Origin of the sequence: Pseudomonas sp. P7779 (assembly GCF_013386315.1) — a bacterium.
Taxonomy (GTDB): domain Bacteria; phylum Pseudomonadota; class Gammaproteobacteria; order Pseudomonadales; family Pseudomonadaceae; genus Aquipseudomonas.
Window position 1 is genome coordinate 1 of the sequence record NZ_JACARZ010000029.1, and the last position, 104,116, is coordinate 104,116.

Consider the following 104,116-nt stretch of genomic DNA (forward strand, 5'->3'; position numbering starts at 1 on the left):
ATGATACAGTGACTGATTCACCGCATTCGCGAGCAAGCCCGCTCCCACATTGGATTTCTGTTAATACTGGGATTAAGTACTACAGCCCGCCCGTCGCATTGAACCCAACCCCCAGCACCGTCAGCACCGACAGCGGCAACAGCAGCGTGTCGAGCAAGGCACTGGCCGGCAGGTCGACATGGGGATAGCTCGGCGCCTCGGCCCCAAAACGGTCCATCGCGCAGCACCCGCCCTGAATCGCATACATGTCCAGCCGCGTGCCGGCATACACCACCGGCGCGCCGGGCTGGGCTGCGTCCAGGGTTCGCGCAGTCGCACACCCGGTCAGTTGCAGCGCCAGCAGCACCATCAATAGTTTATTCATCACTGCTCAAATGGTGCTCGCCCCAGCGCGGCAGCATGTCCTGGGGAATGTTCAGCAGGTTGAGAATCCGCGCCACCACAAAGTCCACCAGGTCATCGATGGTCTGCGGCTGGTGATAGAAGCCCGGCGACGCCGGCAAGATAGTCACGCCCATGTTCGACAGCTTGAGCATGTGCTCCAGATGGATGCTCGAATACGGCGCTTCGCGCGGCACCAGAATCAACTGGCGACGCTCCTTCAAGGTCACGTCCGCCGCACGCTCGATCAGGTTGTTGCAGGCGCCCGTGGCAATCGCCGACAGGGTCCCGGTGGAACACGGCACCACCACCATCGCGGCCGGTGCACCGGAGCCCGACGCCACCGGTGACATCCAGTCTTCCTTGCCATAGACCTTGATCTGCCCCGCCGCCGCACCGGTGTACTCGGTGAGGAAGGCCTGCATCATCTGCACTTTGGGCGGCAACGCCACATCGGTCTCGGTGGCCAGCACCAGTTGCGCGGCCTTGGAGATCAGGAAGTGCACCTCGCGGTCTTCGCGCACCAGGCAGTCCAGCAGGCGCAAGCCATAGGGCGCGCCGGACGCGCCGGTCATCGCCAGGGTGACGCGTTCCGGGCCGCTCACTTCAGGGCCTCGGCGAGTTTGCCATGCAGGCCGCCAAAGCCGCCGTTGCTCATGATCACCACGTGAGTGCCGGGCCTGGCCTGGTGTTTCACGTGCTCGATGATGCCTTCCAGTGAGTCGCGGCAAATCGACGGCACCGTGCACAACGCGGCGATGGCAGGCAGGTCCCAACCGAGGTTGGCCGGCGCGTACCACACAACCTGGTCGGCATCGTTGACGCTTTCCGGCAAACCATCACGGTGGGCGCCCAGCTTCATGGAGTTGGAGCGCGGCTCGATAATCGCGATCACCTGGGCATCACCCACACGCTTGCGCAAGCCATCCAGGGTAGTGGCGATGGCCGTCGGGTGGTGGGCAAAGTCGTCATAGATGGTAATCCCATTCACTTCGGCGACCTTTTCCATCCGGCGCTTGACGCTTTTGAACGCGCTCAAGGCCGCAATGCCCATGGACGGCACCACGCCGACATGCCGCGCAGCCGCCAGGGTGACCAAGGCATTGGCGACGTTGTGCTGGCCGGTCATGTCCCAATCGACGATGCCTTGGGCGACGCCTTCGAACAGCACTTCAAATTTGGAGCCATCTTCGCTCAGCAGTTTGACCTGCCATTGGCCGCCAGCACCGGTGGTTTGTACCGGGGTCCAGCAGCCCATCTCGATAACTCGCTGCAGGGCAGGTTCGGTGGTGGGGTGAATCACCAGGCCTTCGCTGGGAATGGTGCGCACCAAGTGGTGGAACTGCCGCTCGATGGCCGCCAGATCAGGGAAGATGTCCGCGTGATCGAACTCCAGGTTGTTCAGGATCGCCGTACGCGGGCGGTAGTGAACGAACTTGGAGCGTTTGTCGAAGAACGCGCTGTCGTACTCATCGGCTTCGATGACAAAAAACGGGGTGTCGCCGAGGCGCGCCGACACCGAGAAATTCTGCGGCACGCCACCAATCAGGAAGCCCGGGCTCATGCCCGCATGCTCCAGCACCCAGGCCAGCATGCTGCTGGTGGTGGTCTTGCCATGGGTACCGGCAACGGCGAGTACCCAACGGCCTTGCAACACATGGTCGGCCAGCCATTGCGGGCCAGACACGTACGGCAAACCTTTATTCAGTACATATTCGACTGCCGGGTTACCGCGCACCATGGCATTGCCGATCACGACAAGGTCCGGGACCGGGTCGAATTGCGCCGGGTCATAACCTTGGGTCAGCTCAATGCCCTGGGCCTGCAGTTGCGTGCTCATGGGTGGGTAAACGTTGGCATCGGAGCCAGTAACATGATGGCCCAGTTCTTTGGCGAGCACCGCCATGGAGCCCATGAACGTGCCGCAAATACCGAGAATATGAATGTGCATAGTCGACCTCGTAAAACATCGAGGCAGGTTAGCGCAGGGAAGGGAAAATCGCACTCTTTAGCTGTAGCACGCAGGCCTTGGGGGGTAGCCGCCATTGTTTGTCAGAGCGTAGGGGAATATTCGATAAGTCCGGTGCCACAGGATGCATGCATGGCATCGGACCCATCGCCAGTTTGACTGAGCATCATCCATGACTCGAAAGTTTACGCGGGGTTATGTCACACGACTTTTGTTTCGGCAGACTCCGCCGGTAATTCCAGCGTTTTCATGTGCAACAACTTCCCTATGAACTTGTTTAATGCGTCGAATTTTTTATCAATAACATCCAGACGGCCTTTGTCATCGGTGCCGTCTGCGGGAGTGGCAATGTAAGGCCGGAATACCATGTCGCTTTCGTCCGCCAGTTTTTTAAGCTGTTCCTCCGCAGTTTTATACAAGGCCTCAAGCGTTTCCAGGCGCTCGCTTGGCGTACGCGACGACGAGGAGTCGCTCATTTTAAGTGCCGGAGCATTCGTTCCTTGACGCATTGCCATAATATTGTTGGCAATGACTTCCATGCGCAACTCGGCCAGGCCCAAGCGCGCGGTCGTGGCACCCGTGTCGGTGTCCTGCGTGGCGACGACCGATGTTGTCCCGTCGGTTTTCGCGGCAGGCACCTGCGTGCTTGGAGCCGGCTGGTGAGCCGGAGGGAGCAGTGGCGTATTGTTTGTAAACTGCGCCTTGATTGTCTCGCCAGACCAAACCGAGCCTGCGTAGGTACCAATACTCAGGGGAGCACTGACCAATCCGCTTACACCCGAACTGACAAAGGCGTCGCGGGCTACCGTCGCCGCCTGGGGCGAGGTGTCGAACACCTTAGCCTTGACCAGGCGATCAGCAACCATCAGGTTTTGAGTCACCTGTGCCATATCTTTAGGATCTGCGCTGGCCTGAGGCTTGAACGGCCGGTTGGCAGGCCCTTGGTTCATCAATTTTTGTTGTGTCAGCGTTTGAAAATTATTGGGTTTCTCGGGCTTGGGTAGCGTTGTGGAGGTGTCTGTGGCCGGATTTTTCCCTAACCGGGGTTTAGGTTGGGGAGCTATTGGAGGGGAGCTGCCCTGGCCACCGGGACGTACTATCGGAGGCGTTACACCGCCATTGCGCGGGGCCGGTGGTGTATTCACTGGAGGTAGATTGACCGTGTTGGGCCGAATTCTAATACTATTCATGATTATTATCTCACTTGTTGTTACTATTTACGCATAAGCGCTATTAGCGAGTTATCGAGACAATCGACAACCGCCAACTTAGTAACTAAACAGATAATGAACGTTCCAGAAGACAGTCACCCACACACGAAAATACATGACAAAACATTAATACGGTGCGACGCCAATTATTTAACGCACAGTCGCCCACAACACAGATTGATCACTCACAGCCAGAACAGGTAACGTCATCATTAAACCTGACGCGCTATACCATACTTACGTAACTTTCTATAAAGCGTATTTCTACTGACTCCAAGCACGGTCGCCACGTGCGTCATATGCCAGCGTTGCTGCACCAATGTTGCCAGCAATGCCTGGCGCTCGGCAGCATCCAGCAATGAGTTTGCCGGTTCACTCATCGCCACCGGCAGGGTTTGCACGGCACGAATCTGTGCAGGCAGGTCATCAAGCCTCACCCGCCCGTCCTCACACAGTGCGGCAAGGGTGCGCAACACCGTGCGCAACTGCCGCACGTTGCCCGGCCACGCGAACGCCAACAGGGCCTGGCGGGCCTCGCCGTCAAGCTGCACCGCCTGATCTCCCGCTTCTTCGGCCAACAGGAAGTCCAGCAGTTGCAACTTGTCACTGCGCTCGCGCAACGGCGGCAAGGCCACTTCCAGGCCATTGAGCCGGTAATACAGGTCTTCACGAAAACTACCGTCCTGCACCCGATCAAGCAGATTACGGTGGGTAGCGCTGATAATTCTGACGTCCACCGCTTGCGGTTCACCGCCGATGGGCACTACCAAGCGGTCTTCAAGCACCCTTAATAGCCGGGTTTGCAAAGCCAGCGGCATATCGCCGATTTCATCCAGAAACAACGTGCCACCATCTGCCTGCTGCAGCTTGCCGCGCATGCCTTCCTTGCGGGCGCCGGTAAAACTGCCGCCGCGATAACCGAACAGCTCGCTTTCGATGAGGCTTTCCGGGATGGCTGCGCAGTTGAGGGCCACAAAGGCTTTATCTGCGCGCAGGCTTGCATGGTGCACGGCCTTGGCAAACGCCTCTTTGCCAGACCCGGTTTCCCCCTGGATCAGCAAAGGCACATTACGCTCGAACACCCGCAAGGCTCTGCGGAAATCGTTTTGCAGCGCCGCGTCTCCAAGGCAAATGCCCGGCAATCGCGGCCGCTCCGGCAAGGCGTGGGCCACCGGCACCGGTACGCTGCGTGGCTGGCCGCGCAACACCGCGAACAAGCCACGGCCATCGCGGGTACGCAGGGGCCAACTGGCGCTGGCGTTCGCGCTGGCACGCCCGAGCAACTCATCGAGCGAACAATCGAAAAACGCCTCGACCGGCTGCCCCAACAACCCGCCACGGATTTGCCCGAGCAGGTTCAACGCACTCTGGTTAACCGCACAAATGCGCCCTTCACCATCGAACGCCAGCAGCCCTTCGCTGAACAGGCCCACAGACTCGGCCTGCAAATGAAAGCGCAGCAACCAGTGGTGCTCAAAATGGCGCAGGAAGTAACAGCTCTCGATCATCTTCGCCGAAAGATTGACCAGCGCCATGGTGTGGAACTGGCTCTGGCGCGACACCGCCTCCCGGGCCGAGGACACATCCAGCACCGCCAGCAGTTCGCCATGAGGGTCGAACACCGGGCTGGCCGAGCAGGTCAGGCCGGTATGTCGGCCACGAAAATGTTCATCGCGATGAATCGTCAGGGACTGGCGCTCCACCAGGCAGGTGCCGATGCCGTTGGTGCCTTCGCAGGCCTCGCTCCAATCGGCACCCAGCCACAGCCCGGCACCCTCGAAGATCTTGCGCTCGCTGGGGGCGGTGACGCAGTTGAGGATCACCCCGCGGGCGTCGGTCAGCAGCACCGCATGGCCGGCGCCGGAGAGCTGTTGATGCAGGCTGTTCATTTCATTGCCGGCGATGCTCAGCACTTGTTGCAGGCGTTCGCGGCTTTCCAGCAGGCGGCCATGTTCGAGCACCGTGGGCGCGATGGTCAATGCGGGGTCGAGGTGATAGTCCTCAAGACAACGCAGCCAGGAGCGGGCGATGGACGGATCGCTGCCGGGGCCATGCAGCGGGTCCTGCCCACGGGTGACCGTCAGGACTTGTTGGGCATGGCGACTGAAATGATCGTTTTGCATGTTCTTATTATTCTCCCTGCGTGAAGTACACCGCGCGCGAGTGCCCAGCATCCTCCAGCCTCCCGACCAATGCAATCCCGGGCAGACCCACCGGTCACAGGCTGTACCGCTTATGGCACAAACTGTCACCCAGGCTGTACCAAGCTTGCCACAGCAACGGTTTGCAACAACCTCTAAACCCTTGATTTACAGGCTCTACGAGGCACTGGCCCGACCTTTGCTCTACGCTTTAACAAGCACAACCGTGCGTCCTCCAATAAACACAAAAAGCCAGGAGATACCCACCATGCGTTACGCACACCCCGGTACTGAAGGCGCGATCGTTTCGTTCAAGGCCAAGTACGGCAACTACATCGGCGGTGAGTTTGTCGCGCCGGTCGATGGCAACTATTTCACCAACACCTCGCCGGTCAACGGCAAGCCCATCGCCGAATTCCCGCGCTCCACTGCCAAGGATATCGACAAGGCCCTGGACGCCGCCCACGCCGCCGCTGACGCCTGGGGCAAGACCTCGGCCCAGGACCGCTCGCTGGTACTGCTGAAAATCGCCGACCGCATCGAACAGAACCTCGAACTGCTGGCCATCACCGAAACCTGGGACAACGGCAAGGCCGTGCGCGAAACCCTGAACGCCGACATCCCGCTGGCCGCGGATCACTTCCGCTACTTCGCCGGCTGCATCCGCGCCCAGGAAGGCAGCAGCGCCGAGATCAACGAACACACCGCCGCTTACCACTTCCACGAACCGCTGGGCGTGGTCGGCCAGATCATCCCGTGGAACTTCCCGCTGCTGATGGCCGCCTGGAAACTCGCGCCAGCCCTGGCCGCCGGTAACTGCGTGGTGCTCAAGCCTGCCGAGCAAACCCCGCTGGGCATCAACGTGCTGATGGAACTGATCGGCGACCTGCTGCCGCCGGGCGTGCTGAACGTGGTGCACGGCTACGGCAAAGAAGCCGGCGAAGCCCTGGCCACCAGCAAGCGCATCGCCAAGATCGCCTTCACCGGCTCCACGCCAGTGGGCTCGCACATCATGCACGCGGCCGCCGAGAACATCATTCCGTCCACCGTTGAGCTGGGCGGCAAGTCGCCGAACATCTTCTTCGCCGACATCATGAAAGCCGAACCGCAATTCATCGAGAAGGCCGCCGAAGGTTTGGTGCTGGCGTTCTTCAACCAGGGCGAAGTGTGCACCTGCCCTTCCCGCGCGCTGGTGGAAGAGTCGATCTACGACGACTTCATGAAAGTGGTGATGAAAAAGGTCGAGTCGATCAAACGTGGCGACCCGCTGGACACCGACACCATGGTCGGCGCCCAGGCGTCCGAGCAGCAGTTCGACAAGATTTTGTCCTACCTCGAAATCGCCAAGGGCGAAGGCGCCGAGCTGCTGACTGGTGGCAAGGTCGAGAAGCTGACCGGCGATCTGGCCACCGGCTATTACATCCAACCAACCCTGCTCAAGGGCACCAACAAGATGCGGGTGTTCCAGGAAGAAATCTTTGGCCCTGTGGTGAGCATCACCACGTTCAAGGATGAAGCCGAAGCCCTGGCGATTGCCAACGACACCGAGTTCGGCCTGGGTGCCGGCCTGTGGACCCGCGACATCAACCGCGCGTACCGCATGGGCCGGGCGATCAAGGCCGGGCGTGTATGGACCAACTGCTATCACCTGTACCCGGCGCATGCTGCGTTCGGTGGTTACAAGAAGTCCGGTGTGGGCCGTGAGACTCACAAGATGATGCTTGATCACTATCAGCAGACCAAAAACCTGCTGGTGAGCTACGACATCAACCCGCTGGGCTTCTTCTAACTGACAACCCGCTCCCACACTTGATCTTCACAAGACCTTGCTACTCATTCGGCTTACTTAAGTAAGCCGGGATAAAACAATAAGAAAGGGATTCCATCATGCCCAGCGAACCGAATGGCGCTCCGGCGTCCGGGTCTTCCGTCGACTTTGAAAAGGTCGGCACCGAATACTTCCAACAACGGGAACTGAAAAAAGGCGCTGCCGGCTGGGTACTATTAGTCGGTCTCGGGGTTGCCTACGTCATCTCCGGCGACTACGCCGGCTGGAACTTCGGCCTCGCCCAGGGTGGCTGGGGCGGCATGTTCCTCGCCACACTGCTGATGGCCACCATGTACCTGTGCATGTGTTTCTCCCTGGCCGAACTGTCCTCCATGATTCCTACCGCTGGCGGCGGCTACGGCTTTGCCCGCAGCGCATTCGGCCCCTGGGGCGGGTTCCTCACCGGCACCGCGATCCTTATCGAATACGCCATCGCCCCCGCCGCCATCGCGGTGTTTATCGGCGCCTATTGCGAGTCGCTGTTCGGCATTGGCGGCTGGATGATCTACCTGGCGTTCTACATCATCTTTATCGGCATCCACATCTTCGGCGTGGGTGAAGCGCTGAAGCTGATGTTTGTGATTACCGCCGTCGCCGCGATTGCCCTGGGTGTGTTCCTGGTGTCGATGGTGCCGCACTTCAGTGTCGCCAACCTGCTGGACATCCCGGTGACCGAGGCCAAGGGCGCCAGCACTTTCCTGCCCTTCGGTTATGTCGGCGTGTGGGCGGCGATTCCCTATGCGATCTGGTTCTTCTTGGCCGTCGAAGGTGTGCCACTGGCCGCTGAAGAAACCAAGAACCCCAAACGCGACCTGCCCCGCGGCCTGATCGGCGCCATTGTGGTGCTGACCAGCTTCGCCCTGCTGATTTTGGTGATCGCCCCCGGCGGTGCTGGCGCCTACGCGTTGATGGCATCGGGCAATCCGCTGGTGGAAGCCTTGTCCAAAGCCTACGGCGGCTCCACGTGGATGGGCCACTTCGTCAATCTGGTGGGCCTGGCCGGGCTGATCGCGAGCTTCTTCTCGATCATCTACGCCTACTCCCGGCAGATCTTCGCCCTGTCCCGCGCCGGTTACCTGCCGCGCAAGCTGTCGCAGACTAACAAAAGCAAGGCACCGGTACTGGCCCTGGTGATCCCCGGCATCATCGGGTTCGGCCTGTCGCTGACCGGCCAAGGCGATTTGCTGATTCTGGTCGCCGTATTCGGCGCGACCATTTCCTACGTGCTGATGATGGCCGCGCACATCACCTTGCGCATCCGCCGCCCCAAAATGGACCGCCCTTACCGTACTCCGGGCGGCATCTTCACCTCGGGCGTCGCCCTGGTACTGGCCTGCATCGCTGTTGTGGCGGGCTTTCTGGTGGATCCGCGCGTGGTGATTGGCGCGGCGATCATCTATGGAGTATTAATTGCTTACTTTGCTTTCTACAGTCGGCATCACTTGGTAGCAGGCACGCCGGAAGAGGAATTTGCGGCGATCCAGGCCGCAGAGGCCGCCTTGCACTAAACGCCGTAAACCTCGACGCGGGCGCTTTACTCACATTCAGCCCGCGTCGACAAGGAGACTCTGTATGGCAAGCTTTTCCCACGCGGTCGGTGTATTGACCTACCGCTTCGACAGCCTCAAGGACGTGATGGCCAAGGCCAGCCCGGCCCGCTCCGGGGATTTTTTGGCGGGTGTTGCCGCCCAGAACGATGGCGAGCGGGTCGCGGCGCAAATGGCCTTGGCCAACATTCCGTTGAAGCACTTTCTCGAAGAAGTGTTGATCCCGTACGAAAGCGACGAAGTCACCCGGCTGATTATCGATACCCACGATAAACAGGCGTTTTCCGTGGTCAGCCACCTGACCGTCGGGGGTTTGCGGGATTGGCTGCTCAGCGACGCGGCCGACGAACAGAGCCTGCGCGCCCTGGCGCCCGGGCTGACACCGGAAATGGCCGCCGCCGTGTCGAAGATCATGCGCGTGCAGGACCTGGTACTGGTGGCGCAGAAAATCCGCGTCGTCACACAGTTCCGCGGCACGATGGGCCTGCGCGGGCGCCTGTCCACCCGCCTGCAGCCCAACCATCCCACCGATGAGCCGGCCGGTATCGCCGCGAGCATTCTTGACGGCCTGCTCTACGGCAACGGCGACGCCATGATCGGCATCAACCCGGCTACCGACAGCATCGCCTCGATCTGCGCGATGCTGGAAATGCTCGACGCGATCATCCAGCGTTATGAAATCCCGACCCAGGCCTGCGTGCTGACCCACGTCACCACCTCCATCGAAGCCATCAACCGTGGCGTGCCGCTGGACCTGGTGTTCCAGTCGATCGCCGGCACCGAGGCGGCCAATGCCAGCTTCGGCATCAGCCTGAGCGTGCTGCAGGAAGGCTACGACGCGGGCCTGAGCCTTAATCGCGGCACCCTCGGGCAAAACCTGATGTATTTCGAAACCGGCCAGGGCAGCGCCTTGTCGGCCAACGCACACTTTGGCGTCGACCAGCAAACCTGCGAAACCCGCGCCTATGCCGTTGCCCGGCATTTCAAGCCGTTTTTGGTGAACACGGTCGTAGGATTTATCGGCCCCGAGTACCTGTACAACGGCAAGCAGATCATCCGCGCCGGCCTCGAAGACCACTTCTGCGGCAAGCTGCTGGGCGTGCCCATGGGGTGCGACATCTGCTACACCAACCATGCCGAAGCCGACCAGGACGACATGGACACCCTGCTCACCCTGCTGGGCGTGGCCGGGATCAACTTCATCATGGGCATCCCGGGCTCCGACGACATCATGCTCAACTACCAGACCACTTCATTTCACGACGCGCTGTACGCCCGCCAAACATTGGGTTTAAAGCCGGCACCGGAGTTTGAACAGTGGCTGGCGAAAATGGGCATCTTCACGCAAGCCGACGGCAAGGTGCACTTCGGCAACAGCCTGCCACCGGCATTCCGCCACGCCTTGGCGCAACTGGGATGAAGAAGGAACCGCCCGTGCACATCGACACCCCGGAAAACAACGTGGACAACCCGTGGCTTGAGCTGCGGCGCCTGACCCCGGCGCGGATTGCCCTAGGCCGCACCGGCACCAGCATGCCTACCGGCGCTCAGCTGGATTTCCAGTTCGCCCATGCCCAGGCCCGCGACGCGGTACACCTGCCGTTTGATCATGCAGGGCTCAGCAGCCAATTGGCGGAGCGTGGCCGCGACAGCCTGCTGCTGCACAGCGCCGCCGTCGACCGTCACAGCTACCTGCAACGCCCGGACCTTGGGCGCCGCCTCAGTGATGAATCCGCCCAGGCCCTGCGGGACTATGCCGAAGCCAACCCCGGCGGCGTGGACCTGGCGGTGGTGGTGGCCGATGGCTTGTCGGCCCTGGCGGTGCATAAACATACGTTGCCGTTTCTTACACGCATGGAGGAACAAACCCACGCTGAAGGCTGGTCGCTGTCACCGGTGATTCTGGTGGAGCAGGGCCGTGTCGCCGTCGCGGATGAAGTCGGCCAGTTGCTCGGGGCAAAAATGGTGGTGATCCTGATCGGCGAGCGGCCGGGGCTCAGCTCGCCGGACAGCCTGGGGCTGTATTTCACCTACAACCCCAAGGTCGGCCTCACTGACGCCTACCGCAACTGCATCTCCAATGTGCGCCTGGAAGGCTTGAGCTACGGCATGGCCGCTCACCGCCTGCTTTACTTGATGCGGGAGGCCTGTCGCCGGCAGTTGTCGGGGGTCAACCTCAAGGATGAAGCGCAGGTACAAACCCTCGAGTCGGATGATCCCGACCTGATGAAAGGAAACTTCCTGCTCAGCCCACCGAAGGACTGATCCCTGCACGATTGCGCTTTTTCTCTGCTTTAGGCAGCATCGAGACACGGCCGCTTGTGTGGTCATACCCCATTTGGAAGTTGAGGCCTGGCATGCGGATTACTCAAGCGACCCTTGAACACCTGGACCTGTTGACCCCGCTTTTCGTCAAATACCGCGAATTTTACGGCGCGCTGCCGTTTCCTGATTCGAGCCGCGCCTTCCTGGAAAAACGCCTGCGCCGCAAGGAGTCCGTGATCTACCTGGCGCTGGCCGACGATGACGACAAGAAACTGCTTGGCTTTTGCCAGCTGTATCCAAGCTTTTCATCGTTGTCCCTCAAGCGGGTGTGGATCCTCAACGACATCTACGTCGCCGAAGACGCACGCCGGCAGTTGGTGGCCGACAACCTGATGCGTACCGCGAAGAAGATGGCCAAGGAAACTCAAGCCGTGCGCCTGCGTGTGTCCACCAGCAGCGACAACCAGGTGGCGCAGAAAACCTATGAGTCCATCGGTTTTCGGGAAGACACCGAGTTCAAGAACTACGTGCTTGCGATCAGCGATGACTGACAACTATTAACCAAACCTCATACATCTGTTGTGGGAGCCCCCTCCCACACTGACGCTGTGTCTACAATCAGATCGCTTTCGCGACATTCCCCGCTACAAAACCAGCACGCTTTTCACAACTCTATCCGTATAATGCGGACCTTTCAGGGTCGTAAGAAATACGCCACTACCTTGTAGCCCTTATTACCCGAAGCCTCCGCACAGGCCCGCTGAGCCAGGCCATTCACACAGGTGCCCTCCATGGATTTCAACCCGCTCGACCTTATCCTGCATCTCGACGTGTACCTCGACATGCTGGTGAGAAACTACGGAGTGTGGATCTACGCCATTCTGTTCCTGGTTATCTTTTGCGAAACCGGCCTGGTGGTCATGCCGTTTCTGCCGGGTGATTCCTTACTGTTCATCGCCGGCGCTGTTGCAGCGGGCGGCGGCATGGACCCGATATTGCTGGGCGGCCTGCTTATGCTCGCGGCCATCCTGGGTGACAGTACCAACTACGTGATCGGACGAACGGCCGGGGAACGCTTGTTCAGCAACCCCAACTCGAAGATCTTCCGCCGCGACTACCTGCAAAAAACCCACGACTTCTACGACAAGCACGGCGGCAAAACCGTGACCCTGGCGCGCTTCCTGCCGATCCTGCGCACGTTTGCGCCGTTCGTCGCCGGTATCGCGAAAATGCCTTACCCGCGCTTCTTCGGTTTCAGCGTGTTCGGCACCGTCCTCTGGGTCGGCGGCCTGGTAACCCTGGGCTACTTCTTCGGCAACGTGCCGTTCATCAAGAAAAACCTGTCGCTGCTGGTGGTGTTCATCATCCTGCTGTCGCTGGTACCGATGATCATCGGTGTGTTCCGCAGCCGCTTTGGCCGCAATTCCACCGAAGCCAAGCCGCAGTAACCTGCGATGTGGTCCCTCAGCGCCTGGCGTCGCCGGCGCCTGCTGGCCAAGCACCCGATTGCCGATGAAACGTGGCAGCGGGTGCGCCATCACCTGACGTTCCTCGACGGCATCACTGCCGAGCAAGACCAGTGGCTGCGGGAAGCCTGCGTGGTGTTCCTCGCCGAAAAACACCTCACCGCCCTGCCCGGCGTCGAACTGCACCAGGAACAGCGCCTGCTGCTCGCCGCCCAGGCACAGCTGCCGCTGATGAACCTTGGCGACCTCGACTGGTACCAGGGCTTCCACGAGATCGTGCTGTACCCCGACGACTTCCTCAGCCCGCAGCGCCATCGCGACGCCAGCGGCGTGGAGCACGAGTGGGACGGCGAGCACAGCGGCGAAGCCTGGCAACAGGGCCCGGTGATCCTTGCGTGGCCCGGCGTACTGGCCAGCGGCAACTGGGAAGGCTACAACCTGGTCATTCACGAACTGGCCCACAAGCTGGACATGCTCAACGGCGACGCCAACGGCCTGCCACCCCTGCACCACGACATGCGCGTGCAGGAATGGGCCAGCGTCATGCAAAGCGCCTTCGACGACCTCAACCGCCAGCTCGACCGCAACCCTGACGCCGAAACGGCCATCGACCCCTACGCCGCGGAAAACCCGGCCGAGTTCTTTGCCGTCACCAGCGAATATTTCTTCAGTGCCCCGGATTTACTGGTCAGCAGTTATCCACAGGTGTACGAGCAACTGAGCCACTTCTACCGTCAGGATCCCCTGGCGCGCCTGCACCAACTGCAGGCCGGCGACGTGCGGTATCAGACGGAACGCCAAGCGCCCTACGACGTCTGACGCATGGCATCGGCGTCAGAATATGCCTATAATCGCCGCCACTTTTAGGCCAATCCGGCCATGTTCCATGGCCAACTACGGGGGCAACGCCCAATGAGCTACAGCAAGATTCCGGCTGGCAAAGACCTGCCGAACGACATCTACGTCGCCATCGAGATTCCGGCCAACCACGCGCCGATCAAATACGAAATCGACAAAGACAGCGACTGCCTGTTCGTTGACCGTTTCATGGCCACCCCGATGTTCTACCCGGCCAACTACGGTTTCATCCCCAACACCCTGGCAGACGACGGTGACCCCCTCGACGTGCTGGTCGTGACCCCTTACCCGGTTACCCCAGGCTCGGTTATCCGCGCCCGCCCGGTCGGCATCCTGAACATGACTGACGACGGCGGCGGCGATGCCAAAGTTATCGCAGTACCACACGACAAGCTGTCCCAGCTGTATGTCGACGTGAAGGAATACACCGATCTGCCGCCACTGCTGCTGGAACAGATCAAACACTTCTTCGAGAACTACAAAGACCTCGAAAAAGGCAAATGGGTGAAGATCGACGGTTGGGGCAACGCAGACGCCGCCCGCGCCGAGATCATGAAGTCGGTCGCTGCCTACAAAGGCTGATACCGCTATTCGCTCTGAAAAAGCCCCGATTAAACGGGGCTTTTTTTGTGGGAAAAATATAAACATCCGCCTACTTTAATAAACATATTTACAGCAATTGTTTAACTAGCTTAATCAACTAGCAGAATAGTCCTGCGATAAGGAAACACCTACATACAGCAACTCAACGCATGGTTTATTTGATCTGATTTTACGGCCAGTAAACTCTGCGTTTATGAATACATCAGGTGATCGCTTAAGAGCGCTATTACGGGAAGTTCATCTTTCCGCTTCCGACTTCGCCAAGAACCGCGATGTTACGCCTCAACACGTAAACAACTGGTTCAAACGCGGCGTCCCCATGGGCCGGCTCAACGAGTTCGCAGAATTGTTGTGCGTCACCAGCCGTTGGCTGCGCACAGGCGAAGGCCCCAAACATCCACCCGCCAACTACCTGCTGGAAGGATCCGATGCAGACACCTCCCACCGTATCGCCCGCGAGACCAGCGGCAACTACATCACCCACCCGGTCTCGGGCCCGGTAAAAATCGACGTGGAGATCCCCCTCCACCCCACCTTCACCTCGACCGAAAGCATCCGCCTCTCCCTGCACACCCTTGAAGCCATCGGTGTAAGCCCGGAGCGGGCACTCGGGGCCTACATGGTCGGCAACAGCATGATCGACATCATCCAGGACGGAAGTACCCTTGCCATCGACTGTGGTCGCAAACAGATCATCGATGGCGAAATCTACGCGGTAGAGCACGACGGAATGCTGCGGATCAAATACCTCTACAACCGTCCAGGAGGTGGCCTGCGGATGCGCAGCCACAACAGCGCCGAGCATCCGGACGAGTTTTTGACCTATGAGCAGCGGCATGAGCAGAACTTTGAGATTCTGGGTTGGGTGTTCTGGTGGGCGACACTGAATAACCGCCGCCCGCCGGTGCCGCTGGATGCGCATTTATTGGGCTACGAAGGCTCTAAATCGGATCCGGAGCTGGGAAATTGAGGCGAATATGGGTATTATCCGCCGCACATTTGGCAGGGGGTTGGCGTGAAGCCGGTCCGCCCTGCCTGGCGATGCGGAGGAGTTCCCGCTGATGCCCCTTATCACCTGGGTGTGAGCCTGGGTGAACGATTTGAAGGCTGGTGAGGTTTACCAAAAATAAGCTGAACCAGTCCCCGAGAAGCCGGCCACAAGCCGGCTTTTTAATGCCTGGAAGAAATGCGCTACACCTGCCAGGCATCGAGCTATTTGAGAACGCGCCAACCGCTCCAAGGCACGCAAGCCGTCTTTTCCATCCTCAGGACATTCGCCTGATACGTCGCTAAAAGCCCGTTCCAAGAACACGTTTCGCATACCTGTCGTTACCAACGACATGACATCAAGACGTGTCGCAAAAATCAAAATATAGCGACACGTAGTGCACGCATGTTTACACTGACGCCACGAAAGGGCGCCCTGATGAGCCCCTCTTACCTTTAGACGGATAAGTCAAAGACCGAGCCCCATCCATGACCGCATCCCACCTTCCCTGGCAGGCTGACAAGCCCTACAACCAGCTTCCCACTTTGCCACCGGCAACTGTTCTGGAAACCCATGCAGTGCTCAAACGCTGCATTGAGGCCCGCACAGCCCTGGCCGAATTGAAGCAAGCGGCTGAGCTGATCCCTAACCAGACAATGCTGATCAACACCATTCCATTGCTGGAGGCCAAGGACAGCTCAGAGATCGAAAGTATCGTCACCACCACGGATTTGCTCTTTCAGCATGCTCAGGATGGGGATAGCCACGCAGACCCAGCGACCAAGGAAGCACTGCGCTACCGCAAAGCCCTGCAGAAAGGTTATCAATCGTTGGCCGACCGCCCACTCTCCACCGGTACTGCAGTCGAAATCTGCCGCACGCTTAAAGGCGTGAACATGGATATACGCCGGGTGCCAGGAGTCCAGCTAGCCAACGACCGAACCGGCGAGATCATCTATACCCCACCGGAAGGCGAAGATCGCTTACGTGACATGCTCGCCAACTGGGAGCGCTTCCTGCACAACGAGACCGACCTGGATCCATTAGTACGTATGGCGGTTAGTCACTATCAATTCGAAGCCATTCACCCATTCACCGACGGCAATGGCCGTACCGGGCGAGTGCTCAACACCCTGTACCTGATCCAGGAAGGCCTGCTGAATCTACCGATTCTCTACCTTAGCCGTTACATCATTGCCCATAGAGCCGATTACTACCGCCTGTTGCTTGATGTCACTCGCAAACAAGCCTGGGAGCCTTGGCTGCTGTACATGCTCAGCGCTGTGGAAGAAACAGCACGCTGGACTTGTGCAAAAATTGCCGCTATTCGCAGCCTGTCCGAGCACACCACCCAGTTTGTTCGTGAGCAGTTGCCGAAAACCTATTCCCGCGAGCTGGTAGACGTCATTTTCGAACAGCCCTACTGCCGCATCAGCAACGTCGTCGACAAACAGATTGCCCAGCGTCAAGCAGCCTCCCGTTACCTCAAAGAACTAGTCGCCATCGGCGTTCTGCAAGAGGTTCAGGTTGGCAAGGAAAAGCTCTTCATCCATCCCAAGCTGATGCAGTTACTCACTCGCGACAACAACGACTTCAAGCCGTACGCCTGAGGGGAGAGCTTTACTCGATGACAATCGTCTGCCGGGATCTGCGCCCCTGAGCCGTGATGATTAGCATTTGGTCAGTAGGTTGCTGACCAAATGCATCGTTACCTCAGTGTCGGCTTAGGATCCTCACCTCGGCTGCAAACAGTCCAGCGCTCGATCCACCACTACTTTCGACATTTCAACCAAATGCATCACCGCCCGCTGCGCGCCGTTCAGCGGCTCGGTCGACGCCTGGGCGGTCGCCACGGCGCAATGCAATAACTCGGCAGCATGGGCCAGGGCATCTTCGAAACTCAGTTCGTCATCAACGGTAAACGGGTTGGGTGAAGGCTGCGCGTCCGGCGCTTTGAGGTAGTGATCGATAGCGCGCCGAGTGGCGTCATTGTCGCTCAGTAAGGCTTTACGGAAAGTGGGTGGATCGGGGGTAACTTTGACCATGGTAAATCTCCAATCAAACATTTGGAGCCACCACGCTTCGCGACTAAACGAAGGTGGCAGCTGTACGCAGGTTAGTCGACCGGTCGATTGGAAACCCGGCGCGCCCGAGGGCGCCCTGCGCACAGCCACCATAAAAGTGCAGGCGAAAAACGGCCTGACTCATGAACTGATCGTGCGCCAATCGAATCCGGGCGACTAAACCCGATCACTGAATATGCAGTGACGGAACGCAGACTAGTCGCGGGATTTTGCTGGCGCAAGCGCCTGGAATTCTCTAGGAAACGTCCTGCAAATGAAAGGGATCAGTCTTCCTGGCCATTCCCAATCACCGCCTCTTCTTGACTCTCCCCCTAAGGTCACACCTCACCCTGAAACCCCAGTTTTCAGGACCGCACCACCATGAGCCAACGCATCCTGGTCATCCTCGGCCACCCTTCCAGCACCAGCTTCTGCTCGGCCCTCACCGACACCTACATCACCAGCGCCAAAAACGCCGGCCACGAAGTACGCATCCTGCGTCTGGGTGAACTGGCTTTCGACCCTATCCTCCACAACGGCTACAACCAGGCCCAGCCTCTGGAACCCGACCTGCTCAACGCTCAATCCGACATCCTGTGGGCCAATCACCTGACGTTTGTTTTCCCCGTCTGGTGGGGTGGCATCCCTGCGTTGATGAAAGGTTTTATCGACCGAATTTTCCTATCCGGTTTCGCCTTCAAATACCGCAAGGGAAAGGCCTTCCCCGACAAACTCCTGAAGGGCAGAACCGCGCACTTGCTGGTGACCCTGGACACGCCGCCGTGGTATTACAGGTGGTTCTACCGCATGCCCGCACTGCACCAGATACGCAAGACGACGCTGGAGTTTTGTGGCATCCAGCCGATCAAGACGTTGCAGTTCGGGCCGGTGCTTGGCTCTACGCCAGCACAGCGGGAACAGTGGCTGAAACAGGCCGGCGCACTCTTTGGGAAAAGGATTTTTCATGTACATCGGCAAAGCCGCGCAACTGTCGGGCACAACCATCAAGGCGATTCGTCACTATGAGGCCATCGGCCTGTTGCCGCCGCCGCAGCGGGAAGGTCGTTATCGGATTTACTCCACGCAAAGTGTCGAACTGCTGACGTTCATCAAGTGCGCCCAGCAGTTGGGTTTCAAGCTCAAGGAGTTGCAGGCGATTCTGGGTGGGCATCCTGGTGATGGGTTGCCCTGGGAGCTGGCGGACAAGGCAATCACCAACAAAAAGCAGGAACTGGTGAGGCAAATCGAAGCGCTGCAGAAGATGCACGGGGGATTGGTCGAATTTGAGGCCAGTCTCAAGGATGCTCAGGGCCAATGCACCGCACCACTGAAAACGCCACTGCCGTCAATGAGCTGAATCGCTGTTTTACGTAGTACCGGGCAGCGGCTCGGAACAGAAAAAGCTTCGCAAGTAATGGAGTGGTTTCCGGCCGCACTGGGAAAGGTCCACTTCGAGCGCGATTGGCAATGGCGTGCTGGCGGGAAGTTGGACGGCGATTACCGGCGTGTGGGACGCCATCAAGCAAGCGCAGGAGATCTTCAAGGACGCCGGCAAGCTGTTTGAAAGCCTGGGGGCGACAGCCAGCGAATCGATGGAGCTGGCGAGTACTGCGCCAAAGGTTATGGAACAGGCGATCCTGCTGGCCAGTGATGAGGCGGCGCTGTACCTGATGTGCGCATCTGACTGGACAGTGAGCCGAATAGCTCACACAATCGGCTCACCAAATGAGCCGAATAAGCCTCCTATTCGGCTCACGCACAGAGCATGCCTCCATGGATCAACCGAACTGGATCTGGCAACAACCCGACTGGCCGCACTTTCACTGGCAACCAGAGCGCCTTGCAGCGTTGTTGCGAGAGTGCACGCACGCGCAAGGAAAGTTGCTGGGCATGCTCGGTTCGGTCAGCCAGGCCCAGAGCTCAGAGAATGAACTGGATGCGTTGCTGCAAAACATTCTGACCTCCTCGGCAATCGAGGGTGAGCAACTGAATGTGGGTTCCGTACGTTCCTCTTTGGCCCGACGCCTGGGCCTGGAGCAATTGCAAGACGGCTCAGTGAGCAGACGCAGCGAGGGTCTGGCTGACTTGATGCTGGACGCCACGCAACAGTTTGCTCAACCGTTTACCCTCACCCGTCTATTTAACTGGCATCGGTGGTTGTTTCCCGCCGAGGAGGCCCGCTTTTCCACCCACGGCTTGAACGTAGGCGCGCTAAGGGGGGATGAGCCCATGCAGGTTGTGTCGGGACGACTGGACCGACCCACTGTGCATTTCGAGGCCCCACCCCGCCAAGGGCTAGAGCAGTCGCTGGACGATTTCATCGAATGGTTTGAAGCCAGTCGCCATCATGCGGCCCTTGACCCATTGCTGCGCGCAGGCCTGGCGCATTTCTGGTTCGTCACCCTGCATCCCTTCGATGATGGTAATGGTCGTCTGACGCGGGCGATTACCGACCTCGCGCTTGCCCAGGCAGAGCATCAAGCGATCCGCTTCTACGCGATGTCGGCGAGCATCCTTGAAGACCGGGCGGGCTATTACCGTGCACTGGAAACCAGTCAAAAGGCCACGCTGGATATCACCGATTGGCTTGAGTGGTTCCTGCAAACGCTGCTTCGTAGCTTGCAGCAGGCCATGGTGCGGATTGACCGGGTGCTGGGCAAAACCCGCTTCTGGCAGCAGCATCGGGACCACGCACTCAGCGCCGAACAGACCAAAGTCTTGAATCGCCTGCTCGACGGTGGCGAAAAGGGCTTTGAGCACGGGATCAGCGCCGCCCAGTATCAGGCAGAGGCCAAAGTGTCCAAGGCCACGGCGACCCGACATCTGGCCGATCTTCTGGAAAAAAACTGCCTGGTTCGGCTACCCGGCGGCGGCCGCAGCACCCGCTATCAAATCAACACCCAAGGCGATTGATTTACAAGGCAAATCCCCCCACTCATTTGCCCCAATCCCCCATGTCTGCTAGTGTCGCGCCGGTTTACCGTCTACCGGAATAGCCGCCATGGCCCGCAAAAAAGTTGCACTCGATTTCGAACAATCCCTCGCCGACCTGCAAACCCTGGTCGAGCGTATGGAGAACGGCGAGTTGTCGCTGGAAGACTCGTTGACCGCATTCGAGCAAGGCATCGGCCTGACCCGCGACTGCCAGAGCGCCCTGGCGCAGGCGGAGCAGAAGGTCCAGGTGTTGCTGGAACGCGATGGGGAGTTGGCCGAAGAACCTTTCGATGCGGAACAGCCTGAATGATCGACGCTTATCAGGCCGGCAGCCAGGCCCGGGTCAATGCTGCGCTGGAACCGCTGTTTGTCGCGCCCAGCCCTGAGCTGAACCGCCTGTATGAGGCCATGCGCTACAGCGTGATGAACGGTGGCAAGCGCGTTCGCCCGTTGCTCGCCTATGCGGCCTGTGAAGCCCTCGGCGCCCAGGCGGAGGAAGCCAACGGCGCCGCCTGTGCGGTGGAGTTGATCCACGCTTACTCCCTGGTACACGACGATTTGCCGGCAATGGACGACGACGATCTGCGTCGCGGCCAACCCACTACCCATAAAGCCTTTGATGAAGCCTGCGCGATTCTCGCCGGTGACGGCCTGCAAAGCCTGGCGTTCAGCGCCCTGCTGGACCCGCGCCTGAGCAGCGTCAACGCCGAGATCCGTCTGCGCATGGTTACCGCGCTGGCGCTGGCCGCAGGGCCTGCCGGCATGGTCGGCGGCCAGGCGATTGACCTGGGCTCGGTCGGTTTGAAGCTCGATCAACAAGCCCTGGAATACATGCACCGCCACAAGACCGGCGCGCTGATCGAGGCCGCCGTGCACCTCGGCGCCCTGGCCAGTGGCCGTGCCGAAGCTGCGCAACTGGCGGCGCTGCAAACCTACGCGCGGGCCATCGGCCTGGCGTTCCAGGTGCAGGACGATATTCTCGACGTTGAAAGCGATACCGCGACCCTCGGCAAGCGCCAGGGTGCTGATATCGCACGGGACAAGCCGACTTATCCTTCGCTTCTCGGGCTGGAAGCCGCCAAGGCGTACGCCCTGGAGCTGCGGGACCAGGCCCTGGATGCCCTGCGACCTTTCGACGCGGCTGCCGAGCCACTGCGTGACCTGGCGCGGTATATCGTCGAACGTCGCCACTGACAACAGCGGCCTTTTCCACCGCATATCAGCCAAGTTCGGCGCTCTGCGTGGGCAGTTTGCGATGCTTGAGGTAAACTGCCGCCTCTTCTATACCTATAACGATTCGCCTGATGCCCACGACGTTTCAAGAGATTCCCCGCAAGCGCCCGGCCACGCCCCTGCTGGACCGTGCCAACACGCCAGCCGGCCTGCGCCGCCTGGGTGAAGCCGAGCTGGAAACCCTGGCCGATGAGTTGCGCCTGGAATTGCTCTACACGGTCGGCCAGACCGGTGGGCATTTCGGTGCCGGCCTGGGCGTCATCGAGCTGACCATTGCGCTGCATTACGTATTCGACACTCCGGACGACCGGCTGGTGTGGGACGTGGGTCATCAGGCCTATCCGCACAAGATTCTCACCGGACGCCGCGAGCGCATGGCCACACTGCGCCAGAAGGATGGCATCGCCGCCTTCCCGCGCCGCTCCGAGAGCGAGTACGACACCTTTGGCGTCGGCCACTCCAGCACCTCTATCAGTGCAGCGTTGGGCATGGCGATTGCCGCCCGCCTGCAAAACAGCGATCGCAAGGCGATTGCTGTGATCGGTGATGGCGCGTTGACCGCCGGCATGGCCTTCGAGGCGCTGAACCACGCGCCGGAAGTGGACGCCAACATGCTGGTGATCCTCAACGACAACGACATGTCGATCTCGCGCAATGTCGGTGGCCTGTCGAATTACCTGGCAAAAATCCTCTCTAGCCGCACCTACGCAAGCATGCGTGAAGGCAGCAAGAAGGTGCTCTCGCGTCTACCCGGCGCGTGGGAAATTGCCCGTCGTACCGAAGAATATGCCAAGGGCATGCTGGTTCCCGGCACCCTGTTCGAAGAGTTGGGCTGGAACTACATCGGCCCGATCGACGGCCATGACCTGCCAACCCTGATCGCCACCCTGCGCAACATGCGTGACCTTAAAGGCCCGCAGTTCCTGCATATCGTGACCAAGAAAGGCAAAGGCTTCGCCCCGGCGGAAGTCGACCCGATTGGTTACCACGCGATCACCAAGCTGGAACCGCTGAACGCCCCGGCCGCCGCGCCGAAGAAGCCCAGCGGGCCAAAGTATTCCGGTGTGTTCGGCGAATGGCTGTGTGACATGGCCGCCGCCGACCCGCGCCTGGTGGGCATCACCCCGGCGATGAAGGAAGGTTCCGACCTGGTGGCGTTCAGCGAGCGTTTCCCGCTGCGCTATTTCGACGTGGCCATCGCCGAGCAACACGCGGTGACCTTCGCCGCGGGCATGGCCTGTGAAGGCGCCAAGCCGGTAGTCGCGATCTACTCTACGTTCCTGCAACGCGGTTATGACCAGTTGATTCATGACGTCGCGGTGCAGAACCTCGACGTGCTGTTCGCCATCGACCGTGCGGGCCTGGTGGGCGAAGACGGCCCGACCCATGCCGGCAGCTTCGACCTCTCGTACCTGCGCTGCATCCCCGGCATGCTGGTGATGACCCCGAGCGACGAGAACGAACTGCGCAAGATGCTCAGCACCGGCCACCTGTACAACGGCCCGGCGGCTGTGCGCTATCCGCGGGGGAATGGTCCGAATGCAGTGATCGAAAAGGACCTTGAGCCTATCGAAATCGGCAAGGGTATCGTCCGCCGCCAGGGCAGCGGCGTTGCCTTGCTGGTGTTCGGCGTGCAATTGGCTGAAGCCTTGAAAGTGGCCGAGAAGATCGACGCCACGGTGGTAGACATGCGTTTCGTCAAGCCACTGGACGAGGCCTTGGTGCGCGAGATCGCCGGCAGCCATGAGCTGCTGGTGACCCTCGAAGAAAACGCCATCATGGGCGGCGCCGGTGCGGCAGTCAGTGAGTTCCTGGCACGGGAGAATATCCTCAAGTCCGTGCTGCACCTGGGCCTGCCGGATGTGTATGTCGAGCATGCCAAGCCGGCGCAGATGCTGGCCGAGTGCGGGCTGGATGAATCCGGGATTGAAGCTTCGGTTCGTCAGCGCATGGCCCTGCTGGGCCTGTAGAAACGCGATTAAAAATGTGGGAGCGGGCTTGCTCGCGAAAGCGCTGGGTCAGTCGACAGATGCATTGACTGACACTGCGCCTTCGCGAGCAAGCCCGCTCCCACATTTGTTTTATGCCAACTTCAAATGCTACGGACAGCCCATGAACCGCCTTCGCCTTGCCCTGCCCCTTCTGTTACTGCCCGCCACCGACCTGCTCGCCGACAGTTTCGAACGCGACCAAGCCCTCAAGCTGCCCGACGTGGTGATCAGCGCCAACCGCCAGGTCCAGGCGCGCAACGACAGCAGCGCCGCCAACACCGTCTTCACCCGCGACGACATCGACCGCCTGCAACCCACCAGCGTGACCGACTTGCTCAGCCGCGTGCCCGGCGTGCAGGTTTCACAGGCCGGTGGCCGTGGCAGTCTGGCAAGCGTCTACATTCGTGGCACCAAGTCGGCCCAGAGCCTGGTGTTGGTCGACGGACAGCGCATCGGCAACTCGACTTCCGGCGACAGCAACCTGCAGCACCTGAACATCCAGCAGATCGAACGCGTGGAAGTCCTGCGTGGTTCGCGCTCGGTGATCTACGGCAGCGATGCGATTGGCGGGGTGATCCAGATTTTCACCCGGCGTGGTAACGAGTCCGGCCTGCAACCCCGCCTGCATGTGGGATTTGGTAGCAACCAGACGTGGGAACGCAGCCTGGGCTTGTCCGGCGGCGATGCGCAAACTCGCTTCAACCTCGGCGCCAGCCTGGATGACACGGCCGGAATCAATCGCACGTACGACTCCTATCCCAGCGACCGCGACCATGACGCCTATCGCAACCAGGCCATCAGTTTCAGCCTGAGCCATGCCTTCAACGATGACCTCGAAGCGGGTGTGAACGTGCTGGATAACCGCGGCAAAAGCGAATTCGACAACCCGTTCGGTCGCTTCGATTCGACCACCTTCCAAAGCTTCCAGCAAAAGCCCTACACCCACTTCACCGTGAGCAGTGTCAGCACCTATGTTGACGCGCGTATCAATGACACGTGGAAGTCCCGGCTGGAAGCGGGCCACAGCGAAAACCGCGAAGAAACCCGGGACAAGCTCAGCACCGAACGCAGCGTGTTCAACACTTACCGCAACTCACTGAATTGGCAGAACGACCTGACCCTCAATGAGCAGAACAGCCTGATACTGGGCGGCGACTGGTACGAGGACCAGGTCAACAGCAGCACAGCGTTCGCCGAAGACAGTCGCTGGAATCGAGCGGCGTTTATCCAGCACCGTTTTCAAGCCCAGTCCTTTTCCACCGAACTGGGCCTGCGTCGCGACGATAACCAACAGTTCGGCGGCCACAACAGTTGGAGCGGCACCTTCACCCTGCCGCTGAACCCGGACAATGATCTGTTGCTGAGCTACAGCGAAGGCTTCCGCGCGCCTACGTTCAACGACCTCTACTACCCGGACGAATTCGGCTTCAAAAACAGTAACCCGAACCTCAAGCCCGAGACATCGAAAAGCTACGAAGTGCAATGGCGCAGCCAGCTCAGCGACAGCAGCCGACTGGAAGCCTCGCTGTACCGCACCGATATTCAGGATGCGATCGTGTTTGCCAGCAACGGCCCGCAAAACGTCAGCGCCGCACGCATCAACGGCTTCGAGGCGGCGCTCAAGCAAGAACTGTTCGGCTGGCAAAGCAGCCTCGCCGTTGCATTGATCGACCCACGCGACCGCGACACCGGGCGCACACTGGCGCGTCGAGCCCGGCGCACCCTGAGCCTGGACCTGGATCGCCAATTCGATCAATTCGGCGTCGGCGCCAGCTGGCAAGCGGTGAGCAGCAGCTACGATGATGCGGCGAACCAGCAACGCCTGGGCGGGTATGGCTTGCTGGGGCTACGGGGCAGTTGGGCGGTGAACCATGAAGTCACGCTGGAAATGAAGCTCGATAACCTGCTGAACAAGGACTACAGCCGGGCGCTGTATCAGTATCAAGGCCAGCAATATGGCTATCGGGAAGAAGGCCGGGCACTGATGTTCGGGGTGACCTGGACGCCGGAACTCTAAGTCGCCTGCACCGGCCTCATCGCGGGCAAGCCCGGCTCCCACAGGGGACCGTGCTTATCCAGACGACTCGGTCAAATGTGGGAGCTGGCTTGCCTGCGATAGCGGTCTCACAGCCCCGGAGCAAGAACCTGACACAACCGCGCCACCGCTTCCAGCATCTGCCCGCTGGGCCGTTCCAGGCCCTTGTCGGGCACCAGCAGCAAATGCCCGTTCGCTACCGCCGCCACCTGGGGCCAGGCCTTCCACGCATCCAACTGCGCTTGATCGCCCGCCAGAATCACCTCGGGATTACGCTGCAACACCGACTCAATGCTGACCTGCGGTGCCGGTAATTTCAGGTCATCGAACACATTGCGCGCGCCGCACACACTCAGCGCATCGCTGATGATCTGCCCGCCACCCACGGTGTACAGCGGCTGGTTCCACACCTGATAAAACACCCGCAACGGCTCGGCCCGGTGATAGCGCGAGCGCAATTCGGCCAAGCGCTGACGCAACTGCGCGGCCAATTGCCGGCCGGCGTCATCCCGCCCGAGTTGCCGGGCAATGGTTTCGACCTGTGAGGTGAGTTGTTCGAGGCTGTGGGGTTCGGCGACAAATACCGGGATGTTCAGGCGTTGCAGCTGTTCACGCTGGCCCGGGCCGACGCTGCCGGGCCAAAGCAGGATCAGGTCGGGCTTGAGGCTGAGCAGCCGCTCCATGTCCAACTGCCCGTAGTTGCCCACAGACGGCACGTTCGCCAACGCCTGTGGCCGCTCGCCGCCATCCAGCACGCCCACCAGCAAATCGGCGGCGCCCAGTTCAACGACGATTTCAGACAACGAAGGCGCAAGGCTGACCACCCGCTCGACCGCCGCAGCCTGGGCCGCGACAACCAGCAGCCACACCGCCAGCCAGACGCGCATCAACCCAACTGGCGCGGGATGCGGTAGAGGTAGAACAGCACCAGGGTCGACAGTGCCAACAGAAACAGCGGCACCGCTTCCAGGCCGACAAACACCGCCAGCGCGCCGACCCAGGCCGGCAGTGCAGCCACCAGCAACGCCACACGACGGCGGGCCGCGAGGGTGATCCAGGCAGCCGGTTCTTCAGGGGTATCGAGGGCTTTGCCGGTGGCGATCAGCGCGTGTTTATAGCCGTGGAAGTAACGCAGGCTGACAAACATCGAGGCTACGCCGGCGATAAAAAACGGCATCGCCAGTACCGGCAGCAAGGGCTCGGCCTTGCCAAACACGAGGTTGATCACAAACAACGGCGCCAGCGCCAACGCCAGGTATTGCCACCAGTTAAACGACAGTCGCCGCTTGACCTGGCCGCGCGTCACGCCCGGTCGGCCTCGCCCTGGTGCTCGTTGCCCATCATGTGGTCGAGCTTGCTGGCCTTGGTGGCCAGGTAGAGCTTGTTGTGCGGGTTGTGGCCGGTGTGCAGCGGCACGCGCTCGGCGACGGTGATGCCCATGTCGGTCAAGGCTTTGACCTTGCGCGGGTTGTTGGTCATCAGGCGCAGGGATTTGACGCCCAGGTGCTGGAGCATCGGCAGGCAGATCCCATAGTCGCGCTGGTCAGCGGCAAAACCGAGGCGCTCGTTGGCTTCCACAGTGTCGGCGCCGCCATCTTGCAGCTCATAGGCGCGGATCTTGTTCAGCAGGCCAATGCCACGGCCTTCCTGACGCAGGTACAGCAACACGCCACGGCCTTCGCGGGCGATGGCCTGCAGGGCGGCTTCCAGTTGCGAGCCGCAGTCACAGCGCTGGCTGAACAGCGCATCGCCGGTCAGGCACTCGGAGTGCACGCGACCGAGGACCGGGGCACCGTCCGCCACGTCACCGAGGCTGAGAACAACGTGTTCGCGCCCGGTGGCTTCTTCAAGAAAGCCATTCATGGTGAACGTGGCAAAAGGGGTTGGCAGCTTGGAAGCGGCGACGAAAACGACGGGCACCTTGTGCTCCTGATTTCAGATTTCACAGGGGAGGGATTGTAACAGTAGGTTCCTACAGACGCTTAAGCTGAATTATCGCTGATAAAGATCAATAGGTTCGATTGGCCTTCAGCTTGGTTCTATGCCTTTCAGAAATGTTGATAGCCACGAATGGCCGGCGTGACGTCCTGGCCAGACGCATCCAGCAGGGTAACGCCCTGCCCCGCCTCGACCCGGCCGATTACATGGACCGGTACACCGGCGGCCAACAGCGGCGCCAGTTCGGCGGGCGGCAAGGTGAACGCCAGTACGTAGTCGTCCCCCCCGCTCAACGCGGCCACCCGGGCATCCGCCTCACCGACGAACGCCAGCAAGGCGGCGGACAACGGCAGTTTTTGCTGCTCGATCAACAAGCTGACAGCCGACGCCTTGGCGATATGCCCGCAATCAGCTAAAAGGCCGTCGGAAATATCCATGGCAGACGTGGCCTTGCCCCGCAACGCCAAGCCCAGCGCCAACTGCGGTTGCGGCGACCAGTAATGGGCCAGCAGCGGCTCGGCGATAGCCGCCTCCGCCGTGCGCTGCCCCAGCACCAGCGGCAAGGCGCCCGCTGCGTTACCCAGCTCACCGCCCACACACAGCAAGTCGCCGGGCCGCGCGCCGCTGCGGGTCAAGGCCTGGCCCGCCGGCACCCGGCCAAACACGGTCATGGTCAGGCTCAGCGGCCCACGGGTGGTGTCGCCACCTACCAGAACCACGCCACAACCCTGCGCCATGGCGTTCAAGCCCTGGGCATAGCGTTGCAGCCAATCGGCATCAACCGTCGGGGTGGTGAGGGCAAGGGTAAACGCGAGGGGATTGGCGCCCATGGCTGCCAGGTCGCTGACTGCCACGGCCAGCGAGCGCTGGCCGAGCAGAAACGGATCGCAGGGGTCGGCAAAATGCACGCCGGCCACCAGGGTATCGGTAGAAATCGCCAGCTGTTCCCCGGGAGGAACAGCCAGCAAGGCGCAGTCGTCGCCAATCCCCAGTGCAATTCCTTCGCCGCCCTGCGCACAGGGCGCGGCGGCGAAGTAGTTGCGGATCAGCTCAAACTCGCCCATTGCGTCAGCAAGCGCCAGTTAGCGCTTGTACGCCTTCACTTCGGCTTCACGCAGGCGCGGGGCCAGCTTGTCGAGCACGCCGTTGACGAACTTGTGACCGTCGGTGGAACCGTAGACTTTCGCCAGTTCGATCCCTTCGTTGATCACAACGCGGTAAGGCACGTCGACGCGCTTGAGCAGTTCCCAGGTGGACAGGCGCAGTACGGCCAGTTCAACCGGGTCCAGCTCTTCGATCGCCAGGTCCAGGCACGGCGTCAGTGCAGCGTCGATCTCCGCCAGGTTGGCCGGAACACCGTGCAGGATGTCGTGGAAGTAGCTGGCATCGGCCGCGCTGAAATCGTTGTCGACGCGAAACTGCGCCTCGATTTCGTTCAGCGAGGTTTTCGCCATGTGGCGCTGGTACAAAGCCTGGGTCGCGAGCTGGCGGGCCGAACGACGCTTTTCGCTTTTCGATGGCTTGCCGGCGTCTGCCGGGCGCGGGTCCTGGGGGTTGAACTGATCGCTGTCGTCGCTAATCACTTGGCCTCCAACTGCGCCAGCAGGCTGACCATTTCCAGGGCGGACAGGGCAGCTTCAGCACCTTTGTTGCCGGCCTTGGTGCCGGAACGCTCGATGGCTTGTTCGATGGAATCAACGGTCAGCACGCCAAAGGCGACCGGCACGCCGAACTCCATGGACACCTGGGCCAGGCCCTTGGTGCATTCGCCAGCCACGTATTCGAAGTGCGGAGTGCCGCCACGAATGACCGCGCCCAGGGCGATGATCGCCGCGTATTCACCCTGCTGTGCAACTTTCTGCGCAACCAGTGGAATTTCGAAGGCGCCAGGAGCGCGGATGATAGTGATGTCGCTTTCGCTCACACCGTGGCGAACCAGGGCATCCACGGCACCGCTTACCAAGCTTTCAACCACGAAGCTGTTGAAGCGGCCAACCACCAGGGCATAGCGGCCTTTGGGGGCGATGAAGGTACCTTCGATGGTCTTCAGGGTCATTCGACAAATCTCTTAAAGAGCCGGGACGCGCTTAGTGCGCGCCCCTCAGTGATATTTGAACCGCGAACAAGGGGCAAACAACGCCGGCCTTTATTCGGAGGGCACGTATTCTACTACTTCCAGGTCGAAACCGGATATGGCATTAAATTTCATTGGCGCACTCATCAGGCGCATTTTGCGCACGCCCAGGTCCCGCAGGATCTGCGAACCGGCCCCGACGATGCTGTAGGTGGTCGGTTTTTTCACCGGCGCGTGGTCGGCGGTTTCGCGGATATGCGCCAGCAGCACGTCGCCATCCAGCGGATGGCCCAGCAGCAATACAACACCGCTGCCGGCCTCGGACACCGCGGACATCGCGGCCCGCAGGCTCCAGCGCCCCGGCTGCTTGACCATCAGCAGGTCCCGCAGCGGGTCCATGTTGTGCACCCGCACCAGGGTCGGCTCTTCAGCGCAGATGGTGCCCAGGGTCAGGGCCATGTGCACGTCGCCTTCCACGGAATCGCGATAGGTCACCAGGTTGAACTGGCCCAGTTCGCTGTCCAGCGGCTGCTCGGCAATCCGCTGAACGGTACGTTCGTGGATCATCCGGTAGTGGATCAGGTCGGCAATGGTGCCGATCTTGATGTTGTGCAGCGCGGCAAATTCTTCCAGCTCGGCGCGACGGGACATGGTGCCGTCGTCGTTCATCACTTCGCAGATCACACCGCTCGGCTCGAAACCGGCCATGCGCGCCAGGTCGCAGGCCGCTTCGGTGTGGCCGGCGCGAGCCAGGGTGCCACCCGGCTGGGCCATCAGCGGGAAGATGTGGCCCGGGCTGACGATGTCTTCGGCCTTGGCGTCTTTCGCGGCAGCGGCTTGTACGGTGCGGGCGCGGTCAGCAGCGGAGATACCGGTGGTGACACCGGTAGTGGCTTCGATGGACACGGTGAACTTGGTGCCAAACCCGGAACCATTGCGCGGCGCCATCAACGGCAGCTTCAGCAGCTCGCAGCGCTCGCGGCTCATCGGCATGCAGATCAGGCCACGGGCGTGCTTGGCCATGAAGTTGATGTGTTCCGGCTGGCAGCACTCGGCGGCCATGATCAGGTCGCCTTCGTTCTCGCGGTCTTCGTCATCCATGAGGATGACCATCTTGCCTTGGCGGATGTTTTCAACCAGTTCTTCGATGCTGTTGAGCGCCACGCGGCACCCCCTTGGGTCAGGATTTAAGGTAGCCGTTAGCGGCTAAAAAACTTTCAGTGATGTTCCCGGCGGGCCCTTGAAGAGAGTCAGACTCTGCGGCCTTATCGCCCAACAACAGGCGCTCCAGGTAACGGGCAAGCAAGTCGACTTCCAGGTTCACCCGGCGACCCGGCTGGTACGACGCCATGATGGTTTCGCTCAGGGTGTGGGGAATGATGGTCAGTTCAAATTCGGCGCCATTCACGGCGTTCACGGTCAGGCTGGTGCCGTCGACGGTGATCGAGCCTTTGTGGGCGATGTACTTGGCCAGCTCTTTCGGTGCGCGAATGCGAAATTCCACGGCACGCGCGTTTTCGCTGCGGGCAACCACTTCGCCGACCCCGTCGACGTGGCCGCTGACCAGGTGCCCACCGAGGCGGGTGGTCGGGGTCAGGGCTTTTTCCAGGTTCACCGGGCTGCCGCTCTTGAGGTCGTTCATCGCGGTGCAGTCCAGGGTTTCCCGGCTGACATCGGCGGCAAAGCCGTTGCCAGGCAACTCGATGACGGTCAGGCACACACCGCTGACGGCGATGCTGTCGCCCAGTTTGACGTCGCTCAGGTCGAGCTTGCCGGTTTCAACCAGCAGGCGTACATCGCCGCCTTTTGGGGTCATTGCACGGATGCTGCCGATGGATTCGATAATGCCGGTGAACATGCCGTTCTCCTGAAGACGTGGCGCAGGCCGGGAATTATACGCTCGCTGATGGCAGAGGGATGGCAGTGACTCTCCAGTCATCGCCAACAGCGCGCATTTCAGTGATCTTGAGTTGGGGGGCGTCGGCCAGTTTCTCAAGCGGCCAGTCCAGCAAAGGCCGGGCGGCAGAGCCAAGAAACTTGCCGGCGACGAATATCACGTACTCGTCCACCAGCCCTTGCTGGGCGAAGGCACCCGCCAGGCTTGGGCCGGCTTCCACCAACACTTCGTTGACACCACGGGCCGCCAGGGCCACCAGCGCGGAACGCAGGTCGACCTGGCCGTCGACACCCGGCACCACCAGGCACTCGGGGCCTGTGGGGTACTGGTTGTCCGGCGTCACGCAGGTGATGACCAGCGCGGGGCCAGCCTTGAAGAACGGCGCATTCAGCGGCACCCGCAGGCGGCCGTCGATCAGCACACGCAGCGGCGGACGGGACATCGCCAGGGCGGTAGTTTCTTCATCCAGACCCAGTTCGGCGGCGCGCACGGTCAGGCGAGCACCATCGGCCAGCACCGTGTCGGCGCCGGTCAGCACCACACTGGCCTGGGCCCGCAGGCGCTGTACATCGGCACGGGCGGCCGGGCCGGTGATCCATTGGCTTTCGCCGTTGGCCATCGCGGTGCGACCGTCCAGGCTCATGGCCAACTTGACCCGCACAAACGGCAGGCCATGCTCCATGCGCTTGAGAAAGCCCGGGTTAAGCGCCCGCGCTTCGTTTTCCAGCAAGCCGCTGTGGGTCTCGATCCCGGCCTGGGCCAGGCGGCGCATGCCACGCCCGGCGACTTCCGGGTTCGGGTCCTGCATCGCTGCCACCACACGGGCCAGGCCGGCATTCACCAAGGCATCGGCGCAGGGCGGTGTGTGCCCGTGGTGGCTGCACGGTTCAAGGGTCACGTAGGCCGTGGCGCCCCGGGCTTTGTCGCCCGCTGCCCGCAGGGCATGGACTTCCGCATGGGGTTCGCCGGTGCGCACGTGCCAGCCTTCGCCGACAACCTGCCCGTCACGCACGATCACGCAGCCAACCCGCGGGTTGGGGTGGGTGGTGTACAGGCCCTTGCGCGCCAGTTCCAGGGCACGGGCCATGTAATGGGCGTCGAGTACCGCTTGTTCTGCCGAAGGTGGGTTCATTCTTTTACCGGCTCACGGGCCAGGCGGTCGATCTCTTCGCGGAACTCGTTGAGGTCCTGGAAGCGTCGATACACCGAGGCGAAACGGATATAGGCGACTTCGTCGAGCTTTTGCAGCTCGCCCATCACCAGTTCTCCAACCACCAGGGATTTGACTTCGCGCTCGCCGGTGGCGCGCAGCTTGTGCTTGATGTGCACCAGCGCCGCTTCCAGCCGCTCGACACTCACCGGGCGTTTTTCCAGGGCGCGCTGCATTCCGGCGCGCAGTTTTTCTTCGTCGAAGGGCTGGCGACTGCCGTCGGTCTTGATCAGACGTGGCAATACCAGTTCGGCGGTTTCGAAGGTGGTGAAACGTTCACCGCAGCCAGAGGCCAGGCATTCACGCCGGCGACGCACCTGTTCGCCCTCGGCGACCAGACGCGAGTCAATGACCTTGGTGTCGTTGGCACCGCAGAAGGGACAGTGCATGGTGGCAGGCAACAAAAAATGGGAGGGCCATGGTAGCGCATCCCTGTGGCAAGACAAGCCATAGCCTTTACGGTATATAGGCTGACTATTATGTTTCATATTTTTTAAGCCACGGATTTTGTCCTTTCTGGAGCCGTACATGCAGTTACGACCACTTGTTTTGCTCACGTTGCTCGGTTTTCTGGTCGCCTGCAGCAGCCATGCCCCAAAACCTGCGGCGCCGGCTCCGGCACCGCAACAAGAGAAAAAACTGCCGGGTGTGGAAGAAGATCTCGGCCCGTTGCCCGCCTACCAGCGTGAAGTCAGCGGCCAATTGAACGGTATACCGGCGGGTGCGGAAGTCGAACTGGCGCTGCTGGTGATCGACGACCGTTCGCGCCCGCAACAACTGCTGGCCAGCAGCGTGCTGATCGGCAACAACAAGCCCCTGGCCTTCCGCCTGCGCTTCAACCCGCAAGCGTTCCCGGCGGGCGGGCGCGTTGAATTGCGTGGTCGCGCCAGCCAGTCCGGCCAGTTGATCCTGCACCTGCCGCCGGTGCGCATCACCCAGGCGATCACCCAGACCACCGGGCCGCTGCAACTCGTTCCCGCACCATGACGCCACCGCTGGGCCTGCAACGCGCACTGAGCGAACTGATCGGCGACGCCCAACTGGTGCCCTGCCCGCTGCCGGGCACCGAGTTGTCGCTGTGGTTACTGGACGCCGACAACATGGACCGCGCCTTCAGCCCCGAAGAAACCCGGCGCATCCTGCATGAGCCGCCGTACTGGAGCTTTTGCTGGGCCAGTGGCCTGGCGCTGGCGCGATACCTGGCGGCCAACCCCGAGTGGGTCGCGGGTAAGCGGGTGCTGGATTTCGGCGCAGGTTCGGGTGTTGCCGGGATTGCCGCGGTAAAGGCCGGAGCGCTGGAAGTGGTGGCGTGCGACCTGGATCCGCTGGCCCTGGCTGCCTGCCGGGCGAATGCGGAACTCAACGGCGTAACACTGGGCTATTCAGAAGACTTCTTCACCGAAGCCGATCGGTTTGACCTGATCCTGGTCGCCGATGTGCTGTACGACCGGGCGAACCTGCCGCTGCTGGATCAATTCCTGACACGCGGCCGCGAAGCGCTGGTCGCCGATTCCCGTGTGCGGGACTTCCAGCACCCGGAGTATCAGCGCCTGGGTATCCTCGACGCCCTGACACTGCCCGACCTGGCCGAGCCGTGGGAGTTTCGCAAGGTGAGCCTGTACCATTCGCAGCGATAGTCGCGCCTATCAAACCCGCAAATCTCCAGTAACAGATGGGCTAAGACAGTCTTCAGCGTAGCGTGGAAAATGGCCGCCTCTCGCACGCTACCTGGACGACCAAACGGTATGCCAAACCCCCGATTTGCATCCGTCGCCTCTTGCTCAAAAAGCTTGCAAACGTTACCGCTACTGCCTAATCTTTGCCGCAATACACCCGCCATGCCTCTGGTCGCGCAAGTGACTAAGCACAAATTGTGCGGGTTTTTTATGCCTGGCGTTTTTTGGGCATGAGAACGTTCGACAAACCTGCCATTGATGTTCCCTCACAGATAGAACTGCTCAAACAACGTGGCTTGCTCATTCAAGATGAAGCCCGTGCGCAGTGTTTCTTGCAGTCCGTCAGTTTTTTCCGATTGAGCCCCTACATGCGCCCTTTTCAGCAATCGGGAGATGTCGATCATCGATTTCGCGATGGCACAGGTTTTCGTCAGCTAACTCGACTCTACGACTTTGACCGCAGGCTTCGATTGTTGAGCATGGATGCCATTGAACGCGTGGAAATAGCGACCCGCTCGATGATCAGTAACCATATGGGGCCCAACTATGGCAGCCATTGGTATACCGATATCCGAATGTTTCAACAAGCATTTGACCACCAACGCCTACTTGCAACATTGCAGTCCAAGCAATGTGCCGCTATCCGAGACTATGAGCGCGAATGCCTGCGAATAGATCGACTGCAAGCCGATAGCGGTCGCAAAGCGCATCTCAAACGCCAGAGAGCAAAAGAGAGTTACGCCCGACACTACCCCACCACCTACGACCAACCACCACTCATGCCCGGCTGGGCAATGCTGGAAGAACTCACACTCGGCGACCTGTCCCATCTCTACAAAGGCTTGGCCAGGGATTCAGACAAGAAGGCTATCGCCAGACGCCTGGAACTCCCCGCCCCTTTGATGCAGTCCTGGCTGCACACCCTGACCACTATTCGTAACATCTGCGCACACCATGCGCGAATGTGGAATCGAGAATTGGGCATTCGCCCAGAACTGCCCAAAAAAGCCAACTTCCCATGGCCCAGGCACCTTGTTCATCCGGGCACTCATGCCCGTATGTTCGCAGCACTCTGCATCCTTAATCACCTAATGCATAAAGTGTGTCCACACGCTCACTGGGACCGGCGCCTGCATCAACTGACTGAAGACTTTCCCGATGTCAGCCTCAAAGCGATGGGTTTTCCTCAAGACTGGTACCAGGACCCTTTCTGGCATCCTGTACGCGCTTAATCGCGGCATAGCTTCCGGTCGCCTCCTCCAGTCTTTATAGTTGCCCCATTCCTGCTTTCTTCGAGATTCCCCATGAGTGAGCCCACGCCGTACATCTTCGATGCCACCACCGCCACCTTCGATCAGGCGGTGATCCAGAACTCCTTCGAAAAACCCGTGCTGGTGGATTTCTGGGCCGAGTGGTGCGCGCCGTGCAAGGCGTTGATGCCGATGCTCGCGCAGATTGCCGAGAGTTATCAGGGTGAGTTGCTGCTGGCCAAGGTCGATTGCGATGCCGAGCCGGACGTGGTCTCGCGCTTTGGCATTCGCAGCCTGCCGACCGTGGTGCTGTTCAAGGATGGCCAGCCAGTGGATGGGTTTGCCGGTGCGCAGCCTGAATCCGCCGTGCGCGCGATGCTGGAGCCCCATGTGCAGATGCCACCACCGGCGGCTGCCGATCCACTGGAGCAGGCCCAGGCGTTGTTTGCCGAAGGCCGTATCACCGACGCCGAGGCCGTGCTGGTCACCCTGCTTGGCGAAGACAACACCAACGCCGCCGCGCTGATCCTGTACGCACGCTGCCTGGCCGAGCGCGGTGAACTGGGCGAAGCGCAAACCGTGCTCGACGCCGTCAAGAGCGATGATCACAAGGCCGCACTGGCCGGCGCCAAGGCGCAGATCACTTTCCTGCGCCAGGCCGCCGACCTGCCGGACGCCGCAGACCTGAAAGCCCGCCTGGCGCAAAACCCGCAGGATGACGAGGCGGTGTACCAACTGGCCGTGCAACAACTGGCGCGCCAGCAATACGACGCCGCGCTGGATGGCTTGCTCAAGCTGTTCATCCGCAACCGCAGCTACAGCGAAGGCCTGCCCCACAAGACGCTGTTGCAGGTGTTCGAACTGCTCGGCAACGATCATCCGCTGGTCACCGTGTACCGCCGCAAGCTGTTCGCCGCGCTGTATTAAGCCTTACTCGATCCAACTGTACAGCGGCGTATCCCCGCCGCTGGCTACCTTGACCTTGGCGCTATGGCGCAGGCGCACCAGCAGGCGCTTGCCCGCCGAGGCGCTGCCGGCCAGGCCTTCCAGCTGATCAAGCAATTCCAGGCCGTTGAGTTGCCCGGCCTTGCGCAGCAAATCCTGGGCGGCCTGCCACAGGCTCTCGTCCAGGTTACCCGCCGCCGGCGTCACTACCGGTTCCGCACTCGGGGTTTTGCTGGCCTGCAACTGCGCGCCCAGCCGGGCCCAGTCGCCGTCATCCAGCTCCAGGGTCAAGTCCACCGGCAGGTCACCGACGGTTCCACGAATTCTCAACATCGCACTTACTCCCGCACTTTTCTGACGAGCATGCTCCCACGCGTCTTGCGCTACGCCAAGCAGGCGGTCAAACTCCTCGCAAAATTGTTATAAGATCACATAACAAAACTTTCATCTTTGTCCGGGAGCTCCACCATGCGCCGTTTGCTGCTCGCTTTGCCGTTTGCCCTGTTGCCACTGGCCATCGCCCAGGCTGCCGACGAGCACGACCATGATCACGAGCACGGCAGCCTCGGTGCCCACGAACACGGCGTGGGTCGCCTCAATGCGGTGCTCGACGGCCAGGCCCTGGAGCTGGAACTGGACAGCCCGGCGATGAACCTGGTGGGTTTTGAACACCTCGCCACCACCCCTGCCGACAAAGCCAAGGTCGCCGCCGCCCGCAAGCAACTGGAGCAACCTTTGGTGCTGTTCAGCCTGCCCAAGGCCGCCGGTTGCGTGATCAGCACCCAGGAACTGAACAGCCCGCTGTTCGGCGACAAGCCTGAAGCCGACCACGATGAAGACGATGACGACCACGCCACCGATGGCAAAGGCGCCGCCGCCCACGAACATCACCACGACCACAGCGAAATCCACGCTCACTACCAGTTCACTTGCGCCACGCCGACCGCCCTGAGCAACCTCGACCTGACCCAGGTGTTCAAGACCTTCCCCGCCACCCAGAAAATTCAGGTACAACTCATTGGCCCGAGCGGCCAGCAGGGTGTGGAAGCGACGGCCACAGCAGCCACCCTGAAACTCTGATGTAAACACCACACTGTAGGAGCTGGCTTGCCTGCGATGCAGACGCCGCGGTGCTCCAGAAACACCGCGGTGATGCCATCGCAGGCAAGCCAGCTCCTACAGTTGATCGGTGTCATCATCCAAATCGAGCCAGACCACTGACCTCCCTATGACCCAAGCACTTATCGAACTGTCTGACCTGGGCTTCAATTGGCCCGGTCACCCACAGTTGCTGGACATCCCCACGTTCCGCCTGGAGCCGGGGGAAACCCTGTTCCTCAAGGGCCCCAGCGGCAGTGGCAAGACCACCCTGCTGGGCCTGTTGGGCGGTGTGCAAAAGCCCAGCCGCGGCAGCATTCGCCTGCTGGGCCAGGAGCTAACCGAACTCTCGGCCGGCGCCCGCGACCGTTTCCGGGTCGACCACACCGGCTACATCTTCCAGCAGTTCAACCTGTTGCCGTTTCTCTCGGTGCGCGAGAACGTCGAATTGCCCTGCCACTTTTCAACGTTACGGGCGCAGCGGGCAATCCAGCGTCACGGCAGCGTCGACCAGGCTGCCGCGACCTTGCTCGCCCACCTGGGCCTGAAGGACAAGAGCCTGCTGGAGCGCCGCGCCGACTCCCTGTCCATCGGCCAACAACAACGGGTGGCCGCTGCCCGTGCGCTGATCGGCCAGCCGGAGCTGGTGATCGCCGACGAGCCGACCTCGGCCCTGGACTACGACGCCCGGGAGGCCTTCATTCAGTTGCTGTTCGCCGAATGCCGCGAAGCAGGCGCCAGCCTGTTGTTCGTCAGCCATGACCAGAGCCTGGCGCCGCTGTTCGACCGCAACCTGTCGCTGGCCGAACTCAATCGCGCCGCCACGCCCGCAGAGGTTTGAGATGTATTTGTTTCGACTAGCCATGGCCAGCCTGGCTAACCGCCGCTTTACCGCGATCCTCACCGCCTTCGCCATCGCCCTGTCGGTGTGCCTGTTGCTGGCGGTGGAACGGGTACGCACCGAAGCCCGCGCCAGCTTCGCCAGCACCATCAGCGGCACCGACCTGATCGTCGGCGCGCGCTCCGGCTCGGTGAATTTGCTGCTGTATTCGGTGTTCCGCATCGGCAACGCCACCAACAACATTCGCTGGGACAGCTACGAGCACTTCGCGGCCAACCCGCAGGTGAAATGGGCGATCCCGATTTCCCTCGGCGACTCCCACCGTGGCTACCGCGTGATGGGCACCAACGAATCCTATTTCGAACACTACCAATACGGCCGCCGGCAGAACCTGGAACTGGCCAGCGGCCGCGCCTTCGCCACCGATCCATTCGAAGTGGTGCTCGGCGCCGAAGTGGCCGACGCGCTGCATTACAAGCTCGGCGACAAGCTGGTGCTGGCCCACGGCGTGGCGGTGGTCAGCCTGGTCAAGCACGATGACAAGCCCTTCACCGTGGTCGGCATTCTCAAGCGCACCGGCACTCCGGTGGACCGCACACTGCATATCAGCCTCGGCGGCATGGAAGCGATTCACATCGACTGGCACAACGGCGTACCGGCCCAGGGCAAAGGCCGGATCAGCGCTGATCAGGCCCGCAACATGGACCTGACGCCACAAGCCATCACCGCGTTCATGCTCGGTTTGAACAACAAGATTTCCACCTTCGCCCTGCAACGGGAGATCAACGAGTTCCGTGGCGAGCCGATGCTGGCGATCCTGCCGGGCGTGGCGCTGCAAGAGCTGTGGAGCATGATGGGCACGGCTGAAAAAGCGCTGTTCGTGATCTCGCTGTTCGTGGTGCTGACCGGCTTGATCGGCATGCTCACCGCGATCCTCACCAGCCTCAACGAGCGCCGCCGGGAAATGGCAATCCTGCGTTCAGTGGGCGCGCGGCCCTGGCATATTGCGACCTTGCTGATCTTCGAAGCCTTCGCCCTGGCATTGTCGGGCGTGATCGCCGGCGTCGGGCTGCTGTATGTGTGCATCGCCGCGTCGCGCGGGTATTTGCAGGCCAACTACGGCCTGGACCTGCCGCTGTCGTTGCCGAGCGAATATGAATGGACCCTGCTCGGCGGTATTCTCGTCGCAGCCCTGCTGATGGGCAGCGTGCCGGCCTGGCGCGCCTACCGGCAATCGTTGGCCGACGGCCTGTCGATACGTTTATGAGGAAGCTGTTGATGCGTCGCGTCGTGCTCGCACTGTTACTGCTGGCGGCCCTGCCCGTGTGGGCTGAAGACCAGCCCAAGGACCTGTCGTGGCAGGAGATGATCCCGCCGGACGCGCCGCCGGAAATCCCCAACATGAAACCGCTGCACGACTTGTCGGGCATGGCCGATGCGTTGTCGGTGGAGTCAGCGCCGGCCGCCAAGCAGGACCTGCCCAACGCGCCAGTCGTACAGAGCCTGGACGGTAAGCACATCCGCCTGCCGGGTTATATCGTGCCGCTGGAAGTAAGCGAGGAAGGCCGCACCACGGAGTTCCTGCTGGTGCCGTATTTCGGCGCCTGCATTCACGTGCCGCCACCGCCGTCGAACCAGATCGTGCATGTCAAAAGCGAAGTCGGCGTGAAGCTCGACGAGTTGTATCAGCCGTACTGGATCGAAGGCCAGATGCAGGTCAAACCGTCCAGCAGTGAACTGGCCGATGCCGGCTACCAGATGGATGCCGACAAGATCTATGTGTACGAGTTGCAGGAATAACCCGTGATTGCGCTTTCATTGAGCTGAGTCAAAAGCTCGAACGTTACGATCTTTACCATTGGACACAAGCAATTAATAACGTCCTTTGGAGCTCCCATGAACAAGTCCCTGCTCGGCGCGTCGCTTGTCGCGCTCGCCCTCGTCGCCCCTGTTGCCCACGCTCACGAAGCGGGTGACATCCTGATTCGCGCCGGTGCCATCACCGTCAACCCGAAAGCGGACAGCAGCAGTGTCAAGGTTGACCAGGGCCCGCTGGCCGGGACCAACCTGGGCGGCAAGGCGACCATGAGCAGCGACACTCAACTGGGTTTGAACTTCGCCTACATGTTCACCAGCCACTGGGGTATCGAACTGCTGGCGGCCACGCCGTTCGAACATGATGTGAAGATTAAGAACACCGCCCTGGGCGCTGCCAACGGCAAGCTCGGCTCGCTGAAACACCTGCCGCCGACCCTCAGCGTCGTGTACTACCCGCTGGACAGCAAGTCGGTATTCCAGCCGTACATCGGCGCCGGTATCAACTACACCTGGATCTACGACGAGCACGTTGGCGGTCGCGCCCAGGAGGCCGGCTTCAGCAACTTCAAGGCGGAAAACTCCTGGGGCTGGGCGGCGCAGATCGGTGCGGACTACATGATCAACGACAAGTGGATGATCAACGCCCAGGCGCGCTACATCGACATCAGCACCAAGGCCACCGTGGACAACAACGCCCTGGGCCAGGGCACTCGGGCCAAGGTGAATGTGGATGTTGACCCGATGGTGTACATGGTCGGTATTGGCTACAAGTTCTAGGCTCTACCCAAGGCCCTGTTGTACAGGGCCTTTTTTGTGAGGCTTCCCATGGAGGCAAGCGCCAATCAGAAGCCACGCACACGCCCGTGTGCTGCGAATCAGGCTTCAGCCAGGAGCTGGCGAACTTCAGCGATGACCAAGTCAATGTTGAACGGCTTTTTCAACACTGCATTGAACAAGTCCGACCGCTCCATACCAATATGAGCCTGGGCTCCGCTGATCAGGATGATGGGCAAGTGATTGACTGCCGGCAGGGCGCGAACCGCTTCGGCAAACTCCAGGCCGTCCATGACCGGCATCATGAAATCGGTGATGATCAACGCTGGCCGCTCGCGCTCCAGTACCTCGAGTCCTTTCTGGCCATTGCTCGCTTTTACGACCATGTACCCCTCATCCTCCAGCGCATAGCCGAGAATGTCAGCGATCAAATACTCGTCGTCGACGACCAGGATGGTGGTCATGTCAATTCAACCCGAATCAGAGACTTTGGACGTTGAGCCCGGCCGCCAGGAATCATCAGCGACAGCCAATGCATTTCTTGATGCCTTCTTCAAGTCAACGCCGTGTTCATGGATTACCACTTCAAGAAGCGAAGGATCGTAGAAGCTGTCTCGTACCTTAAGAATCGAAAGCATTCTTCTTAGTTCAGATTGAATCTCGAAGAAACGCATCAGCAGCAGGTTATCGACAATACTGGACAGGTCCGGGGTCGGAGAGCTGACCTCCGAACCAAAAACGTCACGCATCTCCCATGAGGCAAACACCGTTACGCCACGGGCACGAAGCTCGCTCATCAGGGCGCTGTAGAAATCAGTGATACGTGCCGGGTTCGTCGACACTCGGGTCATGCCGCTCAAGCTGTCGATGAACAGGCGCTTGATGCCCTTTTCCTCAACCATTTTCAGCAGCCGTGCGCCGAGACCGTCGATCAGGCCTTCTGTCGTGGGTTGCCAGGCAATATTCAGCGCACCACTTTCTTCCATACCCTTGATATCAATCCCCAGCGATTGGCCTTTGAGACGTAACCGCTGCGGGCTTTCATAAAAACCGAAATGCAGGCCCGGCGCTTCCACTGTCGACTCTGCGAGAAACCTGAGCCCCAACGTAGTTTTCCCGACGCCGGAAGGCCCCATGACGAGGGTAACTGAGGAACTGTGCAGGCCACCGCCGATGATGGCGTCCAGCGAACCGATGCCGCTGGTGATACGCGTCAGATCAGCACTGTCAGGTAAAGACGGATGGCTGTAGAGGCTTTCCAGACGCGGATAAACCACCAGGCCATCGTCGGTGATTTCACACTCGTGCAATCCGGTCAGTGCACCACTGCCGCGAGTCTTGCGCAGTTGAATACGGCGCACTGAACGGCTGCCGTGAAGCTCTTCACCCATCTCGATCACACCATCAACCATGGTGTGCTCGGGACTGCCGTCGTCCAACCGGGAACTGGTGAGAAACAGCACCGTACAACCGGCGAACGCAGCGTGCCCTTGCAGCTCGGAAATGAATTTCTTGGTGTCGATGGGCGAGTCAGCCTTGGAGCGTGCATTGAGCAAGCCATCGACCACTAACACGGTGGCCTTCTGGCGACTGATCTCACGCCGAAGCAGCTTGACCACTTCATCGAGACCGTCGTTCTCAAGGGTGTCAAATGCACTGACGAACTGAATTTCGGCCCCCACCCGGGAAACATCAAAGAAGTTCAGGGTCGAGAGGAACTGAAATAAACGGTCGTGGGATTCGGCCAGCAACGTGGCCACCAGTACACGGCCCCCATTGCGCGCATGGTTAAACCCCAGCTGATTGGCGAGGATGGTTTTACCGGATCCCGGGCGCCCCTGGATGATGTAGGAGGCACCTGCGACTAGCCCACCCTTGAGCAGAGCATCCAGCCCTTCTATTCCGCTTTGAAGGCGATTTAGCTTTTCCACAATGCAACCCTGATGTGAACAACAGGCTCTTGAGCCGAAGGTTTACGATGCTAACTCCATTTGTGCAATCGGGCTATCCACTCAGCCCGTTCAAGCGCGGGGCAAATAAAGCGTGAACGTACTTCCCTGACCAGGACGACTCTCTACCCTGATCTCCCCCCCTGACTGCTTGGCAAAACCAAATACCTGGCTGAGCCCCAACCCGGTTCCCTGGCCGTTGCCTTTGGTGGAGAAAAACGGTTCAAAGATTCTGTCGAGGTTGAGCGGTGCGATACCCGAACCATTGTCTGTGATGGAGACGGCAACGTAACTTCCGTTCATAAGGGCATGACCATTGGACGCAGGGATAAGGTCCATCGACTCAACACGGATAACCACCTCACCGTGATCAGGCATGGCGTCTCGGGCATTCATGAGCATATTGAGAATGGCGGTTTCAAACTGTTCTGGGTCAACGTGAACAACGCAGGGTGCTGCTGTGGACTCGATGCGTACGTTGATGCCTGTGCCAACCCGCAAAGCAATCGTATCGGCCATGGCCAACGTGCTTGAATTGACGTCCAGCGGTGCGGGATGGAGGGTTTGCCTGCGAGCGAAGGACAGCAATTGGCTGGTGAAGTGAGAACCACGCTTTACCGCCTCGGAAATGGCTTGCACCAGGCGCAGCCGCCGCTCTTCCGATACTGAAGGACGCTTCAAAAGATCTGCTGAAGAACGGATCACCGTCAGCAGGTTGTTAAAGTCATGAGCCACGCGGCCCGTTATCCGCCCCAGCGCTTCCATGTTTTGCGACTGCAGTAACTGCTCCTGGGTCGCATCCTGAACGGTTCCCGTCATCGCGACGGGGTGACCGTCATCGGCGTAACGGGCTCTGGCACACACGTGCAGCCAGCGAGTTTCACCGTGGGGCGTGACGATCCGGTAGTGAACGTCGTAGGCGCAGCGTTGAGCGATCGAGTGATCCCATGCGTCAGCCACTCGGCCTCTGTCTTCGGAGTGCACCAGGCGCTGCATGTGTTCATAACTGAACGGTATCTGTGGTTCGAGTCCGAAGTTGAGGCGGCAAGTGGCCGAGGTCTTCAGCTCGCCCGTCGTCAAATCCAGGCGCCATATACCAAGCCCGGCGGCACTCAAAGCGAACTGCAGGTCGTGCGCTTCCTCATACACATCATCGTAAGGCGGCGGCGAACCATTCACCGGAGAGTTTGTTGCCATGATGGGTAGGGCTCCTCTTTTAGGCTGCCCATGGCTGGATGGGCGAAGTCTTCTTCTGAATGCAGACTTTTGCTTTTGCTGAACGAGCCGTAAGCACAATCAATCCCTATTGGCATGGATGACCGGGCGCACCAAAGGTTTCAAATTTTTCGTATGCCGTGGCGCATCCGACTTGCCAACACATATCACTTTTAACCGTCCGCGCACCGCCACAAAAAAAGGCGCCTGTTTCAGGCGCCTTTTTTATGTTTGACCGTGTCGATAGAACCGATCGAGCAACGCCGGCAGCCCGGCCCGCCATGCCCGTGGCTTGATGCCGAAGGTGTGGAGGATTTTCTTGCAGGCCAGCACCGCGTGTTGCGGCTCGTCGGCTGCATCCGGACGGGCGGCGTGGGCCTGGGCGGTCGGCGCTTCCACGGCCAGCGGGTGGAAGTTGCGCGCTTCGGTCAGGATCGCCTGCCCCAGCGCCAGCGGGGTGGTCGCTTCGTGGCCGGCGTAGTGGTAGGTGCCCCACAGCGGCGCGGCGCAATCGAGTTGCTTGAGCACCGAAATGATCACCCGCGCGGCATCGTCCACCGGCGTCGGGTTGCCCCGGCGGTCGTCGGCCATCAGCAGCTCATCAGGTTTTTCGGCACGGGCCAGGAAGCGCCCGAGGGTGCCGTCGACGCTGTCATCCAGCAGCCAGCCGAAACGCAACAGCACGTGCTGCGGGCAGGTGGCGCGTACGCTCTGCTCGATGCGCCACAACGCCTGGCCTCGAAGGCCCAAGGGCACGGGTTCGTCTTTTTCGCTGTAGGCGGTGGCGCGGGAGCCATCGAACACCCGGTAGCTGGACGGTTGCAGCAGGGTGATGCTGTGGTGCTGGCACAGTTCAGCCAGGCGCTCGATCGCATATTCCTGGGCGGCCAGGCGTGTCTCGCTGACCGTCTCCGCCTGAAACCAGTCGAAGTAATAGGCGAGATTGATCAAGGCATCGGGACGGGTGTCGTCGAGCAGTTGCGTGAGGCTCGCGGCATCCCAGCCGTCTTGGGGCGGGCGCGGGGCGAGGAAACCGATGTCTTCCTCCGCACCGAGGCGAATCAGCGCCTGCCCGAGGGCATTCCCGCCGCCCAGTAACATAAGGCGCATTCGCATAGATTGAGCAGGCCCGGTCTGTTTGGAACGATGGTTATTATCGACAGGCTTGTGAGCCATGCCGTTGGCATTTGCCAGAATCGTTGCATTTTGCGGGTTTGTAGCGCAACCGTCACTTATAAAGTGCGCCGCCGATTGCGGCCGGGGGGCTTTAGGCAGAGAGAGCCTTTTTATGGCTAGGGAGCATGCAGTGGCTAGGGGCCTTGCAGTGGTCAGGGAGCTTGCTGTGGCCAGGGAGCTTGCTGTGGCCAGGGAGCTTCTTGTGGCGAGGGAGCTTGCTCCCGCTGGGCTGCGTAGCGGCCCCAAAAAAGCGGGAGCGCTGCGTACTCCAGCGGGAGCAAGCTCCCTCGCCACTGCAAGCTCTCTCGCCACAACAAGCTCCCTTACCGCAGCAAGATCCCTCACCACAGGGAATGCATCCCGGGGTTGCAAGTTGCCGGGGCCGGCCGCATAAATTGGGGATGAACCTTCCAGAATCAACGGACACGGTCTTGAACGGTTTCCACCCCGCCGTCAGCACCTGGTTCCGCAGCACGTTCCCGTCGGTGACCGCCGCCCAGGCCCAGGCGTGGCCGCTGATCCGCCAGCGCCGTTCCACACTGATCGCCGCACCCACCGGCTCCGGCAAGACCCTGACTGCCTTTCTCGCGGTGCTGGACGATCTCGTGCACCAAGGCCTGGCCAATGGCGGCCAACTGCCAGACCAAACGCTGGTGGTCTACGTCTCGCCCCTGAAGGCTCTTTCCAACGACATCCAGATCAACCTGCAAACCCCGCTGGCCGGCATCACCGAGCACTTGCAGCGCCTCGGCCTGCCACCGCTGGCGATCCGCACCGCCGTGCGTACCGGCGACACCCCACAGAAAGACCGCGCCCTGATGCGCAAGCACCCGCCGCACATCCTGGTCACCACCCCGGAATCGCTCTACGTGCTGCTCGGCTCGGACTCGGGCCGGCAGATGCTTGCCAGCACCCGCACGGTGATCGTCGATGAGATCCACGCCATCGCCGCCAGCAAGCGCGGCAGCCACATGGCCCTGACACTGGAGCGCCTGCAGGGTTTGTGCAGCGAACCGCTGACCCGCATCGGCCTGTCCGCCACGCAAAAGCCCATCGAGGCGGTGTCGCGCTTTCTGGTGGGCACCGGCCGGCCTTGCGAGATCGTCGATATCGGCCACGCACGCCCACGGGACCTGGATATCGAAGTGCCGCCGGTGCCGCTGTCGGCCGTCATGGCCAACGACGTGTGGGAGCTGGTCTACGACCGCCTCGCCGAACTGGCCAGGCAACACCGCACCACGCTGATTTTCGTCAACACCCGGCGCCTGGCCGAACGCCTGGCCCGGCACTTGAGCGAGCGCCTGGGCAAAACCGCCGTCGCCGCCCACCACGGCAGCCTCGCGAAGGAAATGCGCCTGGACGCCGAACAACGGCTCAAGGCCGGTGAGCTGCAGGTGTTGATCGCCACTGCGTCGCTGGAACTGGGGATTGATATCGGCGATGTCGACCTGGTGTGCCAGATCGGCTCGCCCGGCTCGATCAACGGTTTTCTGCAACGGGTCGGACGCTCCGGGCATCAGGTCGGCGGCACGCCCAAGGGCCGGTTGTTCGCCACCACCCGTGACGACCTGATCGAATGCGCCGCCCTGCTCGACTGCGTGCGCCGGGGCGAGCTGGACACCTTGCTGATTCCGGTTGCGCCGCTGGATGTGCTGGCCCAGCAGATCATCGCCGAAGTCAGCTGCCAGGAATGGCAGGAACAGGCCCTGCTCACGCTGATCCGCCGCGCCTCGCCCTACGCCGAGCTGGATGAGCGTCACTATCAGGCACTGCTGCAAATGCTCGCCGAAGGCTACAACGGGCGCCAGGGTCTGCGCAGCGCCTACCTGCACCGCGACGCCATCACCCGCACCCTGCGTGGCCGGCGGGGCGCCAAGCTCACCGCCGTGACCAGCGGCGGCACCATCCCCGACAACGCCGACTACAGCGTGCTGCTTGAGCCGCAAAGCCTGAACATCGGCAGCGTCAACGAAGACTTCGCGGTGGAAAGCATCGCCGGCGATATCTTCCAGCTGGGCAACACCTCCTACCGCATCCTGCGAGTGGAACCCGGCAAGGTGCGGGTCGAGGATGCCCACGGCCAGCCGCCGACCATTCCGTTCTGGCTCGGCGAAGCACCGGGGCGCAGCGCGGAGTTGTCGTTTGCCGTGGCGCGTTTTCAGGGGCAACTGGACGCGCTGCTGGGCGCCACGCCGGGTAACCTGCAACCGGCGCTCGATTGGCTCACCGGCACCCTCGGCCTGAACCTGGCCAGCGCCGAACAACTGCTGGATTACCTGGCGCGGGCGCGGCTGGCGCTGAGCGCGCTGCCGTCCCAGGACACGTTGATCATGGAACGGTTTTTCGACGAGTCCGGTGGCACCCAATTGATCATCCACACGCCGTTCGGCAGTCGCATCAACCGCGCCTGGGGCCTGGCGCTGCGCAAGCGGTTTTGCCGCACCTTCAACTTCGAACTGCAAGCCGCCGCCAGCGAGGATGCGATCGTGTTGTCGCTGTCCACCAGTCACAGCTTTGAGCTGGACGAAGTGTGGCGCTACCTGAACAGCAACACGGCCGAGCACATCCTGATCCAGGCGGTACTGGATGCACCGCTGTTCGGCGTGCGCTGGCGCTGGAATGCCGGGGTGGCCCTGGCATTGCCGCGCTACACCGGTGGGCGCAAGGTGGCGCCGCAGATCCAGCGCATGAAGAGTGAAGACCTGATCGCCAGTGTGTTCCCCGACCAGATCGCTTGCCTGGAAAACCTCGCCGGCGAGCGCGAAGTGCCCGAGCATCCGCTGGTGGAGCAAACCCTCGACGACTGCCTGCACGAAGCCATGGACAGCGAAGGCTGGCTGACCCTGTTGCGGCGCATGGAGCGCGGCGAAATCCGCCTGATCAGCCGTGATCTGCCGGCGCCGTCGCCACTGGCAGCAGAGATTCTCAGCGCCCGCCCCTACACCTTTCTCGACGACGCTCCGCTGGAGGAGCGCCGCACCCAGGCCGTGCTCAACCGGCGCTGGAGCGATCCGCAAAGCACCGATGACCTTGGTGCGCTGGACGCCGAAGCGATTGCCGGTGTGTGCGAGGAAGCCTGGCCGGCGCCCAATGGCCTGGACGAGATGCATGAAGCGCTGATGAGTTTGGCGTGCATTGCCGAATCCGAGGTCACGGCGCAGTGGGCCGAATGGCTGCAAGCCCTGGCCGACGGTGGGCGCGCCAGCCGATTGCAGATCGGTACCGGCCAGGCCGTTTGGGTCGCTCTGGAGCGCTTGAGCTGTTTGACGGCGATCTACCCGAATGACCTGCCGCTGTTGCCCGGTTTCGATGAGCTCTGGACCTTCGATGAAGCCTTGGTGGAAGTGCTGCGGGCGCGCCTGAGCGGCTTCGGCCCACTGACGCTGATCGAGATCGCCGCGCCCCTGGCCTTGCCGGTGGCCGACGTATCACAGGCACTCGCGCGGCTGGAGAGCGAAGGCTACGTGCTGCGCGGCCGTTTCAGCCCCGGCGCCAGCGCCGAACAATGGTGCGAACGTCACCTGCTGGCGCGCATTCACCGCTACACGGTCAAGCGCCTGCGCCGGGAAATCGAGCCGGTGGCGTTGCAGGATTTCATGCGTTTTCTGTTCGACTGGCAGCACCTGTCGAACGGTACCCGCGGCCAGGGCAGCGCCGTGTTGCCGCAGATCGTCGCGCAGTTGGAAGGGTACGCCGCAGCCACTTCGGCCTGGGACAGCGATTTGCTCAGCGCACGAATCAAGGATTACGCGCCCCACTGGCTGGACGATTTGTGCCGCAGCGGCAAAGTGGTGTGGACACGCCTGAGCAACAAGGCCGGCGCGACGGCCCTGCGCAGCACGCCAGTGGTGCTGTTGCCCCGCAGCCAGGTGCCATTATGGAGTGGACTGACCGAAGCGCCGGACAGCACCGAGCTGTCGCCCAAGGCACAGAAAGTCCATCAGGCGCTGCGGGAAAACGGCGCGCTGTTTTTCGATGAATTGATCCACGAAGCCCATCTGCTGCGCAGCGAACTGGAAACCGCGTTGCAGGAACTGGTGGGCGCGGGGCTGGCGAACGCCGACAGTTTTGCCGGCCTGCGCGCCCTGACCACGCCGGCGAGCAAACGTCAGGCCCGCAGCAGTCGGCGCGGGCGTGGCGCGTTTGTCGGCGGGATGGACGATGCCGGGCGTTGGGCCCTGATACGGCGGGCGCCGGTGGCGGACGGCACACGTCCGGGGGCTCACTCGGCCGAGACGCTGGAGCATGTGGCGATGACCTTGCTGCGCCGCTACGGGGTGGTGTTCTGGCGCCTGCTGGAGCGCGAGGCGGACTGGCTGCCCAGTTGGCGGGAATTGCTGCGTACGTTCCACCGGCTGGAGGCCCGGGGCGAGATTCGGGGCGGGCGGTTTGTAAGTGGTTTGGCGGGGGAACAGTTTGCGTTGCCGGAAGCGATTCCGCTGCTGCGGGAAGTTCGGCGGCGGCCTCACGATGGAAGCTTGATTGCCGTGTGTGGGGCGGATCCGCTGAACCTCGTCGGTACGCTGCTGCCGGGTAGCAAGGTGCCGGCGTTAAGCGGCAATCGGTTGGTGTACCGGGATGGTTTGCCGGCGGCGGTGGAGATTGCCGGCAAGCAGCAGGTGTTGCTGGAGTTGGATCAGCAGGAGGCCGGGTTGGTGCGGGAAAAACTGATCAGGCGCTGACTTGTGCAGTGCCCGTAATGACGCCTTCGCGAGCAAGCCCGCTCCCACATTCGATCCGGTTCCACCCTTGGAATGCGATCGAATGTGGGAGCGGGCTTGCTCGCGAAGAGGCCGGCGGCCTCAACACAAAACTATTGGGTTCTTGGCTGCTCGGTAAGCACCACCGACGAAGGCACTTCTTCCTCCGGCTCATCCACCTGCTGCCCGACCCGCTGCGGCAGCATCACCTGCTGTGGATAAGTTTGCGCGAAGTGAACAAAGGCACAGTTATCCACAAGCTTTTTCAAGCGCTGGTTAAACGCGCGGCTCACCGCATATTGCCCGCCCGACACCGTGCGGAACTGCGCCGTCAGCACCACGCCGTTGAGGTCCATCTTGTCGACGCCAAATACCTCCAGCGGCCCTTGCAGGTTGTACTTGAGGAATACGTCGTCGCGGATCGACTGCCCCGCCTCGCGAATCAGTTCCACGGCCTTGTCGACATCGGTGTCGTAGGTGAACTGCACCGAGAAGAACGCATAGGCGAATTGCCGCGACTGGTTGGTGACGGCCTTGATCTGCCCGAACGGCACCGAATGCACAAAGCCCTTGCCGTCCCGCAGGCGCAGGGTACGGATGGTCAGCCCCTCGACGGTACCGGCGTGGCCGGAGTCGAGCACCACCCAATCGCCAATCGACAGGGTGTCTTCGATGATGATGAACAGCCCGGTGATTACATCCTGCACCAGTTGCTGGGAGCCAAAACCAATGGCCAGGCCCACCACCCCTGCACCCGCCAGCAGCGGTGCGACGTTGATCCCCAGGTTGGCCATGGTGGTGATCGCGCAGATCACCACCAGGATGATTTTCACTGCGTTGCGCAGCAGTGGCAGGATGGTTTTCACCCGCGTGCTGGGCTGGCGGCTGGAGCGTTTGTTGACCGGGGGTTTCAATGCTTCCTGAATCGCCGTGTCGAGCACCACCCAGAACAGCCAGGTCACCAGCAGGATCAAACCGATGCTGCTCAGGGAATCACTGATGGCCCGGCCCACGGAGTTGCGCTGGGCAAACTCAAACAGCGAAACGCCCCAGATACGCCCGAGGATTTCGATAAAGGCGATGGCCATCACGATGCGCAACAGCGCGTGCAGCAGGCTGAGGAAACGTTCCTTGTAGGCACTGCTGCGCTGCACCGCCACCGTGCTGCGGGACTGGAACAGGTGCTGCAACACCGTGCTGAGAAACACCGTGCCGATCAGCAGGATCGTGGTGAACAGTGCGCAGCGCAGGGCTTTCTGGCTGTCGTCGCCGGCGCCGATCAGGTTGATCGCCGACACCAGCACCATCAATAGAATCGGCCAATACCACAGGCCGGAAAACACCCGCAGGGATTGCTGCACCGCCGGGTGTTTCAAGCGCTGGGCCAGGGGCCGGTTGCGGATCAAATGCGCCACCGGACGGCGCAGGCGAATCACCAGCATGCCGAAGATCACCGAGGCAAACAGCCCGGTGAAGATCGCGACGCTGGCGGTGATATTGCCCCCCAGTTGGCGGGCGATCTGTGGGCTGGTCAGCGCATCGCTGAGGGCGGCAAGGAAGCCGATCAGGAACAACGGCTTGGGGCAGTAGTCCCGAATAATCTGCACCGCCGGGCGCTTGTGGCCGACGTTGAACATGACGATCACGCACAACAGGATCGAGGTGGAGAAAATGCCGCTGCTGGTGGCGTAGGCAAAACACAGCGCCAGCGCACGGCCCACCGAGGTGGGCAGGAAGTGGCTGACGTAGAGCGTCAATGGCAGGCAGATAAGCGCTGGTATCGTGTAGGGAATCAGGTAACCCAGCAACGCCTGGAGGCGCTGGCGAGGTGCGATATGCCGCTGCAGGCTCAGGCGCTTGACGATAAAGCGCCCCAGCAGGGTCAGCGCGGCGAACGCGCCGATCCACACCCCGGACAACAACAGGAAATCCCCGGCCACGCTCCACGAGGAACGTTCGGACGGCTGGTTGACCAGCTTGTCCACCTCATCCGCCGCCCGGTCGGCCCGCAGCCGCCAGGCGTCGACCAGGTTCTGGTTGAGGTCGAGTTTGTCCTGCACATCATCGATGCTGGAGCTGATGGCGCCGAGCAGGCCGCCTTCTACCAACAGTTCCGGCTGGGCCGGGGCAGCAGGCGCAGGAGCCGCGGGGGCAGTGGCCGCTTGCAGCGCACCGCTGCCGCAGAACAGCAGCGTGCCGAGCAGTAGCACAGTCTTTAAATTCAACAAAACACCGGGCTCCTTCAGAAGGGTCTGTAAGGAACTGACGGGTTTGACGCCTGATCGTTCCCCGCAGACTTCGATCCGTGCGCCCCAGGCAAATATCAAATGCCAATACCTGGCTTTTTCCGCACAAGCCGAACCCCGAGACTGCGCTCCTGATTGAAACCCACCGGAGTTGCAGCCATGCCCATTGCCTTGCTCGCGCTGACCCTCAGCGCTTTTGCCATCGGGACGACCGAGTTCGTCATCGTTGGCCTGTTACCCACCATCGGCGCCGACCTTGGCGTCAGCCTCCCGTCCGCCGGCCTGCTGGTCAGCCTCTACGCCCTGGGCGTGGCCATCGGCGCGCCGGTACTCACCGCCCTCACCGGCAAAGTGCCACGCAAACTGCTGCTGTTGTCGCTGATGGTGCTGTTCACCCTCGGCAACCTGCTGGCCTGGCAAGCGCCGAGTTATGAGTCCCTGGTACTGGCACGGATCGTCACTGGCCTGGCCCACGGGGTGTTCTTCTCGATTGGCTCCACGATCGCCACAAGCCTGGTGCCCAAGGAAAAAGCCGCCAGCGCGATTGCCATCATGTTTACCGGCCTGACCGTCGCGTTGGTGACCGGTGTGCCACTGGGGACGTTTATCGGCCAGCACTTCGGCTGGCGCGAAACCTTCCTCGCCGTCTCGGCCCTGGGCTTGATCGCGTTTATCGGCAGCCTGCTCTACGTACCGAAAAACATCGCCCACAGCAAACCCGCGTCACTGTTGCAACAACTGCAAGTGTTGAAACAACCACGGCTGCTGCTGGTGTACGCCATGACGGCGGTGGGTTACGGCGGCTCGTTCATCGCGTTCACCTACCTGGCGCCAATCCTTCAGGACATCTCCGGCTTCAGCGCCGGCACCGTCAGCCTGGTGTTGCTGGTGTATGGCATCTCGGTGGCCATCGGTAATATCTGGGGCGGCAAGCTGGCCGACAAACGCGGCCCGATCAGCGCCCTGAAAATCATCTTTGCCCTGCTCGCTGCCGTGTTGTTTGTACTGACCTTTACCGCAGGCAACCCATGGCTGGCCCTGGCCACTGTGCTGGTGTGGGGCGCGGTCGCTTTCGGCAACGTGCCGGGCTTGCAGGTGTATGTGGTGCGCCAGGCGGAACATCACACGCCGAATGCGGTGGACGTGGCCTCGGGCCTGAACATCGCGGCGTTCAACCTGGGGATTGCCGGTGGCGCGTGGGCCGGCGGCCTGATCGTCGCCCACATGGGCTTGATCCACACGGCGTGGATTGGCGGCTCGGTGGTGTTGGTGGCCTTGGCGCTGACGGCCTGGAGCGGGCGCCTTGACCGGCTGGGGCCGGTGTATGCCGAGAGCTCGACCCGGGTGGTTGGCGGGCACTGATCCCGCAGCGATAAAGAACCCAATGTGGGAGCGGGCTTGCTCGCGAAAGCGGTGTGTCAGTCAACAGAGATATCGACTGACCCACCGTCTTCGCGAGCAAGCCCGCTCCCACATTTTGAGAGGTGCCGTCTGTAGGACCATCGAAACTTTCTCCCGATCCTCACAGTCATCCAAAAACGGAGGTCACCACACAGTTAACCCACGGGAGTCATCATGGCCGCGATTCATATCGGCATTTCCGGCTGGCGCTACACGCCCTGGCGGGGGGATTTCTACCCCGAGGGCCTGACCCAGAAGCGCGAGCTGCAGTTTGCCTCACGGGCGGTCAACAGCATCGAGATCAACGGCTCGTTCTACGCGCTGCAAACACCCAAGCGCTATGCCGAATGGTATGGCGACACGCCTGAAGGGTTTGTGTTCAGCGTCAAGGCGCCGCGCTATATCACGCATATCCTGCGGTTGCGGGAGGTGCACAAGCCGATGGCGAATTTCTTCGCCTCCGGGGTGCTGGAACTCAAGGAAAAGCTCGGGCCGATCCTCTGGCAGTTCCCGCCCAGTTTCAAATTCGACCCGCCGTTGTTTGAAGCCTTTCTCGCCGAATTACCCACTACTACCCAGCAGGCCGCCGCCCTCGCCCGCGAGCATGAGCCGCGCCTGAACGGCAAGGCGAGCCTGCAAGCCCACGGTAAAAAGCCGCTGCGCCATGCGGTGGAGATTCGCCACAAGAGTTTCGCCGTGCCGGAGTTTGTCGAGATGCTCGACAAGCACGGCGTGGCCCTGGTGGTGGCGGACACAGCCGGCAAGTGGCCCTACCTGGAAGACGTCACGGCCAACTTTGTGTACCTGCGCCTGCATGGGGACAAAGCGCTGTATGCCAGCGGCTATACGCCCGAAGCGCTCAAGCGCTGGGGCGATCGCATCGAACGCTGGAGCCACGGCAAACAACCCGCCGATACACAGTTGATCGACCCGAAGCACAAACCCCGCGCCCGCAAGCAGCGCGAGGTGTTTTGCTACTTCGATAACGACATCAAGGTGCGCGCGCCCTTCGACGCGCGCCAATTACTGCAGCGTTTTGGCCTGGACCAGGCACTGGCCACCGAACCCGGCAAGTTGCCGGACACGGGGGTGTTGCCATGACCCATCCGGAACTGATGCCAACCACGCCCACCGAAACCATCACCCGCTTCAGGGTGCTGACGGTCAATACCCACAAGGGCTTCACCGCGCTCAACCGGCGCTTCATATTGCCCGAGTTGCGGGAGGCGATTCGCAGTGTGGCCGCCGACGTGGTGTTCCTTCAGGAAATCCACGGCACCCATGAACGCCACCCCAAGCGCTACAGTAACTGGCCGAGCATGCCGCAATACGAGTTCCTCGCCGACAGTATCTGGCCGCAATACGCCTACGGTCGCAACGCGGTGTATCCCCATGGCGACCACGGTAATGCGTTGCTGTCGAAATTCCAGATCATCCGCTACGACAATCTCGACATCTCCCAGAGCGGCCACGAAAGTCGCGGGCTGCTGCATTGCGTGCTGCGCTTGCCGGGCAACGTGCAGGACGTGCATGCCATCTGCGTGCACCTGGGACTGCGGGAAGTCCATCGCCAGCAGCAACTGCGCCTGATCGCGCAGCGGGTCGCCGAGATTCCCGCCGACGCGCCGGTGATTGTCGCCGGTGATTTCAATGACTGGCGCCAGCGCGCCGATCTCGCCCACTGCGGGCTGCGGGAAGTGTTTATCGAAACCCACGGCAAGCCGGCCCGCACCTTCCCGGCGCGCCTGCCGCTGCTGCCGCTGGACCGCATCTATGTGCGCAACCTCAAGGTGCATCAGCCCCAAGTCCTGACCAGCCGCCCGTGGTCACACTTGTCGGACCATGCGCCGCTGTCGGTGGAGATCGAGTTATGAACAGCGCACCGCTGGAAAAGGTCGCGGTGGAACACATCGCGACCGACCAACCGCCGGACGATGCCGTGGCCCGGGACCTGGATTACGGCTGGCAGAGCGGTAACCAGATCGAGTTGCTGGAGAACGGCGAGGCCTACTTTCCCAAAGTGTTCGAGGCGATGCGCCAGGCCCAGCGGGAGATCTTGCTGGAGACGTTTATCCTTTTCGAAGACAAGGTCGGCCACGAGCTCAAAGGCATTTTGATCGAGGCGGCGCAGCGTGGCGTCAAGGTCGTCGCCAGCCTCGATGGCTTTGGTTGTGGTGAGCTGACACCGGGGTTTCTCAGCGAATTGAGCCAGGCCGGCGTGACCGTGCAGATGTTCGACCCGGCGAGCAAGACATTGGGTTTTCGCACCAACTGGTTTCGCCGCTTGCACCGCAAGATTGTGGTGGTGGATGCCAGTGTGGCGTTTATCGGCGGGATCAATTTCTCGGCGGATCACCTGGGGGATTTCGGCCCCGAGGCCAAGCAGGATTATGCCGTGCAGGTGCAGGGCCCGGCAGTCGCCGACCTGCATCATTTCGCCCTCGCACAAAGTGGCCGGCGTGTGCGCAAGCGGCGCGGCTGGCGGCGCGAGCAACGCCCGTCGCCATGGGCTGCCGGCGAAGGCGATGGCCTGGTACGGCTGATCTACCGGGACAATCTGCAACACCGTACCGATATCGAAGAGGCCTACCTGCACGCCCTGCGCAAGGCCGAGCGGCGGGTGGTGATCGCCAACGCCTATTTCTTTCCCGGCTACCGCCTGCTGCGGGAAATTCGTAATGCCGCGCGGCGCGGCGTGCACGTGCAGTTGATCATGCAGGGCCAGCCGGATGTGCTGCTGGCCAAGCTGGCGGCACGCATGCTCTATGACTATTTGCTCAAGGAAGGCGTGGTGATCCACGAGTACTGCCAGCGTCCGTTGCACGGCAAGGTGGCGCTGGTGGATGAAGAGTGGAGCACGGTGGGTTCGAGCAATCTCGACCCGCTGAGCCTGTCGCTGAACCTGGAGGCGAATGTGCTGGTTCGTGATCGTGCCTTCAACCAGCAGTTGTTCGAGCGCCTGGAATATCTGAGCCAGAACCACTGCAAGACCATGCCGGAAAACCGCGCGCCTCGCGGCTGGTTCTGGCGGGTGACCGTGGGTTTCGTGGTGTTCCATGTGCTGCGGCATTTTCCGTCGTGGACCGGCTGGTTGCCGGCCCACAAGCCGAGGTTGAAACCCTTCGTTCTTGAGGAGCGTGCGGATCATGACCCAAGCTCGCATCGCTGAAGAAAGCGCTCGCCCCGGCTTCTTGAAACGCTGGAAAAAACCGCTGACGGTGGTGTTTTTCCTGGTGCTGATCGTGTTGTTCACCCTGCTCGCCCGGCGTATCGACTGGAGCGAAGTGCTCGACACCCTGGGCGACTTCAAGCTGCGCACGCTGCTCATCGCGGGTGCGCTGACCCTGTGCAGTTTCCTGGTGTATTCGTGCTTCGACCTGATCGGCCGCACCTACATCCGCCAGCCGTTGGGCTGGAAGCAGATTTTGCCGGTGGGCATCATCAGCTATGCGTTCAACCTCAACCTGAGCGCGTGGGTAGGTGGCATCGCCATGCGCTATCGGTTGTATTCCCGACTCGGGGTGAGCAGCGGGAACATCGCGAAGATCCTCGGCTTGAGCCTGGCCACCAACTGGTTCGGCTACATGGCGATCGCCGGCGCGGTATTCAGCAGCGGGCTGGTGACATTGCCGCCGGGGTGGAAGCTCAGCAGCGGTGCGTTGCAAGGCGTCGGCGTGCTGTTGGTACTGGCGAGCCTGGGTTACCTGCTGGCCTGTCGCTTGTCGAAAAAGCGCGCATGGTCGATACGCGGGATTGAAATCAGCCTGCCGTCGCTGCGCATGGCAGTGTTGCAGTTGGCGCTCGGCGCGCTGAACTGGTCGCTGATGGCAGCAGTGATTTTTACCCTGCTGCCCAAGCAGCTGGATTACCCCGTGGTGCTCGGGGTGTTGCTGATCAGCAGCATTGCCGGAGTGGTCACACACATCCCGGCGGGGCTGGGTGTGCTGGAGGCTGTCTTCATTGCCTTGCTGCAGCACGAAGCGTCCCGCGGCAGTCTGCTCGCGGGGCTGATCGCCTACCGCGCAATCTACTTCATCCTGCCGCTGCTGGTGGCCCTGGTGATGTACCTCGCGGTCGAAGCCAAGGCCAAGGCATTGCGCGTGAAGAAAACGCCTACGACTGGATGATGCTCAAGCGCTCGCCCACCACCATCTCGGTAATCCAGTCCACCAGGATCGAGGTGTAGGCCTGCTGGGAAACCGGATCACTCAGGGAATGATCCGCACCGTCGATAATCCGGTGAGTCAGCGAATGCGTCTGCTGGCAGGCGGCGCGGTAGCTCATGATGGTGGCGTGGGGCACGTGGTCGTCGGTCTCCGACTCCACGATCAACACATCACCGGTAAACGCCGCGCAAGCATGCAGGGCGCGATTGGTTTCGGCGTGCACAAAGGTGCCGCGATAATCCATCAGGTCGGCTTTATCGAGGTCGCGCTTGGGCTTGAGCCATTCCTGGTCGCGGTACAGCGCCGGCACCCGCAAAGCCAGCCAGCGCACGGGGCGCAGCGAAGTGAGGATGGCGGCCAGGTAACCGCCGTAGCTGGTGCCCACCACCGCCACCGCCGAGGTGTCGATGGCCGGGTGTGACAACAGGCGGTCGTAGGCCGCGAGCAGGTCGCGCAGGTTGTCTTCGCGGGTGACGCGGGATAACGGAATGCCGTTGCCGGCATGGCCGCGCAGGTCGAATGTAAGGCATACACAACCGAGCCCGGCGATACCCTTGGCGCGTTCCAGGTCACGCTCCTGGCTCCCGCCCCAGCCGTGCACAAACAACACCCCCGGTACTTTCGATTTGGGACTGAGGAAGGTCCCGCTCATCTGTTCGTCGTCGATATCAATGGCAATGGTTTCGCTTCTAGCCGTCATAGGATTTGACCGTCACGTACTTGAGAAGAAAGTCGCTGTTTTCTGCCGGGCCCCGGTACACCTCGATCGCGTCAGCCGGCAGTGGCTGGTCGACGTAGGTTTCTACCGACGAGACATAAATCGCCCGCAGCCCGGGATTGTTGACGAAGCTTTGCAGCGCCGCGACTTCCGCGCTGCTGGCCCCGCCCATGCGCCAGGATTGCTCGAGCACGCCGCTGCGGCGTTGGCCGTCGCTGTCCAGGCCCTGGGCGATATCGTAATTGCGCCGCGAAGCGTAGAACCCGGGATAGGCCTCATCCGCCGCGTTATCGAAGACCTGCGCTTGCTGGATGGCCAGGCGCACGTCATCGGGCAGGTCGAGCTTGAGCAGGTCTTCGTAGTAGCCCTGGACCACCAACAGGTTGGAACCACCATAGACCTCTTCGCCCTGCCCGTCCCGGGTCAGGTATTGATCGCCGCAGTAGCTGATGACGTGATCGCCGATAAAGCTCTGGCCGACACTGTGGGTGACCACGTCACTCAGGTCCTGCTCCAGCACCACGCCGTCGCTGAACAATTGCGCCGCATCAGGGCGCGCGAGGATGGCGTCGAACTCGTCGAGGCTGCGGATCACTTCCTGGCCGCGACCGGCGCAGGCATGCACAGGCTTGAGACGGATCGGCCCGGTGTACAGCAAATGGGTCGCCGCCGGCCGCGCATCTTCCAGGGCGTGCACACTCAACCCATCCAGCACCACATTGCGGATGCGCTCGGAAAAAAGCGGCGACCAGCCTTCGGGCCCAACCGCGTTTTTATTCAGCAAACCGTGGCTGATGGCCTTGGTGCAGATGAAATCGTGATCGACGTAGCCGCCCCACAAATCCTCAGGGCCTTTGACGCCGAATTGCCGCGCCTGGGCCGCGCCGACCAGCGTCTGAGTGGGCAATAGATAGAGGTCGCGCCCACTGTGCAGCTCAGGGTTATAGCTGCCGCCATATTTGAGCCCGAGGACGTGCGCCAGCCAACGGGCCAGCGCGCGGTTGGTTTCGACTTCGTGCAACGGCGCGTGCGGGCGAATCGAATGCGCCACAACGATTTTTTTGCGATTTGTCGGGGTCATGCGTCCCCCTTGGCTGTTATGCCATGTGTGTAGGGAGACGGTTGCAGGGATCAAGCCAAGGCGGCATTTATCCAAACGCGCGGGGAATCAATCAGTTGCGGGAAAAGCGATAGCACTTGGCCTGTTTCATTCTGCACGAAATGCTCAAGGTGTCGCGGTTTTCTGCACGATTCAGGCTTGCGCCTTGGTGGGCGTCACGCCGAAACGGCTGCGGTAGTCGCTTGGCGCCAGCCCGGTGATTTTCTTGAAGGTGGCGCGGAAGGCGCCGGGGTCCTGATACCCCACGGTCCAGGCGATGTGATCAATGGTGCCGTTGGTGAACTCGAGCATCTGCCGCGCCTTGCCGACACGCAGGTGCTGGCAATATTCGGTGGGTTTCAAACCGGTGGCGGCGCGGAACCGTCGCAGGAAGGTGCGTTCCTCAAGTCCCGCCTCCTGCGCCATGGCAGCCAACGAAACATCCACCGCACCGCTGGCCTGCAGCCAATGTTGCACCTTGAGAATCGCAGCGTCGCCATGGGCAAGGATCGGCGCAAAGTTACTGCCGCACTCACTGGCGCTGTCACTGTGTTCGATCACCAGGAAACGCGCGGTGCTGGCAGCGATGCTCGGGCCGAGCAAACGGTCCACCAGGCGCAGGCCCAATTCGGACCAGGCCATGAGGCCGGCGGTGGTGATCAAGTCGCCGTCGTCGACGATGGGTTTGTCGGCTTCCAGGCGAATCGCCGGATAACGGGCGGCGAAGGTTTTCGCCGACGTCCAGTGCGTGGTGGCGCTGCGACCGTCCAACAGGCCGCTTTCCGCCATCAGGATCGAACCTACGCACACGCCGCCCAGAATGGTCCCGGACCGATGTTGCTGGCGCAGCCAATCCAGCAATTCGGCGGACGCCTGGCCCTCGGAAAAGCCGGCAATGGAGGGTGGAATCAGCAAGGCCGTCAACCTCCCCCCGCTACCGGGCTCGCTATCGAATACACGGGTCGGCGCACCGCCTGTTTCAGCCTGCCAATGGCTGATGCGCAGGGACGGCAGTTGCTCGGACCGATGCTCGGTCGCAATCCGGTTGGCGACCGCGAACAGGTCGGTCAAGCCATGCACGGCAGCCATTTGCGCACCACTGTAGATCAGCACGCCGAGCTCGACGATCGCCATTGTCAGTTTTCCCTCTGTTATTGTCGGTGCGGCCAATCCCCAGGCGTCACGCCAGCCAGGATACTGGACGCATCAACCCTCACAAGGAAACCAACATGGCCAAGCAAGCGCTCATCCTAATCGATATCCAGAACGACTACTTCCCCCAGGGCAAGTGGCCGCTAGACGGAGTGGACGCGGCGGCAGACAAGGCGCAGCAAGTGCTACAGGCGTTTCGCCAGGCAGGCGATGCGGTGATTCACGTACGCCACGAATTCACCTCCGACGATGCCCCCTTCTTCACCCCGGGTTCGGAAGGTGCACACCTGCACCCCAAGGTGCTGAACCAGGCCGACGAGCCGGTGGTGCTCAAGCATTTCGTCAATGCGTTCCGCGAAACCAACCTGCGGGCCCTGCTGGAACAACGCAGCATCACCGAGCTGGTGGTGGTGGGCAGCATGAGCCATATGTGCATCGACGGCGTGGTGCGCGCCGCGTCGGACCTGGGCTACAGCGTGACCGTGATCCACGATGCCTGCGCCACGCGGGACCTGGAATTCAATGGCAGCGTCGTGCCGGCAGCCCAGGTGCATGCGGCGTTTATGTCGTCGCTGGGGTTTGCTTATGCGAGCGTGGTGTCGGCGGAACAGTTCTTGTCCGCCGATTGACCTTCTCCGCGCTTACCGGGTAGCGATGATGAACAGGCGCGGAAACGGCAGCAACACAGTGCCATCGGCCAGCGCTGGATAAGCCTTGGTGATCCGCGCCAGGTACTCGTCGAGGAAGGCGCCCTTTTCTGACTCGGTCAGAGGCGCCAGGAACGGACGCAATGCCGACCCCTTGAACCACTCCACCACCGCGGCAGAACCTGCCAGCGGATGGTGGTAAGTGGTGCGCCATACATCCACGGTGGAACAGTATTGGCTCAGCAACTCAAAGTAGTAGCTCGCGGTATGGCGTTCATTGTGTTTGACGCTGCCGATCTTTGCGGCCCACGGGCCGTCCGCCGCGACTTCCCGCGCCAGCTTGTGGGCCGGCTCGTCAAGATTGTCGGGCGTCTGCACCGCCAGGGTGCCGCCGGAGGTCAGTTGATTGACTAAATGCGGATACAGCGTGGCGTGATCAGGCAGCCATTGCAGCGACGCATTGGCGAGGATGACGTCAAATTTCTGCGCGGGGTTCCAGGCGCCGATATCCGCCAATTCGAAGTTCAACGCGGGCAGGCGCTTGCGGGCGTCCACCAGCATGTCATCAGAGCTGTCCATGCCGGTGACCAATGCCTGCGGAAAGCGCTCAGCCAGGACTTCAGTCGAATTGCCCGGGCCGCAACCCAGGTCGACAGCGGTGCGCACGTCACCCTCAGGGATGGCCGCTACCAGATCCCGGACGGGACGAGTGCGCTGTTGTTCGAACATCGAGTATTGCTTGGCTGACCAGGTCATTGCGGCATTCCTTCTTCTGTGAGGAGTGAGGACAGCCTAAATCTTGTGATCCATGAGAACAAATGCCACGATTGATCATCTCCCATACCTGAAAAGTATCCCTATGCTGGAACTCAGGCAGCTCAGGGCCTTCGTCGCGATTGCCGAAGAAGGCTATATCACTCGCGCGGCAGAACGTCTGGGCATGCAGCAACCGCCGCTGACCCGCCTGTTGCAAAGTCTTGAAGCCGAGTTGGGTGTGGTGCTGATGGAGCGCCTGCCACGAGGCGTGCGCCCGACCACTGCGGGGCTGGCCTTGCTGGAAGAGGCGCGGCATATCTTGGCCAGCGTCGATGGTGTGGCCGACATTGTGCGCCGCGCCGCCCGAGGTGAACGCGGACGCCTGGCGATTGGTTTCACCAGCTCTGCCGCCTTGCATCCGTTTGTGCCCAGCGTACTGCGCCTGTTTCGAGAAACCTTTGTCGGCGTTTCAGTGGTACTGGAAGAAGCCGGTACCGGTGAACTGCTGGACGCGTTGCTGCACGAAAAGCTCGACGCGGCGTTCATTCGCTCGCCGCTGAGCGGGACGCAGGCGTTGCAGGACCAGCCAATTCTGGTGGAGCCAATGTTGCTGGCGCTGCCTACCGACCACCCACTGGCTATCAACCCGTCGACGCCGCTGCCGTTGGCGGCATTGGCCACCGAGGCGTTTGTGCTGTATCGGCGCCGGGTAGGGCTTGGGTTGTATGACGCGATTCTGGTGGCGTGTCGCGAAGCGGGTTTCAGCCCGCAAGTTGTGCAAGAGGCGCCGCGCATGACGGCGACGTTGAGCCTGGTGGCTGCGGGGCTTGGAGTTTCGATTGTGCCTGCCTCAATGCAACGGTTGCGGGGCGACGGGATTGTTTATCGCGAGCTTTCGGAGTGCCGGAGCCTGGTGGCGCCGTTGCACCTGGCTACCCGGGTAGGTGATACGTCGTCGGTATTGGAGAGGTTTCGGGAGTTGGTGGTGAGCGCCGCTTCTACTGACGTTTAGCGGATTGCCGTGCCCGCAATGAAAACCCCCCGGGGCCAAGGCCACCGGGGGTTTTCTGGTGTTACGCGACAGTTCTGGGTCTCAAGCGACCTTAGAACGGAATATCGTCATCAAAGCTGTCGAAGTCGGCTGCCGGCTGAGGAGCGGCCTGCTGTGGCGCTGGACGCGACTCACGCTGTGGCTGCTGGGTTGGCTGCGGACGGGACTGCTGCTGTGGACGCGGCGCCGAGTTGGACATGCCGCCCTGGCCCTGTTGGTCGCCCTGTGGACGGCCGCCCAGCAGTTGCATGGTGCCTTGCATGTCGACCACGATTTCGGTGGTGTAACGCTTGATGCCGTCTTTTTCCCACTCGCGGGTTTGCAGCTTGCCTTCGATGTAGACCTGCGAACCTTTGCGCAGGTACTCACCGGCGATCTCCGCAACCTTGCCGAACATCGACACACGGTGCCATTCGGTTTTCTCGACCTTCTGGCCGGTTTGCTTGTCGGTCCACTGTTCGCTGGTCGCCAGACTCAGGTTGGTCACGGCGTTACCGTTCGGCAAGTAGCGAACTTCGGGATCCTGGCCGCATGTACCGACCAATATGACTTTGTTAACCCCACGGGCCATAACGTTCTCCTAGGCTGGGCGCGCTGTCGGCACTGGGTTGACCAGTTGCTCGAGCGTCGCGCGATCCAATAATTCGGTGTCCAATTTGATGTAGATGGCGGCTTCTTCAGTAACAACCACAGCATCCGTAACCCCAACAACGGCCTTAAGGCGCTCGACCAGACCGGCTTCGCGGATCGCTTCGGGCGATAACGGCAAGCGCAGGCTCGTCACATAGGGAGGTTCGCGCATGGTAACAGCAAAGGCTAGCCAGAGGGCAGCCAGACCTGCGCATCCCAGGAACACAACCGACAAACCGCCATGCTGGAACATCCAGCCGCCCATGATCCCGCCCAGTGCAGAACCGAGGAACTGGCTGGTGGAATACACGCCCATCGCCGTGCCTTTGCCGCCGGCCGGTGAAACCTTACTGATCAGCGAAGGCAGTGAAGCCTCCAGCAGGTTGAACGCGGTGAAGAACACCACCGTGCCGATCACCAGCGCCCGCAGGCTGTCGCCGAACTGCCAGAAGAATAGCTCAGTGAGCATCAGTGTCGCGACGGCGCCCAGCAGAACTCGTTTCATTTTGCGTTTCTTCTCGCCGTAGATGATGAACGGGATCATGGCGAAGAACGAAATCAGCAGCGCGGTCAGGTACACCCACCAGTGCTGCTCCTTGGGCAGCCCGGCTTTTTGTACCAGGGCCAGGGGCAAGGCGACGAAGCTGCACATCAGCATTGCGTGTAATACGAAGATACCCAAATCCAGGCGCAACAGGTCCGGGTGCTTGAGTGTCGGCAGCAATGCCTGCTTGGCGACGCCCGACTCACGGTGCTGCAACGGCCCCGTGGAATGCGGAACCATGAAGGCGACAATCACGATGCCGAACAGCGCCATGCCACCGGTGGCCAGGAACAGACCGTGCAAGCCGAACGCGCGGGTCAGCAGCGGGCCGACTACCATCGCCACGGCGAACGAAAGACCGATGGTCATGCCGATCATCGCCATGGCCTTGGTACGGTGTTGTTCGCGGGTCAGGTCGGAGAGCAGTGCCATGACGGCGGCGGAAATCGCGCCGGCGCCTTGCAGGACGCGTCCGGCGATCACGCCCCAGATAGAGTCGGCATTGGCCGCAAGCACACTGCCCAGGGCGAAGACGATCAGGCCGAGGTAGATCACCGGCCGGCGGCCGATGCGGTCGGAAATGACGCCGAACGGAATCTGAAACAGCGCCTGGGTCAGGCCATAGGCGCCAATCGCCAGGCCGATCAGGGCCGGGGTCGCTCCTGCGAGATCCATTCCATAGGTTGCCAGCACCGGCAACACCATAAACATGCCAAGCATACGGAATGCGAACACCAGGGCCAGACCGCTTGCTGCGCGGGTCTCGCTGCCACTCATGCGTTCGCTGTGGGGATCGTGCATGGATAAACCTCGTGTGAACCGGCGGCGATTCTACCAGTCCCATCGATTGAGAGGGTATATGCGGCGCTTTGCCGCGCAGCTTTCATGTAAGGCTGCACCCGGCACTTTGACAGTGTATATTCATCCAGTCTTTAGCCGTATACTCCTGCATTATTTACGCCCGCCGTGCGAGGCCATCTTGGACAAGATCCTGATTCGTGGGGCTCGAACCCACAACCTGAAGAACATCGACCTGACCCTGCCACGGGACAAACTGATCGTCATCACCGGCTTGTCCGGGTCCGGCAAGTCGTCCCTGGCGTTTGACACGCTGTACGCCGAAGGCCAGCGCCGCTACGTGGAATCCCTGTCGGCCTATGCCCGCCAGTTCCTGTCGATGATGGAAAAGCCCGACGTCGACACCATTGAAGGCCTGTCGCCTGCGATTTCCATCGAACAGAAATCCACCTCCCACAACCCGCGTTCCACCGTGGGCACCATCACCGAGATCTACGACTACCTGCGCCTGCTGTATGCCCGCGTGGGTATTCCCCGCTGCCCGGACCACGACATTCCCCTGGAAGCCCAGACCGTCAGCCAGATGGTCGACCTGGTGCTGGCCCAGCCGGAGGGCGCCAAGCTGATGCTGCTGGCACCGGTGATTCGCGAGCGCAAGGGTGAACACCTTTCGGTCTTTGAAGAACTGCGTGCCCAGGGTTTCGTGCGTGCCCGCATCAACGGCAAGCTCTACGAGCTGGACGAAGCGCCGAAGCTGGATAAACAGAAGAAGCACTCGATTGATGTGGTCGTCGACCGTTTCAAGGTGCGTGCCGATTTGCAGCAGCGCCTGGCGGAGTCTTTCGAGACCGCGCTGAAGCTGGCAGACGGCATTGCCCTGGTGGCGCCGATGGACGACGAACCCGGGGAAGAAATCATCTTCTCCGCGCGCTTCGCCTGCCCGATCTGCGGCCATGCCATCAGCGAGCTGGAACCGAAGCTGTTTTCCTTCAACAACCCGGCCGGCGCTTGCCCGACCTGTGATGGCCTGGGGGTTAAGCAATTCTTCGACATCAAGCGCCTGGTCAACGGTGACCTCACACTGGCGGAGGGTGCGATACGTGGCTGGGACAGGCGTAATGTCTATTACTTCCAGATGCTGGGTTCGTTGGCTTCGCACTACAAGTTCAGCCTGGAAGTGCCGTTCAACGAACTGCCCGCCGAACAGCAGAAATTCATCCTGCACGGCAGCGGTTCACAGAACGTCGACTTCAAGTATTTGAACGACCGTGGCGATATCGTCAAACGCTCGCACCCGTTCGAAGGCATCGTGCCGAACCTGGAGCGGCGCTACCGCGAGACGGAGTCCGCCAGCGTGCGCGAGGAACTGGCCAAGTTCCTCAGCACCCAGCCTTGCCCGGATTGCCGTGGCACACGCCTGCGCCGTGAGGCGCGGCATGTGTGGGTTGGCGAGAAGACCCTGCCGGCAGTGACCAACCTGCCGATTGGCGATGCCTGCGAATACTTCGGCACGCTGAAACTGACGGGCCGCCGCGGGGAAATTGCCGACAAGATCCTCAAGGAGATTCGTGAACGGCTGCAGTTCCTGGTCAACGTGGGCCTGGACTACCTGTCGCTGGACCGCAGTGCCGACACGCTTTCCGGCGGTGAAGCCCAGCGGATTCGCTTGGCCAGCCAGATCGGTGCCGGCCTGGTGGGCGTGTTGTACATCCTCGATGAACCGTCGATTGGTTTGCATCAACGGGACAACGACCGCTTGCTGGGCACGCTGAAGCACCTGCGGGACATCGGCAATACGGTGATCGTGGTCGAGCACGATGAAGACGCGATTCGCCTGGCCGATTATGTGGTCGATATCGGCCCGGGAGCGGGTGTTCACGGTGGGCATATTGTCGCCGAGGGCACGCCGGCTGAAGTGATGGCGCATCCTGACTCGCTGACCGGTAAGTACCTGTCGGGTCGCGTGAAGATCGCCGTGCCGGCCAAACGCACCCCGCGCAACAAGAAGATGGCACTGCACCTCAAGGGCGCGCGTGGCAACAACCTGCGCAATGTCGACCTGGAGATCCCGCTGGGCCTGCTGACCTGTGTGACCGGTGTATCCGGTTCGGGCAAATCAACGCTGATCAACAACACGCTGTTCCCGTTGAGTGCCACTGCACTGAACGGCGCGACCACCCTGGAAGCCGCCGCTCACGACAGCATCAAGGGCCTGGAACACCTGGACAAGGTGGTCGATATCGACCAAAGCCCGATTGGCCGCACACCGCGCTCCAACCCGGCGACCTACACCGGGCTGTTCACGCCGATTCGCGAGCTGTTCGCCGGCGTGCCGGAATCGCGCTCCCGTGGCTACGGGCCTGGCCGGTTCTCGTTCAACGTCAAGGGCGGCCGCTGCGAAGCGTGCCAGGGCGATGGCTTGATCAAGGTGGAGATGCACTTCCTGCCGGACATCTACGTGCCGTGCGACGTGTGCAAGAGCAAGCGCTACAACCGCGAAACCCTGGAAATCAAGTACAAGGGCAAGAGCATCCACGAAACCCTCGAGATGACGATCGAGGAAGCGCGGGTGTTCTTCGACGCGGTACCGGCCCTGGCGCGCAAGCTGCAGACACTGATGGATGTTGGCCTGTCGTACATCAAGCTGGGTCAGTCGGCGACGACGCTGTCGGGTGGCGAGGCCCAGCGGGTCAAGCTGTCTCGCGAGCTGTCCAAGCGTGATACCGGCAAGACGCTGTACATCCTCGACGAGCCGACCACAGGCCTGCACTTCGCGGATATTCAGCAATTGCTGGATGTGCTGCATCGCCTGCGTGACCACGGCAATACGGTGGTAGTGATCGAGCACAATCTGGATGTGATCAAGACCGCCGACTGGCTGGTGGACCTGGGGCCGGAAGGCGGTTCCAAAGGTGGGCAGATCATTGCGGTGGGCACACCGGAGCAAGTCTCGGAGATGAAGCAGTCTCACACCGGCTTCTACCTCAAGCCTCTGCTGGCTCGCGACAAGGACTGATTGTTCAGCCCCACGAAAAAGCCCCTGTCACCGTGTAAGTGACAGGGGCTTTTTAGTAGCTGGAGGAATCAGAACTGCGATTGCAGGTAATTCTCCAGGCCAATCAGCTTGATCAGGCCCAACTGCTTTTCCAGCCAGTAGGTGTGATCCTCTTCGGTGTCATTCAACTGCACCCGCAGGATTTCCCGCGTGACGTAGTCGTTGTGCTGCTCGCAGAGCTCAATGCCCTTGCAGAGCGCGGCACGGACCTTGTACTCAAGGCGCAAGTCGCTGGCGAGCATCTCAGGCACCGTGGTGCCGGTATCCAGGTCGTCGGGACGCATACGCGGCGTGCCTTCGAGCATCAGGATACGGCGCATCAGTGCGTCGGCGTGCTGTGCCTCTTCTTCCATTTCATGGTTGATACGCTCGTAGAGCTCGGTAAAGCCCCAGTCTTCGTACATCCGCGAGTGAATGAAATATTGGTCACGAGCTGCCAGTTCGCCCGTCAGCAACGTGTTGAGGTAATCGATTACGTCGGGGTGACCTTGCATCGCCCTACATCTCCCTGCTTGAAAGTCTGTAGTTTGAACCATGATGACCCGGAGGTCACGGGACCAACGGCAGAAAAGTGAAGATTTCCGGTGAAAAGTAGCTTAAATAACGCAAAAACCGCCCAAATGAGGGCGGTTCTGCTTATCGTTTAGAGTCAGTTAAGCGATACACCCAGTGCAGATGCGATCCCTTCTCCATAAGCCGGGTCGGCCTTGAAGAAGTACTGCAACTGGCGCTGCACCACGTCGCTGGAAACACCCGCCATTGCGCCGGCGATATTGTTGATCAGCAGGGCTTTCTGCTCATCGTTCATCAGGCGGAACAGCGCACCGGCATGGCTGTAGTAGTCGGTATCTTCGCGGTGATCGTAACGATCAGCCGCACCGCTCAGGGCCAAGGCTGGCTCGGCGTACTGAGGAGCCTGCTTCGGCGCATCGGCGTAGCTGTTTGGCTCGTAATTGGGGGCCGCACCACCATTGGAGCCGAATGCCATCGAACCATCACGCTGGTAGCTGTTGACCGGGCTGCGTGGCGCATTCACCGGCAGTTGCTGGTGATTGGTACCTACGCGGTAGCGATGGGCATCGGCGTAAGCGAACACGCGCCCTTGCAGCATGCGGTCTGGCGACAGGCCAACACCCGGGACCATGTTGCTTGGACCGAAAGCCGCCTGTTCAACTTCAGCGAAGTAGTTCAGCGGGTTGCGGTTCAGTTCCAGCTCACCCACTTCGATCAGCGGGAACTCTTTCTGCGACCAGGTCTTGGTCACGTCGAACGGGTTTTCGTAGTGAGCGTTGGCCTGGGCCTCAGTCATGATCTGAATGCACACGCGCCATTTCGGGAAGTCACCACGCTCAATAGCACCGAACAGATCGCGCTGAGCGTAATCAGGGTCGGTACCGGCCAGGCGTGCAGCGTCAGCCGGCGCCAGGTTCTTGATACCTTGCTTGGTCTTGTAGTGCCACTTCACCCAGTGGCGCTCGCCTTTGGCGTTAATCAAGCTGTAGGTGTGACTGCCGAAGCCGTGCATGTGACGGTAGCCGTCCGGGATGCCACGGTCCGAAAACAGGATGGTGACCTGGTGCAGCGCCTCAGGGGAGTGCGACCAGAAGTCCCACATCATCTGTGCACTTTTCAGGTTGCTTTGCGGCAGGCGCTTTTGGGTGTGGATAAAGTCGGGAAACTTCAGCGGGTCGCGGATGAAGAACACCGGGGTGTTGTTACCAACGATGTCCCAGTTGCCTTCTTCGGTGTAGAACTTCAACGCGAAACCACGCGGGTCGCGCTCAGTATCAGCCGAACCACGCTCGCCACCCACCGTGGAGAAGCGCAGGAAAGTCGGAGTTTGCTTGCCCACAGAATCGAACAGCTTGGCGCTGGTGTACTGCGTGATGTCTTGAGTGACGGTGAAGGTACCGTAAGCGCCCGAGCCTTTGGCGTGTACACGACGCTCAGGAATGTTTTCACGGTTGAAGTGAGCGAGCTTCTCGATCAGGTGAAAGTCGTCGAGCAGCAGCGGGCCGCGTGGACCGGCGGAACGGGAATTCTGGTTATCCGCGACAGGTGCGCCGCTGGCGGTAGTAAGGGTTTTATTCTGGCTCATGCTCAATCTTCCTCAGGTCAGTCTTGGAACTGCCGGCTAATCGGCTTGGAGCGATTATTGACCAGGAAGATGACACCATCAAATTTATTAAATCATGCCAACCGATAGAAATTAACTAACGATACATCCGAACGGATATCAAAAGTTGCTGCACGGGATGAACGTGTATTCGCTCGAGGTAATTCCAGTTTTCCAACGCGCACAAAAAACCGGGCACTAGGCCCGGTTCTTCGTTACAGACTGACGTCTTACTCAGCGGATACAGCTTCACCGCCAACTGGACGATCGATCAGCTCAACGTACGCCATAGGCGCGTTGTCACCAGCGCGGAAACCGCACTTGAGGATGCGCAGGTAGCCACCCTCACGGGTAGCGTAACGCTTGCCCAGGTCGTTGAAGAGCTTACCAACGATAGCTTTCGAACGAGTACGGTCGAAAGCCAGACGGCGGTTAGCCAGGCTGTCTGTCTTGGCCAAAGTAATCAGCGGCTCAGCAACGCGACGCAGTTCTTTAGCTTTCGGCAGTGTAGTTTTGATCAGCTCGTGCTCGAACAGCGACACCGCCATGTTCTGGAACATAGCCTTACGGTGCGAGCTGGTACGGCTCAGGTGACGACCACTTTTACGATGACGCATGGTTCATTCCTTACCAAACTCACGTTCGGTGATTACGACGATCAGGCAGTCGCCTTGTCGTCCTTCTTAAGACTTGCAGGCGGCCAGTTGTCGAGGCGCATGCCGAGGGACAGACCGCGGGAGGCCAGAACGTCCTTGATTTCAGTCAAGGATTTCTTGCCCAGGTTCGGAGTCTTCAACAGTTCTACTTCGGTGCGCTGAATCAGATCACCGATGTAGTAAATGTTTTCCGCCTTAAGGCAGTTAGCCGAACGTACAGTCAGTTCCAGATCGTCAACCGGGCGAAGCAGGATCGGATCGATCTCGTCTTCCTGCTCGATTACCACTGGTTCGCTGTCACCCTTGAGGTCGACGAACGCAGCCAACTGCTGTTGCAGAATGGTTGCAGCGCGGCGGATAGCCTCTTCAGGATCCAGAGTACCGTTGGTTTCCAGATCAATAACCAGCTTGTCCAGGTTAGTACGCTGTTCGACACGGGCGTTTTCCACCACGTATGCGATACGGCGAACCGGGCTGAACGAAGAGTCGAGCTGCAAGCGACCAATGCTGCGGCTTTCGTCTTCATCGCTCTGACGCGAGTCGGCCGGTTCATAACCACGACCACGAGCTACGGTGAGCTTCATGTTCAGGGCGCCGTTAGACGCCAGGTTAGCGATTACGTGATCGGGATTAACGATCTCGACATCATGATCCAGCTGAATATCGGCAGCGGTAACCACCCCCGAACCCTTCTTCGACAAGGTCAGCGTAACTTCGTCACGGCCGTGCAGCTTGATAGCCAGACCTTTAAGGTTCAACAGGATTTCAATTACGTCTTCCTGTACACCTTCGATGGCGCTGTACTCGTGGAGCACACCGTCAATCTCGGCCTCGACTACTGCACAGCCGGGCATTGAGGACAACAGGATGCGGCGCAGCGCGTTGCCCAGGGTGTGGCCAAAACCACGCTCGAGAGGCTCGAGAGTGATCTTGGCGCGGGTTGGACTGACAACCTGCACATCAATGTGACGGGGTGTCAGGAACTCATTTACCGAAATCTGCATGGATGCACCTATTTTCTAGCCCTTACTTGGAGTAGAGCTCGACAATCAGGCTTTCGTTGATGTCGGCGGACAGATCACTGCGAGCAGGAACGTTCTTGAAAACGCCCGACTTCTTCTCAGTGTCTACTTCTACCCATTCTACGCGGCCACGTTGGGCACACAGATCGAGAGCTTGGACAATGCGAAGTTGATTTTTTGCTTTCTCGCGAATCGCGACCACGTCACCAGCACGAACCTGGTACGACGGGACGTTAACGGTTTGGCCGTTTACGCTGACGGATTTGTGCGATACCAGCTGACGGGATTCGGCACGAGTCGAACCAAAGCCCATACGGTATACAACGTTGTCCAGACGGCATTCGAGCAGTTGCAGCAGGTTTTCACCGGTTGCACCTTTCTTGCCAGCAGCTTCTTTGTAGTAGCCGCTGAACTGACGCTCGAGAACGCCGTAGATACGACGGACCTTCTGCTTTTCACGCAGTTGGGTGCCGTAGTCGGACTGGCGACCGCGGCGTTGGCCGTGGATACCAGGTGCTGCTTCAATGTTGCACTTCGATTCGATCGCGCGCACGCCGCTCTTCAGAAAGAGATCGGTGCCTTCACGACGAGCGAGTTTGCATTTTGGACCAATGTAACGAGCCATTCTTTACAATCTCCTGGATTACACGCGGCGCTTCTTCGGCGGACGGCACCCGTTGTGCGGGATTGGCGTCACGTCGGTGATGCTGGCGATCTTATAGCCACAGCCGTTCAATGCACGGACAGCAGACTCACGACCTGGACCTGGACCTTTGACGTTGACGTCGAGGTTTTTCAGGCCATATTCCAGCGCAGCTTGACCAGCACGTTCAGCAGCTACTTGAGCAGCAAACGGGGTGGACTTGCGGGAACCGCGGAAACCCGAACCACCGGAGGTAGCCCAAGAAAGCGCGTTACCTTGACGGTCGGTGATGGTCACGATTGTGTTGTTAAAAGATGCATGGATGTGGGCGATGCCATCAACCACTGTCTTTTTAACTTTTTTACGAGGACGAGCAGCAGGTTTTGCCATGATTAATTTCCTGTCGATTCGCGTGGGCGATTACTTGCGGATCGGCTTACGCGGACCTTTACGGGTACGCGCGTTAGTCTTGGTACGCTGACCGCGTACTGGAAGACCACGACGATGACGCAGACCACGGTAGCAACCGAGGTCCATCAAACGCTTGATTTTCATGTTGATTTCGCGACGCAGGTCACCTTCAGTGGTGAACTTCGCCACTTCGCCACGCAACAGCTCAATCTGCTCGTCGCTCAGATCCTTGATCTTTGCGGCTGGGTTTACCCCAGTGTCTGCGCAAATTTTCTGCGCAGTAGTGCGACCAACACCATAGATGTAGGTCAGCGAGATAACAGTGTGCTTGTTATCTGGAATGTTAACGCCTGCAATACGGGCCATTCAGTGGGACTCCAATTGACAGCTACCTACGCCCCGGAAGCCAAGAAATAGGGCGCGAGATAATATCGCTGTAATAACAAATAATCAACCCGGCAGCGCACTAGCTGCCGGGCTTCAAGCGGATCACACTCAGCCTTGGCGCTGTTTGTGACGCGGTTCCGCGCTGCAAATTACTCGAACAACACCTTCGCGGCGAATAATCTTGCAGTTACGGCACAGCTTTTTCACCGATGCACGAACTTTCATCACCAACTCCTCGAACCTTATGGGTACTCAGCGCAACATGCCGCTGCCGTAACCCTTCAGGTTGGCTTTCTTCATCAGGGATTCGTACTGGTGCGAAACGAGGTGCGATTGTACTTGGGACATGAAGTCCATCACAACCACGACGACGATCAGCAACGAGGTCCCGCCAAGGTAGAACGGAACGTTTGCTGCAACCACCAGGAACTGGGGCAACAGGCAGACGGCCGTCATATATAGAGCACCGAACATGGTCAAGCGAGTCAGAACGCCATCAATGTAGCGCGCAGACTGCTCACCTGGACGAATACCCGGAATAAAGGCACCGGACTTCTTCAGGTTTTCCGCTACGTCTTTCGGATTGAACATCAACGCCGTATAGAAGAAGCAGAAGAAAATAATCCCTGCACTAAACAGCAGAATATTCAACGGCTGACCAGGAGCGATCGACTGCGAGATGTCCTGCAACCAGCCCATACCTTCAGACTGACCGAACCAGGCACCCAACGAAGCCGGAAACAGCAAAATGCTGCTCGCGAAAATGGCAGGAATAACCCCGGCCATGTTCACTTTCAGCGGCAGGTGGCTGGTCTGCGCGGCAAAGACCTTGCGGCCCTGCTGACGCTTGGCGTAGTGAACAGCAATACGACGCTGGCCACGCTCAATGAACACCACAAAACCGATAATCGCTACTGCCAACAAACCGATGGCAACCAGGGCGAAGATATTGATATCACCCTGACGTGCAGACTCGAAAGACTGCCCAATCGCTCTCGGAAGACCGGCAACGATACCTGCGAAAATCAACATCGAGATACCGTTACCAACACCACGCTCAGTAATCTGCTCACCCAGCCACATCATGAACATCGCACCAGCCACAAATGTGGATACCGCGACGAAATGGAAGCCAAAGTCACCAGTGAACGCAACACCCTGCCCGGCCAGGCCAACGGACATGCCGATAGCCTGGACCAGGGCGAGGATGACAGTGCCGTAGCGGGTGTACTGGCTTATCTTGCGACGGCCAGCTTCACCTTCCTTCTTCAACTGCTCCAACTGCGGACTGACGGCGGTCATCAGTTGCATGATGATCGATGCCGAGATGTACGGCATGATCCCCAGTGCAAAGATGCTCATCCGTTCCAGCGCGCCGCCGGAAAACATGTTGAACAAGCTAAGAATGGTCCCCTCATTCTGTCGAAACAGGTCTGCGAGTCGGTCCGGGTTGATACCTGGAACCGGGATGTGTGCGCCTATTCGGTAGACGATAATCGCCAGGAACAGAAAACGCAGACGAGCCCAAAGTTCAGACATACCGCCTTTGCCGAGCGCTGAGAGAGCACCTTGCTTAGCCATTTATTCCTCGAACTTGCCGCCAGCTGCTTCGATAGCCGAACGCGCACCTTTGGTGGCGCCGATTCCCTTGCCGATAGTGACAGCGCGAGTCACTTCACCGGACAGCATGATTTTCACACGCTGTACGTTGACGTTGATCACGTTGGCATCTTTCAGGGTCTGCACGGTAACGATGTCGCCTTCCACTTTGGCCAGCTCGGACAGACGCACTTCTGCGCGGTCCATGGCTTTCAGGGAAACGAAACCGAACTTCGGCAGGCGACGATGCAGCGGCTGTTGACCGCCTTCAAAGCCTGGAGCGATGGTGCCACCGGAGCGGGAGGACTGACCTTTGTGGCCACGGCCACCGGTCTTGCCCAAACCACTACCGATACCACGGCCCGGACGATGCTTTTCGCGACGGGAACCCGGCGCTGGACTCAGATCATTGAGTTTCATCGAATTAACCCTCGACACGCAGCATGTAGTAAGCCTTGTTGATCATCCCGCGATTCTCGGGAGTATCAAGTACTTCTACAGTGTGACCGATGCGACGCAGACCCAAACCCTTAACGCACAATTTGTGGTTAGGGATGCGGCCGGTCATGCTTTTGATCAGCGTTACTTTAACGGTAGCCATGATCAGAAGATCTCCTTGACGCTTTTGCCACGCTTGGCGGCAATGGATTCAGGAGACTGCATTGCTTTCAAACCCTTGAAAGTGGCGTGAACCACGTTCACCGGGTTAGTCGAGCCGTAGCACTTGGCCAGAACGTTCTGAACGCCAGCAACTTCGAGGACAGCACGCATAGCGCCGCCAGCGATGATACCGGTACCTTCAGAGGCAGGCTGCATGTACACCTTCGAAGCGCCGTGAGCGGACTTCATTGCGTACTGCAGAGTAGTGCCGTTCAGATCAACTTGGATCATGTTGCGACGAGCAGCTTCCATTGCCTTCTGGATCGCAGCAGGCACTTCACGTGACTTGCCACGGCCGAAGCCAACGCGCCCTTTACCATCACCTACCACGGTCAACGCGGTGAAAGTGAAGATACGGCCGCCTTTAACGGTTTTGGCTACGCGGTTAACTTGAACCAGCTTCTCAATGTAGCCTTCGTCGCGCTTTTGGTCGTTATTTGACATAACTTAGAACTCCAGCCCAGCTTCACGAGCAGCATCAGCCAGCGCTTTCACGCGGCCGTGGTACTTGAAGCCAGAGCGGTCGAAAGCCACTTGCGAGACGCCGGCGGCCTTAGCACGCGTAGCGACCAGCTGGCCAACCTTAGTGGCCGCGTCGATGTTGCCAGTGGCACCATCACGCAGTTCTTTATCCAAAGTCGAGGCGCTTGCCAGGACTTTGTTGCCGTCGGCCGAGATGACCTGGGCGTAGATGTGCTGCGACGAGCGGAACACGCAGAGACGCACGACTTCGAGTTCGTGCATTTTCAGGCGTGCTTTGCGAGCGCGACGCAGTCGAGTAACTTTTTTGTCGGTCATTTGCTATGCCCTACTTCTTCTTGGCTTCTTTACGACGGACGACTTCGTCCGCGTAGCGCACACCTTTGCCTTTGTACGGCTCTGGTGGACGGAAGTCGCGGATCTCAGCGGCCACCTGACCTACCAGCTGCTTATCAATACCCTTGATCAGGATATCGGTTTGGCTAGGGGTCTCAGCGGTGATGCCTTCCGGCAGTTCGTAATCCACTGGGTGCGAGAAGCCAAGGGCCAGGTTCAGAACCGTGCCTTTTGCTTGCGCTTTGTAACCAACACCGACCAGCTGGAGCTTGCGCTCGAAGCCTTGGCTTACGCCTTGGACCATGTTGTTTACCAACGCACGAGTGGTACCGGCCATTGCGCGAGTTTGTTGATCGCCATTGCGAGCAGCGAAACGCAGCTCACCAGCTTCTTCAACGATCTCAACGGACGAATGGATGTTCAGTTCCAGAGTGCCCTTGGCACCCTTCACCGAAAGCTGTTGGCCTGCGAATTTTACTTCGACACCGGCTGGCAGCTTAACGGGGTTCTTAGCGACGCGTGACATGCTTATCCCCCCTTAGAACACAGTGCAAAGAACTTCGCCGCCGACACCGGCAGCGCGCGCAGCACGATCCGTCATCACACCTTTGTTGGTGGAGACGATAGACACACCGAGACCGCCACGAACTTTTGGCAGATCATCAACGGACTTGTACTGACGCAGGCCTGGACGGCTAACGCGCTTCACTTCTTCGATGACCGGACGGCCTTCGAAGTACTTCAGCTCGATGGACAGCAGTGGTTTGATTTCGCTGCTGATCTGATAACCCGCAATGTAGCCTTCGTCTTTCAGGACTTTGGCAACAGCAACCTTCAACGTGGAAGATGGCATGCTTACGACGGACTTTTCAGCCATCTGGGCATTACGGATACGAGTTAGCATGTCCGCTAACGGGTCCTGCATACTCATGGCTAGACGCTCCTAATACAAAAAAATTAGCCTTGCGGCCATTACGTGTCGCCGAGAATCTCCGAGCACAAAACACACGGGCTCAGGCGAGCCGCGTATTTTAGACACACTCCGGAAATGAAACAAGCCCCAAAAGGGGCTTGTTCCAGATTCTAGGCCACCGGCGGTCAGTATCTTGCGATCCTGACCACCGAGACTTCGAAAGTACTTACCAGCTGGCTTTAACCAGACCTGGTACGTCACCACGCATTGCCGCTTCACGCAGTTTGTTACGGCCGAGGCCGAACTTGCGGTAAACGCCGTGTGGACGACCGGTCAGGCGGCAGCGGTTACGCATGCGCGAAGCGCTTGCGTCACGTGGCTGCTTCTGCAGAGCAACTGTAGCTTCCCAACGTGCTTCTGGACTTGCGTTCAGATCAACGATGATTGCTTTCAGTGCTGCACGCTTCTTGGCGTACTTGGCAACCGTGAGCTGACGTTTCAGCTCGCGGTTTTTCATGCTCATCTTGGCCATGGTCCTACTCCAATCAGTTGCGGAACGGGAATTTGAACGCACGCAGCAGAGCGCGGCCTTCATCATCGTTCTTGGCAGTGGTGGTCAGGGTGATGTCCAGACCGCGGAGAGCATCGATCTTGTCGTAGTCGATTTCCGGGAAGATGATCTGCTCTTTAACGCCCATGCTGTAGTTACCACGACCATCGAAGGACTTGGCATTCAGGCCGCGGAAGTCGCGGACCCGAGGCAGGGAGATCGACAGCAGACGATCCAGGAATTCGTACATACGCTCACGGCGCAGAGTCACTTTGACGCCGATCGGCCATCCTTCACGGACTTTAAAGCCAGCGATGGATTTACGAGCGTAGGTCACAACGACTTTTTGGCCGGTGATCTTTTCCAGGTCAGCAACAGCGTGCTCGATGACTTTTTTGTCGCCGATCGCTTCGCCCAGACCCATGTTCAGGGTGATTTTGGTAACGCGCGGAACTTCCATCACGTTCGAAAGCTTAAGTTCTTCCTTAAGTTTCGGTGCGATTTCCTTCCGGTAAATCTCTTTTAGTCGTGCCATGGTCTTCTACCTAGCAGTGTTCAAGCATCAACCGCTTTTTGGGTCGACTTGAAGACACGAATTTTCTTACCTTCTTCTACTTTGAAACCAACGCGGTCAGCCTTGTTGGTTTCGCCGTTGAAGATGGCGACGTTAGAAGCGTGCAGTGGCGCTTCTTTCTCGACGATACCGCCTTGTACGCCCGACATCGGGTTAGGCTTGGTATGACGCTTGACCAGGTTCAGACCACTAACGACCAGACGGTCATCAGCAAGAACCTTCAGCACCTTACCGCGCTTACCTTTGTCTTTGCCGGCGATCACGATGATCTCGTCGTCACGACGAATCTTTTGCATGTCGGATCTCCTTACAGCACTTCTGGGGCGAGCGAGACGATCTTCATGAACTTCTCAGTACGAAGTTCACGGGTCACTGGCCCAAAGATACGGGTGCCGATCGGCTCTTGCTTGTTGTTCAGAAGAACAGCAGCGTTGCCATCAAAGCGGATAATGGAGCCATCTGCACGGCGTACGCCGTGACGAGTGCGGACTACAACAGCAGTCATCACTTGGCCTTTTTTCACTTTACCGCGAGGAATTGCTTCCTTCACGGTAACTTTGATGATGTCACCGATACCAGCGTAACGACGATGGGAGCCACCCAGCACCTTGATGCACATAACGCGGCGTGCGCCGCTGTTATCGGCCACATCGAGCATGGATTGAGTCTGAATCATATAATTTCTCCGACCCCTAGTCCTTAGACTTCCACAGCGCGTTCGAGAACATCAACCAGGGCCCAAGACTTGGTCTTGGCCAACGGACGAGTTTCACGAATAGTGACTTTGTCGCCGATGTGGCACTGGTTGGTTTCGTCGTGCGCGTGCAGCTTAGTCGAACGCTTAACGTATTTACCGTAGATCGGGTGCTTAACGCGACGCTCGATCAAAACGGTGATGGTTTTGTCCATCTTGTCGCTGACAACACGGCCAGTCAGCGTACGGACAGTCTTTTCGGCTTCAGCCATGATCACTTACCTGCCTGCTGGTTGAGCACAGTCTTCACGCGAGCAATGTCACGCTTAACTTGCGAGAGCAGATGAGACTGCCCCAACTGGCCAGTTGCTTTCTGCATACGCAGATTGAACTGGTCGCGCAGCAGGCCGAGCAGTTGCTCGTTCAGCTGCTGTGCGGATTTTTCACGAAGTTCATTCGCTTTCATCACATCACCGTCCGTTTAACAAAGGAGGTGGCGAGCGGCAGCTTTGCAGCAGCCAGGGCGAAAGCCTCACGCGCCAGCTCTTCAGTAACACCCTCGATTTCATACAGGACTTTGCCTGGCTGAATCTGGGCAACCCAATATTCCACGTTACCCTTACCTTTACCCATCCGAACTTCGAGGGGCTTTTTGGAGATAGGCTTGTCCGGGAATACACGGATCCAGATCTTGCCGCCACGTTTAACGTGACGGGTCAGTGCACGACGCGCTGACTCGATCTGACGAGCGGTGAGACGACCACGAGCTACAGACTTCAGCGCATATTCGCCGAAGCTGACTTTGCTACCGCGCTGAGCCAGACCACGGTTGTGGCCTGTCATCTGCTTGCGGAACTTCGTACGCTTTGGTTGCAACATTTGGCGTACCCCTTACTTAGCAGCTTTTTTACGAGGCGCTGGTGCTTGTGGTTTCAGTTCTTCTTGGCGACCACCAATTACTTCGCCTTTGAAGATCCAAACCTTTACACCGATCACACCGTAGGTGGTGTGAGCTTCGTAGTTGGCATAGTCGATGTCGGCACGCAGGGTGTGCAGTGGCACACGACCTTCGCGATACCATTCAGTACGTGCGATTTCAGCACCGCCGAGACGACCGCTCACTTGGATTTTGATGCCTTTGGCACCAATGCGCATGGCGTTCTGTACTGCGCGCTTCATAGCGCGACGGAACATTACGCGACGCTCCAGCTGCTGAGCTACGCTCTGCGCAACCAGCATACCGTCGAGCTCCGGCTTGCGGATCTCTTCGATATTGATGTGCACAGGCACACCCATTTGCTTGGTCAGGTCCTGACGCAGTTTCTCAACATCTTCACCTTTCTTCCCGATAACGATACCTGGACGAGCGGTGTGGATGGTGATACGTGCAGTTTGAGCAGGACGATGGATATCGATACGGCTCACGGACGCGCTTTTTAGTTTGTCTTGGAGATACTCACGCACCTTCAGATCAGCGAACAAGTAGTCCGCATAAGTCCGACCGTCTGCGTACCAGACGGAGGTGTGCTCCTTGACGATTCCCAGGCGAATGCCAATGGGATGTACTTTCTGACCCATCTCTTCGACTCCGTTACTTGTCAGCAACCTTGACAGTGATATGGCAAGACCGCTTGACGATGCGATCAGCTCGGCCTTTGGCACGAGGCATGATGCGCTTCAGCGAACGCCCTTCGTTGACGAAAACGGTGCTGACCTTCAGGTCATCAACGTCTGCGCCTTCGTTGTGCTCGGCGTTGGCTACGGCCGACTCCAGCACTTTCTTGATGATCTCGGCGGCTTTCTTACTGCTGAAAGCCAACAGGTTGAGCGCTTCGCCCACCTTCTTCCCGCGGATCTGGTCGGCGACCAAGCGGGCTTTCTGGGCGGAGATTCGAGCGCCCGACAACTTAGCGGCTACTTCCATCGTTCCTTACCCCTTAACGCTTGGCTTTCTTGTCTGCCACGTGCCCACGATATGTGCGGGTACCGGCAAACTCGCCTAGTTTGTGGCCGACCATGTCTTCGTTCACGAGAACTGGAACATGTTGACGACCGTTATGCACTGCAATGGTCAGACCGACCATTTGTGGCAGGATCATCGAACGACGCGACCAGGTTTTCACCGGTTTGCGATCGTTCTTTTCCGCCGCCACTTCGATCTTCTTCAGTAGGTGAAGATCAATAAAAGGACCTTTTTTCAGAGAACGTGGCACTGTCGTATCCCTCTATTTACTTGCGACGACGGACGATCATTTTGTCGGTACGCTTATTACCACGAGTCTTCGCGCCCTTAGTCGGGAAGCCCCATGGCGATACCGGATGACGACCACCAGAGGTACGACCTTCACCACCACCGTGTGGGTGGTCAACCGGGTTCATGGCAACACCACGAACGGTTGGGCGAACGCCACGCCAGCGTTTGGCACCAGCTTTACCCAGCGAACGCAGGCTGTGCTCGGAGTTCGAGACTTCGCCCAGGGTCGCACGGCATTCAGCCAATACTTTACGCATTTCACCAGAGCGCAGACGCAGGGTCACGTAGACACCTTCACGAGCGATCAGCTGAGCCGAAGCACCAGCGGAACGAGCGATTTGCGCGCCTTTACCCGGCTTCAATTCGATGCCGTGTACGGTGCTACCAACTGGAATGTTGCGCAGTTGCAGAGCGTTGCCCGGCTTGATCGGTGCCAAAGCACCTGCGATCAGCTGGTCACCAGCACTCACGCCTTTAGGGGCGATGATGTAGCGACGCTCGCCATCTGCGTACAGCAGCAGAGCGATGTGAGCAGTACGGTTTGGATCGTATTCGATACGCTCGACAGTGGCAGCGATGCCATCTTTGTCGTTGCGACGGAAGTCGACCAGACGATAATGCTGTTTATGGCCACCACCGATGTGACGAGTGGTAATACGACCATTGTTGTTACGACCACCAGTCTTCGATTTCTTCTCGAGCAGCGGTGCGTGAGGAGCGCCTTTATGCAGCTCCTGGTTGACCACCTTGACCACAAAACGGCGGCCAGGGGAAGTCGGTTTGCATTTAACGATTGCCATGATGCACCCCTTCCTTACTCAGCACTGCTGCTGAAATCGAGATCTTGGCCTGGCTGAAGGGAGATAACTGCCTTCTTCCAGTCATTACGCTTGCCCAGACCGCGAGCAGTGCGCTTGCTCTTACCCAGAACATTCAGGGTAGTAACACGCTCTACTTTCACGCTGAACAGGCTTTCGACGGCCTTCTTGATTTCCAGCTTGGTTGCGTCAGTTGCAACCTTGAAAACGAACTGGCCTTTCTTGTCAGCCAGAACCGTAGCCTTTTCGGAAACGTGCGGGCCAAGCAGAACTTTAAATACGCGTTCCTGGTTCATCCCAGCAGCTCCTCGAATTTCTTCACGGCCGACACGGTGATCAACACCTTGTCGTATGCGATCAGACTAACTGGATCGGAACCTTGCACGTCACGTACATCAACGTGTGGCAGGTTGCGAGCAGCCAGGTACAGGTTCTGATCAACAGCTTCAGACACGATCAGGACGTCAGTCAGGCCCATGCCGTTCAGCTTGTTCAGCAGATCTTTGGTTTTCGGCGCTTCAACAGCGAAGTCCTGAACCACGACCAGACGATCAGTACGCACGAGTTCAGCAAGGATGGAGCGCAGTGCTGCGCGATACATCTTCTTGTTGAGCTTCTGGGTGTGATCCTGTGGACGTGCTGCGAAAGTGGTACCGCCGCCACGCCAGATTGGGCTACGGATAGTACCGGCACGAGCGCGGCCAGTACCTTTCTGACGCCAAGGGCGCTTACCGCCACCACGAACGTCGGAACGGGTCTTTTGCTGCTTGCTACCTTGACGGCCGCCGGCCATGTAGGCCACGACTGCTTGGTGAACCAGCGTCTCGTTGAATTCGCCGCCAAATGTCAGTTCGGAAACTTCGATCGCTTGAGCGTCATTTACGTTTAATTGCATGTCAGCTTCCCCTTAACCGCGAGCCTTGGCCGCTGGACGTACAACCAGGTTGCCGCCAGTAGCGCCAGGAACAGCACCCTTGACCAACAACAGATTGCGTTCAGCGTCGACGCGCACTACTTCGAGGGACTGCACGGTCACGCGCTCAGCGCCCATATGACCGGACATTTTTTTGCCCTTGAATACACGACCAGGAGTCTGGCACTGGCCAATAGAGCCCGGGACGCGGTGGGAAACGGAGTTACCGTGAGTGTTGTCTTGGCCACGGAAATTCCAACGCTTGATCGTACCCTGGAAGCCTTTACCCTTGGACTGACCGGTTACATCAACCAGTTGACCAGCGGCGAAGATTTCAGCGTTGATCAGATCGCCAGCCTGGTAGTCGCCGTCTTCAAGACGGAACTCCATGACAGTACGACCAGCTGCAACGTTTGCTTTAGCGAAGTGACCTGCTTGAGCAGCAGTCACACGCGAAGCACGACGCTCGCCGACAGTGACTTGCACTGCACGATAGCCATCGGTTTCTTCAGTTTTAAACTGGGTGACGCGATTCGGTTCGATCTCAATGACCGTGACCGGAATGGAGACACCTTCTTCGGTGAAAATACGGGTCATACCGCATTTACGACCGACTACACCAATAGTCATGTTGTAAACCTCATGAGTGTACGGGGCTTTCACCCGCTATGGCCGCCCATTTCAGAGCGTTACACGACTAAGACCCAAGTCTTAGCCGAGGCTGATCTGTACTTCCACACCGGCCGCCAGATCAAGCTTCATAAGTGCATCAACGGTTTTATCCGTTGGCAGGACGATGTCCAGCACGCGCTTATGAGTACGGATCTCGTACTGGTCACGCGCGTCTTTGTTGACGTGCGGGGAGACCAGAACGGTGAACCGCTCTTTACGGGTAGGCAGTGGAATTGGACCACGCACTTGAGCACCAGTACGTTTCGCGGTTTCCACGATTTCCTGGGTGGATTGGTCGATCAGTTTGTGGTCAAAAGCCTTCAACCTGATACGAATTTGCTGATTTGCCATTGGATTTCAGACTCCGGCTGCTATTCCCAGCGAGCGCAACACGCCCGTTAAAAGGAGGCGCAATTCTATAGACGCCCCATATGGGTGTCAACTCAATAAAAAAGCCCCCGCTGAGCGGGGGCTTTTTCAAGTCATCACTTATTAAGCGATGATTTTGGCTACGACGCCAGCGCCGACGGTACGACCGCCTTCACGGATAGCGAAACGCAGACCATCTTCCATTGCGATGGTTTTGATCAGGGTGACAACCATTTTGATGTTGTCGCCTGGCATTACCATTTCAACGCCTTCCGGCAGTTCGCAGTTACCGGTCACGTCAGTGGTCCGGAAGTAGAACTGTGGACGGTAGCCTTTGAAGAACGGAGTGTGACGACCGCCTTCTTCTTTGCTCAACACGTACACTTCAGCTTCGAAGGTAGTGTGCGGCTTAACCGAACCTGGCTTGACCAGAACCTGGCCACGCTCAACGTCGTCACGCTTGGTACCACGCAGCAGAACGCCGCAGTTCTCGCCTGCACGACCTTCGTCGAGCAGTTTACGGAACATTTCAACACCGGTGCAGGTGGTGACGGTAGTGTCACGCAGACCAACGATTTCCAGTGGATCTTGAACCTTAACGATACCGCGCTCGATACGACCAGTCACAACAGTACCACGACCGGAGATCGAGAATACGTCTTCGATTGGCATCAGGAACGGCTTGTCGATAACACGAACTGGATCTGGGATGTAGCTGTCCAGAGTCTCAACCAGTTTACGAACGGCAGTGGTGCCCATTTCGTTGTCGTCAAGACCGTCCAGAGCCATACGAGCAGAACCGATGATGATCGGAGTGTCGTCGCCTGGGAAGTCGTAAGTGCTCAGCAGATCGCGCACTTCCATCTCAACCAGTTCCAGCAGCTCAGCGTCGTCTACCAGGTCAGCCTTGTTCAGGAAAACCACGATGTACGGAACGCCTACCTGACGGGACAGCAGGATGTGCTCACGGGTTTGTGGCATCGGACCATCAGCGGCCGAGCAAACCAGGATCGCGCCGTCCATCTGGGCAGCACCGGTGATCATGTTCTTCACATAGTCAGCGTGACCTGGGCAGTCAACGTGAGCGTAGTGACGGATCAGCGAGTTGTATTCAACGTGCGCGGTGTTGATGGTGATACCACGAGCTTTTTCTTCTGGTGCGCTGTCGATCTTGTCGAAGTCAACACGAGCCGAACCGAAAACTTCGGAGCAGACGCGAGTCAGAGCAGCGGTCAGAGTGGTTTTACCGTGGTCAACGTGGCCGATAGTGCCAACGTTTACGTGCGGTAGGGAACGATCAAATTTTTCTTTAGCCACGACAATTAACTCCTTGCCTAAAGGACTGAATCAGCCTTGTTTTTTGGATACAGTTTCAGCGATGTGCGCCGGAGCTGTGTTGTATTTTTTGAATTCCATAGAGTAGCTTGCGCGACCCTGAGACATGGAACGAACGTCGGTCGCATAACCGAACATCTCGCCCAACGGAACCTCGGCACGAATCACTTTGCCGGAAACCGTATCTTCCATACCCAAGATCATGCCGCGACGACGGTTAAGGTCGCCCATCACGTCACCCATGTAGTCTTCAGGCGTAACGACTTCTACTGCCATGATTGGCTCAAGCAACTCACCACCGCCCTTCTGGGCCAGTTGCTTGGTAGCCATGGAAGCAGCCACCTTAAACGCCATCTCGTTGGAGTCGACGTCGTGGTAAGAACCGTCAAAAACGGTCGCCTTCAGGCCGATGAGCGGATAGCCGGCAACAACACCGTTCTTCATCTGCTCTTCGATACCCTTCTGGATAGCCGGGATGTATTCCTTAGGAACAACACCGCCCACTACTTCGTTCACGAATTGCAGACCTTCCTGACCTTCATCAGCAGGAGCAAAACGGATCCAGCAATGGCCGAACTGGCCACGACCGCCGGACTGACGAACGAATTTGCCTTCGATTTCGCAGTTCTTCGTGATGCGCTCACGATAGGAAACCTGAGGCTTACCGATGTTGGCTTCGACGTTGAACTCACGGCGCATCCGGTCAACCAGGATGTCCAGGTGAAGCTCGCCCATGCCGGAGATGATCGTTTGACCAGTCTCTTCATCAGTCTTGACGCGGAAAGATGGATCTTCCTGAGCAAGCTTGCCCAGAGCGATACCCATTTTTTCCTGGTCATCCTTGGTCTTAGGCTCAACGGCAACCGAAATAACCGGCTCCGGGAAGTCCATGCGAACCAGGATGATTGGCTTGGCAGCGTCGCACAAGGTCTCACCAGTGGTGACGTCCTTCATGCCGATCAGGGCCGCGATGTCACCAGCGCGTACTTCCTTGATCTCTTCACGGGCGTTTGCGTGCATTTGCACCATACGACCCACACGCTCTTTCTTGCCTTTAACCGAGTTGATCACGCCGTCGCCGGAGGCCAACACGCCCGAGTAAACGCGGACGAAGGTCAAAGTACCCACGAATGGGTCAGTAGCGATCTTGAACGCCAGAGCCGAGAACGGCTCGCTGTCATCGGCGTGACGCTCCATCTCTTCTTCCTCGTTATCAGGGTTGGTACCCTTGATAGCAGGAATGTCGGTTGGAGCAGGCAGGTAGTCGATAACGGCGTCGAGAACCAGGGGAACACCCTTGTTCTTGAAGGAAGAACCGCAAACAGCCAGAACGATCTCACCAGCGATAGTACGCTGACGCAGAGCGGCCTTGATTTCCACGTTGGTGAGTTCTTCACCTTCGAGGTACTTGTTCATCAGCTCTTCGCTGGCTTCGGCAGCAGCCTCAACCATGTTGTTACGCCACTCGTCAGCCAGCTCCTGCAGTTCTGCAGGGATAGGCTTACGAACAGGAACCATGCCTTTGTCAGCGTCATTCCAGTAAACAGCTTCCATGTTGATCAGATCGATCTGACCCTGGAAGTTGTCTTCGGAACCGATAGCCAACTGGATTGGCACCGGAGTGTGACCCAGACGCTGTTTGATCTGACCGATCACGCGCAGGAAGTTGGCACCAGCACGGTCCATCTTGTTTACGTAAACAAGACGTGGAACGCCGTACTTGTTGGCCTGACGCCATACGGTTTCCGACTGAGGCTCAACACCCGAAGTACCGCAGAACACAACGACAGCGCCGTCGAGTACACGCAGGGAACGCTCAACTTCAATGGTGAAGTCTACGTGGCCCGGGGTATCGATTACGTTGAAGCGGTGCTCGTCCTTGTACTGCTTCTCGGAACCTTTCCAGAAGGCGGTAATAGCAGCAGAAGTAATGGTAATACCACGCTCCTGCTCCTGAACCATCCAGTCTGTGGTCGCGGCGCCGTCATGCACCTCGCCCATTTTGTGACTTTTGCCGGTGTAAAACAGTACGCGCTCGGTGGTGGTGGTTTTACCAGCATCCACGTGAGCAACGATACCGATGTTACGGTAGCGGCTAATCGGAGTAGTACGAGCCATAAAGCCCTCGCAAAATTAGTGAAGCTAGAATTAGAAGCGGTAGTGCGAGAAAGCTTTGTTGGCTTCAGCCATACGGTGCACGTCTTCACGCTTCTTAACAGCAGCACCTTTACCTTCAGCAGCGTCCAACAGTTCGCCAGCCAAACGCAGGGCCATAGACTTCTCGCCGCGCTTACGGGCGAAGTCTACCAACCAGCGCATTGCCAAAGCGTTACGACGGGACGGGCGAACTTCAACCGGAACCTGGTAAGTAGCACCGCCTACACGGCGCGACTTCACTTCGACCAGCGGAGCGATGGCGTCGAGAGCTTTCTCGAAGATTTCCAGGGGGTCGCTGTTCTTGCGTTCTTTAACCTTTTCCAGCGCGCCATAAACGATACGCTCGGCAACGGCTTTCTTGCCGCTTTCCATTACGTGGTTCATGAACTTGGCCAGGATTTGGCTTCCGTATTTTGGATCGTCAAGCACTTCGCGCTTGGCTGCTACGCGTCTTCTTGGCATGGATAAGCCCTCAAACGGTCTTCAGGTTCGCTCGGAATCGGTGCCCTTTCGGGACGCCTCCGACCTTACTCTTATCGACTCAGAAAATAAGATGATTCAGTTTTACAAAAAGCCGCTACTACTTAGGCTTCTTGGTACCGTACTTCGAACGACCCTGGTTACGACCTTTAACGCCGGAAGTATCCAAGGAGCCGCGTACGGTGTGGTAACGAACACCTGGCAAGTCTTTTACACGACCGCCGCGGATCAGTACCACGCTGTGCTCTTGCAGGTTGTGACCTTCACCGCCGATGTACGAGGAAACCTCGAAACCGTTGGTCAGGCGCACACGGCATACTTTACGCAGTGCCGAGTTAGGTTTTTTCGGCGTAGTGGTATACACGCGAGTGCATACGCCACGACGTTGCGGGCAGTTCTGCAGCGCAGGCACGTCGGATTTCTCGACGATACGCTTACGCGGCTGACGTACCAGCTGGTTGATAGTTGCCATCTACTAGCTCCACTGTTGTCTTGCGACGCTATTGTCTTGCAAGAAAAGCAAAATGGCAGGAACGAATTCCCGCCAAATTTAGGGGTACAAGAGTCTAAAGAGGATCTTGTCCCCAGTCAAGGCAAGGCCCCGACCTCCCCTTCCATCGAACCGGGACAAATCTGTCTCGATCCGACGAACGGGGCTGCCAGGGCCCGGTCTTATTTACCGCAGAACTCAGTTACCGCTTGAGTTCAGCGCTTCGGTCAGTGCAGCTTCCACTTCACTGGCGCTTACGCGCAACGGCTTGTCGAGTTCACGGCGACGCTTACGCTCGCTGTGGTAGGCCAAACCGGTACCGGCCGGGATCAGACGACCCACAACCACGTTTTCTTTCAGGCCGCGCAGGTAATCGCGCTTGCCGGTTACCGCTGCTTCGGTCAGTACGCGAGTGGTCTCCTGGAAGGAGGCCGCCGAGATGAACGACTCAGTGGACAACGACGCCTTGGTGATACCCAGCAACACACGAGTGAACTTGGAAACGAATTTCTCGTCGTTCGCCAGGCGCTCGTTCTCTACCAGTACGTGAGTCAGTTCCATCTGGTCGCCCTTGATGAAACTCGAATCGCCGGATTCAGCGATTTCAACTTTACGCAGCATCTGACGCAGGATGGTCTCGATGTGCTTATCGTTGATCTTCACGCCTTGCAGACGGTAAACGTCCTGGATCTCGTTAACGATGTACTTGGCCAGCGCACTCACACCCAGCAGACGCAGGATGTCGTGTGGATCGCTCGGGCCGTCGGAGATAACTTCGCCGCGGTTTACCTGTTCGCCTTCGAAGACGTTCAGGTGACGCCACTTCGGAATCAGCTCTTCGTACGGATCGCTACCGTCGTTCGGGGTGATAACCAGGCGGCGCTTGCCCTTGGTCTCTTTACCGAACGCGATGGTGCCGCTGACTTCAGCCAGAATCGACGCTTCTTTCGGACGACGAGCTTCGAACAAGTCGGCAACACGCGGCAGACCACCGGTGATGTCACGGGTCTTCGAAGTTTCTTGCGGGATACGAGCGATAACATCACCGATCGCGATCTTCGCACCATCCGCAACACCGACCAGGGCGTTGGCTGGCAGGAAGTACTGAGCGATAACGTCAGTGCCTGGCAGCAACAGATCCTTGCCGTTGTCATCAACCATCTTCACGGCAGGACGGATATCTTTGCCTGCAGCTGGACGGTCTTTGGCGTCGAGTACTTCAATGTTGGTCATACCGGTCAATTCGTCAGTCTGACGCTTGATCGTGATGCCTTCTTCCATGCCCACGTAGGTCACGGTACCTTTCATTTCGGTAACGATTGGGTGAGTGTGTGGATCCCACTTGGCCACGATTGCGCCAGCGTCGACCTTGTCACCTTCTTTAACCGAAATCACAGCACCGTACGGCAGCTTGTAACGCTCGCGCTCACGACCGTAGTCATCAGCGATTGCCAGCTCACCGGAACGGGACACAGCAACCAGGTGGCCATCCACTCGCTCAACGTGCTTCAGGTTGTGCAGACGGACGGTACCGCCATTCTTCACCTGAACGCTGTCGGCGGCGGAGGTCCGGCTTGCCGCACCACCGATGTGGAACGTACGCATGGTCAGCTGGGTACCCGGCTCACCGATGGACTGGGCAGCGATAACGCCGACCGCTTCACCGATGTTCACCTGGTGACCACGAGCCAAGTCACGGCCGTAGCACTTGGCGCAAATGCCGTAGCGGGTTTCGCAGCTGATCGGCGAGCGAACAATCACTTCGTCGATGCTGTTGAGTTCGATGAACTCGACCCACTTCTCGTCTACCAGGGTGCCGGCAGGAACGATGACTTCCTCGGTACCTGGCTTGAATACGTCACGGGCGATTACTCGACCCAGTACGCGCTCACCCAACGGTTCTACAACGTCGCCGCCTTCGATGTGCGGAGTCATCAGCAGACCGTGTTCGGTGCCGCAGTCAACTTCAGTCACAACCAAGTCTTGCGCAACGTCTACCAGACGACGAGTCAGGTAACCGGAGTTAGCGGTTTTCAACGCGGTATCCGCCAGACCTTTACGAGCACCGTGAGTCGAGATGAAGTACTGAAGTACGCTCAAACCTTCACGGAAGTTCGCAGTAATCGGCGTTTCGATGATGGAACCGTCCGGCTTGGCCATCAGGCCACGCATACCGGCGAGCTGACGGATCTGCGCAGCAGAACCCCGTGCGCCCGAGTCGGCCATCATGTACATCGAGTTGAACGACTCTTGATCGACTTCCACGCCATGACGGTCGATAACACGCTCTTTCGAGAGGTTCGACATCATCGCCTTCGACACTTCGTCGTTGGCCTTGGACCAAAGGTCGATCACTTTGTTGTACTTCTCGCCCTGGGTTACCAGGCCGGAGGCGTACTGGCTTTCGATCTCTTTCACTTCATCGGTGGCAGCACCGATGATGGCGGCTTTCTCGTCCGGGATAACGAAGTCGTTAACACCGATGGAAACGCCGGAAATGGTCGAATAAGCAAAACCGGTGTACATCAACTGGTCAGCGAAGATAACGGTCTCTTTCAAACCAACCACGCGGTAGCACTGGTTGATCAGCTTGGAGATCGCCTTTTTCTTCATTGGCTGGTTGACCACGTCGTACGACAGGCCAGGTGGAACAACCTGGAACAGCAGCGCACGGCCGACAGTGGTGTCGACGATACGGGTGTTCTTGACGCTGCCACCGTCACGATCGTTGATGGTTTCGTGGATGCGGACTTTAACCTTGGCGTGCAGTGCGGCTTCGCCGGCACGGAACACACGGTCAACTTCCTGCAGATCCGCGAACACACGACCTTCGCCCTTGGCGTTGATCGCTTCACGAGTCATGTAGTACAGACCCAATACAACGTCCTGCGACGGAACGATGATTGGCTCACCGTTGGCTGGCGACAGAATGTTGTTGGTCGACATCATCAACGCACGCGCTTCCAGCTGGGCTTCCAGCGTCAGCGGTACGTGCACGGCCATTTGGTCGCCGTCGAAGTCGGCGTTGTACGCAGCACAGACCAGCGGGTGCAGCTGGATAGCCTTACCTTCGATCAGTACTGGTTCAAACGCCTGGATACCCAGACGGTGAAGGGTCGGTGCACGGTTGAGGAGAACCGGGTGTTCACGGATCACTTCAGCGAGAACGTCCCAAACCTCTGGCAGCTCGCGCTCGACCATTTTCTTGGCAGCTTTGATGGTGGTCGCGAGACCACGCATTTCCAGCTTGCCGAAAATGAACGGCTTGAACAGCTCGAGAGCCATCTTCTTCGGCAGACCGCACTGGTGCAGACGCAGGGTCGGGCCTACGGTAATTACCGAACGACCGGAGTAGTCAACACGCTTACCGAGCAAGTTCTGACGGAAACGACCCTGCTTACCCTTGATCATGTCAGCCAGGGATTTCAGAGGACGCTTGTTCGAACCGGTGATAGCGCGGCCACGACGACCGTTGTCGAGCAGGGCATCGACAGCTTCCTGCAACATACGCTTTTCGTTGCGCACGATGATGTCCGGAGCGGACAGGTCGAGCAGACGCTTCAAGCGGTTGTTACGGTTGATCACGCGACGGTACAGGTCGTTGAGGTCGGAAGTCGCGAAGCGACCGCCATCCAACGGTACCAGCGGACGCAGGTCTGGCGGCAGAACCGGCAGAACGGTCAGCACCATCCACTCTGGCAAGTTGCCGGAACCCTGGAAGGCTTCCATCAACTTCAGACGCTTGGACAGTTTCTTGATCTTGGTTTCGGAGTTGGTTTGCGGAATTTCTTCACGCAGACGGCCAATCTCGTGTTCCAGGTCGATAGCGTGCAGCAGCTCGCGGACAGCTTCGGCACCCATGCGGGCATCGAAATCGTCGCCGAACTCTTCCAGCGCTTCGAAATACTGCTCGTCGTTCAGCAGCTGACCCTTTTCAAGGGTGGTCATGCCTGGATCGATAACGACATAGCTCTCGAAGTAGAGAACGCGTTCGATATCACGCAGGGTCATGTCCATCAGCAAGCCGATACGGGACGGCAGTGATTTCAGGAACCAGATGTGGGCAACCGGCGAGGCCAGCTCGATGTGCGCCATGCGCTCACGACGAACCTTGGCCAGTGCAACTTCAACGCCGCACTTCTCGCAGATCACACCACGGTGCTTCAAGCGCTTGTACTTACCGCACAGGCACTCGTAATCCTTTACCGGGCCAAAGATCTTGGCGCAGAACAGGCCGTCACGCTCTGGTTTGAACGTACGGTAGTTGATGGTTTCCGGCTTTTTAACTTCACCGAACGACCACGAACGGATCATCTCAGGCGATGCCAACCCAATACGGATGGCGTCGAACTCTTCGACTTGACCCTGGTTTTTCAGCAAATTCAGTAGGTCTTTCAAGGCCTTTCCTCCTGGCGGAGCAGAGAGCGGGCTAAACAGCCCCGCTCTCGATTCGCGTCACGTGTTATTCGGTTTCCAGATCGATATCGATGCCGAGGGAACGAATTTCTTTGATCAACACGTTGAAAGACTCGGGCATGCCCGGCTCCATACGGTGATCGCCGTCCACGATGTTTTTGTACATCTTGGTCCGACCGTTCACATCGTCCGACTTCACTGTGAGCATTTCTTGCAGAGTGTAAGCAGCACCGTATGCTTCCAGTGCCCAGACCTCCATCTCCCCGAAACGCTGACCACCGAACTGAGCCTTACCACCCAGCGGCTGCTGGGTAACCAGGCTGTACGAACCGGTAGAACGAGCGTGCATCTTGTCGTCTACCAAGTGGTTCAGCTTCAGCATGTACATGTAGCCAACAGTAACCGGGCGCTCAAACTTGTTGCCGGTACGGCCGTCGAACAGCTGCATCTGGCCGCTTTCTGGCAGGTCTGCCAGTTTCAGCATGGCCTTGATTTCGCTTTCCTTGGCACCGTCGAACACCGGGGTAGCCATTGGAACGCCGCCGCGCAGGTTCTTCGCCAGATCCAGGATTTCCTGGTCGGAGAAGGTGTCCAGTTCTTCGTTGCGACCGCCGATCTCGTTGTAGATCTCGTGCAGGAACTTACGCAGGTCTGCGACCTTGCGCTGCTCTTCGATCATACGGTTGATCTTCTCGCCCAGACCTTTGGCCGCGAGGCCCAGGTGGGTTTCAAGGATCTGACCAACGTTCATACGCGAAGGTACGCCCAACGGGTTGAGGACGACGTCTACCGGGGTGCCATTGGCATCGTGCGGCATGTCTTCAACCGGCATGATCACGGAGACCACACCTTTGTTACCGTGACGACCGGCCATCTTGTCGCCCGGCTGGATGCGGCGACGGATTGCCAGGTAAACCTTGACGATTTTCAGCACGCCTGGAGCCAGGTCATCGCCCTGCTGCAGTTTGCGCTTCTTGTCTTCGAACTTGTCGTCCAGCAGACGGCGACGATCGACGATGTAGGCCTGGGCCTTCTCGAGCTGCTCGTTCAGAGCATCTTCAGCCATGCGCAGTTTGAACCACTGCCCGTGCTCAAGACCGTCGAGTACTTCGTCGGTGATGTCCTGACCTTTCTTCAGACCTGCGCCGCCTTCAGCCTTGTGGCCTACCAGGGCGGAACGCAGACGTTCGAAGGTCGCGCCTTCAACGATACGGAACTCTTCGTTCAGATCCTTGCGGATCTCGTCGAGTTGGGTCTTCTCGATGGACAGCGCACGAGCATCACGCTCAACGCCGTCACGGGTGAAGACCTGTACGTCGATGACAGTGCCCTTGGTACCGGTAGGTACACGCAGGGAAGTGTCTTTAACGTCGCTGGCTTTTTCACCGAAGATGGCACGCAACAGCTTCTCTTCCGGAGTCAGTTGGGTCTCGCCTTTCGGAGTGACCTTGCCTACCAGGATGTCGCCTGCGCCAACTTCAGCACCTACGTAAACGATACCGGCTTCGTCCAGCTTGTTCAGTGCAGCTTCACCCACGTTCGGGATGTCTGCAGTGATTTCCTCTGGCCCAAGCTTGGTGTCACGCGCCACACAGGTCAGTTCCTGAATGTGGATCGTGGTGAAGCGATCTTCCTGAACCACACGCTCGGACAGGCAGATGGAGTCTTCGAAGTTGTAACCGTTCCAGGCCATGAACGCGATGCGCATGTTCTGGCCCAGTGCCAGCTCACCCATATCGGTGGACGGACCGTCTGCCATGATGTCGCTGCGCTGAACCCGATCACCCTTGCTGACCAGCGGACGCTGGTTGATGCAGGTGTTCTGGTTGGAGCGGGTGTATTTGGTCAGGTTGTAGATGTCGACACCGGCTTCGCCAGTTTCAACTTCGTCATCGGCAACACGAACCACGATACGGCTGGCATCAACGGAGTCGATCACGCCGCCACGACGAGCCACGACGCAAACGCCGGAGTCACGGGCTACGTTACGCTCCATGCCGGTACCTACCAGCGGCTTGTCAGCGCGCAGGGTCGGTACAGCTTGACGCTGCATGTTGGAACCCATCAACGCACGGTTGGCGTCATCGTGTTCCAGGAACGGGATCAGCGACGCTGCAACCGAAACTACCTGCTTCGGCGATACGTCCATCAAGGTGACGTCTTCCGGCGCCTTGACGGTGAACTCGTTCAAGTGACGAACAGCTACCAGCTCGTCGATCAGCATTTTCTTGTCGTTCATCGTGGCCGAAGCCTGAGCGATCACGTGATCAGCTTCTTCGATGGCGGACAGGAACACGATCTCGTCGGTGACCAGTGCGTCTTTCACCACGCGGTACGGGCTCTCGAGGAAGCCGTACTGGTTGGTGCGCGCGTAGGCAGCCAGGGAGTTGATCAGACCGATGTTCGGACCTTCCGGCGTTTCAATCGGGCATACACGACCGTAGTGAGTCGGGTGTACGTCACGGACTTCAAAGCCTGCACGCTCACGAGTCAGACCGCCCGGGCCCAGTGCGGAAACACGGCGCTTGTGGGTGATCTCGGAGAGCGGGTTGTTCTGGTCCATGAACTGCGAGAGCTGGCTGGAACCGAAGAACTCTTTCACCGCCGCAGCCACTGGCTTGGCGTTGATCAGGTCTTGCGGCATCAGGCCTTCGCTTTCGGCCATCGACAGACGCTCTTTGACCGCACGCTCAACACGTACCAGGCCAACGCGGAACTGGTTCTCGGCCATTTCGCCTACGCAGCGAACACGACGGTTACCCAGGTGGTCGATGTCATCGACGATGCCTTTGCCGTTACGGATGTCGACCAGGGTCTTCAGTACCGCGACGATGTCTTCCTTGCACAGCACGCCCGAACCTTCGATCTCGGTACGACCGATACGACGGTTGAACTTCATCCGGCCGACCGCAGACAGGTCATAGCGCTCAGGGCTGAAGAACAGGTTGTTGAACAGGGTCTCGGCAGCGTCTTTGGTTGGTGGCTCGCCAGGACGCATCATGCGATAGATCTCGACCAGCGCTTCCAATTGGTTGCTGGTGGAGTCGATCTTCAGGGTGTCGGAGACGAACGGGCCGCAGTCGATGTCGTTGGTGTACAGGGTCTCGATGCGAACAACCTGGGACTTGGCGATTTTCGCCAGGATCTCGGTGTTCAGCTCGGTGTTGCATTCAGCCAGGATTTCGCCGGTGGCCGGGTGCACGATGACCTTGGCGGTGGTGCGACCCAGGACGTAGTCCAGAGGCACTTCCAGCGTCTTGATACCGGCTTTTTCGATCTGGTTGATGTGGCGCGCGGTAATACGACGGCCGGCTTCAACGATGACCTTGCCTTTGTCGTCCTGGATGTCCAGAACGGCAATCTCACCACGCAGGCGCTGAGGCACCAGTTCCAGGCTGAGGGTTTCGCCGCTCAGGTGGAATACGTTAGTGGTGTAGAAAGCGTCCAGCACTTGCTCAGTGGTATAGCCGAGCGCGCGCAGCAGTACCGAGGCCGGCAGCTTGCGACGACGGTCGATACGCACGAACACGCAGTCTTTCGGGTCGAACTCGAAGTCCAACCACGAACCGCGGTACGGAATGATCCGCGCGGAGTACAGGAGCTTGCCGGAGCTGTGCGTCTTGCCGCGGTCGTGGTCAAAGAACACGCCCGGGGAACGGTGCAGCTGGGAAACGATAACGCGCTCGGTACCGTTGATAACGAAGGTACCGTTCTCAGTCATCAGGGGGATTTCACCCATGTAGACTTCTTGCTCTTTGATGTCCTTGATCGCTTTGTTCGACGACTCTTTGTCGAAGATGATCAGACGGACTTTTACCCGCAAAGGTACGGCGTACGTAACACCGCGCAACACGCATTCTTTGACATCAAATGCCGGTTCGCCCAGGCGATAACCGACGTACTCCAGCGCAGCATTGCCGGAGTAGCTGATGATCGGGAAAACGGATTTGAAGGCCGCATGCAGGCCCACGTCGCGGAACTGATCTTTGGTCGCTCCCGCCTGCAAGAATTCACGATACGAATCCAGCTGGATAGCCAGAAGGTACGGGACATCCATGACGTCCGGCAACTTGCTAAAGTCCTTGCGGATACGTTTTTTCTCAGTATATGAGTAAGCCATCAGCGTTCCCCAGCTTGGTCACCTGCTTGTTTGGCCCCTCCCGACGGGAGCAGCCAGAAAATCTTGCAAACCCCATGGTTTGCGCCACCGCATCGGGTGGTTACAGCGCGTTATAGGCGACGACCGAGTCGATTGCCAATAACGGAAAAAGGCCGGTGGCAAGAGCCACCAGCCATCAGCCTTCAGCTTAACGCTTGGGCTGGAGACGCAAGGTCGATGCTTACTTCAGCTCGACTTTAGCGCCTGCTTCTTCCAGCACTGCTTTAGCTTTGTCAGCTGCGTCTTTCGACACTGCTTCCAGAACCTGGGCAGGGGCGCCGTCAACTACTGCCTTGGCTTCTTTCAGGCCCAGACCGGTCAGTTCACGTACTGCCTTGATCACGTTTACTTTCTTCTCGCCAGCTTCCAGCAGCATGACGTTGAATTCGGTTTGCTCTTCAGCAGCAACAGCGGCAACAGCTGGGCCAGCCGAAGCAGCGGCAGCGGAAACACCGAATTTTTCTTCGAAAGCTTTGATCAGCTCAACAACCTGCAGAACCGACATTTCAGCTACGGCGTTGAGGATATCGTCTTGGGAGATAGACATTGCTGTAATTCCTGAATTGGGGGACGGCCTACGCGGCCATCGAAATAAACAAAAATACGCGAGAGGAGATGCTCAGCCTTAGGCTGCGGCAGCTTCTTTTTGCTCGCGAACTGCGGCCAGAGTACGAGCCAACTTGCTGGTAGCGCCTTGAATCACGCTCATCAGCTGAGAAATAGCTTCGTTACGGGTCGGCAGTGTTGCCAGTACGTCGATTTGGTTAGCTGCGAGGAACTTGCCCTCGAACGCAGCTGCCTTGATCTCGAACTTATCCTGACCCTTGGCGAATTCCTTGAACAAACGGGCAGCAGCGCCAGGATGTTCCTTGGAGAACGCAATCAGGGTCGGGCCAGTGAACACGTCGTTGAGGACACTGTATTCAGTGTCAGCAACAGCGCGCTTGAGCAGGGTGTTACGTACAACACGTACGTATACGCCAGCTTCACGAGCCTCTTTACGGAGTCCGGTCATAGCGCTTACTGTCACACCACGGGCATCAGCCACGACAGCGGACAGAGCAGCTTTGGCAGCCTCGTTGACTTCAGCGACGATGGCCTTCTTGTCTTCGAGATTAATTGCCACGGGTTTAACTCCTGCTTGTTACCGTTTCATCTGGCCTGGGCCGGATGTCGTTTTGGTGTCTGATTCGGTAAGGAACCGGGAGCACCATCTGCGTAGGCTTGTGGTTTAAGACTTGCGTCGCCTACGGTCTTGGATAGCCCCCGCGAGGCAGGGACCCCAATCTTTCAATTGGCGCAATTACTTGCGCCAATTTGTGTCTTATACGTCCAGCGAGCCTTGGTCGATGACCAGACCTGGGCCCATAGTGGTGCTCAGGGTAACGCGCTTGACGTAGATACCTTTCGAGGAAGCTGGCTTGATACGCTTCAGATCAGCGATCAGGGCTTCAACGTTTTCCTTCAGCTTGACGGCATCAAAGCCGACTTTGCCAACGGAGGTGTGAATGATGCCGTTTTTGTCGGTGCGATAACGAACCTGACCAGCCTTGGCGTTTTTAACCGCGGTAGCTACGTCTGGAGTCACGGTGCCGACTTTAGGGTTAGGCATCAGACCACGTGGACCAAGGATCTGACCCAGCTGACCTACAACGCGCATTGCATCCGGGGAAGCAATTACGACGTCATAGTTCAGGTCGCCGCCTTTCATTTCGGCAGCCAGGTCGTCCATGCCAACGCGATCGGCGCCGGCGGCCAGAGCAGCTTCAGCTGCTGGGCCTTGGGTGAAGACAGCTACACGTACGGTCTTGCCAGTACCGTGTGGCAGCACAGTAGCGCTACGAACGACCTGGTCGGATTTACGTGGGTCAACGCCCAGGTTTACAGCAACGTCAACAGACTCGCTGAACTTGACAGTCGACAGCTCGGTCAGCAGAGCAGCAGCGTCTACAAAATTGTAGGACTTGCCCGCTTCGATTTTGCCGGCGATAGCCTTTTGGCGCTTGGTCAGCTTAGCCATTACACACCCTCCACGTTAAGGCCCATGCTACGAGCAGAACCGGCGATGGTACGCACGGCTGCATCCATATCAGCTGCAGTCAGATCCGCGTTTTTGGTTTTCGCGATTTCTTCCAGCTGAGCACGGGTCACGGTGCCAACCTTAACGGTGTTAGGACGAGCGGAACCGCTAGTCAGACCAGCAGCTTTCTTCAACAGAACCGAAGCCGGGGTCGACTTGGTTTCGAAGGTGAAGCTACGGTCGCTGTATACAGTGATGATCACTGGAGTCGGCAGACCTGGCTCAATACCCTGAGTACGGGCGTTGAAGGCCTTGCAGAATTCCATGATGTTCACGCCGTGCTGACCCAGAGCTGGACCAACAGGTGGGCTTGGGTTGGCCTGAGCGGCCTTCACTTGCAGCTTGATGTAAGCGGTAATCTTCTTGGCCATGAGGCACTCCAATTACGGGTTCGAACGCCTCGAAAGGCTCCCCGGTTACTTGCGCGTTTATCCCAGTGACGACAAAACCCCACAGCCTAAGGCTGCGGGGTTGGGATGCTTGCTCAGCTAGACTTTTTCGACCTGGCTGAACTCTAGCTCTACCGGAGTAGAGCGACCGAAAATGAGCACTGCCACTTGGATCCGGCTCTTTTCGTAGTTAACTTCTTCGACGGTGCCGTTAAAATCAGCGAACGGACCATCTGTGACACGAACAACCTCACCCGGCTCGAACAACGTCTTCGGCTTGGGCTTGTCGCTACCATCAGCAACGCGACGCAGAATTGCTTCTGCTTCTTTGTCAGTGATCGGAGCAGGCTTATCAGCGGTACCGCCGATGAAACCCATGACGCGAGGAGTGTCCTTGACCAAGTGCCAAGTACCCTCATTCATGTCCATTTGAACCAGCACGTAGCCAGGGAAGAACTTACGTTCGCTTTTGCGTTTCTGGCCATTACGCATTTCAACCACTTCTTCAGTGGGAACCAGAATTTCGCCGAAGCCATCTTCCATGCCTGCCAGCTTTACGCGCTCTAGCAAAGAGCGCATGACATGCTTCTCGTAACCCGAGTAAGCATGCACAACGTACCAACGCTTAGCCACGGGACACCCTTAGCCAACAATCAAGGAAACAAGCCAGCCGAGCAGGGAATCAAGCCCCCACAACAGCAACGCCATAACCAGAACAACAGCCACCACGATCAACGTGGTCTGCGTGGTTTCTTGGCGAGTCGGCCAAACGACTTTACGGATCTCGGTACGAGCTTCCTTCACCAGGACCGCAAACGACTTGCCTTTTGCAGTCTGCAGGCCAACAAAGGCAGCAACAGCAGCAAGGGCGAGCAATGCGAGGACACGGTACAGGATTGGCGACCCAGAGTAGTACTGGTTGCCAACAACGCCTACAACCACAACAGCGACTACTACAAGCCACTTGAGCAGATCGAAGCGAGAGCCTTGAGCTTCAGCCTTAGGAGTCATCTATGAAGATCCTGTGAAAAGAAAGCCAGACACACCAAGTGAATCTGGCAGGTCAGGAGGGAATCGAACCCCCAACCTACGGTTTTGGAGACCGTCGCTCTGCCAATTGAGCTACTGACCTAAAACAAAATCAGGCCGACAATTATGCCGATCTGAAAAAGACTTTACAACAAAAAACCCCTGCAGACCTGAAACCTACCCAAACAAAACAGCAAGAGAGGGCACATTCAACCGGAGGTAGCTGTTAAAACAAAGGCAGATATTTTCATATCTGCCTTGTTATATGGAGCTCTTGAGCGGATTTGAACCGCTGACCTCACCCTTACCAAGGGTGTGCTCTACCAACTGAGCTACAAGAGCGAAACAACTTGCACAACCTGCAAACTTGGAGCGGGTAGCGGGAATCGAACCCGCATCATCAGCTTGGAAGGCTGAGGTTCTACCACTAAACTATACCCGCGGAGCTTGCAGCTCACGCTAAAATGGTGGAGGGGGAAGGATTCGAACCTTCGAAGTCGTAGACGTCAGATTTACAGTCTGATCCCTTTGGCCGCTCGGGAACCCCTCCTAAGCGAGCCGGCATTCTACATCATGCCAGCCTTCTGTCAAGCATTTTCTCATTAAAAAATATGAGGTTAGCTGCGTTGACCTTCACTTCACCCTGTCAACCTAGAAGGTCTTCACTGCGAAGCGGGCGCCATTCTATGCAAACTATTCGAAGGTTGCAATGCCTTCGCACGGCATTATTTTATGTTTTAACTCATTGAATTCATTAGCAAGGTTTTCAAAGGGCAGATCATCGGCCAGACGCCTGCTTTCAGGGGCCACTCGCAGCCAGTATCCCGACGCATCAGGCAGGTTCAGAGACTGCAGCCTGACCTTGATATCCAGGCTGGTGAGGCGCTGCTCAACGGACTGAGCCTCTTTCTGATCAGGCAAACCGCCGATATACAAGCACGTCGCCTGCGCATCAGGCGCTTTTGCCCTGTCTCGCCGAACCATCGCATCAGCCGATTCGCTCAACAGGCGGATATCTTGCTGAGAACCACGATAGAGAGCCAAAGGCGTGACATCTTTAGCGCGCAGAGGGGCCTCCTGCTGATGCCAGATGTAATAGAAGACATTGAGGACCAGCAAAAGCAGAAACAGCCAACGCATAAAAACCTCAGGACAAAGGGCACGCCATCGCCAAGCCAACAAAAACCAGATCAGGGACAAGCCTACCGTGAGGCACAGCGTCAGCCACGAGCTCAGCGTCCCCACCGGTAAGGAAGACGGTAAAATCGCTCCCCCAATAGCTTCGAGCCAACTCCAGCTGGGTCAACACAAAGCCCCTCAGCATCAGCGTACAGCCGCGCTCTACCGCCTCCACAGTTGTGCGCCCTGGAGACAGCGCCTCAAGAGCCCGTTCAGCGGCGATATCGTCATAGCGTATTTTGCGGGTATGTGTTCGAAGCTGATTACGCATCAGCGGCATCCCCGGACAAATGAAACCGCCGAGATGCTCACCGTCTGCGGAAATGAAGTCTGCTGTTGCGGCGGTGCCAAAATCGAGCACCAGGCACGCGCCCGACGCCAGCTGAAACCCACCCAGCATCGCGAGCCAACGATCCAGTCCCAGGCGCTCGAAATCTTCGTACCCGTTCCGCACCCCACCCATCTGCCTCGCCGAAGCAGCACACAGCACCTTGACGCCAAATGCCTCGACCAGGGTAGCGACCAGTTGACTCGTCTCATCCGAAGCGCGAACACTCACCAGCCGGCAGTCTTTTAACGCGAGCCCCGTGAGCGCGAACAGGCTGTCGATCAGCGAGGCATCCGACCCAACGACACCTTCGGCAAAGATACGAGCCTTATCCGACTCAAGTACCCGCCATTTGATAAAGCTATTCCCACAGTCGAGCTCAAGAATCATCACGCAACCTCAGGCTTAGCTCACCACCGCTATATACTTTCTCAACACCATCCACGCTCAACCGTAATGCACCTTGCCCATCGACCCCCAGTACCACGCCGTCAATCTGGTTCACGCCCGCGATGAGCGATACAGGCCGGCCCTGCCATAAATGGCTTTGCTCCCACTCACCCTGAATTGCCGAAAAGCCAGATGCCTGGTGACGCTCAAGATAAGCCTGCAGCTGCACTCCAAGACGCGCTACCAGGTAGTTGCGATCAACAGCACTGCCGCTCTCCAACTGTACGGAGCTCCATTGCTGATCGACCTCATCCGCCTTCTGCATGTTCACGTTGATGCCGATACCAATAACGACGTGACAGACGTCAGCGGGATCCCCGACCAGTTCCAGGAGAATTCCGGCGATCTTTTTCTGCCCGACCAAAACGTCATTTGGCCACTTCAACCCTGCACCACGAACACCCGCGTCGCGCAGCGCCTGCATAACTGCAAGTCCGACCACCAGGCTTAGCCCTTCCAACTGACGCATGCCGCCTTCGATCCGCATCACAAGGCTGTAGTAGACGTTTTGAGCGAAAGGACTGACCCACTTTCGTCCGCGCCTTCCCCTGCCTGCAGTTTGCTGTTCTGAAAGCACAAGAAATGGCGCAGTGCGACCCGATTCAATCAGCCGCAATGCCTCGGCATTGGTAGAGTCAATGGAGTCAGAGATATGAACAGGCCATGCAGGAACAGGTACATGCCGAGCTATTTCATCGGCACTTAACAGTATCAGGGGCGCAGCCAACTGATACCCCCTGCCGCGCACTTTATGGATAGGTAGACCCAATTCCGCCTCGAGATGCTGAAGCTGCTTCCATACAGCACTGCGACTGACACCCAAGGCAGCACCGAGCGCCTCCCCGGAGTGGAATCGACCATCTTTTAGAAGTTTCAACAACGTCAGCATGCAGGTCTCGCCTCACAATGAGGCACGCATGATAGCCATGCATTAGGCCATTGCATAGAAAGGCAGGACGTTAGCATTGAAGATGCTTGAAATTCGACCGCCCAAATTTTCCGACCGCCCAAAACAAAACCCCTGACTGCGTAAGCAATCAGGGGTTCTGGAATTTAATCTTGACGATGACCTACTCTCACATGGGGAAACCCCACACTACCATCGGCGATGCATCGTTTCACTGCTGAGTTCGGGATGGGATCAGGTGGTTCCAATGCTCTATGGTCGTCAAGAAATTCGGGTACTGAGTCGCGGCCAGCTGGCCTCGCTTCAGCAAATT

At 59.2% G+C, this 104,116-nt stretch carries 108 protein-coding genes, 4 tRNA genes and 1 rRNA gene; 35 read left to right on the forward strand and 78 right to left on the reverse strand.

Annotated features, from left to right (window positions below; all coding sequences use genetic code 11):
- Positions 1-79 precede the first annotated feature (79 nt).
- From HX869_RS10225 to HX869_RS10245, 5 genes are all read right to left on the reverse strand, one after another.
- Positions 80-364, reverse strand: coding sequence for a YceK/YidQ family lipoprotein (locus HX869_RS10225; RefSeq protein ID WP_023659172.1), 285 nt, complete (start codon positions 362-364; stop codon positions 80-82).
- Positions 357-986, reverse strand: a complete 630-nt coding sequence (ubiX, locus tag HX869_RS10230) for a flavin prenyltransferase UbiX (RefSeq protein ID WP_003219402.1) — start codon at positions 984-986, stop codon at positions 357-359. The genes HX869_RS10225 and ubiX overlap by 8 nt, the downstream gene beginning before the upstream one ends.
- A complete protein-coding gene (gene mpl / locus HX869_RS10235; RefSeq protein ID WP_003219401.1) occupies positions 983-2,332 on the reverse strand; it encodes a UDP-N-acetylmuramate:L-alanyl-gamma-D-glutamyl-meso-diaminopimelate ligase in 1,350 nt (449 codons plus the stop codon). Before mpl ends, ubiX begins: the two co-directional genes overlap by 4 nt.
- Positions 2,333-2,550: 218 nt before the next feature.
- The gene (locus HX869_RS10240) at positions 2,551-3,300 is read right to left on the reverse strand and encodes a hypothetical protein (RefSeq protein ID WP_256349658.1); all 750 of its coding nucleotides are present in this window, start codon (positions 3,298-3,300) and stop codon (positions 2,551-2,553) included.
- 473 nt (positions 3,301-3,773) lie between these two features.
- Positions 3,774-5,684, reverse strand: coding sequence for a sigma-54-dependent Fis family transcriptional regulator (locus HX869_RS10245; protein WP_178903046.1), 1,911 nt, complete (start codon positions 5,682-5,684; stop codon positions 3,774-3,776).
- A 286-nt stretch (positions 5,685-5,970) separates the two neighbouring features.
- On the opposite strand from HX869_RS10245, the gene HX869_RS10250 reads away from it, so the two are divergent.
- From HX869_RS10250 to fic, 10 genes are all read left to right on the forward strand, one after another.
- Positions 5,971-7,491 carry an aldehyde dehydrogenase family protein gene (locus tag HX869_RS10250; protein WP_003219398.1) on the forward strand — a complete coding sequence of 507 codons (1,521 nt, stop codon included), beginning with the start codon at positions 5,971-5,973 and terminating at the stop codon, positions 7,489-7,491.
- A gap of 98 nt (positions 7,492-7,589) precedes the next feature.
- Positions 7,590-9,038: an ethanolamine permease gene (eat, locus tag HX869_RS10255; RefSeq protein WP_008436523.1), complete on the forward strand. Its 1,449-nt coding sequence runs from the start codon at positions 7,590-7,592 to the stop codon at positions 9,036-9,038.
- A 64-nt stretch (positions 9,039-9,102) separates the two neighbouring features.
- The gene (locus HX869_RS10260; protein ID WP_008436522.1) at positions 9,103-10,497 is read left to right on the forward strand and encodes an ethanolamine ammonia-lyase subunit EutB; all 1,395 of its coding nucleotides are present in this window, start codon (positions 9,103-9,105) and stop codon (positions 10,495-10,497) included.
- Positions 10,494-11,342 (forward strand): ethanolamine ammonia-lyase subunit EutC, encoded by an 849-nt coding sequence (eutC, locus tag HX869_RS10265; RefSeq protein ID WP_087692359.1) that lies wholly within the window; start codon positions 10,494-10,496, stop codon positions 11,340-11,342. Before HX869_RS10260 ends, eutC begins: the two co-directional genes overlap by 4 nt.
- 92 nt (positions 11,343-11,434) lie before the next feature.
- Positions 11,435-11,893 (forward strand): N-acetyltransferase, encoded by a 459-nt coding sequence (locus HX869_RS10270; protein ID WP_003219389.1) that lies wholly within the window; start codon positions 11,435-11,437, stop codon positions 11,891-11,893.
- 240 nt (positions 11,894-12,133) lie between these two features.
- Complete coding sequence (locus tag HX869_RS10275) at positions 12,134-12,790, forward strand: DedA family protein (RefSeq protein ID WP_008436520.1); 657 nt, start codon at positions 12,134-12,136, stop codon at positions 12,788-12,790.
- 6 nt (positions 12,791-12,796) lie between these two features.
- Positions 12,797-13,627 carry a zinc-dependent peptidase gene (locus HX869_RS10280; RefSeq protein WP_003219385.1) on the forward strand — a complete coding sequence of 277 codons (831 nt, stop codon included), beginning with the start codon at positions 12,797-12,799 and terminating at the stop codon, positions 13,625-13,627.
- 93 nt (positions 13,628-13,720) lie between these two features.
- Positions 13,721-14,248, forward strand: a complete 528-nt coding sequence (gene ppa / locus HX869_RS10285) for an inorganic diphosphatase (RefSeq protein ID WP_003176323.1) — start codon at positions 13,721-13,723, stop codon at positions 14,246-14,248.
- A gap of 214 nt (positions 14,249-14,462) precedes the next feature.
- Positions 14,463-15,239, forward strand: a complete 777-nt coding sequence (locus tag HX869_RS10290) for an XRE family transcriptional regulator (RefSeq protein ID WP_087692357.1) — start codon at positions 14,463-14,465, stop codon at positions 15,237-15,239.
- A gap of 506 nt (positions 15,240-15,745) precedes the next feature.
- Positions 15,746-16,867: a protein adenylyltransferase Fic gene (fic, locus tag HX869_RS10295; RefSeq protein WP_177040881.1), complete on the forward strand. Its 1,122-nt coding sequence runs from the start codon at positions 15,746-15,748 to the stop codon at positions 16,865-16,867.
- A gap of 123 nt (positions 16,868-16,990) precedes the next feature.
- Here the strand turns inward: fic and HX869_RS10300 are convergent, their stop codons facing one another.
- A complete protein-coding gene (locus HX869_RS10300) occupies positions 16,991-17,302 on the reverse strand; it encodes a DUF6124 family protein (protein WP_178903047.1) in 312 nt (103 codons plus the stop codon).
- Positions 17,303-17,701: 399 nt separating this feature from the next.
- Here HX869_RS10300 and HX869_RS10305 point away from each other — a divergent pair, with 399 nt between their 5' ends.
- The 7 genes from HX869_RS10305 to HX869_RS10335 all read left to right on the forward strand — a co-directional run bounded on the left by HX869_RS10305 (position 17,702) and on the right by HX869_RS10335 (position 25,495).
- A complete protein-coding gene (locus HX869_RS10305; protein WP_087692356.1) occupies positions 17,702-18,346 on the forward strand; it encodes an NAD(P)H-dependent oxidoreductase in 645 nt (214 codons plus the stop codon).
- Entirely contained in the window at positions 18,285-18,677 is a 393-nt protein-coding gene (locus HX869_RS10310; protein WP_177008869.1) for a MerR family transcriptional regulator, read from the forward strand. The genes HX869_RS10305 and HX869_RS10310 overlap by 62 nt, the downstream gene beginning before the upstream one ends.
- Before the next feature lie 416 nt (positions 18,678-19,093).
- Positions 19,094-20,233: a Fic family protein gene (locus HX869_RS10315; protein WP_178903048.1), complete on the forward strand. Its 1,140-nt coding sequence runs from the start codon at positions 19,094-19,096 to the stop codon at positions 20,231-20,233.
- Between the two features lie 88 nt (positions 20,234-20,321).
- A complete protein-coding gene (locus HX869_RS10320; RefSeq protein WP_003209964.1) occupies positions 20,322-20,564 on the forward strand; it encodes an exodeoxyribonuclease VII small subunit in 243 nt (80 codons plus the stop codon).
- Positions 20,561-21,448, forward strand: coding sequence for a (2E,6E)-farnesyl diphosphate synthase (ispA, locus tag HX869_RS10325; RefSeq protein ID WP_003209966.1), 888 nt, complete (start codon positions 20,561-20,563; stop codon positions 21,446-21,448). Before HX869_RS10320 ends, ispA begins: the two co-directional genes overlap by 4 nt.
- A 110-nt stretch (positions 21,449-21,558) precedes the next feature.
- The gene (gene dxs / locus HX869_RS10330; RefSeq protein WP_177035955.1) at positions 21,559-23,457 is read left to right on the forward strand and encodes a 1-deoxy-D-xylulose-5-phosphate synthase; all 1,899 of its coding nucleotides are present in this window, start codon (positions 21,559-21,561) and stop codon (positions 23,455-23,457) included.
- 142 nt (positions 23,458-23,599) lie between these two features.
- Entirely contained in the window at positions 23,600-25,495 is a 1,896-nt protein-coding gene (locus tag HX869_RS10335) for a TonB-dependent receptor domain-containing protein (RefSeq protein ID WP_003209975.1), read from the forward strand.
- Positions 25,496-25,602: 107 nt separating this feature from the next.
- Here HX869_RS10335 and HX869_RS10340 read toward each other — a convergent pair whose 3' ends face one another.
- The 10 genes from HX869_RS10340 to nrdR form a co-directional block, all read right to left on the reverse strand.
- Positions 25,603-26,400: a cobalamin-binding protein gene (locus HX869_RS10340; RefSeq protein ID WP_178903049.1), complete on the reverse strand. Its 798-nt coding sequence runs from the start codon at positions 26,398-26,400 to the stop codon at positions 25,603-25,605.
- The gene (locus HX869_RS10345; protein ID WP_008436498.1) at positions 26,400-26,819 is read right to left on the reverse strand and encodes a nuclear FMR1 interacting 1 family protein; all 420 of its coding nucleotides are present in this window, start codon (positions 26,817-26,819) and stop codon (positions 26,400-26,402) included. The genes HX869_RS10340 and HX869_RS10345 overlap by 1 nt, the downstream gene beginning before the upstream one ends.
- Positions 26,816-27,433 (reverse strand): GTP cyclohydrolase II, encoded by a 618-nt coding sequence (gene ribA, locus HX869_RS10350; RefSeq protein WP_003209983.1) that lies wholly within the window; start codon positions 27,431-27,433, stop codon positions 26,816-26,818. The genes HX869_RS10345 and ribA overlap by 4 nt, the downstream gene beginning before the upstream one ends.
- A 128-nt stretch (positions 27,434-27,561) precedes the next feature.
- Complete coding sequence (thiL, locus tag HX869_RS10355) at positions 27,562-28,515, reverse strand: thiamine-phosphate kinase (protein ID WP_087692351.1); 954 nt, start codon at positions 28,513-28,515, stop codon at positions 27,562-27,564.
- A gap of 18 nt (positions 28,516-28,533) precedes the next feature.
- Positions 28,534-29,034 (reverse strand): transcription antitermination factor NusB, encoded by a 501-nt coding sequence (gene nusB / locus HX869_RS10360; protein ID WP_003209985.1) that lies wholly within the window; start codon positions 29,032-29,034, stop codon positions 28,534-28,536.
- The gene (gene ribE / locus HX869_RS10365; RefSeq protein ID WP_003209986.1) at positions 29,031-29,507 is read right to left on the reverse strand and encodes a 6,7-dimethyl-8-ribityllumazine synthase; all 477 of its coding nucleotides are present in this window, start codon (positions 29,505-29,507) and stop codon (positions 29,031-29,033) included. Before ribE ends, nusB begins: the two co-directional genes overlap by 4 nt.
- Before the next feature lie 90 nt (positions 29,508-29,597).
- The gene (gene ribBA / locus HX869_RS10370) at positions 29,598-30,689 is read right to left on the reverse strand and encodes a bifunctional 3,4-dihydroxy-2-butanone-4-phosphate synthase/GTP cyclohydrolase II (protein WP_178903050.1); all 1,092 of its coding nucleotides are present in this window, start codon (positions 30,687-30,689) and stop codon (positions 29,598-29,600) included.
- 16 nt (positions 30,690-30,705) lie between these two features.
- Complete coding sequence (locus tag HX869_RS10375) at positions 30,706-31,383, reverse strand: riboflavin synthase (RefSeq protein WP_003209988.1); 678 nt, start codon at positions 31,381-31,383, stop codon at positions 30,706-30,708.
- 34 nt (positions 31,384-31,417) lie between these two features.
- Positions 31,418-32,554: a bifunctional diaminohydroxyphosphoribosylaminopyrimidine deaminase/5-amino-6-(5-phosphoribosylamino)uracil reductase RibD gene (ribD, locus tag HX869_RS10380; protein WP_178903051.1), complete on the reverse strand. Its 1,137-nt coding sequence runs from the start codon at positions 32,552-32,554 to the stop codon at positions 31,418-31,420.
- Entirely contained in the window at positions 32,551-33,021 is a 471-nt protein-coding gene (gene nrdR, locus HX869_RS10385; RefSeq protein ID WP_003209990.1) for a transcriptional regulator NrdR, read from the reverse strand. The genes ribD and nrdR overlap by 4 nt, the downstream gene beginning before the upstream one ends.
- Before the next feature lie 139 nt (positions 33,022-33,160).
- On the opposite strand from nrdR, the gene HX869_RS10390 reads away from it, so the two are divergent.
- The 4 genes from HX869_RS10390 (at position 33,161) to trxA (ending at position 36,485) form a co-directional block, all read left to right on the forward strand.
- Positions 33,161-33,619, forward strand: coding sequence for a YbaY family lipoprotein (locus HX869_RS10390; RefSeq protein ID WP_003209991.1), 459 nt, complete (start codon positions 33,161-33,163; stop codon positions 33,617-33,619).
- Positions 33,616-34,269, forward strand: coding sequence for a methyltransferase (locus tag HX869_RS10395; protein ID WP_178903052.1), 654 nt, complete (start codon positions 33,616-33,618; stop codon positions 34,267-34,269). The genes HX869_RS10390 and HX869_RS10395 overlap by 4 nt, the downstream gene beginning before the upstream one ends.
- A 269-nt stretch (positions 34,270-34,538) precedes the next feature.
- Positions 34,539-35,540: an Abi family protein gene (locus HX869_RS10400; protein WP_178903053.1), complete on the forward strand. Its 1,002-nt coding sequence runs from the start codon at positions 34,539-34,541 to the stop codon at positions 35,538-35,540.
- A 72-nt stretch (positions 35,541-35,612) separates the two neighbouring features.
- Positions 35,613-36,485 (forward strand): thioredoxin, encoded by an 873-nt coding sequence (gene trxA / locus HX869_RS10405; RefSeq protein WP_003209995.1) that lies wholly within the window; start codon positions 35,613-35,615, stop codon positions 36,483-36,485.
- Between the two features lie 3 nt (positions 36,486-36,488).
- On the opposite strand, the gene HX869_RS10410 is transcribed toward trxA, so the two are convergent.
- Positions 36,489-36,836: a hypothetical protein gene (locus HX869_RS10410; protein WP_003209997.1), complete on the reverse strand. Its 348-nt coding sequence runs from the start codon at positions 36,834-36,836 to the stop codon at positions 36,489-36,491.
- Between the two features lie 135 nt (positions 36,837-36,971).
- Here HX869_RS10410 and HX869_RS10415 point away from each other — a divergent pair, with 135 nt between their 5' ends.
- From HX869_RS10415 to HX869_RS10435, 5 genes are all read left to right on the forward strand, one after another.
- Positions 36,972-37,583 (forward strand): DUF2796 domain-containing protein, encoded by a 612-nt coding sequence (locus tag HX869_RS10415; RefSeq protein ID WP_178903054.1) that lies wholly within the window; start codon positions 36,972-36,974, stop codon positions 37,581-37,583.
- A 148-nt stretch (positions 37,584-37,731) separates the two neighbouring features.
- Positions 37,732-38,442, forward strand: a complete 711-nt coding sequence (locus HX869_RS10420) for an ABC transporter ATP-binding protein (RefSeq protein ID WP_008436477.1) — start codon at positions 37,732-37,734, stop codon at positions 38,440-38,442.
- A 1-nt stretch (position 38,443) separates the two neighbouring features.
- A complete protein-coding gene (locus tag HX869_RS10425; protein WP_003210004.1) occupies positions 38,444-39,709 on the forward strand; it encodes an ABC transporter permease in 1,266 nt (421 codons plus the stop codon).
- 11 nt (positions 39,710-39,720) lie between these two features.
- On the forward strand, positions 39,721-40,242 hold the full coding sequence (locus tag HX869_RS10430; RefSeq protein ID WP_177068930.1) for a DUF3299 domain-containing protein: 522 nt from the start codon (positions 39,721-39,723) through the stop codon (positions 40,240-40,242).
- A 96-nt stretch (positions 40,243-40,338) separates the two neighbouring features.
- On the forward strand, positions 40,339-41,037 hold the full coding sequence (locus tag HX869_RS10435) for an OmpW family protein (protein WP_178903055.1): 699 nt from the start codon (positions 40,339-40,341) through the stop codon (positions 41,035-41,037).
- Between the two features lie 98 nt (positions 41,038-41,135).
- Here HX869_RS10435 and HX869_RS10440 read toward each other — a convergent pair whose 3' ends face one another.
- The 4 genes from HX869_RS10440 to HX869_RS10455 all read right to left on the reverse strand — a co-directional run bounded on the left by HX869_RS10440 (position 41,136) and on the right by HX869_RS10455 (position 45,314).
- Positions 41,136-41,498 carry a response regulator gene (locus HX869_RS10440; protein ID WP_177008878.1) on the reverse strand — a complete coding sequence of 121 codons (363 nt, stop codon included), beginning with the start codon at positions 41,496-41,498 and terminating at the stop codon, positions 41,136-41,138.
- 6 nt (positions 41,499-41,504) lie between these two features.
- Positions 41,505-42,965: an ATPase domain-containing protein gene (locus HX869_RS10445; protein ID WP_178903056.1), complete on the reverse strand. Its 1,461-nt coding sequence runs from the start codon at positions 42,963-42,965 to the stop codon at positions 41,505-41,507.
- Positions 42,966-43,055: 90 nt separating this feature from the next.
- Positions 43,056-44,180, reverse strand: a complete 1,125-nt coding sequence (locus tag HX869_RS10450; protein ID WP_177040894.1) for a PAS domain-containing hybrid sensor histidine kinase/response regulator — start codon at positions 44,178-44,180, stop codon at positions 43,056-43,058.
- 243 nt (positions 44,181-44,423) lie between these two features.
- Positions 44,424-45,314: a sugar nucleotide-binding protein gene (locus tag HX869_RS10455; protein ID WP_008436463.1), complete on the reverse strand. Its 891-nt coding sequence runs from the start codon at positions 45,312-45,314 to the stop codon at positions 44,424-44,426.
- 461 nt (positions 45,315-45,775) lie between these two features.
- On the opposite strand from HX869_RS10455, the gene HX869_RS10460 reads away from it, so the two are divergent.
- Positions 45,776-50,056, forward strand: a complete 4,281-nt coding sequence (locus HX869_RS10460) for a DEAD/DEAH box helicase (RefSeq protein WP_178903057.1) — start codon at positions 45,776-45,778, stop codon at positions 50,054-50,056.
- A gap of 131 nt (positions 50,057-50,187) precedes the next feature.
- Here HX869_RS10460 and HX869_RS10465 read toward each other — a convergent pair whose 3' ends face one another.
- Positions 50,188-52,302 (reverse strand): mechanosensitive ion channel family protein, encoded by a 2,115-nt coding sequence (locus HX869_RS10465; protein WP_102369996.1) that lies wholly within the window; start codon positions 52,300-52,302, stop codon positions 50,188-50,190.
- Positions 52,303-52,479: 177 nt separating this feature from the next.
- Between HX869_RS10465 and HX869_RS10470 the strand changes: the two genes are divergently transcribed.
- From HX869_RS10470 to HX869_RS10490, 5 genes are all read left to right on the forward strand, one after another.
- Positions 52,480-53,682 carry an MFS transporter gene (locus HX869_RS10470; protein ID WP_008436460.1) on the forward strand — a complete coding sequence of 401 codons (1,203 nt, stop codon included), beginning with the start codon at positions 52,480-52,482 and terminating at the stop codon, positions 53,680-53,682.
- A gap of 213 nt (positions 53,683-53,895) precedes the next feature.
- On the forward strand, positions 53,896-54,822 hold the full coding sequence (locus tag HX869_RS10475; protein WP_178903058.1) for a DUF72 domain-containing protein: 927 nt from the start codon (positions 53,896-53,898) through the stop codon (positions 54,820-54,822).
- Positions 54,819-55,595 carry an endonuclease/exonuclease/phosphatase family protein gene (locus HX869_RS10480; RefSeq protein WP_003210026.1) on the forward strand — a complete coding sequence of 259 codons (777 nt, stop codon included), beginning with the start codon at positions 54,819-54,821 and terminating at the stop codon, positions 55,593-55,595. Before HX869_RS10475 ends, HX869_RS10480 begins: the two co-directional genes overlap by 4 nt.
- Positions 55,592-56,890 carry a cardiolipin synthase ClsB gene (gene clsB, locus HX869_RS10485; RefSeq protein WP_003210028.1) on the forward strand — a complete coding sequence of 433 codons (1,299 nt, stop codon included), beginning with the start codon at positions 55,592-55,594 and terminating at the stop codon, positions 56,888-56,890. The genes HX869_RS10480 and clsB overlap by 4 nt, the downstream gene beginning before the upstream one ends.
- Complete coding sequence (locus HX869_RS10490) at positions 56,868-57,848, forward strand: lysylphosphatidylglycerol synthase domain-containing protein (protein ID WP_177021471.1); 981 nt, start codon at positions 56,868-56,870, stop codon at positions 57,846-57,848. The genes clsB and HX869_RS10490 overlap by 23 nt, the downstream gene beginning before the upstream one ends.
- Here HX869_RS10490 and HX869_RS10495 read toward each other — a convergent pair.
- The 3 genes from HX869_RS10495 to HX869_RS10505 form a co-directional block, all read right to left on the reverse strand.
- Positions 57,835-58,587 (reverse strand): S9 family peptidase, encoded by a 753-nt coding sequence (locus HX869_RS10495; RefSeq protein ID WP_003210032.1) that lies wholly within the window; start codon positions 58,585-58,587, stop codon positions 57,835-57,837. The genes HX869_RS10490 and HX869_RS10495 overlap by 14 nt on opposite strands.
- Positions 58,577-59,686, reverse strand: coding sequence for a DUF3182 family protein (locus HX869_RS10500; RefSeq protein WP_178903059.1), 1,110 nt, complete (start codon positions 59,684-59,686; stop codon positions 58,577-58,579). Before HX869_RS10500 ends, HX869_RS10495 begins: the two co-directional genes overlap by 11 nt.
- 171 nt (positions 59,687-59,857) lie before the next feature.
- On the reverse strand, positions 59,858-60,838 hold the full coding sequence (locus HX869_RS10505; RefSeq protein ID WP_087692338.1) for a GlxA family transcriptional regulator: 981 nt from the start codon (positions 60,836-60,838) through the stop codon (positions 59,858-59,860).
- Positions 60,839-60,933: 95 nt separating this feature from the next.
- Between HX869_RS10505 and HX869_RS10510 the strand changes: the two genes are divergently transcribed.
- Positions 60,934-61,485: a cysteine hydrolase family protein gene (locus HX869_RS10510; RefSeq protein ID WP_177035938.1), complete on the forward strand. Its 552-nt coding sequence runs from the start codon at positions 60,934-60,936 to the stop codon at positions 61,483-61,485.
- A 12-nt stretch (positions 61,486-61,497) separates the two neighbouring features.
- Here HX869_RS10510 and tam read toward each other — a convergent pair whose 3' ends face one another.
- On the reverse strand, positions 61,498-62,259 hold the full coding sequence (gene tam / locus HX869_RS10515) for a trans-aconitate 2-methyltransferase (protein WP_178903060.1): 762 nt from the start codon (positions 62,257-62,259) through the stop codon (positions 61,498-61,500).
- A gap of 103 nt (positions 62,260-62,362) precedes the next feature.
- Between tam and HX869_RS10520 the strand changes: the two genes are divergently transcribed.
- Positions 62,363-63,271 carry a LysR family transcriptional regulator gene (locus HX869_RS10520; RefSeq protein WP_177008886.1) on the forward strand — a complete coding sequence of 303 codons (909 nt, stop codon included), beginning with the start codon at positions 62,363-62,365 and terminating at the stop codon, positions 63,269-63,271.
- A 91-nt stretch (positions 63,272-63,362) separates the two neighbouring features.
- On the opposite strand, the gene HX869_RS10525 is transcribed toward HX869_RS10520, so the two are convergent.
- Entirely contained in the window at positions 63,363-63,881 is a 519-nt protein-coding gene (locus tag HX869_RS10525) for a single-stranded DNA-binding protein (RefSeq protein ID WP_003210042.1), read from the reverse strand.
- A gap of 9 nt (positions 63,882-63,890) precedes the next feature.
- Positions 63,891-65,285, reverse strand: coding sequence for an MFS transporter (locus tag HX869_RS10530; RefSeq protein WP_003210044.1), 1,395 nt, complete (start codon positions 65,283-65,285; stop codon positions 63,891-63,893).
- 178 nt (positions 65,286-65,463) lie between these two features.
- Between HX869_RS10530 and uvrA the strand changes: the two genes are divergently transcribed.
- The gene (gene uvrA, locus HX869_RS10535) at positions 65,464-68,298 is read left to right on the forward strand and encodes an excinuclease ABC subunit UvrA (protein WP_003210046.1); all 2,835 of its coding nucleotides are present in this window, start codon (positions 65,464-65,466) and stop codon (positions 68,296-68,298) included.
- Between the two features lie 68 nt (positions 68,299-68,366).
- On the opposite strand, the gene bfr is transcribed toward uvrA, so the two are convergent.
- From bfr to rrf, 50 genes are all read right to left on the reverse strand, one after another.
- Positions 68,367-68,831, reverse strand: coding sequence for a bacterioferritin (gene bfr / locus HX869_RS10540; RefSeq protein WP_003210048.1), 465 nt, complete (start codon positions 68,829-68,831; stop codon positions 68,367-68,369).
- 155 nt (positions 68,832-68,986) lie between these two features.
- On the reverse strand, positions 68,987-70,435 hold the full coding sequence (locus tag HX869_RS10545; protein WP_008436430.1) for a catalase: 1,449 nt from the start codon (positions 70,433-70,435) through the stop codon (positions 68,987-68,989).
- A gap of 248 nt (positions 70,436-70,683) precedes the next feature.
- Positions 70,684-71,070 (reverse strand): 50S ribosomal protein L17, encoded by a 387-nt coding sequence (gene rplQ, locus HX869_RS10550; protein WP_003210053.1) that lies wholly within the window; start codon positions 71,068-71,070, stop codon positions 70,684-70,686.
- Between the two features lie 41 nt (positions 71,071-71,111).
- The gene (rpoA, locus tag HX869_RS10555) at positions 71,112-72,113 is read right to left on the reverse strand and encodes a DNA-directed RNA polymerase subunit alpha (RefSeq protein ID WP_003176403.1); all 1,002 of its coding nucleotides are present in this window, start codon (positions 72,111-72,113) and stop codon (positions 71,112-71,114) included.
- 22 nt (positions 72,114-72,135) lie between these two features.
- Positions 72,136-72,756 (reverse strand): 30S ribosomal protein S4, encoded by a 621-nt coding sequence (gene rpsD / locus HX869_RS10560; RefSeq protein ID WP_003210056.1) that lies wholly within the window; start codon positions 72,754-72,756, stop codon positions 72,136-72,138.
- 18 nt (positions 72,757-72,774) lie between these two features.
- Entirely contained in the window at positions 72,775-73,164 is a 390-nt protein-coding gene (gene rpsK / locus HX869_RS10565) for a 30S ribosomal protein S11 (protein WP_002555466.1), read from the reverse strand.
- Between the two features lie 30 nt (positions 73,165-73,194).
- Positions 73,195-73,551 carry a 30S ribosomal protein S13 gene (gene rpsM, locus HX869_RS10570; RefSeq protein WP_003210063.1) on the reverse strand — a complete coding sequence of 119 codons (357 nt, stop codon included), beginning with the start codon at positions 73,549-73,551 and terminating at the stop codon, positions 73,195-73,197.
- A gap of 129 nt (positions 73,552-73,680) precedes the next feature.
- On the reverse strand, positions 73,681-73,797 hold the full coding sequence (gene rpmJ / locus HX869_RS10575) for a 50S ribosomal protein L36 (protein ID WP_002555468.1): 117 nt from the start codon (positions 73,795-73,797) through the stop codon (positions 73,681-73,683).
- Between the two features lie 27 nt (positions 73,798-73,824).
- Positions 73,825-75,153, reverse strand: a complete 1,329-nt coding sequence (gene secY / locus HX869_RS10580) for a preprotein translocase subunit SecY (protein WP_003210064.1) — start codon at positions 75,151-75,153, stop codon at positions 73,825-73,827.
- The gene (gene rplO, locus HX869_RS10585; RefSeq protein ID WP_003210066.1) at positions 75,154-75,591 is read right to left on the reverse strand and encodes a 50S ribosomal protein L15; all 438 of its coding nucleotides are present in this window, start codon (positions 75,589-75,591) and stop codon (positions 75,154-75,156) included. It abuts the gene before it with no gap.
- Positions 75,592-75,595: 4 nt separating this feature from the next.
- Positions 75,596-75,772: a 50S ribosomal protein L30 gene (gene rpmD / locus HX869_RS10590; RefSeq protein ID WP_003186033.1), complete on the reverse strand. Its 177-nt coding sequence runs from the start codon at positions 75,770-75,772 to the stop codon at positions 75,596-75,598.
- A gap of 2 nt (positions 75,773-75,774) precedes the next feature.
- Complete coding sequence (rpsE, locus tag HX869_RS10595; RefSeq protein WP_003186035.1) at positions 75,775-76,275, reverse strand: 30S ribosomal protein S5; 501 nt, start codon at positions 76,273-76,275, stop codon at positions 75,775-75,777.
- Positions 76,276-76,278: 3 nt separating this feature from the next.
- Complete coding sequence (gene rplR, locus HX869_RS10600) at positions 76,279-76,629, reverse strand: 50S ribosomal protein L18 (RefSeq protein WP_003186037.1); 351 nt, start codon at positions 76,627-76,629, stop codon at positions 76,279-76,281.
- Between the two features lie 10 nt (positions 76,630-76,639).
- Complete coding sequence (rplF, locus tag HX869_RS10605; protein ID WP_003176412.1) at positions 76,640-77,173, reverse strand: 50S ribosomal protein L6; 534 nt, start codon at positions 77,171-77,173, stop codon at positions 76,640-76,642.
- A gap of 12 nt (positions 77,174-77,185) precedes the next feature.
- Positions 77,186-77,578, reverse strand: coding sequence for a 30S ribosomal protein S8 (gene rpsH, locus HX869_RS10610; RefSeq protein WP_003186040.1), 393 nt, complete (start codon positions 77,576-77,578; stop codon positions 77,186-77,188).
- A 208-nt stretch (positions 77,579-77,786) separates the two neighbouring features.
- Positions 77,787-78,092, reverse strand: a complete 306-nt coding sequence (gene rpsN / locus HX869_RS10615) for a 30S ribosomal protein S14 (RefSeq protein WP_003176414.1) — start codon at positions 78,090-78,092, stop codon at positions 77,787-77,789.
- A gap of 13 nt (positions 78,093-78,105) precedes the next feature.
- Positions 78,106-78,645, reverse strand: a complete 540-nt coding sequence (gene rplE / locus HX869_RS10620) for a 50S ribosomal protein L5 (RefSeq protein WP_003210069.1) — start codon at positions 78,643-78,645, stop codon at positions 78,106-78,108.
- A gap of 20 nt (positions 78,646-78,665) precedes the next feature.
- On the reverse strand, positions 78,666-78,980 hold the full coding sequence (rplX, locus tag HX869_RS10625; RefSeq protein WP_003210072.1) for a 50S ribosomal protein L24: 315 nt from the start codon (positions 78,978-78,980) through the stop codon (positions 78,666-78,668).
- 11 nt (positions 78,981-78,991) lie between these two features.
- Positions 78,992-79,360: a 50S ribosomal protein L14 gene (gene rplN / locus HX869_RS10630; protein WP_002555479.1), complete on the reverse strand. Its 369-nt coding sequence runs from the start codon at positions 79,358-79,360 to the stop codon at positions 78,992-78,994.
- A 23-nt stretch (positions 79,361-79,383) separates the two neighbouring features.
- Positions 79,384-79,650, reverse strand: coding sequence for a 30S ribosomal protein S17 (gene rpsQ / locus HX869_RS10635; protein ID WP_003176419.1), 267 nt, complete (start codon positions 79,648-79,650; stop codon positions 79,384-79,386).
- A 2-nt stretch (positions 79,651-79,652) separates the two neighbouring features.
- Positions 79,653-79,844: a 50S ribosomal protein L29 gene (gene rpmC, locus HX869_RS10640; RefSeq protein WP_002555481.1), complete on the reverse strand. Its 192-nt coding sequence runs from the start codon at positions 79,842-79,844 to the stop codon at positions 79,653-79,655.
- A complete protein-coding gene (gene rplP, locus HX869_RS10645) occupies positions 79,844-80,257 on the reverse strand; it encodes a 50S ribosomal protein L16 (protein WP_003210075.1) in 414 nt (137 codons plus the stop codon). Before rplP ends, rpmC begins: the two co-directional genes overlap by 1 nt.
- Positions 80,258-80,269: 12 nt before the next feature.
- Positions 80,270-80,956: a 30S ribosomal protein S3 gene (gene rpsC, locus HX869_RS10650; protein ID WP_003176422.1), complete on the reverse strand. Its 687-nt coding sequence runs from the start codon at positions 80,954-80,956 to the stop codon at positions 80,270-80,272.
- Positions 80,957-80,969: 13 nt separating this feature from the next.
- Complete coding sequence (rplV, locus tag HX869_RS10655; RefSeq protein WP_003210077.1) at positions 80,970-81,302, reverse strand: 50S ribosomal protein L22; 333 nt, start codon at positions 81,300-81,302, stop codon at positions 80,970-80,972.
- Positions 81,303-81,315: 13 nt separating this feature from the next.
- Positions 81,316-81,591, reverse strand: a complete 276-nt coding sequence (gene rpsS, locus HX869_RS10660; protein ID WP_002555486.1) for a 30S ribosomal protein S19 — start codon at positions 81,589-81,591, stop codon at positions 81,316-81,318.
- Positions 81,592-81,607: 16 nt separating this feature from the next.
- On the reverse strand, positions 81,608-82,432 hold the full coding sequence (rplB, locus tag HX869_RS10665) for a 50S ribosomal protein L2 (protein ID WP_003210080.1): 825 nt from the start codon (positions 82,430-82,432) through the stop codon (positions 81,608-81,610).
- Positions 82,433-82,446: 14 nt separating this feature from the next.
- Positions 82,447-82,746 carry a 50S ribosomal protein L23 gene (gene rplW, locus HX869_RS10670; protein WP_002555488.1) on the reverse strand — a complete coding sequence of 100 codons (300 nt, stop codon included), beginning with the start codon at positions 82,744-82,746 and terminating at the stop codon, positions 82,447-82,449.
- Positions 82,743-83,345 carry a 50S ribosomal protein L4 gene (rplD, locus tag HX869_RS10675; RefSeq protein ID WP_003210082.1) on the reverse strand — a complete coding sequence of 201 codons (603 nt, stop codon included), beginning with the start codon at positions 83,343-83,345 and terminating at the stop codon, positions 82,743-82,745. The genes rplW and rplD overlap by 4 nt, the downstream gene beginning before the upstream one ends.
- Positions 83,346-83,357: 12 nt before the next feature.
- On the reverse strand, positions 83,358-83,993 hold the full coding sequence (rplC, locus tag HX869_RS10680; RefSeq protein WP_003194649.1) for a 50S ribosomal protein L3: 636 nt from the start codon (positions 83,991-83,993) through the stop codon (positions 83,358-83,360).
- 81 nt (positions 83,994-84,074) lie between these two features.
- A complete protein-coding gene (gene rpsJ, locus HX869_RS10685; protein ID WP_003210084.1) occupies positions 84,075-84,386 on the reverse strand; it encodes a 30S ribosomal protein S10 in 312 nt (103 codons plus the stop codon).
- Positions 84,387-84,527: 141 nt separating this feature from the next.
- Positions 84,528-85,721 (reverse strand): elongation factor Tu, encoded by a 1,194-nt coding sequence (gene tuf, locus HX869_RS10690; protein ID WP_003210085.1) that lies wholly within the window; start codon positions 85,719-85,721, stop codon positions 84,528-84,530.
- 30 nt (positions 85,722-85,751) lie between these two features.
- On the reverse strand, positions 85,752-87,857 hold the full coding sequence (gene fusA / locus HX869_RS10695) for an elongation factor G (RefSeq protein WP_003210087.1): 2,106 nt from the start codon (positions 87,855-87,857) through the stop codon (positions 85,752-85,754).
- A gap of 30 nt (positions 87,858-87,887) precedes the next feature.
- On the reverse strand, positions 87,888-88,358 hold the full coding sequence (gene rpsG / locus HX869_RS10700) for a 30S ribosomal protein S7 (RefSeq protein WP_002555493.1): 471 nt from the start codon (positions 88,356-88,358) through the stop codon (positions 87,888-87,890).
- Positions 88,359-88,476: 118 nt separating this feature from the next.
- Positions 88,477-88,848: a 30S ribosomal protein S12 gene (rpsL, locus tag HX869_RS10705; protein WP_002555494.1), complete on the reverse strand. Its 372-nt coding sequence runs from the start codon at positions 88,846-88,848 to the stop codon at positions 88,477-88,479.
- Between the two features lie 216 nt (positions 88,849-89,064).
- Positions 89,065-93,264 (reverse strand): DNA-directed RNA polymerase subunit beta', encoded by a 4,200-nt coding sequence (rpoC, locus tag HX869_RS10710; protein WP_003210090.1) that lies wholly within the window; start codon positions 93,262-93,264, stop codon positions 89,065-89,067.
- Positions 93,265-93,328: 64 nt separating this feature from the next.
- Complete coding sequence (rpoB, locus tag HX869_RS10715; protein WP_008436421.1) at positions 93,329-97,402, reverse strand: DNA-directed RNA polymerase subunit beta; 4,074 nt, start codon at positions 97,400-97,402, stop codon at positions 93,329-93,331.
- 220 nt (positions 97,403-97,622) lie between these two features.
- The gene (rplL, locus tag HX869_RS10720; RefSeq protein WP_003210093.1) at positions 97,623-97,988 is read right to left on the reverse strand and encodes a 50S ribosomal protein L7/L12; all 366 of its coding nucleotides are present in this window, start codon (positions 97,986-97,988) and stop codon (positions 97,623-97,625) included.
- 78 nt (positions 97,989-98,066) lie between these two features.
- Positions 98,067-98,567, reverse strand: coding sequence for a 50S ribosomal protein L10 (rplJ, locus tag HX869_RS10725; protein ID WP_003210095.1), 501 nt, complete (start codon positions 98,565-98,567; stop codon positions 98,067-98,069).
- Positions 98,568-98,765: 198 nt separating this feature from the next.
- Positions 98,766-99,461 carry a 50S ribosomal protein L1 gene (gene rplA, locus HX869_RS10730; RefSeq protein WP_003176434.1) on the reverse strand — a complete coding sequence of 232 codons (696 nt, stop codon included), beginning with the start codon at positions 99,459-99,461 and terminating at the stop codon, positions 98,766-98,768.
- A complete protein-coding gene (gene rplK / locus HX869_RS10735; protein ID WP_003210097.1) occupies positions 99,461-99,892 on the reverse strand; it encodes a 50S ribosomal protein L11 in 432 nt (143 codons plus the stop codon). The genes rplA and rplK overlap by 1 nt, the downstream gene beginning before the upstream one ends.
- A 117-nt stretch (positions 99,893-100,009) precedes the next feature.
- The gene (gene nusG, locus HX869_RS10740) at positions 100,010-100,543 is read right to left on the reverse strand and encodes a transcription termination/antitermination protein NusG (RefSeq protein ID WP_003176436.1); all 534 of its coding nucleotides are present in this window, start codon (positions 100,541-100,543) and stop codon (positions 100,010-100,012) included.
- A 9-nt stretch (positions 100,544-100,552) separates the two neighbouring features.
- Complete coding sequence (gene secE, locus HX869_RS10745; protein WP_003210099.1) at positions 100,553-100,921, reverse strand: preprotein translocase subunit SecE; 369 nt, start codon at positions 100,919-100,921, stop codon at positions 100,553-100,555.
- Between the two features lie 45 nt (positions 100,922-100,966).
- Positions 100,967-101,042: transfer RNA gene (locus tag HX869_RS10750), tRNA-Trp, on the reverse strand.
- Positions 101,043-101,205: 163 nt separating this feature from the next.
- Positions 101,206-101,281, reverse strand: a tRNA-Thr gene (locus tag HX869_RS10755).
- 26 nt (positions 101,282-101,307) lie between these two features.
- Positions 101,308-101,381 (reverse strand) — tRNA-Gly (locus HX869_RS10760).
- A gap of 23 nt (positions 101,382-101,404) precedes the next feature.
- A tRNA-Tyr gene (locus HX869_RS10765) sits at positions 101,405-101,489 on the reverse strand.
- 143 nt (positions 101,490-101,632) lie between these two features.
- The gene (locus tag HX869_RS10770) at positions 101,633-102,079 is read right to left on the reverse strand and encodes a hypothetical protein (RefSeq protein ID WP_087692334.1); all 447 of its coding nucleotides are present in this window, start codon (positions 102,077-102,079) and stop codon (positions 101,633-101,635) included.
- A gap of 7 nt (positions 102,080-102,086) precedes the next feature.
- Complete coding sequence (locus HX869_RS10775; protein ID WP_087692333.1) at positions 102,087-102,836, reverse strand: pantothenate kinase; 750 nt, start codon at positions 102,834-102,836, stop codon at positions 102,087-102,089.
- Positions 102,826-103,785 carry a bifunctional biotin--[acetyl-CoA-carboxylase] ligase/biotin operon repressor BirA gene (gene birA / locus HX869_RS10780; RefSeq protein WP_003210105.1) on the reverse strand — a complete coding sequence of 320 codons (960 nt, stop codon included), beginning with the start codon at positions 103,783-103,785 and terminating at the stop codon, positions 102,826-102,828. The genes HX869_RS10775 and birA overlap by 11 nt, the downstream gene beginning before the upstream one ends.
- Positions 103,786-103,953: 168 nt before the next feature.
- Positions 103,954-104,069: ribosomal RNA gene (gene rrf, locus HX869_RS10785) — 5S ribosomal RNA — on the reverse strand.
- Positions 104,070-104,116: the final 47 nt, after the last annotated feature.

Bases quoted from the DNA above. Each gene is read 5' to 3' on its own strand.
- HX869_RS10225 (WP_023659172.1), bottom strand. From the start codon at position 364: ATGAATAAACTATTGATGGTGCTGCTGGCGCTGCAACTGACCGGGTGT.
- mpl (WP_003219401.1), bottom strand. From the start codon at position 2,332: ATGCACATTCATATTCTCGGTATTTGCGGCACGTTCATGGGCTCCATG.
- HX869_RS10240 (WP_256349658.1), bottom strand. From the start codon at position 3,300: ATGAACCAAGGGCCTGCCAACCGGCCGTTCAAGCCTCAGGCCAGCGCA.
- HX869_RS10245 (WP_178903046.1), bottom strand. From the start codon at position 5,684: ATGCAAAACGATCATTTCAGTCGCCATGCCCAACAAGTCCTGACGGTC.
- HX869_RS10250 (WP_003219398.1), top strand. From the start codon at position 5,971: ATGCGTTACGCACACCCCGGTACTGAAGGCGCGATCGTTTCGTTCAAG.
- eat (WP_008436523.1), top strand. From the start codon at position 7,590: ATGCCCAGCGAACCGAATGGCGCTCCGGCGTCCGGGTCTTCCGTCGAC.
- HX869_RS10260 (WP_008436522.1), top strand. From the start codon at position 9,103: ATGGCAAGCTTTTCCCACGCGGTCGGTGTATTGACCTACCGCTTCGAC.
- eutC (WP_087692359.1), top strand. From the start codon at position 10,494: ATGAAGAAGGAACCGCCCGTGCACATCGACACCCCGGAAAACAACGTG.
- HX869_RS10270 (WP_003219389.1), top strand. From the start codon at position 11,435: ATGCGGATTACTCAAGCGACCCTTGAACACCTGGACCTGTTGACCCCG.
- HX869_RS10275 (WP_008436520.1), top strand. From the start codon at position 12,134: ATGGATTTCAACCCGCTCGACCTTATCCTGCATCTCGACGTGTACCTC.
- HX869_RS10280 (WP_003219385.1), top strand. From the start codon at position 12,797: ATGTGGTCCCTCAGCGCCTGGCGTCGCCGGCGCCTGCTGGCCAAGCAC.
- ppa (WP_003176323.1), top strand. From the start codon at position 13,721: ATGAGCTACAGCAAGATTCCGGCTGGCAAAGACCTGCCGAACGACATC.
- HX869_RS10290 (WP_087692357.1), top strand. From the start codon at position 14,463: ATGAATACATCAGGTGATCGCTTAAGAGCGCTATTACGGGAAGTTCAT.
- fic (WP_177040881.1), top strand. From the start codon at position 15,746: ATGACCGCATCCCACCTTCCCTGGCAGGCTGACAAGCCCTACAACCAG.
- HX869_RS10300 (WP_178903047.1), bottom strand. From the start codon at position 17,302: ATGGTCAAAGTTACCCCCGATCCACCCACTTTCCGTAAAGCCTTACTG.
- HX869_RS10305 (WP_087692356.1), top strand. From the start codon at position 17,702: ATGAGCCAACGCATCCTGGTCATCCTCGGCCACCCTTCCAGCACCAGC.
- HX869_RS10310 (WP_177008869.1), top strand. From the start codon at position 18,285: ATGTACATCGGCAAAGCCGCGCAACTGTCGGGCACAACCATCAAGGCG.
- HX869_RS10315 (WP_178903048.1), top strand. From the start codon at position 19,094: ATGGATCAACCGAACTGGATCTGGCAACAACCCGACTGGCCGCACTTT.
- HX869_RS10320 (WP_003209964.1), top strand. From the start codon at position 20,322: ATGGCCCGCAAAAAAGTTGCACTCGATTTCGAACAATCCCTCGCCGAC.
- ispA (WP_003209966.1), top strand. From the start codon at position 20,561: ATGATCGACGCTTATCAGGCCGGCAGCCAGGCCCGGGTCAATGCTGCG.
- dxs (WP_177035955.1), top strand. From the start codon at position 21,559: ATGCCCACGACGTTTCAAGAGATTCCCCGCAAGCGCCCGGCCACGCCC.
- HX869_RS10335 (WP_003209975.1), top strand. From the start codon at position 23,600: ATGAACCGCCTTCGCCTTGCCCTGCCCCTTCTGTTACTGCCCGCCACC.
- HX869_RS10340 (WP_178903049.1), bottom strand. From the start codon at position 26,400: ATGCGCGTCTGGCTGGCGGTGTGGCTGCTGGTTGTCGCGGCCCAGGCT.
- thiL (WP_087692351.1), bottom strand. From the start codon at position 28,515: ATGGGCGAGTTTGAGCTGATCCGCAACTACTTCGCCGCCGCGCCCTGT.
- ribE (WP_003209986.1), bottom strand. From the start codon at position 29,507: ATGACCCTGAAGACCATCGAAGGTACCTTCATCGCCCCCAAAGGCCGC.
- HX869_RS10375 (WP_003209988.1), bottom strand. From the start codon at position 31,383: ATGTTCACCGGCATTATCGAATCCATCGGCAGCATCCGTGCAATGACC.
- ribD (WP_178903051.1), bottom strand. From the start codon at position 32,554: ATGAACCCACCTTCGGCAGAACAAGCGGTACTCGACGCCCATTACATG.
- nrdR (WP_003209990.1), bottom strand. From the start codon at position 33,021: ATGCACTGTCCCTTCTGCGGTGCCAACGACACCAAGGTCATTGACTCG.
- HX869_RS10390 (WP_003209991.1), top strand. From the start codon at position 33,161: ATGCAGTTACGACCACTTGTTTTGCTCACGTTGCTCGGTTTTCTGGTC.
- HX869_RS10395 (WP_178903052.1), top strand. From the start codon at position 33,616: ATGACGCCACCGCTGGGCCTGCAACGCGCACTGAGCGAACTGATCGGC.
- HX869_RS10400 (WP_178903053.1), top strand. From the start codon at position 34,539: ATGAGAACGTTCGACAAACCTGCCATTGATGTTCCCTCACAGATAGAA.
- trxA (WP_003209995.1), top strand. From the start codon at position 35,613: ATGAGTGAGCCCACGCCGTACATCTTCGATGCCACCACCGCCACCTTC.
- HX869_RS10410 (WP_003209997.1), bottom strand. From the start codon at position 36,836: ATGTTGAGAATTCGTGGAACCGTCGGTGACCTGCCGGTGGACTTGACC.
- HX869_RS10415 (WP_178903054.1), top strand. From the start codon at position 36,972: ATGCGCCGTTTGCTGCTCGCTTTGCCGTTTGCCCTGTTGCCACTGGCC.
- HX869_RS10420 (WP_008436477.1), top strand. From the start codon at position 37,732: ATGACCCAAGCACTTATCGAACTGTCTGACCTGGGCTTCAATTGGCCC.
- HX869_RS10425 (WP_003210004.1), top strand. From the start codon at position 38,444: ATGTATTTGTTTCGACTAGCCATGGCCAGCCTGGCTAACCGCCGCTTT.
- HX869_RS10430 (WP_177068930.1), top strand. From the start codon at position 39,721: ATGCGTCGCGTCGTGCTCGCACTGTTACTGCTGGCGGCCCTGCCCGTG.
- HX869_RS10435 (WP_178903055.1), top strand. From the start codon at position 40,339: ATGAACAAGTCCCTGCTCGGCGCGTCGCTTGTCGCGCTCGCCCTCGTC.
- HX869_RS10440 (WP_177008878.1), bottom strand. From the start codon at position 41,498: ATGACCACCATCCTGGTCGTCGACGACGAGTATTTGATCGCTGACATT.
- HX869_RS10450 (WP_177040894.1), bottom strand. From the start codon at position 44,180: ATGGCAACAAACTCTCCGGTGAATGGTTCGCCGCCGCCTTACGATGAT.
- HX869_RS10455 (WP_008436463.1), bottom strand. From the start codon at position 45,314: ATGCGAATGCGCCTTATGTTACTGGGCGGCGGGAATGCCCTCGGGCAG.
- HX869_RS10460 (WP_178903057.1), top strand. From the start codon at position 45,776: ATGAACCTTCCAGAATCAACGGACACGGTCTTGAACGGTTTCCACCCC.
- HX869_RS10470 (WP_008436460.1), top strand. From the start codon at position 52,480: ATGCCCATTGCCTTGCTCGCGCTGACCCTCAGCGCTTTTGCCATCGGG.
- HX869_RS10475 (WP_178903058.1), top strand. From the start codon at position 53,896: ATGGCCGCGATTCATATCGGCATTTCCGGCTGGCGCTACACGCCCTGG.
- HX869_RS10480 (WP_003210026.1), top strand. From the start codon at position 54,819: ATGACCCATCCGGAACTGATGCCAACCACGCCCACCGAAACCATCACC.
- clsB (WP_003210028.1), top strand. From the start codon at position 55,592: ATGAACAGCGCACCGCTGGAAAAGGTCGCGGTGGAACACATCGCGACC.
- HX869_RS10490 (WP_177021471.1), top strand. From the start codon at position 56,868: ATGACCCAAGCTCGCATCGCTGAAGAAAGCGCTCGCCCCGGCTTCTTG.
- HX869_RS10495 (WP_003210032.1), bottom strand. From the start codon at position 58,587: ATGACGGCTAGAAGCGAAACCATTGCCATTGATATCGACGACGAACAG.
- HX869_RS10500 (WP_178903059.1), bottom strand. From the start codon at position 59,686: ATGACCCCGACAAATCGCAAAAAAATCGTTGTGGCGCATTCGATTCGC.
- HX869_RS10505 (WP_087692338.1), bottom strand. From the start codon at position 60,838: ATGGCGATCGTCGAGCTCGGCGTGCTGATCTACAGTGGTGCGCAAATG.
- HX869_RS10510 (WP_177035938.1), top strand. From the start codon at position 60,934: ATGGCCAAGCAAGCGCTCATCCTAATCGATATCCAGAACGACTACTTC.
- tam (WP_178903060.1), bottom strand. From the start codon at position 62,259: ATGACCTGGTCAGCCAAGCAATACTCGATGTTCGAACAACAGCGCACT.
- HX869_RS10520 (WP_177008886.1), top strand. From the start codon at position 62,363: ATGCTGGAACTCAGGCAGCTCAGGGCCTTCGTCGCGATTGCCGAAGAA.
- HX869_RS10525 (WP_003210042.1), bottom strand. From the start codon at position 63,881: ATGGCCCGTGGGGTTAACAAAGTCATATTGGTCGGTACATGCGGCCAG.
- HX869_RS10530 (WP_003210044.1), bottom strand. From the start codon at position 65,285: ATGCACGATCCCCACAGCGAACGCATGAGTGGCAGCGAGACCCGCGCA.
- bfr (WP_003210048.1), bottom strand. From the start codon at position 68,831: ATGCAAGGTCACCCCGACGTAATCGATTACCTCAACACGTTGCTGACG.
- HX869_RS10545 (WP_008436430.1), bottom strand. From the start codon at position 70,435: ATGAGCCAGAATAAAACCCTTACTACCGCCAGCGGCGCACCTGTCGCG.
- rplQ (WP_003210053.1), bottom strand. From the start codon at position 71,070: ATGCGTCATCGTAAAAGTGGTCGTCACCTGAGCCGTACCAGCTCGCAC.
- rpoA (WP_003176403.1), bottom strand. From the start codon at position 72,113: ATGCAGATTTCGGTAAATGAGTTCCTGACACCCCGTCACATTGATGTG.
- rpsD (WP_003210056.1), bottom strand. From the start codon at position 72,756: ATGGCTCGTTACATTGGTCCAAAATGCAAACTCGCTCGTCGTGAAGGC.
- rpsK (WP_002555466.1), bottom strand. From the start codon at position 73,164: ATGGCAAAACCTGCTGCTCGTCCTCGTAAAAAAGTTAAAAAGACAGTG.
- rpsM (WP_003210063.1), bottom strand. From the start codon at position 73,551: ATGGCCCGTATTGCAGGCGTTAACATTCCAGATAACAAGCACACTGTT.
- rpmJ (WP_002555468.1), bottom strand. From the start codon at position 73,797: ATGAAAGTTCGTGCATCGGTGAAAAAGCTGTGCCGTAACTGCAAGATT.
- secY (WP_003210064.1), bottom strand. From the start codon at position 75,153: ATGGCTAAGCAAGGTGCTCTCTCAGCGCTCGGCAAAGGCGGTATGTCT.
- rplO (WP_003210066.1), bottom strand. From the start codon at position 75,591: ATGAAACTCAATGATCTGAGTCCAGCGCCGGGTTCCCGTCGCGAAAAG.
- rpmD (WP_003186033.1), bottom strand. From the start codon at position 75,772: ATGGCTACCGTTAAAGTAACGCTGATCAAAAGCATGACCGGCCGCATC.
- rpsE (WP_003186035.1), bottom strand. From the start codon at position 76,275: ATGTCAAATAACGACCAAAAGCGCGACGAAGGCTACATTGAGAAGCTG.
- rplR (WP_003186037.1), bottom strand. From the start codon at position 76,629: ATGACCGACAAAAAAGTTACTCGACTGCGTCGCGCTCGCAAAGCACGC.
- rplF (WP_003176412.1), bottom strand. From the start codon at position 77,173: ATGTCACGCGTCGCTAAGAACCCCGTTAAGCTGCCAGCCGGTGTCGAA.
- rpsH (WP_003186040.1), bottom strand. From the start codon at position 77,578: ATGAGTATGCAGGACCCGTTAGCGGACATGCTAACTCGTATCCGTAAT.
- rpsN (WP_003176414.1), bottom strand. From the start codon at position 78,092: ATGGCCAAGATGAGCATGAAAAACCGCGAGCTGAAACGTCAGCTCACG.
- rplE (WP_003210069.1), bottom strand. From the start codon at position 78,645: ATGGCACGACTAAAAGAGATTTACCGGAAGGAAATCGCACCGAAACTT.
- rplX (WP_003210072.1), bottom strand. From the start codon at position 78,980: ATGCAAAAGATTCGTCGTGACGACGAGATCATCGTGATCGCCGGCAAA.
- rplN (WP_002555479.1), bottom strand. From the start codon at position 79,360: ATGATTCAGACTCAATCCATGCTCGATGTGGCCGATAACAGCGGCGCA.
- rpsQ (WP_003176419.1), bottom strand. From the start codon at position 79,650: ATGGCTGAAGCCGAAAAGACTGTCCGTACGCTGACTGGCCGTGTTGTC.
- rpmC (WP_002555481.1), bottom strand. From the start codon at position 79,844: ATGAAAGCGAATGAACTTCGTGAAAAATCCGCACAGCAGCTGAACGAG.
- rplP (WP_003210075.1), bottom strand. From the start codon at position 80,257: ATGTTGCAACCAAAGCGTACGAAGTTCCGCAAGCAGATGACAGGCCAC.
- rpsC (WP_003176422.1), bottom strand. From the start codon at position 80,956: ATGGGTCAGAAAGTACATCCCATTGGCATTCGCCTGGGAATCGTCAAG.
- rplV (WP_003210077.1), bottom strand. From the start codon at position 81,302: ATGGAAGTAGCCGCTAAGTTGTCGGGCGCTCGAATCTCCGCCCAGAAA.
- rplB (WP_003210080.1), bottom strand. From the start codon at position 82,432: ATGGCAATCGTTAAATGCAAACCGACTTCCCCTGGCCGCCGTTTTGTG.
- rplW (WP_002555488.1), bottom strand. From the start codon at position 82,746: ATGAACCAGGAACGCGTATTTAAAGTTCTGCTTGGCCCGCACGTTTCC.
- rplD (WP_003210082.1), bottom strand. From the start codon at position 83,345: ATGCAATTAAACGTAAATGACGCTCAAGCGATCGAAGTTTCCGAACTG.
- rplC (WP_003194649.1), bottom strand. From the start codon at position 83,993: ATGACTATTGGTGTAGTCGGTCGTAAATGCGGTATGACCCGTATTTTC.
- rpsJ (WP_003210084.1), bottom strand. From the start codon at position 84,386: ATGGCAAATCAGCAAATTCGTATCAGGTTGAAGGCTTTTGACCACAAA.
- fusA (WP_003210087.1), bottom strand. From the start codon at position 87,857: ATGGCTCGTACTACTCCGATTAGCCGCTACCGTAACATCGGTATCGTT.
- rpsG (WP_002555493.1), bottom strand. From the start codon at position 88,358: ATGCCAAGAAGACGCGTAGCAGCCAAGCGCGAAGTGCTTGACGATCCA.
- rpsL (WP_002555494.1), bottom strand. From the start codon at position 88,848: ATGGCAACTATCAACCAGCTGGTACGTCAGCCGCGTAAGCGTATCGTC.
- rpoB (WP_008436421.1), bottom strand. From the start codon at position 97,402: ATGGCTTACTCATATACTGAGAAAAAACGTATCCGCAAGGACTTTAGC.
- rplL (WP_003210093.1), bottom strand. From the start codon at position 97,988: ATGTCTATCTCCCAAGACGATATCCTCAACGCCGTAGCTGAAATGTCG.
- rplA (WP_003176434.1), bottom strand. From the start codon at position 99,461: ATGGCTAAGCTGACCAAGCGCCAAAAGGCTATCGCCGGCAAAATCGAA.
- rplK (WP_003210097.1), bottom strand. From the start codon at position 99,892: ATGGCCAAGAAGATTACCGCTTACATCAAGCTGCAAGTGAAGGCCGCT.
- secE (WP_003210099.1), bottom strand. From the start codon at position 100,921: ATGACTCCTAAGGCTGAAGCTCAAGGCTCTCGCTTCGATCTGCTCAAG.
- HX869_RS10770 (WP_087692334.1), bottom strand. From the start codon at position 102,079: ATGCGTTGGCTGTTTCTGCTTTTGCTGGTCCTCAATGTCTTCTATTAC.
- HX869_RS10775 (WP_087692333.1), bottom strand. From the start codon at position 102,836: ATGATTCTTGAGCTCGACTGTGGGAATAGCTTTATCAAATGGCGGGTA.
- birA (WP_003210105.1), bottom strand. From the start codon at position 103,785: ATGCTGACGTTGTTGAAACTTCTAAAAGATGGTCGATTCCACTCCGGG.